Genomic DNA, 96,729 nt, shown 5'->3' with positions numbered 1-96,729 from the left:
CGACCGCACCTCATCGACGGCTGCCTCATAGGCACCGGCCTGACCCTGAACAACTGACACGATCAGACCGACATCACCCAATCAAGTTCAGTAGCAACTTGCATGCAAAGTAAACGCGTTGACGGGAGATGGGCACGATTTACTCACATCGGAGCGCCCGCCATTTTCCCGCCCATACATGCAATGAGGGAACTTTCCAAGCTCGCGGAGACGGCGGACGTGATGCCTGACGGTCACAGTGGACAGGGGCAACTCGTTGACGATCTGCGCCGTTTTCAAGTCGCGCGCCGCACAGGACGCCGCCCCGGATCAGGTCCGGAGTTCCGCGCGGTAGTCGAAGTACCTTTCGCCGCCTACCAGGACAGAGGTGAAGTACATGAGCCGCCCATCGGTATCGCGAGGCATCTCCTGCGAAGCCTGACGGGTGAACCCGATGGACACGCCGGGGATGACCGGATCCTCAGTCAGTGCATCCTCGACCGCCCAGCCGCGTGCGACCGCGTGCCCGAGAATCTGCCGGGCGGGTGTCGTGAAGACGTCCTCCCCGTCCAGGAGTACGCGTGTCGACGACTGCTTACCCTCGCCGGGCCACCACAGCTCGATCGCCGTGACGCGGTCCTCCTCCAGAAGGATCTGGAATCCAACCTCATCCAGATTGGCTTCTAAGCGGTCAAGCGTGGTCATCTGATGGGTGATTCACCGGAAAGGCGCCTTATGCGGCATGCCGACGTCAGTGACGGCAATCCGACCGAATCGCGAACGAACAGATCAGCGTTTCACCGAGGCCTCGTCGAAGCAAAGCAAGTTGCGGGGACAGTTACCTCAACGGAACTTCGGCGCCTTCCCAGGAAGTCGAAGACCCGCTGTTGGCGAATCGTTTGATCACGCGGGTATCGTGGCGCGCGAGGCGGCTATCTGTCAGTACACGGGGTGTGGATCACGTCGTTCGAAGAGGAACGGGGCGAGCTGAAGGCCGCCGCTGCGATGAGGCTTAACCAGGTCAGCGGAACCGGCGATTCCAGGCCGGCGAAGGGGTCGGCCGACTACGCGGTCTCGGACGACGAGCTGGGGGACATCGGCCACGCAGCATTCGACCTGTACAACGGCCTCGAGTCGACCGGTGAGCACGCGAAGGTGGCGAGCAAAGCAGTCCGCCTCGGTACTCGGCCACCTCGACGGCGTACGGGGAGACGTCATCTATGACCTGGGCCAGGCGGAGAAGGACGCCAACGCCTACAAGAGGGTGCTCAACTACCACATCGTCGGCGGGCTGCTGACCCCCATCCCGATCGCCGGCGACGCGATTCAACGCTCGGTGGACGCTGGTCTGAACGGGAACCTGCCACGTGCTGCGCGCCAACCCTGACAACGACTACCCGCGAGGGGTCTACAAACTGGTCATCGAGGACACCCGGAGCGCCCCCGGCCACAAGAAGGACTCTGTCCCTCTCGGTCCCGGGTTCACCGGCTGGGCGCTCCCCGACGAGGCCGAGGTCACGCTGCCTGCCGGCTGCGCCCCCCGCATGGGCTCGACCGCCCCGTACATCACGGCGTCGCTTGAAGTGCCCTCGCAGGAGGAGAAGCGCTTGGCCTCGCAGGAGGAGAGGAAGGGCCTCGTGGACCGGGACACCGCGATCCGCAACAACGCGACCGTGATGCGGGAAGCCGCCACCAATCTCATCAAGCGGTACGACTGCGCCGCCTGACCGTCGCCTGACCGGTCAGTCCGCCCGCCGCCGCGCCTCGCCGCGGACCTCGGTCGGCGGAACCACCCGCCGGAACAGCACCCACATCTCGTCCGGCACCAACCGCTCAACCAGGTCCGCCATGCACGGATCGACGAGCCATCACACCAAAGGAAACGACGTCTTGGCGACCCCGCCGAGAAAGGCCAGCACCCGCATGTCCGTCGACCAGAAGTCCTGGGAAGCCGCGGTACGTCAGCTGTTCGAGGACGCGTACCCGTACGACGCCACGGGCCCGCGCCGCCACAAGGACTGGATCCTCGACGTCCTCGCGCTGATGGCCCGGGTCCCGGACCCCCGCGGCTGGTCCGGTCTCGACGACGCGGCGCAGGACCCGGAGCGTGAGGTGTCCCCCGCGTACCCCTTCGTCGTCCGCCCCCCGGACCGGGCGCGTTTGTGGTGCAGGCTGATCGGTGGATGGTCGAGGATGTGTTGTTCGACCTCGACCAGGAGGCGGACGAAATTCGTGAACTTCCATACCAATGATCACGGGTGGTGCAGCCACTCCGGCGCCCGGTCGGCCGGCTGGGTGCGGCCCGCGTGCCGCGGGGCTGACGGCGGGGCCGGCGGCTCGATCTGTCCGCTCGACCCGCTGCACAGCCGGAAACAGGTCGAGCGGCTCACCCACCCACAAAGCCGCAGGTCAAACACCCTTTCCTGCTGGCTCGAGGATCGCCACGCACTCCACGTGATGCGTCATCGGAAAGATGTCGGCCTGAGCGAGTCTCGAAAAGTACCAGGTCAGAGACTACTCTTTGGCTCGCTGTCCCGCCGGCGGGCGCCCGGAGCGTCAAACGAGCGTCATGACGAACAGTAGCCACCATGTGGGGAACCAAGCCTGTCCGTCCCCCAGTCTGAGGCAGCCGCCGGCGGTCTCGAACCGAAGCGCGCCTACTGCGAGTCCGGCTGGGGGCGCCAGGTGCCGTCGAGCGGAATGCCGGCGGCTGCCGCGATCCGGTCGCGTGACGCGACCAGCCGGGTCCGCAGCGCCGCCAGGTCCACGTCCACCAACGCGCCGTCGCGTTTGACCACACGGCCGGCGACGAGGACGGTGTCCACCAGGCCGGGATGGCCGGCGCTGACGATGGTGGCGACCGGGTCGGTGACCGGGAAGACGGTCAGGTCGTCGGCGCGCAACAGGATGATGTCGGCGTCCTTGCCGGGCGTGATGCTGCCCGTTCGGGCGCCGAGCCCGCACGAGGCGGCGGCGTCCACGGTGGCGAAGGACAGCAGGTCCCGGGAGCGCAGGCCGCCGTCCAGGCCGCGCTGTACGGCGAAGGCCGTACGCATGGTGGAGAACATGTCGCCGCCGACGGAGGGGACGTCGTCGATGGACAGCGTCGGGCGCAGGCCGGCGGCCAGCGCCCGGCCGGTCACCGGCGATCCGAAGCCCATCTTCAGCTCGACGTCCGGGCTGATCGACAGCGAGCTGCCCGCGTCGGCGAGCATCCGCAGCTCCTCGTCGCCGAGCCCGTTGCCGTGCACGAACGTGGTGGTGTCCCGCAGCAGACCGTGCTCGCGCAGATCGGCGATCGCTCCGGTCACGATGTCCACGTGCAGGCTGGTGCGCAGGCCGAGTTCGGCCGCCAGCTTCAGCTCCCGGGCGACGGTGTCCATGCTGGTGGCCTCGGGTCCGCGCAGCCCGAGAGCCATGGTGACCATGCCGCTGTCGGGCAGGTCGGCGCGGACGCGGCGGATGGCGGCGTCGACGAGGTCGGGGGTGCCCCAGCCGGCGCCGAGGCAGAAGATCGACCGCCCCGGCGCGTCCCGCAGCGCGGCGACGGCGGCGTCCTCGTGCTCGGGGGTCTGCGCGACGTGGCACCAGTCGAGCATCGTGGTCACCCCGGAGTGCAGGGCCTCCAGGCGGCCGAGGAGGGTGCCCTCGTAGACGTCCTCGGGCCGGTAGTGGGGTTTGACCGTGCCGTGCATGGCCGCCGCCCACTCGGCGAACGTCCAGTCCGCGCCGACGCCTCGGAACGCGGTCTGCCAGGTGTGGCGGTGGTTGTCGACGAAGCCGGGCATGACGATCCGGTCGGTCGCGTCGATCACCTCGGCGTCCGGCGCGTCGATCCGTGCGGCGACCTCGACGATCATGCCGTCCTCGATGAGCACGTCACCGCGGGCGAGATCGCCGACAGCCGGGTCCATGCCGACCACGGTGCCGCCGGTGAGCAAGGTCTTCATCGGGTGAACTCCTTCACAGACGTTTTCGGATGGTTCGAGATCGTGTTGCGGCGGCAGCCGCAGTCGCACCCATGTGGGTGCGGATCAGGCGCGGGCGGTCAGGGCTTTCTGCCTCAAGTACGGGAAGGTGGACTCTCGGCGGCCGGTCGTGTCGGGGCCGGCGCCGGTCACGCGTGCGCGTGCGCACCGGGCAGTCACCGGGCAATGGCGTCGCCGCAGCACGCGGCCGGCGGCTCTGGTGCTGGTTCAGGCGCTTGCTGCCGTGGTGTGTACGGCGTCGGCGGCGGCGAGCGCGTCGGCGACCAGGTCGGCGGTGTCCTCGGTGCCCGCGGCCAGCCGGACCAGACCCGGCGGCACCGACTCGGCGATCTGGTCCTCGCTGAGCATCCCGCGCCACATGGACGCCGGATGCACAGCCAGCGATTCCACGCCGCCGAGGCTGGCCGACCGCAGGGAGTAGCGCAGTCGGCCGAGGAATGCGTCGGCCATCTCGAAGCCGCCGGTGAACTCGATACCGAGCACGCCGCCGAAGCCGCTCATCTGGTCGGCGGCCAGCTTGTGCTGCGGGTGGGTCGCCAGCCCGGGATAATGCACCCTGGCCACGGCGGGATGCTCGTTCAGTGCCTCGGCGAGCGCCTGGCCGTTGGCGTTGTGCCGTGGCACGCGCAGGGGCAGGGTGCGTATGCCGCGCAGCAGCAGCCAGGCGTCGATGGGGCCGAGGGTGGCGCCGGTGAGCAGGCCGACGTCCCAGATCCGGTCCAGGAGCTCGGCGGGTCCGGCGATCACTCCGGCGGAGACGTCGGAGTGGCCGTTGAGGTACTTGGTCGCGCTGTGCCAGACCAGGTCGATGCCAAGGTCCGCCGGCCGCTGGTTCAGCGGGGTGGCGAAGGTGTTGTCCGCCATGGTCAGCACGTCGTGCGCGCGGGCCAGGTCCACCACCGCGCGCAGGTCGGTGATCTGCAGCAGCGGATTGCTCGGCGTCTCCACCAGGATCAGGCGCGTCTTGGGGGTCAGTGCCTCCACGAACGCCTCAGGTTCGGTCTGGTCGACCTGGGTGGTCGACACGCCGAGGCGCGGCAGCAGGTTCATCAGCACCGAGCCCGTGCCCCCGTAGGTGGACTTCTGCCCGATGACATGGTCACCGGCAGAGACCAGGGCCAGCACGGCGGTGGTGAGCGCGGCCATCCCGGACGCGGTGACCATGGCCGCCTCGCTGCCCTCCAGCTCCGCGACCACGGCCGCGACCTGTGCGTGGTTGGGGTTGCCGAAGCGGGTGTAGAAGTCCTTCCCGCGCCGTTCGACGGCGCCCTGCGCGAACGTCTCGCCGTCTTCGGCCCAGAACGTCGCCGTCTGGTAGATGGGCGGTGCCACGGCACGGCTGGGATGGATCTCGCGATCGGCGTGGACGGTGATGGTGCTCTTGCCCGGCATGGCTGCCCTCCGGTGGACCGTTGGGGTGACGCCATCAAGCGTCGGCGGCCGACGCCCAGAACTGGACTGATCACGGCAACTTTGGCAGCAAATTGCGCTCACTACGGGCGTACGATTGTGGTACTCGACAGCAGGGCGCAATAAAATGCCATCCATGGACGAGGTGGACCGGTCGATTCTGGCCGTACTTGAACAGAGCGGTCGGATCAACAACAACGAGCTCGCCGCCCGGGTCGGGCTGTCGCCATCCCCCTGCCTGCGGCGCGTGCGCCAGTTGGAGGAAGCCGGCGTCATCCGCGGTTACCGGGCGCTGATCGATCCCGCCGCGGTCGGCCGCAGCCTGCGCGTGTTCGCCGGGGTGCGGTTGATGCGGCACACCCGCGCGGACGTGGTCGCGTTCGAGCGCGGGATCACCCAGCTCCCCGAGGTGGTCGCCTGCCACCACATCACCGGCAACTTCGACTACCTGCTCCAGGTCGAGGTCGCCGACCTGCCCGCCTATGAGGACTTCCACGCCAACCAGCTCGCAGCTCTGCCCGGCGTTGCCACGGTGACCAGCTACGTCACCATGAAGACGCTCTCCCCCGACACCACCTGACGGCCTGGTCCCTGCACCGGTGCTCCGGGGCATGGACCGCCGGTCAGAAGGTGATGCTGCCGCGGATGCAGACGGTGGCGGCGCCGCTGACCCAGACGGTGCCGTCAGGATCGGCGGCGATCTCGATGCTGGCGGCCCGCCCCAGACGCGCGCCCTGTTAGACCCTGTAGGAGGAGGGCGCCGCGCCGGTGGCGGTGAGCCACTGCCCGACGCCCGCGTTCAGCTGCCGCACGCGGGGTCCTCGGGCACACCGGCACCGGGGGCGAAGGTGCGCATCTCGAAGTGGTGCTCGGATCCCTCGGGGTGGGCCCCGATCACCCGACCATCGCGGTCGGGATGAAGGACAGGTCGGGTTCGAGGTCGAGGACCTCCTCGGCGGTGGCCAACTGGATCACGGCCCAGCCGGGACCGTTGTCCACCCACTGGTGGGCCAGGACCCGCTCCCGCGTGATGCCGAACGCGGCAACGATCCGCTCCAGGTACGCGTCGTCGAGGGCGCCGTCGCGGACCCGCGGCGGCGCGGCGAAGGACAGCGTGCCCTCGCCGCGGCGCACGGTGACCAGGCCGGCGGCGCACTCCTGCACGATGCGGTCGGCGTGCCGCGGCTTGCCGCCGCCGTCCAGCCAGGCGCGCGCGGAACCGAGGGTGGGGTGCCCGGCGAACGGCAGCTCGCCCTGGGGTGTGAAGATCCGCAGCTGGTAGTCCGCCTCCGGCATCAACGGCGGCAGGACGAACGTGGTCTCCGACAGGTTCGTCCAGCGCGCCAGGCGCTGCATGTCCTCGTCGGTCAGATCCGTCCCGTCCAGGACGACCGCGACCGGGTTGCCGCGATAAGGGGTCGTGGAGAACACGTCGACCTGCACGAACGAGCGGGTACGCGGCATGGTCATCGGGGGCCTTTCGGTAGCGGTGGAAGCGGAATCTTTGTCCGTCCGCCCGTCGGCGGGAGCGGGTCCATCCCAGCGGGGCCCACGCGGCCGGGACAGAGCCAGTTACCAAAGAGTGGACCGACCGGCCGGGACTGGAGCGCGGCGTACACGCTCGCGCCGCCCTGCGCTCAATGGCGTCTTGAGCAGATCGGCAGATCCCAAGACGGTCTCGCCCGTACTGCCAAGGCCCGGAACGTCAGTACGTTCCGGCCCTTGGCAGTACGGGCGACGAGCCGCCCCTCCCGTTCCCGTGCCGCAAGGAAGGGGCGGACACCGCCGTCAGTTACTACGCGTCGGCAGGTGTGACCAGGAGACCGCCGACGAAGGTGTGGGTGGGGATGAGGTCGCGCAGGGTGTCGCTCGGGCAGTGGGCGGGATCCTGGTCCCAGATGGTGAGGTCGGCGAGGCGGCCAGGGGTGAGGGTGCCACGCAGACCCTCCTCACCGCTCAGACGTGCGGCGTTGAGGGTGTGCAGGGTGACCGCCTCGTCGTAACTGATCGCGTGCTCCGGGCCCTTGACGCCGATGACGGTCTGCCTCGTCGTCATGCCCCACACGGAGCGCATCGCACCGAACTGGCCGACGGGGAAGTCGGAGCCCGCGCTGACCTGGGCGCCCAGGTCGATCCAGCCGCGGGCCGGGAAGAGGCGGGCGACGCGCTCCGGGCCCCAGAAGGTCTCCTCCACCTCGGCGGTGTCGTGGAGGAGGGGCTGCTGGATGGTGACGGGGATACCGAGGGCGACGGCGCGGGCGCGCTGTTCGGGGCCGGCAAGGCCGCCGTGCTCCATCACGAGCGTGCCGGCGGGCAGGCCGGGGTTGCGCTCAAGGACGCGTTCGTAGACGTCGAGGAGGGTGCGGACGGCGCGGTCGCCGTAGGCGTGCGTGCCGACCCGCCAGCCGCGCCGGACCACTGCCTCGACCGCCTCGACCAGCGCGTCCGGTTCCCAGATCAGCATGCCGGAGAAGGAGTGGTCGCAGGCGTACGGCTCCTCGGTGGCCCCGGCCTCCAAGCCGCCGTCGAGGCCGAACTTGACCCCCCAGACCGACAGCCACGGGTCGGAGTCGTAGCGCCACTGCTCCATGGTGTCGAGCAGGTCCTCGACCTGAGCCGCGCTGGTCATGCCGAGTGCCGAGATCAGTGCCCGCACCCGAGTACGGAGGGCGCCCTCCTTCCGGGCGGCCAGGTACACGGCGTAGTCCTCGGGGGTGACCGCGCAGTCCCGGACGGTGCCGATGCCGGTGGCGGCGTAGTCGCGGGAGGCCAGGCGGAGCCCCTCGATGCGCTGGTCCCGGTCGGGGGCCGGGACGAGGTGTTCCACCAGGTGCAGGGCGTTGTCGATCAGCCGGCCGTCCAGCTTGCCGTCGGCGTCGCGGCCGATGGTGCCGCCGGGCGGTACCGGGGTGTCCTCGGTGATGCTGGCCAGACGCAGCGCGCAGTGGTTGACGACGTCGTTGTGACCGCCGCGCTTGACCAGGACGGGGTGCTTGTCGGTGGCCGTGTCGAGTTCGGCCGCGGTGGGCATGCGGCGCTCGGCGAGGTTGAGTTCCTGCCAGTTGGTGGTGGTGCGGATCCACTCGCCCTCGGGGGTGACGGCGGCCCGCTGCCGGATCAGGTCCAGGAACTCCGGGATGGTACGGGCCTTGTGGACGGGGACGTCCTGGGCGCCGAGCCCGGCGAAGACGAGGTGGGTGTGGGTGTCGTCGAAGGCGGGCAGCACGGTGGCGCCGGGCAGGTCGTGGACCTCGGTGCCCTCGCCCTCCAGGTGGTCCAGACCGTGCGGGTCGGCGGACACGGCCATGATCCGGTCGCCGCGCACAGCCAGCGCCCGCTGCGGGGCTTGTCCGGGGACCAGGGTGTGCACCGCGCCGGCGCGGATCAGCAGGTCGGCTGTGTGGTCGGTCATCGTCTTCTCCCTCAATTCGCAGCGTCTCGAAGGTCTCGCTGACAGGGGCGTCGCGCGCGCCGCGTCGAGTCGGCTGTGCCCCGGCCCGTGATGGTCGGGCCGGGGCGGGTGGCGCGGTGTCAGCAGGTGGCCCGGGCGGCGTCCTCGATGAGGCGGGTGGTGGTGTCCGGGTGGCTGATCATGGCGACGTGGGACGAGGTCGGCACTTCGACGACCTTGCGGAAGTTCGCACGGCTGTACATCCAGCGTTCGGCCGCGGGCGGGATCGCCTTGTCCTGGCCGGCGACCAGCCCCCACGACGGGATCGTCCGCCACGCGGCGGCCTGAGTCGGGTAGGTGAAGGAGTCCGCGTCGAAGGGCCGCTGAGTGGCCTGCAGGACTCGGAACGCAGCGGTGGGTATGTCAGCGGCGAAGGCGGCCTGGCCGTCCTTGCTCAGGTACAGGTCAGTTCCGGTGGTGCCGTCGGGCTTCGTGTAGGAGACCGGCACGCTCACGGGCAGGACCTCGCTGCCCGGGAACTTGTCGATGAGCTCCCCCTGGGTCTCGCCCACGTCGGGCACGAACGCTGCGATGTAGACCAGTGCCTTGACGTTGCTCTTTCCGGCGGCGGCATTGCTGATGACGGTTCCGCCCATGGAATGTGCGACCAGTACGACCGGCCCGCTGATGGAGTCCAGCAGACTCGCGATGTACGGGGCGTCGGTGGGGATACCCCGCAGCGGGTTCGACCCGGCGATCGTGGTGTACCCCTTCTTCTGCAGCTCCTGGACGACTCCGTTCCAGCACGATGAATCGGCGTAGCCGCCGTGCACCAGCACGATGGTCGGCTTGGCCTTGAAGGTGTGACGGTCGGCTGCGGACGCGGTCCGGGCGAGTGGGCCGGTCAGCGCTGCCGTGCCTGCGACGGCGGCACCAGTGGCGAGCACGCTGCGGCGGGTGAGGTCGGAACTCACGGACACTCCTGTGGTGGTAGGTGTCGTGCACGGGGTGGTAGGCGACAGCCGGGCATTGCCCTGGGGACGTGGGCCCGGTCGTGGGGTGACGCGGTGCGGCGGCGCGACCCGCCGCGCGTGTCACGACTGTCCGTTGAGTCCTTGTGCCGCCTGCGCGATGACGGCGGCCACGACGGCCGGGCGGGACACGTAGACGGCGTGGCTGCCCGGTGTCTCGGAGACGGTCGCCCCAGCTCGCTGGGCCATGGTGCGCTGCGCGGCCGGGGGGATCATGTGGTCGTCGGTGGCGACCAGGTACCAGGACGGCTTGGCTTGCCATGCGGGCTGGGTGACCGTGCCTTCGAGCGCGTCGACGCTCCAGGGGACTTGGGAGTCGGCCATGAACGCCGCGGCCTTCTCGGGCACGTCGGCCGCGAAGGAGGCGGCGAACTTCTCGCGGTCCAGGAACAGGTACCCGTCCCGGGGAGGAAGGATCGGCGGGACCGGCGCGCCCGGCGGCGGGTCGGCGATCAGGGTGTTGACCGACTCGCCCTTGTCCGGGGCGAACGCCGTGATGTAGGCGAGTGCCGCGACGTTCGGGTGGTTGCCGGCCTCCGTGATGACGGCCCCGCCGTAGGAATGACCGACCAGGACGGCCGGGCCGTCGAGCGCGTCGAGGATCTGCTGTGTGGCGGCGACATCGCCGGCCAGCGACAGAGTGGGGTTCTGGACGACGGCCACCTGGTAGCCGTCGGCGCTGAGGTGGTCGTAGACCCCCTGCCAGCCTGATCCGTCCACGAAACCGCCGTGCACGAGCACGACGTTCCTGATTGTCGTCATGGTCTCTCCTGACCGGATGGACAGGCGTCGCACCTGTCCGGTGCGCCCATCAAAGTCATCCGGAGAGCGGGGGAACACGCAGAACAGCATGCAGAACCGGGGTTCAACCACGGCTCGGGCAGCGTCAGAGCGGGCGGAAGTACACTCCCGGCATGCCGGGCATTCTGAGTTTCGAAGGGGTTGTCGCCGGTGACCGGGCCGAGTTCTGGCGCGATGCCTGCACGCGGACTTTCGTAGGCGTCGAGCCCTCGGGAAAGCCGGGCGAGGCGATCGGGGGCAGGGTCCGGGCCTATGAGGTCGACGGGCTGGCGGTGGGGGACATCGCGGCGACGGCGCAGTCAATGACGCGCACGCAGCGGCTCGTGGACAATGCCGATGCCCACTACCTTCTGCTCGGCATGCAGGTGCAAGGGACGGGCGGGATCACGCAGGGCGACCGCCGGATCCGGCTCGATCCGGGTGACTGCGTGATCCTGGAGTCTCGCCACGGATTCGAGTTGGACTTCACCGACTCCTTCAACCTGTGGGTGTTCGCCTTTCCGCAGCACCTGGTGCCGCTCGGCGAGCAGGACCAGCAGCACCTCGCCGCCCGGCGGGTGAACGGCCGCAGCGGGCTGGCCGGGGTCTCCCGCCGTGCGCTGCTGGATCTGGCCAGGAACGCCGACGAACTGAGCCGGTCGCCGAGCTCGGGCGCACTCGCGCTGGCGAACGATCTGCTGGTCACGCTGCTCAGCGAGCCGCTCGCCGAGAGCCGGCAGCTGGCCGGCTCCCTGCAGCGGACCCTGCCATTGCGGATCAAGGACCACATCGACCGGAACCTGGCCGACCCAGGACTCGATCCGGTCCAAGTGGCGGCCGCCTTCGGTATCTCCACCCGGTATCTGCACAAGCTCTTCCGGCATGAGCGGGAGACGGTGGCCCACTACATCCGCGACCGGCGGCTCGAACGGGTCAGGCTGCGGCTGCTGGACGCCCGCTTCGCCGACCGGCCGATTTCGGCGCTCGCCTTCGACGCGGGCTTCGGCGACCTCAGCGGTTTCAACCGGGCGTTCAAGGCCAAATACGGGGTCAGCCCTCGGGAACTGCGACAAAGCAAGTAGCCGCCGGGTGCTCTCCGGTCCCGGCCGGGGTGCGCTGCCGTCCGTGCCTTCGCGGGTGTGGCCTTCCATCATGGGACCCCGTTCTCGCGCAGGTGCCCGGCAGGAGTGACCCATCGCTACACAGAACGGCTTCGCCGCAGTGCTCCGCAGCCATCGACGTGCGGCGCGCCTGACGCTCGAACAACTGGCTGAGGCGTCGGGGGTGAGTGCCCGCACGCTGTCGGACATCGAGCGCGGCCGGAGCAGAGGACCACAACACCGGACCGTCGCCGTGCTGGCCGACGCCCTGGAGCTCGTCGGCGACGCCCGTACCCGGTTCCTGGAACTGGCCCGCGACGGCAGGCTGGAGGACCACTGGAACCGTCCGGCCGCCGGGCTCTACGAGCTGCCCCGCGTGGTGGAGGACTTCACCGGCCGCTCGCAGGAGCTGATCTGGATGAGCGATCTGGTCTACACGGAATGCGCACCGGGCGTCGGCGTCGTCGGGCTGGTCACCGGTTCGGCGGGCCTGGGCAAGACCGCCCTGGCCGTCCGTGCCGCCCATGCCTTACTGCCGAGCTTCCCCGACGGGGCCGTCTTCCTCGATCTGTTCGGCCTCTCGCCACACCCGCTGCCCGTTCCCGACGCCCTGCGAGCGTTGCTGCGAGCCCTCGGTGTGCCCGACCAGCGGATCCCGCCGGACGCCCATGAGCGGGCCTCGCTCTACCGGTCGCTGATGCGGGACCGCCGCATGCTGATCGTCCTCGACAACGCCGGGTCCGAGGAACAGGTGCGCCCGCTGCTGCCGGGCGGAGGCGCGAGCCGGGTCCTGGTCACCACCCGGCGACTGCTGACCGGCCTGGAAGGCGTGCGCAGGCTGGCCCTAGGGCCGCTCCATCTGACTGAGTCGACCCACTTGTTGGCCGGGATCCTGAACGGACGGGCCGTCGACACGGCCCTCACCCACCTCGCCGAAAAGTGCGGGGGCCTGCCCCTCGCACTGCGGATCATCGGAAACCGACTGCTCAGCCGACCCGACTGGGACGCCGCCGAACTCGCCGCACGCCTCGCCGCCGAAGAAGACCGCCTCGACCAGTTCAAGGCGGGGGATCTGCGGATCGCCAGCGCCTTCATGATGTCCTACGACCACCTGGCCCCCTCCGCACAGCAAGTCTTCCGAAGACTGGCGGCGGTACCCGGGCGGGACTTCGACACCGCACTGGCCTCGGTCGCCGGCGGGCTCCCGCTCGGGGACGCCTGGGAGGCGCTGGACGATCTCGTGGACCTCGGCCTCCTCCAGGACGCTGCGGCGGGAAGGTACCGGTTCCACGACCTCGTCCGGCTCTTCGCCCGCGACCGGCTCCGAGCAGAGGAGAGCGACGATGCCACAGCCGTACGGGAACGGGTGACAGCGTGGCTGCTGCGGATGGCAACGGCCGCCGGGCGCTGGTTCGAGCCCGGCTACGGCCGACCCGACCCGGACTTCCCCGATCTCCGCAACGCGGCGGAAGCCGAGGAATGGCTGCAGGCGAACGTGGACAACTGGCTCGGAGCACTGCGATCCGGGACAGCCGCCGGACAGCACTCCCTCGTCCTGGACTGCGCCGAGTCGATGCACTGGTTCTCCGACCGCTGGACACACGCCCCCCACTGGCGTGAAGTCTTCAGCCTCGGCGCGCAGGCCGCCGTCGCCCTCGCCGACCCGGCACAGCAGGCGACGCAGCTCAACTACCTCGCCTGGGTCCACTGGGTGCCGCCCAGCGACCCGGAAGCCATGCTCCGCTGCACCGCACAAGCCCTGGAACTGGCCGAGAGGAGCGGCGCCACGGCCCAGGTCGCCGCAGCACACGACTACACCTCACGTGCCCTGCTCGCGCTCGAACGACCCGACGAGGCCGCGGCCTCCGCGGCCGTGGCAGCGGGGATGTTCCAGGCCGCCGGCGACATCGACGCCTACGTACAGGTCCTCTCGCAGATCGGCCACTGCCGCCGGCAGGAAGGACGCCTCGCCGAAGCCCTTCAGCAGTACCACACGGCACTCGAACTGATCGACGACGAACGATCAGGGATGACGCCCACCATCGCCGCCCAGTGCCGACCGTACGCGCTGATGCGCATCGGACAGTGCCTGGCAGGTCTCGACCGCCGCACCGAGGCGGTCGCCGCGCTCATCGAAGCGGTGGAACTGATGGACGCACTCCAACCGAACTTCCGGCAGGCCGAAGCCCTGGAGACGCTGGGAGCCCTCCTGGACGACGACGGCCGCCCCTACTACGAGCGCGCCGCGCGGACCTATCGGTACATCGGGGACGAGGTGGCGAGCCTGCGCTGCGAAGCCGCCATCTGACCACTTTCCCTCTCAGCCAGGTCCTGGCTGCGAATCGCCGAAGCGAGTCTCAGACAGCCACTGACGATGAGCTGGCTGACTGCTGCCGGCCCACTACAACGCCATAAAGTCTGGCCCCTTTGAATACGTCTGAGCTGCCCTAAAGATCGCCTGGCGCCCCATCAGAACGAGCGTCAAATGAGCGTCAAGATGCCTCGGAGAGCGCGGTTTCAGCGTCAAGATATCGCCCGTGACGCCCACACCACACATAGCGCACACCACTCAAACCAGCAGGCCAGGCGGCTTTTCCGGCCGCTTCAAGGATCGCAACGCACTCCACGTGATGCATCAATCGAAACAGGTCGAACCTCTACCCATTCCCGAGAAACCGCAGGTCAGACGGCCTATCGAACCGGCTCCAGAATGGCGACGCACTCCACATGATGCGTCATAGGAAAGGTGTCGGCTTGGACTCACACAGGAAAGCAGCAGGTCAGAGATGCTTTAGCATCCCGGATGAGAGTCGCCGGGCGCCCAGAGCGTCAAATGAGCGTCACCGCCCTACGTCGGATCGGGACAGGAAGTCTGGCGCGTCATGCTTCCCCGTCGTACGCAGTGCCTCCACCGGAACGGTGGGTAAGGTGGTGATCGCCGCCTCGTTCTCACGTTCGGCGGCGGCCTTCGGCGGCAGGCACCGGCCGCACGTCCGCCGGCCGCTTTGCCGAGCGCCCATCCGAAGCCGGCACCGGTTGGGTCGGTTCTTCGCCGGTCGGTAGCCAGACCGCCGTCGGCCGTTGCAACCGACGGCGAATTTGGCCGGTAGGTCCTCTCCCGGGAGCCCACCGGTCGGCACTGCGGAGGCTTGTCCCTCGAGCCCCTCCTTCGTCCGGGCCAGCGCCCGCACGCCCTCGGCTCGCAGTGGTCGCTGTGCTTGTATAAGAGCAGCGTCGCCGAAGGAGCGGCTCGAAGAGTGGGGGTTGCCACATGCTTGACGCCGCCTCCCGCGCCGCGGCGACGGCGGCCGGTGCCGCGGTCGCCGAAGCGGCCACCACCGAGCAGTGGTCGTTCGTACGCGATGGGGCCGCACGGCTCCTCGGCAGGGGTGATGCCCGGGCTGAACTGGAGCATCTCAAGCGCCTGGACGTGACCGCAGCTGCCGTACGGCAGACCTCAGCCACTGACCCCGAACTGCGCGTCAGGATGGAAGCCGCCCTTCAGACCCGGTTCGAGCTCCTCCTGGAGGAGTCCGAGGGCGTCGAACGCCTACGGTGCACCGATCAGTTGCTTCGACTCGTACAGCTGAGCCGGACAACCTACGCCACCGCCGTGGCGGGCGCCCAGGCCACCGGGGCGGTTTCGCTCGGCTTCGCCGCGGGCAGCGGCGAGACCGCGTCTCTGGTGGGGCGGATCCCGTCAGAAGCCGCGCCGTTCCGGCGGCGGGCCGAGGCGGCTCTGCTCGACGTCCCCTCGTCGATCCACGTACTCACCGGCCCTGCCGGGACGGGCAAGACACAGCTGGCCGCCCACATCGCCCGGTGTGCCCTGCGGGACGCTACAGCGGACATGGTGGTATGGGTGAACGCCACCAGCGCGGACATGCTCGTATGCGGCTACGCCGATGCCGCAGCGGCCACCACCGAGCACGACCGCGCCCAGCCGGAGCGCTCCGCCGAGGCGTTCCGCTCCTGGCTGAGCTGGACCGACCTGCGCTGGCTCGTGGTGCTCGACGGGGTATCAGACACCGCCGACCTGCACGGTTTGTGGCCGACGGCCAGGCCCAATGGCCGGGTCCTGGTCACCGCCCGCCGCGCAACGTCCCTGCCAGGGGGCAGCGGACGCGTCGAGCTCGGGGCTTACCACCCCGAAGAGGCCGCCGACCAGCTGACGCGCGAACTCGTCAGCCGCAGCGGCCTGGACGACGATCCCCGCGAGATCGCGGCCCTGACCGCCGACCTCCGCCACGACCCGTTGGCTCTGTCAACGGCTGCCGCCTTTATGGCGCATGAAGGCCTGACCTGTGCGGCCTACCGCGACCGGCTCACCCGGTTCGCCGGCCCCAGCGGCACCGGGGCTACCCGGGATGCGGTCACTGCCAGCTGGTGGGTGTCGCTGGAGGCGGCCGACCGGCACAGCACGGGACTGGCCCGTCCTGTCCTGGAGTTGGCTTCTCTTTTTGATCCGCACGGGGTGCCGGTCTCAGTGCTCACCAGTCCTCCCGCGCTGCGCTACCTCGCGCTTCGGGCAGCGCGGCGGCAAGGCCCTGGGGCGCCCCCGCCCGCCGAGGCGGGGGACGTACGGGACGCCCTCGAGGTCCTGCGCCGGCTGCGCCTGGTGGAAGTCGACAGCGACTTGGCACATCCGTCCGTGCGGCTGAGCACCCTGGTACAGGCGGCCGTGCTCACGGCGGTGCCCGCCGTGAGCCGGGACGCGTTGGCCCTCAGCGCCGCCGACGCGCTGCAAGCGGTGTGGCGCACGGCGTCCGACCGGCCGCATTCCCCCCTTTGCCGGGCGCTGCGGTCGGGAGCGGACCTGCTTACCGGGCACGCCGGGGAGACATTATGGCGGTCGCACTGCCATCCCCTGCTCTTCCAGGTGGGACGCAACCTGATCGACGCCGGGCTGATCCGGGCGGCCCGTATCCGCTGGGACTGGCTGCACGCCCGGCTCGACCAGCGCTTCGGACCCGACCATGCCGACACCCTCGCCGCGCGCAGCTACCAGGCACGGCTGCGCGGCGCCTCACAGGACGCGGCCGGCGCCGTCGCGGCCTACCGCGACCTCCTCCGCGACCTGGAACGGGTCCTCGGCCCCGACAACCCGGATGTTCTCACCGTCCGGGACAACCTCGCACGCTGGCAGGGCATCGCCGGCGATCCGGTCAAAGCCGCGGCGGCGTACACCCTCCTGCTGGACGACCGACTGCACGTGCTCGGTCCCGCACACCCCGACACGCTCCTCACGCGCCACAACATCGCGCTCTGGCGCGGTCAAGCTGGGGACGCGGCGGGGGCGGCGGAGGCGTACGCGGAACTCCTTGACGACATGATGCGGACCTTCGACGCCAACGACCCGGCCGTCCTGGAGATCCGCGACCAACTGACCGAGTGGCGGACCAGAGCAGCCGACGCGGCCGCGGCAACCCGCGTCCCGGCTACCACGGGACCACACCCCGACCAGCTCGAACCTGCCTCGTGGTCGCCTCCAGCGCCGGACGGCGGCGTCCGGCGGTCGGACGGCACGCCGCTGTCCGCGGAGCACTTGCTATCGGAGCCGCCACTGCTCTCCCGGCTGCGCCGTCTGCTGCTCTGGCGCGGCGGGCCAGCCGCCGAGGAGACTCGAGCCACGGGGCCCGGCTCCCCGGTCTCCGGATGCCACCGCGTCTCGGTGATCAGCCTCAAGGGCGGTACGGGGAAGACCACTACAGCGGTGGCGCTCGGCGCGACGTTGGCGGGCCAGCGCGACGATCCTGTGATCGCCGTCGACGCCTCGCCCGAAGGCGGCACGCTCGGCCGTCGGGTACGCCGCGAGAACGACTCCACCGTGCTGGATCTGCTCGCCGCCCTGCCGGAGCTGGACGGCCATGACGCCATCCGCAACTTCACCACCACAGGCCCGAACGGGCTGGAGATTCTGGCCCACGACGTCACGCCCACGCTCTCCACACCTTTCAGCGCCCAGCAGTACCACCGGGTCGTCGATGCGCTGACCCGCGCCTACCCCCTCATCGTCACCGACTCCGGCACCGGGCTGATGCAGGAGGCCATGCACGGAGTGCTCTCGCTCACCGACCAGTTGGTCGTGGTCGCCACAGCGAGCGTGGATGGCGCCGCCATTGCCGACGTGACCCTCGACTGGCTCTCCCAGCACGGCCACGCCGAACTGGCTCGGCGCGCCCTCGTGGTCCTATCCGCGGTGCACCCAGGCCCCGCCCGAGTGAGAACCGACCGCATCGTCAAACACTTCGCCGACCGCTGCCAGGGCGTCGTCACCGTGCCCTTCGACGAGCACCTTGCCACCGGAGCCGAACTCGACCTGACCGAGCTGCGAGCGGACACCCGACGCGCCTACGCTCGGCTGGCCGCGCTCGTCTCCGAAGGGCTTCCACGTGCATCGGTGGAGCAGGTCGGGGACCAGGCCCCCGGACGATCAGGGAAGCAGGCCGGTCATCGGGACAGACCGGCCGTACCCACAATCCCGGGATCTCCCCTACCCGAGCCTGCCGTGCCTCTCGCCGCGGCCATCCCACCCGCAGAGCCCGCCGCGTCCGCGAGCTCCGCCACCCCCGGCCCGCCTCACGCACCCGTCGTTCTGCCCCCGCCCGCACCGCCGCCACCGCCCGAGCCGACCGTGCCCTCCGCGCCCACGCCAGCCCGGCCCCGGCGGCGGCCGCGGCTGACCGTGGCCGAGGACGTTGTGCACATCGGCACACCGGCCACCGTCGAGTTCACGCTGGCCGCCATCGATCCCCAAGACGCGGAGCTCGGCAGGACGGAGCCCGTGTCCGTACTTGTGATCGCCACGCCGCGCTCCTCCGCGACGCTGAAACCGCCGGCGGCGTCCTGTGCGACGGACGACGAGACACCCGCGCGGTTCACGTTCACGGCCTGGGAACCGGGCGAGCACCGGCTGCGCTTCCGGGTGTGCGACCCCACGTCCGGCAAGGTGCTGCAGGTGGTCGAGGCGACGCTCCCCGTGGCGGTGCCGGAACCGCTCGGGAGGCCGTGAACCGTGGCGCACGAACTGCACTCCGAAGTTTTGCACAACCCCTCGGACGACCTCACCCAGTGGCCCGGCGACCACGGGCAGCGCCCTCTAGACCTGACCGTCGTGCTGTCCGTCGGCAGCGACGACCGGGTCGAAGTGATCGCGCTCCCGCACGGCAAGCGCGCACCGCGCACCCGCGCCCACCGGGCGGGCCTCCAGGTCTCCGGCACCGCGATCCGCAGTCAGGCAGACCGGCTGCGCGCCCAGTGGCAGGCGTTTGTCCGCCACCAGCCCCTGGACGCCGATGGAATGCCGTCCGGGCCACCGTTCCCCTTCGCCGCCGGCGGCGATCTCCGGCCCTGCCAGAGCACGGTCATCCCGATGATCGAGGAGCTGGCCGAGGCCGGGGCCTACACACTCGACCGGATCCTCGCGGGCACCGACAGCGACCTGGTGAGGTTCCGCGAGTTCCTGCTCGACGAGCTGAGCCAGGAGGACCTGCGCATCAGCTTCGACTCGGGCCTGTCCGTGCCATGGCCGATGCTCGCGGTGCGCGCCGGCGGGCCACGGACGCCTGCGTTTCTCGGCCACCGGCACGAGATCGAGCAGACCGGAGCGTCGTACGCCCCTTTTCGCCCCCCGGCCGTCCGGTCCCTCCCGGTCACCAGCCTCAACGCCGACCTGGCACTTGGCAGCGTCGGCCGCTCGGAGGACGTGGCGCAGCTGCTCGCCCACCACTCCGAACTGACGGTGCGCACCCATGCGGACGAGCTGGTCAAGTCGCTCTCCGGCGTCGAGTTCGACGAGGACCTGATGTACTTCTGGTGCCACGGCGCCTTCGAGGAGTACGGCGCCCACCGCACGGTGGGCGTCAGGCTCTCCGACGACAAGGTCATCGACGCCGATCTGGTCCACCAGCACCGCGACGGGTTCCGCAGCTCACGGGAGTCGGTGTTCCGCCCGTTCGTGGTGCTCAACGCCTGCCACGCGGGGGTGCCGACGGCCACGGCCGAACTGGAATACCTCGGCCGGGCCTTCGTCGAGCACGGCGCGACCGGGGTGCTTGGTCCGCAGATCGAGATTCCCCAGATCTTCGCCTCGGAGTACGCTCACGCCTTCCTCGACCGGTATCTGAGCGGAACGCAGACCGCGGGCGAGATCTGCCGCGCCCTGGTCCGCCACTTCCTCGACGAACTGCACAACCCGCTCGCCCTCGCCTATCTGCTGTACTGCGGCATCGACAGCCTCTTGGAGATCCGACCGTGCACCTCATCACCGTCGACCTCGACGAACAGGGACGACTCAGCGCGCCCGGCGGTCGTCGTACCGTCCCAGGTAACCGGATCGCCGAGCACCTCGCCGAGCACGTCCGCACCCCGGACCGGATAACGGACCTGTACGTCTACGTGCACGGCTGGCAGACCGCGCCGACCGTCGCACAGCGGCGTGCGAAGGCCCTGCTCACCAGGACCCGGCAGCTGGCCGCGGCGCATCCGGATCGCTATCCGCAGCTGAGCCGGGGATACCGGCCCGCGGTCGTGGTCGTGCGCTGGCCGTCGTCCAGCCTGCCCTCGCTCGGCGGCTACCGCAGGATCCGCGACCGCGCACATGCGATGAGCGCACCCGGTCAGGGCCACGCGCCCCATGTGCTCGCCCACCTCCTCGGCTATCTCGACGCACAGCGCCCCGCCGCCGGCTCCGCCCCGGTCCTGACCAACCGCAACGGCCAGTACCTGCACCTCGTAGGCCATTCGTTCGGCGGCCGGTTTCTATGCGAAGCCGTGCAGTGGGCGGCGGCACCGGAGGCGCCGCGGGTCCTGGGGTGGAGCACTCCCACGTCGCCGGGGCGCCCCTTCACCGTGGACAGCATGGTCGTCTTCCAGATGGCCGCGCCCCGGGACGCCTTCGACCGTCTCTTCCCGGCTCTGTTCCCATCCGGTGCGGAGTCCCACGCTCCACTGCGCGGACCGCTGGTACTGACCCACTCCCGCTGGGACCGGGCCACCGGCTTCTGGCATCTGCGCGCGGAGGGCTCAGCCGGCATCGGCCACTCGGGAGCCGGTACGGCGCCCGTCCCCCAGTTCCACTCCCGACTGCTGCCCTTGCACGAGCCGTACCGTCTGTCGACATTGGACCACCGGCTGGTCAACGTGGACGCCAGCGAACGCTTCCGCGGCTCCGCCCGCACCCGCCTGGCCCCGGCCGGAGCGCACTCCGACTTCGATCATCCCGAGTCGGCGCACCTCCTGCTGAGCCTGGCGGCGCTGTCCCGAGGCGCGACCGGCAGTAAGCGGCCCGCGATCCACCGCCCGGCACACCCACAACCCACACCGTGTCGGCGTCGGCCACCCCTGGACGGGTGAGTCCGACGTTCTCAGTGGTCGTAGGCGATCAGTCGTCGTTGGGTCTCTGCGCCGGTAGCCAGTAGTGCCAGATGCTCACGGCCAGGGCGAGGAGGCGTCGGCCGGTACAGCGAAGCTCCGGCTGGTGTTCTTGCGCCAAGCTGTTCCTGGTTGAGCTGGTCTTGGAGCATGTCGAACACCGCCACGCCCCTTTGGCAGCCGCAGGCGAGGCGGCCGTGTCGACGCGGCTCGGCGCACCCGGTGGACGCCCAGCTCTTCGGCGAGGAACGCCTGCAACTCCCGCCCCGCAAAGCCATTGTTCGCGAGAACAATCTGCCCGGTGCGGATGAGGTGGTAATCGCGTTGCAGGGAGCGGTCGTCACGTCCCGCTCGCCGAGCTCTGGGGCTGGCACCCGGAGACCGGCATGCCCCCGGCCGTGGTGATCAGGTAGCCCGCAGAGTCATCAGAAGGATGTGGGCCTGGACGGGTATGCACGAACCAGCGGGTCAGGCATTGTTTTTCAACTCGGCCAAGGTGACCTACAGGGCTTGGAGCATCAAATGAGCGTCACGGCCGCGTGTTGGCGAAACGGTGAGGATCGCTGCGACCTCATACATCGCCGTTGTAACGGACGTGGTTGTTGACAGCCCGATTCACCCGCTTCGAAGGACCGCCGCACACGAGGCGTCTGTAGCGGCCCTAAGTCGGGTAGCCGGGTCACGTCTCCGTGACCCGGCTACCCGACTAAGTGTATTGCCCTGTGAGGTTGGGGACGCGGCTGGCGGGTGGTTTGCCTGCGAGTGCGGTGTGTCCGCGGTGGTGATTGTAGGTGTGCAGCCATTGCGGGAAGGCGTCGCGTCGTTCGGCTTCTGAGCGGTAGGGGCGCGCGTAGGCCCATTCGTCGAGCAGGGTGCGGTTGAGGCGTTCGACCTTGCCGTTGGTCTGCGGCCGGTAGGGCCGGGTTCGCTTGTGGGTGATCCCGGCCGCCGTCAGGGTGTCGCGCCAGGCGTGGGACTTGTAGCAGGCCCCGTTGTCGGTCAGGACCCGTTCGACGGTGATGCCGCACGAGGTGAAGAACGCCTGGGCCCGGGTCCAGAAAGCGGTCGCGGTCTCCTTGCGTTCGTCGGAGTGGATCTCGCTGTAGGCGAGGCGGGAGTGGTCGTCGACGGCGGTGTGGATGTAGCTGTAGCCGGCGTTCGCCCGGTTCTTGCGGCCCGCTGGGCGGCCGAGCGCCTTGTGACCGCCGCCGTCGGGGATGTTGCCGAGCTTCTTGATGTCCACGTGCACCAGCTCGCCGGGCCTGTCGCGTTCGTAGCGGCGTATGACGCGGCCGGTTGCCCGGTCGAGGTGCGTCAGGCGGGCCAGAGCATTCATCCAGGTCAACAACCTGCGACGGCCAGGCATCGCAGGTCACGGCGTTGGCTGGTCTCTTCCGGGACTTCTGATCTGCAGGACCCGGCGACTCCGCATTGAGCGTCACCAGCCCTCGGCGTTGCATCGTCACTCGCAGCCTTGACGCCGCCTGACCTGCCCAACATGCACCTGACGCCTCATCAGAACGAGCGTCAAATGAGCGTCACGAGCGTCATTTCAGCGTCAAGATATCGCCCGTAACGCCCACACCGCACATAATGCGCACGAGCAAAACCCCAGGTCAGGCACCCTTTGCGGCAGGCTCAAGGATCGCCACGCACTCCACGTGATGCGTCATAGGGAAGATGTGCACCTGAGGTCGTCCCGGAAAACCTGCAGGTCAGAGACAGTTTCACTCACCGCCTCGATGGCACCGCCGGGCCTCGTGGGTCAAACGAGCGTCACGCTCGAGGGTGTACGTCGGACGCCCGGCCTCACCCCGAAAGAGCTCCGGCCTGGCGCCTTGTCTCATCTCATCTCGTCGGCAATCCCGTGATGTGACGGTTCGGGCAGGGGCAGCGTCATGCGGAAGGTGCAGCCTCTGCCGGGGGCGGTTTCGAGGGTGATGCGGCCGCCGTGGGCGGTGACGAGAGCGTGGGCGATGGCGAGGCCGAGGCCGGAGCCGCCGGTGGTGCGGGTGCGGGAGTCGTCGGTGCGGTAGAAGCGGTCGAAGACGCGTTCGCGTTCAGTGGGGGTGAGGCCGGGGCCCTGGTCGGCGACTTCGAGGACGGCGCGGTCGTCGACGGTGCCGACGCCGATGCGGATGGGGGTGCCGGGCGGGGTGTGGGTGACGGCGTTGCCGATGAGGTTGGTGACGACCTGGCGGAGCCGGGTCTCGTCGGCGACGGTGGGGGCGGTGGCGGGTTTGCCGCCGCCGGGGCCGGTCAGGGTGACGGGGCGGGTCGCATCGAGGGCGCGTACGTCGTGGAGGGCGTCGGCGGCGAGGGTGCGCAGGTCCATGGGGGCGAGGTCGAGGTCGAAGGCCGGTTCCCGGTCGGGACCCGCGTCCCCGGCGTCCTCGTCGAGGCGGGCGAGGAGGAACATCTCCTCGACGAGCCGGGTGAGGCGTTCGGACTCCGCGGCGATCCGGGTCATGGTCTGGTCGACGTCCTCGCGGGTGGGCAGGGCGCCCATGCGGTAGAGGTCGGTGTAGCCCTTGATGCCGACGAGGGGCGTGCGCAGTTCGTGGCTGGCGTCGGCGAAGAAGCGCCGGGTTCTCGCCTCGGCCTCCGCGCGGGCCTGGAAGGCGGTGTCGATCTGGCTGAGCATCTGATTGAGGCACGTGGTCAGGTGTCCCACTTCGGTGTGGGGGGCGGCGAGTTCGGGGACGCGGTGGGAATAGTCGCCGGCGCTGATCGCGGTCGCGGTCTCCTCGATCCGGGTGAGGGGGCGCAGTCCGGAGCGGACGGCGAACCATCCGGCGGCGGTGAGGACGGCAAGCAGCGCGGCGCCCACGGTCAGCGAGAGGTTACGGGTCTTGGTGATGGTGCGGTCGACTTCGTCGAGGGAGGTGGCCACGAGGACGCTGCCGCGCGTGCCGGAGCGCTCGGGCGGGAAGACCTGGGCGGGCTGGGCGAGGGCGATGACCCGCCAGCTGCCGTCGCCGTTGCGCGCGGGCACGGTGAAGGGGCGGCCCTCGCGGGCGAGGACGGCCGCGTGGTCGAGGGCGGGGAGGTCGGGACCGCCGCCCGGCGGCGCGGTGCTCGTGTCGAACGCCCTGCGCGTGGCGCCGTCGTCGTCCAGGTAGGTCACGGTGGTGTCCCCGAGGACGCCGAGGACCTGCACGCCCGGTGGCGTTTCGGGGCCGACGGGCGGGGCGATGCGGGCGGCGATCTCGCCGGTCAGGACGAGACGGTCGTCGACCCGGTCCTGGAGGTAGCCGCGCAGGGCCGTGGTGACGATCAGGCCCGTGCCGAGGAGACCCACGGCGACCAGGGCGATGGAGAGGCACAGGAGGCGGGTGCGCAGGGACAGCCCGCTCGGTCGTCGGCGCCCGGGCAGCCGCGGGGCGGGGCGCTTCATGGCCGGGGCTCGCGGATCACGTAACCGACGCCACGGATGGTGTGGATGAGTTTGGGCTCGTCCGTGTCGACCTTGCGGCGCAGGTAGCTGATGTACGTGTCGACGATGCTGGGGTCGCCGCCGAAGTCGTACTCCCACACGCTCTGCAGGATCTGGTTCTTCGTCATGGTGCGCTCCGCGTTGGCCGCCAGGAAGTGCAGGAGGCGGAACTCGGTCGGGGACAGCCGTACGGTCCGCCCTGCCCGGGTGACGTGGTGGCTGTCGGGTTCGAGTTTCAGATCGCCGACGGTGATCCGGCCCGGCTGCTCGCCCCTGGTGCGGCGCAGTACCGCGTGGATACGGGCGATCAGTTCTTCGAGGTCGAAGGGTTTGGTGACGTAGTCGTCGCCGCCGAGGCGCAGGCCGTGGAGCCGGTCCTGGCGGTCGTCGCGGGCGGTGACGAAGAGGACGGGTACGTCGCCGCCGCGGCCGGGGAGGCCCGAGCGGGGCTGGGCGCGCAGGCGGCGGATCACCTCGAAGCCGTCCATGTCCGGGAGCATGACGTCGAGCAGGACGAGATCGGGTGTGCGCCGCGCGGCCAGGTCGAGGGCTTCCTGGCCGGTGGCGGCGGCGTCGACGTCGAAGCCGGCGTAGCGCAGTGCGGTGCGCAGCAGCTCCCGGACGGTGGGCTCGTCGTCGACGACGAGCAGGTGGTCGGGGCGACCCACGGGGTGCGGGGGAGGTACAGGTGCCGCCATGGTGTGGATCGTCGCCTTCTCGGACAGGGGTGAAGAGGGTCTTCCCAGGAGATCACATGGCGCTCACGACGCCGAGTCGGACGGGACGCGGGCGGTGGCCGGTCGTCGGCTCGTGTTGCCGGGCGGCTGCGTGGCGCGGCCCAGGCGCCGGGCCCGCCGGCTGTGCAGGCGGCTGCCGGCGTACGAGGCGAGGGCGGCCAGGACGAAGCCGGTGAGCGCGGACAGTCCCGGGCCTCCGTCGAGTCCTGCGGTCATGCCGCCCATCTCGTTGCCCATGAGGCTGATGCCGATCCGCAGCGATCCCTGTGTCAGCAGGGGGAGCAGCAGGGCCGCGCTGCCGACCGTGATGCCCATGCGCAGGGCGATCTCCGCGTGGCGGTCGAGCAGGGCCTCGGAGTCCTCGCGCGGGGTGCGGGCCGGGGTGCGGGCGGAGGCCACGTACCCGGCGATCACCAGGAGGAGCAGGATGACAGCCATGGCGATCAGCCACAGCGGCACGCCGGCGCCCGACCAGCCTCCGAGGTCGACGGACTTGTCCGTGCCCGCCGTGTCGCCCTGGGCTCCGCCGCCGAGCATGCCGAGCATCCCGCTGCCGCCCTCGGGCTGCAGGCGGTGCACGCCCGCCTCCCAGGAGGTGCCGAGGCCGGCGGTGAGGAGCACGGCGATCAGGTTGGGCCCGAGGAGCAGCAGCATGCCGGTCGCCTTGGCCGCCTGCTCCCGGCCGGTCAGGGCCGCTGCCCCGGCCAGGAGCGCGACGGCGAGGGCCGAGCAGCACAGCACGGCCGCGATCCCGGTCAGCGTGGAGGTGACGGCGTTCCACTTCAGCCGCAACCGGCTCAGGGCGAGGGGGCGCGGCAGTGTCGTACGGCGGGCCGCGACGCAGCCGACGGCCAGGACGGCGCCGACCCACAGCAGGCCGAGAAAGACGGTCGCCGCGGTATCGATCCCGAACAACACCGAGGACAGTCCCTTGGTGAGGCCTCCGCCCCCGCCACCTCCGAACCGGCTGAGCGCTCCGGACGACGCACCCTTGCCGAACCGTTCCGTCACGCTCTCGGGCAGCCGGGCGGTGCCCCGAGCCATGCCTGCCAGGATCGGGAGGACCACGGCCGTGGTCACCAGTGCGCCGCCGCACCGGGCCCAGAGCAGCGCCGGGGCGGGCCGCTGCCGCCGGCGGAGGGGGCGGAAGAAGCCGATCGCCAGGACGGCCGTGCCGAGGAACGTCAGTGTCAGCGGCGTCAGCGCCGCTTCACCGGTCAGGCCGAGGCTCATACCCCCACCGCCGCCGAGACCGCCGAGCAGCCCGCCGAGGCCTCCGCCCAACCCTCCGCCGTCGGCGGACTCGGCGGAGGGAGCCGACTCCACGGTGACGCCGCCGCCGACGGCCATGCTCACCATCATCGGCACGAGCCGGGAGACCGGCGCGATCGCGCCGGCGCCGAGGACGGTCAGCGCCACCCATGCGGCAGCGGCCATCGCCATGACCGCGGTCCCGACGGAGAGGGCGCCTTCAAGGGCGTGGCGCCAGGGCGAGCCGGGCGGAAAGGAGGGCGGCGGGGCGGAGAACATGGGCAGGCTCCTGTGTACGGGGTTCGGGGTGGAGTACGGGGCGGCGGGTGGGGGCCGCCGCCCCGTGGAGACGGGTGCGGGATCGGGGCGCACGGGCCCCGGTGACGGGCGCGGGCTCAGTGGCCGCTGCCGCCGCCGCTTCCCGCGGTTTCGACGACCAGGTCCCGGCCGCCGTCGGGTGACGCTTCGACGCCTGTACGCGTGGGGTCGCCCAGGTCCCGCTCGAGCCGCTCGCCCTCGACGTCCAGGTCGGGCACCAGTCGGTCCAGCCATCGGGGCAGGTGCCAGGCACGCCGGCCGAGCAGGGCCAGGACGGCCGGTACAAGTGCCATGCGGACGACGAACGCGTCGAAGAGGACGGCGACCGCGAGCCCGAAGCCGATGGTCTTGAGCATCTGCTCGTCACTGCCCATGAACGAGGCGAACACCGAGATCATGATCACAGTGGCGGCGGTCACCACCCGTGCGCTGTGCTCGAAGCCGCTGATTACGGAGTCCTTCGGCGACTGCCCGTGCACGTACGCCTCGCGCATCCGGGTCACCAGGAACACCTCGTAGTCCATGGCGAGGCCGAAGACCACGCCGACCATGAAGATCGGCATCATCGACATCACCGGTCCTGGTTCCGCGACGCCGAAGACGGAGGCCAGCCAGCCCCACTGGAAGACCGCGACCACCGCGCCGAGGCCGGCGAGGACCGACAGCAGGAAGCCCAGGGCCGCCTTGAGCGGCACGAGGAGCGACCGGAAGACGGCGATCAGCAGCAGGAACGCCAGACCGACGACGAGTGCGAGGTACGGAATCAGGGCATCGGACAGTTTCTGCGAGACGTCCACGTTCATCGCCGTCGATCCGGCGACGAGGACGTGGGCGTCGCTCCCGCTCGCGAGCGCCGGGTCGCGCAGCGCGTGCACGAGGTCGGCCGTCTCCGAGCTGGCCGGCGACGCGGCCGGGACGACGGTCACCACTGCGGTGTCGCCGGACTCGCTCAGTCGCGGCTCCCCCACCGCGGCGACATCCTTCCTGCCGTCGATCTGCTTGACGACGCTCCGGGCGGCCGCCTGGGCGCTGCCACCGTCGTCGGCCTCGACGACCGCTGTCAGCGGGCCGTTGAAGCCCGGGCCGAAGCCCTCGGCGACCAGGTCGTAGGCCCGGCGCTGTGTCGTCGAGACGGGCTTGCTGTCGTCACCCGGCAGGCCCATCTTCAGGGAAGCCGCCGGAACCGCGATCACGCCGAGCAGGGCGACACCGCCCAGGAGGACGGCAACCGGCCGCCTGACGACGAACCGGGCCCAGCGCACGCCCATGCTCGGTCGCGGCAGGCCGTCCTTGTCCTTCCCTCGGCGCCTCGGGCGGGCCGGACCGATCCGGCGGCCGCAGATCCCGAGCAGCGCGGGGATCAGGGTGACGGCGATCAGCACCGCGATGACGACCGTGCCGGCTGCGGCGAGGCCCATCTGCGTCAGTATCGGGATACCCACCACGCACAGTCCCGCAAGGGCGATGACCACGGTCAGACCGGCGAACACCACCGCCGATCCAGCGGTGCCCACAGCGTGCCCGGCCGCCTCCTCGCGGCTGCGGCCACGAGCGAGTTCGGCACGGTAACGGGAGACCACGAACAGGGCGTAGTCGATGCCGACGGCCAGCCCGATCATGGTGGCCAGGCCCGTCGTCGTCGAGCCGAGGCCGAGCGGCTCGGCCAGCACCCGGATCGCAAGGCTGCCGATACCTACGCCGAGGACGGCGGTGAGCAGCGGCAGCCCTGCCGCGAGGAGCGAGCCGAAGGTGATGACGAGCGCCACTGCGGCCACGGCCAGGCCCAGCGCCTCGGAGGAATGGCCCCCGGCGGGCACCTCGTTGACGGCGTTGCCGCCGACCTCGACAGTCAGATCCTGCGAGCGTGCCTGCTCGACCGTGTCCTGCAGCGCGGTGCGCGAGCTCTCCTGGAGGTCCGAGGTGGGCACCTTGTAGGAGACCTGCGCGTAGGCGGTGGAGCCGTCCTCGCTGACCGACCGGGTCGCGTACGGGTCGGTGACCCGCGCGACCTGCGGAGCGTTCCCGAGCTCCCGGACCGTCTCCTGGATGGCCTTCTTCGCCTCGGGGTCGGTGATCTTGCCGTCTTCCGCCCGGAACACCACCCGGGCCGTCGCGCCGTCGGCCTTCATCTCCGGGAAACGCTCGTTCAGCAGGTCGTACGCCTGCTGCGCCTCCGTTCCGGGCATCGAGAAGTCGTTCGGCGGAGCGGCGGGGGCCCTGCCGGCCAGCACCCCCGTCCCCACGAGCAGTACCACCCATAGCAACGCGACCGGCCAGCGCCTCCGGAAGGAGAACCGGCCCAGCCTGGAAAGGAATGTGGCCACAGCAAAGGCTCCACGTCAGGTCGAGGCTTATCGGAAGACCGACGAGCGCTCGCCCCGTTGCCCTGCCCGGGAAGAGGCAGTCGAGGAGCGGAGCCGTCACGTCGGCGCGGCACCGACGGTGTCAGCCCACCCTGATCACCCCCGGAGAGATCCTGGGAGTTCTCTGAGAAGTGCGACGGCCGCCACGGGGCCGGAGCGGCGAAAAACGGGCATTCCACCCGTCGTCACGCCGTGATTCACAGAAGGTTCACCGAATGCCGGTCAGTGCGCGGCGGCGAGATGGGCCCCGATCCGCAGGAACGCCGGGACGAGCGGGGCGACCGGCACGTCCGGGGAGATGACCTGGGAGCCGAAGTGGACGGCGACGAGGTCGAGGCCGGGTGAGACGAAGAGCCGCTGGCCGTGGATGCCGCTGGCCAGGTAGGAGCCGTAGGGGTCGTTCGGAATCCACCACAGGTCGTGGTAAGAGAGCGTGGCCGGCGAGTCGGGGGGCGCAGCGGGGAACCGTACGCGACGGGGATAGCCGTCGGGAACGCCACTGGTGATCGTCGTGGCCACCTCCTCGGGCACGACCTGCCGGCCACCGGCCGCGCCGCCGCAGCGCAGCATCTCACCGAGGCGGGCGATGTCGCGAGCGGTGGCGCTGAAGCCGCCGCACGCCGCCTCGACGCCATCGCTGTCGAGGATGTAGTAGGCGTCCTCCTCCGCGCCGATCTTCGACCAGATCATTTCGCTGAGCAACGCCGAGGTGGTGAGACCCGTGACCCGGCGCAGGACTTCGGCCAGCGTCTCGACGTTGCCGTTCTCGTAGCGGAACTCGGTTCCTGGGTTCCCCGTGGCGCGGGCGGTCAGCAGGTGTTCGCGGATGGTGTTGGGGCCGCTGTAGCCGAACGGCCGCAGTTGCGGGGCGATGACGGCGTAGTACCGCTGGGCCTCGATCGCCTTGTCGAAGGGCCGGCCGGCGTAGCTGACCCGGGTGCCCATGTGCAGCAGGTCCTCGACGGTGGCGTCGCCGAAGGCCGTACCGGCGAGTTCGGGGACGTAGGCGGATGCAGGGGCCGACCGGTCCAGGAATCCTTGGTGGGCCAGCGTCGCCGCCATCAGGCCGATGTACGACTTGGCCGCCGAGGCGTTGAAGTGCGGGGTGTGCGCTTCGGTGCCGTGCCGGTACGTCTCGTGGACGACAAAGCCGCGGTGCATCACGAGGAACGCGTCGGTCTGGGCGGCGGTGAACAGGTCCGGCAACGTGATCGTGGTGCCGCCGAGGTCGATGTCGAGCGCGTCGAGGCCGGCGGGCCGGCGGGGCAGAGCCCGGGCGGGCTCCGGGCCGCGCCACACGCGGCGGCTGGGCGTGAGCTCGCGGCCCGCGGACGTGAAGCGGCGGATCCAGGCGGGGTCCGTGTAGCCGCGGGTCCACAAGAGATCACCGAGTCGGGTCAGGTCGGTCATGGGGCACTCCATACCGCAGAAGTCTTGAACAAGTACGCCGTTAACGTACAACCTGTTCAGCAGCAGGCACAGACCTCGGCGTCGATCGCCGTACGCCTGCCATGTGCGTTCCCGCGCGAACCGTCGACCGCCCGCCGGACCGGCGCGTTCGCGCCGACTGCGCACCCTTCCCCTCCGAGCCGCAGGAGTGCCCCATGGTCGAACCGTCTTCGCCCGCACCGCCCCGCGAGACCTCCGGATTGCCACCGCGTCCCGTGTTCGACCGACGGCGGGCCTGGCTGATCGCCGCGATGATCGTGACGTTCATGCTCGTCAACTACGCGGACAAAGCCGTCCTGGGCCTCGCGGCCGTGCCGATCATGGACGAGCTGGGTATCGGCAACAGCGCGTATGGGCTGATCTCCAGTTCGTTCGCGCTGCTGTTCAGCCTGTCCGGACTGATCGTCGGCTTCGTCTCCGCGAGAATCTCCAGCCGGGTTCTGCTGTTCGCGATGGCCGCCCTGTGGGCGGTGGCTCAGCTCCCCGTGCTGTTCGTGGCGTCGGTGCCGACGCTGGTGGCGGGGCGGGTGCTGCTCGGGGCGGCGGAGGGGCCCGCGGCGTCGATGTCGATGCACGCCCTGCACAAGTGTTTCCCGGCAGACCGGCGCGGCCTGCCCTCGGCTCTGCAGATCAGCGGTGCCGCGCTGGGCACGCTCATCGCGGCGCCGGTCCTGACGTGGCTGATCACCGGCTTCGGATGGCGCTCCGCGTTCATGGTGCTCGCGACGGTGAGCCTGGTGTGGAGTCTGGTGTGGTGGAGGGTGGGGCACGACGGCCCGTATGGCCATGAACGCGCGCCGGAGACGGGAGCGCACACCCCCGCCGGCACTCCGAGCGCGACCGTTCGGGCGGACAGGCTGCCCTACCGGCGCCTGCTCCTGAACGGCACGGTGCTCGGGAGCATCGCCGGAGCCTTCGGCGCCTCCTGGGCGATGGCGTTGAGCCACGCCTGGCTGCCCGTCTACCTGCGCACACAGCTCGGCATGACGCCCGGCACGGCGGCCACGCTCATCAGTGCCGTCTCCGCCTTCAGCGTCGTCCTGCTGCTCTCCGTGCCCCCGGCACTCGACCTGCTGCACAGGCGCGGCCTCTCACGCCGGTGGTCGAGCGGCGCCCCGCAGGGCATCGCCGTGACCCTCGCGGCGCTGGCCATGGCCGCCTTCCCGTTCGCCGGTGGCGGGACCCGGCTCGTCCTGCTCGCCCTGGCGTTCGGCGGCCACGCCATCGTCTTCCCCCTGCACTACATGACCGCCTCCGCCGTCGCACCCCCGCGTCAGCGGGGGGCGGTCTTCGGCATCGTCGCCGCGACGGGGACCCTGCCCGGGCTGCTCGCCCCGTATCTGACCGGGCGTCTACTGGACACCGCCGCTTCGCAGAGCGCCGGGTACACGCACGCCTTCGTCCTGTCCGCCGGCGTCATGGTGGTCTGCGGGCTCGTGGCCCTGGCGGCCATCCGGCCGGAGCACGACGCGCGGCGCTTGGGTCTGACCGTCACGGTCGACCCCACGCCATGAGATCGTCGGCCGGCATGGCAGGCCAGGGGTGATCGCCGCCCGTCCGCTCAGACCGGCGGCCCGAAGCCGCTGGCCCAGTACCGACCTTGCAGCGCCAGGTCGAGGAGCATGCGCACGACCTCCTCGGCGGGCAGGGACGGGGTGTCCTGCTCGACCCACCAGCGCAGTACGGCGATCTGCTCGCCCACCCACACCCGGGCGAGCAGATCGGGGTCGATGCGCGGCTGGACCGCGTTGCGTTCCGCGCGGGCGCCGAACTCCTCGGCGGTCGCCTTGGCGCAGGCGTCCGTGAACGTCTGCAGCGGTTTGCCGTCGCCCTCGCCGCGCAGCACGATCCGGTACACGTCGCGCTCCTCGCGCGCGTGCCGCAGCATCTCCAGGACCGGTTTGCCCGTGAAGCCGATCGCGCTGTCCGCGACGGCGGGGGCGAGCCGTTCCGAGAGCTCGTCCAGGAGGTCGGAGGTCACCCGGGCGAACAGGTCCTCCTTGTCCCGGAAGTGGGCGTAGAAGGTGGCACGCGCCACATCCGCCCGCTCGGTGATGTCCTCCACCGTCAGCGCGGTGAAGCCGCGCTCCAGGACCAGTTCGACCAGGGCGGCCCCCAGGGCGCGGCGTGAGCGTCTCGTCCGTCTGTCCTCGGCCACGGGGCCCCTCCTCGATCGTCGCTCCGGATGCGCGCCCAGTCTAGAAGACTCTTGACACCTCACATGTTACTGAACAAACTGTCTACAACTGGTCTAGGAGTACAGTTTCACTATGAGGGTCGGCCACTCTGCGCCCCCTCCTTCTCACCCTTCCGCTCGGAAGCAGGTCTCTTCATGAACCTCGGCACCTACCTGTCACGCAGCGCCCGCTACTGGCCCCAGGCCCCCGCCCTTGTGTGCGGCGACCGGACGTGGACCTTCACCGACCTCGACCGCGCCGCCAATCGCCTGGCCTCCGCCCTGTCCGCCCGGGGACTGCGGCCCGGCGATGCGGTGGCCTCGCTCGCGTGGAACCGCGGCGAGCTGGTGGAAGTCGAATTCGCCCTGTACAAAGCGGGGTTGACGCGTGCACCGATCAACGCACGCCTCGGGCGGGGGGAGATCGAGCACATCCTGCGCTACGCCCCCATCCGGGCCCTGGTCTTCGACGCGGCCCACCGTGAGGACGCCCTGGCGGCGATCGCGGCGGCCGGCACCGACTGCCTGCCCGTACCCCTCGACGACCCGGAGGAACCCGGATCGCCCGGCGTCCCCTACGACGCGCTGCTGGCCGAGGGCGACGACGCTCCGTTTCTCGTCGAGGTGGATGAAACCGAACCCTGCGTGCTGAACTTCACCTCCGGTTCCACCGGGGCGCTGAAGGCCGCGGTGCAGACCGTCGGCAACCGGCTCGCGAACATGCGCAAGCTGCTGATGTCCGACGAGTCCCGGCCGCGGCCCGGCACCCGCTACCTCGCCTGCGGCCCCATCACCCACGCCACCGGAATGGGCCTGCTGGCCGGAGTGTTCGGCGGCTCCACGACGTACATCCTGCCCACCTGGAGCCCGCAGAGCTTCCTGGAGACGGTCGAGAAGGAGCGCATCACCGCAACCTTCCTCGTCCCGGCCATGGTGAACATGGTGCTCGCCCACCCCGGCGTCGCCGATCACGACGTGTCCTCGCTGACGAGCGTGCGGATCGGCGGCGCGCCCATCTCGCCGCAGCGCCTGCGCGACGCCGTGGAGTTCTTCGGACCCGTCGTCGCCCAGGGATACGGACTCGGCGAGACCACCAGCGTGGTGGCCGGCCTGAGCGGTGACGAGATCGCCCACGCCGTAAAGGAGGACCCCGAAATGCTCCAGTCGTGCGGGCGGGCCACCTACGACACCGAGATACACGTCGTCGACGAGGCGGGCCGGGAGCTCGGCCCGCGCGAGGTCGGCGAGATCATCGTGCGCGGCCCCGACTGCGTACGCGAGTACTGGCGGGAACCCGAGCTGTCCGCGGAGACCTTCCGCGGTGGCTGGGTGCACACCGGCGACCTCGCCTGGATGCGGGAGGACGGCTACCTCTTCCTCGTCGACCGCAAGAAGGACATGATCATCTCCGGCGGCTTCAACATCTACTGCACCGAGGTCGAGGCCGCCCTGTACGAGCACCCCACCGTCCAGGAAGCCTGTGTCATCGGCGTGCCCGACGAACAGTGGGGCGAGGCCGTCAAGGCCGTCGTCGTACCGCAGGCCGGCACCGCCATCACCGCCGACGACCTGATCGCCTTCTGTGCCGAGCGGCTCGACCGGTTCAAGAAGCCCCGCTCCGTCGACTTCGTGACCGAACTCCCCCACAACCGCAACGGCAAGCTCGACCGCAAGGCCGTACGCGAGCCGTACTGGGCGAACACCACCCGCCGCGTCAACTGACCTTCTTCCTCTCCCCGTTGCCCCAGGAGTACCCGTGACCTTCTCCCTGCGTCCCACCTACGACGACCCGCTCACGGCCGAACTCGTCGACCGACTGCGCGACTACCTCGACGGCGAGCTCGCCGACTACGAACGCGAGCGCGGCATCACCCCCACCAGCCACCTCACCCGCGCCGACCTCGAACCGGTGTGGCGCCGCAGCCGCGAACTCGGCTTCTACGGCATCCACCTGCCCGAGGAGTACGGCGGACAGAACCTCACCTACACCCAACTCGCCGCGCTCAAGGAGGAGGTGGGCGCGAGCGGGCGCGTCCTGTCGCACTGCGTCCTCGGCGACATGGGCGGCCCGCTGCGCGCCGGCGACATCCTCAAGCACGCCACCGAGCACCAGCTGGACACATACCTGCTGCCGCTGATCCGCGGCGAGCGGGCCTGCTGCTTCTCCCTCACCGAGACCGACGCCGGCTCCGACGTCCGCTCCATGCGCACGGTCGCCGTTCGCGCCGGCGACGGCTACCGGCTCACCGGGCACAAGGTGTTCTCCTCCGCCGGTCCCTTCGCCGACTTCGCGATCGTCGTCGCTCGCATGGCCGGCACCGGCGAGCAGGAGGGCGACAAGCCGCGGTTCTCGGCGTTCCTCGTGGACCTCGACAGCCCCGGCTGCCGCGTCGAGGACGGGGCGACCCCGATGTCCGGCGAACACATCGAGAGCGACATCGTCCTGGAGGACTGCCACGTCCCCGCCGCCAACCTCCTCGGTGAGGAGGGCAAGGGCATGCGCATCGCGCTGGGTCGGGTGACCACCAACCGACTGCTGCACTGCCCCACGGTGCTCGGCGCGACCCGCCGGGCCCTCGACCTGACGCTGAACCGGACACGGACGCGCACGGTCGCCGGCGGACAGCCCCTGCTCATGCTGCAGGCCATCCAGCACAAGGTCGCCGACATGGCCACCGACTTCTACGCCGCGCGCTCCATGACGTACGCCACGCTGGCGGCGCTGGACGAGGGGCGCGAGGTCCACGCCGAGGCGTTCATGTGCAAGCTGTTCGTCGCCGAGTCCGCCTTCCGCATCCTCGACGAGGCCGTCCAGATCCACGGCAAGGAAGGACTCACGCAAGGCAACGAGATCGAGTACCTCTTCCGCAGGATCCGCATGTTCCGCATCCTCACCGGCACCTCCGAGATTCAGCGCAACGGCATCGCCAAACTCCTGGCCTTCAACCACTGACCCGCCCCGCGACCGACGGAAGGCCCCCGTGACCGTGACACCCCCGCGCTGGTCCGCCCTCACCGGCAAACGCGTCCTCGACCTCTCCCGCCTCCTCCCCGGCCCGTACGCCACTTCGATGCTGGCCGACCTCGGCGCGGACGTCGTCAAGGTCGAGGACCCCGCCGACGGCGACCCCCTCCGCGCCGCGCCGCCCTTGTTCGAGGCGCTCAACCGCAACAAGCGCTCCGTCGCTCTGGACCCGCGCACCGATTACGGCCGGGACACCTTCCTGCGGCTCGCCGGCACCGCCGACGCGGTGGTCGAGAGCTTCCGCCCCGGAGTCCTCGACCACCTCGGCGTCGGCTTCGACACCCTGCACGCGGTCAACCCGCGGCTCGTCCTGTGCTCCCTCACCGGCTACGGACAGACCGGCCCCTACGCTACGAGACCCGGCCACGAACTCAACTTCCTCGGCCTCTCCGGCTTCTTCGCCGTCCCCGGCCGCCTCGACGGCACCATCACACGCCCCGGTGTCCGCATCGGCGACATGGCCGGAGCCATGCACGCCGCCCTCGCCCTCACCGCCGCCCTGACCGCGGACGGCGCAGTCGTGGGACAGCACCTCGACGTCTCCCTCACCGAGTCGATCACGGCGTGGTGCTCCCTCTTCGCCCTCCCCCTCCTCGGTATCGAGGGCCCGTTGGCGGCCGGACTCGTCCAGGGCGACAACGACGTCTTCACCACGGCCGACGGACGCCCACTGTCCCTGGCCACCTTCGAGGACAAGTTCTGGCACCGCCTGCGCACCGAACTCACCCCCGACTTCCCCGAGCTGGACACCACCGCCTACGACCTGCGGGCCGACCGCACGGCGGCCAAGGACCAGGTCCACGACCTGCTGGCGCACGCCTTCGCGGCACGCGACTACGACTGGTGGCACAAGCGACTCACGGAGATCGACGCACCCTGGGCACCGGTCTACACCCGCCCCCCCGACCTCCTGACCGACCCCCACACCACGGCCCGCAACCTCTTCGCCACACACGGCAGGGCCACCCCCCAGGCCCGCTTCCCCGTCACCTTCGGCGCCGGCCTCGACACCTCCCGCAGCCCGGCGCCCGTCCTCGGCGAACACACCCAGGACCTCCTCGACCAGCTCTCAGCGTAGGTCGAACTTGAACGGGCGCCGTCACGCAGCGTCACACCCCCTCATTGGCCCTTGCAGGCTGTATGGAGCCGGCTGCGGACTTGGCCCTGGTGCCTGCGCGTGTGCCTGCCGTTGAAGGCGGACGCACCCCTCGTCGAGCTCATTTACACCGCCTCGAGGACGTGACCACGGCAGTTCCTCGATCTGGCCTCAAGGTCAGACGTCGGCGATGAGCGCACCGAACAGGGCGGCGCGGTTGCCGAGGCGGGATGTTCTTAATCTCCTCGACGGCGATCCGTCTCAGGCGCGACGTTCGACTTGGGTCGCAGGCTGTTGTGTCGCCGGTGCAGGACACGTCCAATGGTGGCGAAGGCCACACCCAGCCCGGCTCCGACGATGATTCGGGCGTGCTGTGGGGGGATCCAGCGCTGCAACAGGTACTCGACGGCAAGCGCCGAAGCGACCAGAGCGACCTTGGCGAGGAAGAGAGCATGCAGAGGGAGACTTCCGAGGGCGCCCTGACCTCTGTCGTGTCGGCTGCGCCACCGTTGTACCAGGCGCACCGCACTCATGGCGGCAAGCATGGTGAACAGCACTTGCAGGGCGTGCCGCCATGCCGGACCAGGTTCGCTGGCCCAACGCCAGCCGAAGTAGAGGCCGGCAAGCCAGAAGATCACGCGGATTCTGTGATGTCCTCGGCGCCGTTCTTGCGATCGGGATGTCTCCATGATGCCCATACCCCCGTACTGGAGAGAGCGGAATTCCTGGCGATGCCCGCATTTCGGCGAACTACCCGGCGCGGGGGCACGTGCGTCCTGTGGTCACTCGGGACAGTCGCCGAGAATGGTCACGCGTTCCATGACGCGGGCATGGGGGTAGTAGTCGCCGTTGGCGTAGTGCTGGGTGGCGCGGTTGTCCCAGAACGCAACGGTGCCGGGGCGCCAGCGCAGGCGGCACTGGTACTCGGGGTGACGGGCCTGATCGCAGAGGAAGTCCAGGAGTTCTCGGCTCTCCTCCGGCTCCAGGCCCTCGATGCGGCTGGTGAAGATCCGGTTGACGTAGATGAGCTTGCGGCCGGACTCGGGAAGCGTGCGGACCACGGGGTGCACCACCGGGGGGTACTTCTCCTGCGCGCGTGCGAGATCCTCGCCGCTGAGCTGCTTGCCGAACGACTGGGTGAAGTCGTGAACGGCGCGCAGGCCCTCCAGCCGCGACTTCGTCGCGCCGGGCAGTCCGTCGTAGGCGGCTGCCATGTCCGCCCACAAGGTGTCGCCTCCCACGTCGGGCACGTGCACGGCGCGCAGAATGGACCCCATGGGCGGCGTCGTGTCGAAGGAGACATCGGAGTGCCACACGTTCTCCACGGCCGGGGAGTCGGCACCGCGCGAGAGCCGGACCACCTCGGGCAGGTCGGCCTTGGGCAGAAAGGGGTGAACTTCCGGGACGCCCCACCAGCGGGCGAGGTCAACATGCTGGTGCGCCGTCAGGTGCTGGTCGCGGAAGAAGAGCACCTTCCACTCCAGCAGCGCACGGTGCAGCTCCTGGTGCAGCTCCGGCGTGAGGGGCCGGGCCAGATCGACGCCGAAGATCTCGGCGCCGATGGTCGGACTGCACGGCGTGAGTTCGAACAACTCGTACGGTGCACTCGGGCTGAAGCCTCCGGTGGGGGTCAGTTCGCGGACAGGCACGGCCGATACGCCGTTGTCGAAGACCGGGCGATCAGTTCCGGACATGGGGTTGGTCATGGCGTTCCTCCCTGGGACGGATTTGGGCACGGGGTGCGAGGTTCCGGGGCCGCGGCATCCGGCCGCGCCGGGTTCAGCCGCCACGAACTGCCGCGGCGGCCTCGGTCTTCGCCAGTCGCGAGGTCGATGGGCGGCACGGCGCCGTGAGGACAGCCGTCGCCGAGTCGAGCAGACCGGCGACGAACAGCTCAGCGGAGCCCAGTTGGTGCAGCCCGCCTGCATGCTGGCGGGCTTCGAGGTCGGCGAGCGCGTGGGCAAGGAAGCCCGTGAAGTGCCACCAGCGCTGTGCGACCAGCGGCTCGGGCAGGGTATCGCGCAGCATCCGATAGGCACGCTCACGCAGCACCGCCAGGCCGAGCGCCCCGGGACGCGCTTCCAGGTCGCTCAGCGTCAGCGCGGCCACATCGCGGTGCACGGTGTAAGCAGCCTGCACGCAGAACCGCAGGTACCAGCTGCCCGACGGCGCACCGTCCAGCAGATCAGCCAGGGGCCGGACGAACGCCTCAGCAATCGCGTACGGGTCGCCGTCGCGCCCCTCGCGGTCGAATGTGTCGATCAGGGCCATACGGCGCGCGTCGATCGGCACCTGGCGATGCTCGAAGATCGCGTCTACCAGGCCCTGCTTGGAGCCGAAATGGTATTGGACCGCGTTGTCGTTGCGCTGGCCCGCGTCCGCGGCGATCTTCCGCATGGAGACCGCGTTGATGCCGTGCTCCGCAAAAAGGCGCTCAGCGGTCGCGATCAGGTAGAGCTTGGTCGACACGCTCTGACTATCCATGAAGCGGAAGCTAACGCACATGCGTTAACAATGGAAGTGCGGCGGGTAAGGTCATTCTGAGAAGGCGTCACATCGAGCGAGGGCAAGTGCACATCCCCACTTGTGATTGAAAGTGCATGGAGACTGTGCTCTCCTGCAGGGCACAACTGCCCGCCGCGGCACGGACCAGCCTTCGGCAGTCTGAGCTCCGAACGACTCGAACTGATATGTCGTCATTGCACTGGTGGTGCGGGATCTGCTGCGTCACCTTTGCGCACAGAAAGGATGACTGACTGATGGGCATATCGATGCCTCATAACGTCCCGGCTGTCCTCGCCCCGGCTAGGCTCGGCCCGCTGACTCTGCGCAACCGCATTGTCAAAGCTGCAACCTTCGAGGGCGCCACCCCGGACGCGCTGGTCACCGACCAACTGATCGAGTACCACCGCAGACCCGCAGCCGGCGGGGTGGCCATGACCACCGTCGCCTATCTGGCAGTGGCCCCGGAGGGCCGCACCGAGCGTCGCCAGATCTGGATGCGCCCCGAAGCCGTCCCCGGCCTACGCCGCTTGACAGACGCTGTGCACGCCGAAGGCGCCGCGGTGTCGGCCCAGATCGGCCACGCCGGACCGGTCGCCGACGCTGCTTCCAACCGCAGTCCGGCGCTCGGCCCCACCCGCCGGTTCAGTCCACTCAGCATGAGGGCGACCAGGGCTGCCACCGAGGCCGACATCGCCCGGATCATCCGGGCGCACGGTGAGGCTGCGAAGGCCGCCGTCGCTTCCGGCTTCGACGCGGTGGAGATTCATCTCGGTCACAACTACTTCGCCAGCGCGTTCCTCAGCCCCAAGCTCAACCGGCGCCGGGATCGGTACGGCGGCAGCCTCGCCAACCGCGCCGCGGTCGCGCGCGGGGCCGCCCGCGCGGTGCGCGACGCGGTCGGCGACCGACTGGCCGTCACCGCCAAGCTGAACATGGACGACGGTGTCCCCGGAGGCATCTGGCTGGACGAGAGTCTGCAGCTCGCTCGGTGGCTCCAGGGCGACGGTACGGTCGACGCGCTGGAGCTCACCGCGGGCAGCTCCCTGCTCAACCCGATGTACCTCTTCCGTGGCAAAGCGCCACTACGCCAGTTCGCCGCCGCCTTCCCGCAGCCGCAGCGGCTCGGCGTGCAGGCGTTCGGCAGGCGTTTCCTGATCGAGTACCCCTACCAGGAGGCGTACCTGCTGGATTCGGCCCGCCAGTTCCGCGCCGCACTGGACCTCCCGCTGATCCTGCTCGGCGGCATCGCCGACCTCGCCACCGCACGGCAGGCCATGTCCGAGGGCTTCGACTTCGTGGCCATGGGCCGCGCCCTGCTGCGCGAGCCAGACCTGGTCAACCGCTACACGGCCGGAACCAGCAGCACGTCACTGTGCGTCCACTGCAACCGCTGCATGCCCACCATCTACAGCGGCATCCGCTGCGTGCTCGTGGACCCGGAGCCTGCTCCGCGGCGTTGACCCGACATCCCCGCATCACCCTCCGACAGGACGAGGCACCAGGGCCGCGCCAGCATCAGGTGGCGGCAGTACGTCGGCGCCGGTCTGTGGCGAGACAGGCGAAGCCCCCCAGGAAGGCGCCTTCCTGGGACCTTAACGATGATCAGTTCGCAGCCGCTCTACCGGTCAGCTGGTGGTCTGGGTCCCCTCCTCGCCTTCGGACTTCTTCCGTCGTGCCCCGATACGGGGGATGGTGGCGTTCGGGATGTGGGCGAGGCGGAGCAGCAGGGCCTCAAGCAGGCTGCGCCGCAGGGCGTGGTGGAGGTCGAGGGGACGCCGGCCCAGGGCGCGGTGTTCGTCGAGCAGCTATGCGCGGTGCGTTCGGCCCACAGGGCGTCATCAAGGTCTTGGACCAAGACGGCGGGCCCGTCGTGTGCGGTGACGGCACGGAGTAGGCGGGCCGCCCTCGGCTCCCAGGGCACCTGGCTCGAACAGGATGAAGGGGTCTTTGGCGGTTCCGGCCATGGGCAGTCGAACCCAACATCACCGCCCCCGCCAGGCCAGCACAGCTTGGCGTGCACGATCCCGCCGCACTTGAGCGGCCGCCGCCCGCCCGGTGTGCATCGCTGGAAGCACGCTGCTGCCCGACACGCCGATTGAACCGCGCTGTCTGACCCGGGACGACCGCATAACGCTCCGTCTGAACCAGCGTCGAACGAGCGTCAAGACGTTTCCCTAACCGGCCCGCAGAAGTCGAGTCAACCTACACCCCGTTATACGAAGTCGCAGGTCAGGCAGGCAGCGGGAGCGTGCGCCATGCTTCACGTGGTAGACGGAAGGAAACAGGTCGAGCAATCCACCCGGACCACAAACCCCCAGGTCAGGCGGCCTTGGCGATCGGCTCAAGGATCGCGACGCACTCCACATGATGGGTCATCGGAAACAGATCGAACGCCCGCAGCGTCCGCACCCGGTACCCGCCCTCGCGGAAGTACGCCAGGTCGCGCGCCAGGGCCGCCGGGTCGCATGCCACATACGCGATGCGGCGGGCGCCGAGGCCGGTCAGGTGCTTGACCGTCTGCTTGCCGGCGCCTGCGCGCGGCGGGTCGAGGACGATCAGGTCGCACTCGGTGATGCCGGTGCGCGGCAGGACCTGGTCGACCTTGCCGTGTTCGATGCGGACCCGCTCCAGGTCCTTCAGGTTGTGCCGGGCGTCCTCGACGGCGCGCTTGCCGGACTCGATGCCCAGGACCGCGCCCTTTTCGCCGATGCGCTGGCCGAGGGCGCCCGCGAACAGGCCGACGCCGCAGTAGAGGTCGAGCGCGGTGTCGCCCTTGCGGGGCAGCAGGCCCTGCATGACGGCGCGGACGAGGGTGTTGGCAGCCTGGGGGTGGACCTGCCAGAAGCCGCCCGAGCCGACCCGGTAGGTGCGGTCGTCGGCACGCTCGCGGACGAAGGCGCGGCCGTGCACCCGGTGGACGCCGCCGTCGCGCTCGTCGACGCGCATCACCGAGACGGGCTTGTCGAGCTCGACGAGGGGCAGCCGCCCACCGGGCCTCGGGGTGAGAATCACCTGGCGGTCGTGGGAGCCGGTGGCCGCGATGGCTTCCACCGAGGCCATGCCGGGCCACTCCCGCTTCTCGATGCCGAGCTCGGTGACGCCGGGGGCCGCGATCAGGCAGCGCTCGATGGGCTCCACGTCGTGCGAGCGGTGCTTGCGCAGGCCGACCTTGCCGTCCTCGTCGATGGCGTACTGGACGCGGGTGCGCCAGGCCGGTACCTCGCCTGCCGGAAGCTTGTCGCCCTCGGCCGGCATGACGGTGCCGTCCCAGCCCGCCTCCTCGGGGGTGAGCCCCGCGAGGCGCTGGAGCTGCTCGGCGATCACTTCGCCCTTGAGCCTGCGCTGGGCGCCGGGCTTGGCGTGCTGCCAGTCGCAGCCACCGCACTTGCCGGGGCCCGCGTACGGGCAGGGCGCCTCGACGCGGTCCTTGGACGCCTCGATGATCCGTACCGCGTCGGCGCGCAGGAAGCGGGAGTCGCTTTCGCCTTCCGTGACCTTGGCGATGATCTTCTCGCCGGGGAGCGTGTGCCGTACGAAGAGGACCCGGCCCTCCGAGGTGCGGGCGATGCAGTGGCCGCCGTGTGCGACGGGCCCGACCTCGACCTCGTACTCCTCCCCGACCAGCGACGACGTGGGTTCGTTCTGCATGAGGGGGTGGCTCCAGAGATCAAGGGACTAACGGCCGGACAACAACCTACGATTCTACGTGGGTGTCGTCCGGCCGTTGACCACGAGAGGCCGGGCACGGTGAGCTCTTGTCGGCGAACCGGCGGCCAGCTGCCGACAGCCGACGCGGCCGGCCCCTTGTCAGCGGGTCAGCCCCTGTTGACGGGTTCCTTGGGCTTGCGCTCCACGGGTCCGCGGCGCACCGAGCCCGGTGCGTTCCACTCGGCGCGCTTCCTGGCGCGCTTCTTCGCCGCCTCGGAGGACTCCAGCTGGTACGGCACGGAGGTCACCATGACGCCCGGGGTGAAGAGCAGTCGTCCCTTGAGGCGCAGGGCGCTCTGGTTATGGAGGAGGTGCTCGTACCAGTGGCCGACCACGTACTCCGGGATGTACACGCTCACCACGTCGCGCGGGCTCTCCCGGCGCAGGCTCTTCACGTAGTCGATGACCGGCCGGGTCACCTCGCGGTACGGGGAGTCGAGGATCTTCAGCGGGATGTCGATGCCGCGCCGCTCCCAGTCGTCCTTGAGCGCCTTGGTCTCCGCCGGGTCGACGCTGATGGAGAGCGCCTCCAGCCGGTGGGAGCGAATCAGCTTGGCGTAGGCGAGGGCGCGCAGCGTGGGCCGGTGGAGCTTGGAGACCAGGACGATCGAGTGGACCCTGGAGGGCCGCATCGTCTCGTCGGACGGGGTCTCCTCGGCGGCGATCTCCTCGGCGACCCGGTCGTAGTGCTTCCGGATCGCGGTCATCGTCGCGAAGAAGATGCACATGCCGAGCAGGGCGACCCAGGCACCGTGGGTGAACTTGGTGACCATGACGACCACGAGGACGAGGCCGGTCAGGAAGGCGCCGAAGGCGTTGATCGCGCGGGAGCGGATCATGTGGCGGCGCTTCTCCGCGTCCTTCTCGGTGGCCAGATGGCGGTTCCAGTGGCGGACCATGCCGGTCTGGCTGAGCGTGAAGGACACGAACACGCCGACGATGTAGAGCTGGATCAGCCGGGTCGAGTCGGCGCCGTAGACGACGACGAGCATGGCGGCCGCGCCGGCGAGCAGCACGATGCCGTTGGAGAAGGCGAGGCGGTCGCCGCGGGTGTGCAGTTGGCGCGGCAGGTAGCGGTCCTGGGCGAGGATCGAGCCGAGCACCGGGAAGCCGTTGTACGCCGTGTTCGCCGCGAGGAACAGCACCAGGGCGGTGGCCGCGGCGAGCACGATGAACAGGAAGCTGCCGTTGCCGAAGACGGCCTCGGCGACCTGCGTGATCACCGGGTCCTGCACATAGTCGGGGCCGACCGGCACACCGCCCTTGAGCAGGTTGTGCGCCGGGTTCTCGGCCATCCGGACGTTGGTGGCCAGGGCGAGGGCGATGATGCCGACGAGCATGGTGATGGCGAGCGCGCCCATCATCGTCAGCGTCGTCGCCGCGTTCTTGGACTTGGGCTTACGGAAAGCCGGGACGCCGTTGGAGACCGCCTCGACGCCGGTGAGCGCGGCACAGCCGGAGGAGAAGGCACGCAGCAGCAGGAAGACAAGGGCGAAGCCCGCGAGGCCCTCCTGCTCTGCCTTGATGTGGAAGCCGGCGGTGGGCGCGCTCATGGTGTCGCCGAGCACGAGACCGCGGAAGGCACCCCACGCGATCATGATGAAGACGCCCACGACGAACACGTACGTCGGAATGGCGAAGAGCGACCCGGATTCCTTGACGCCGCGCAGGTTCATCAGCGTCAGCAGCAGGATCACCGCGACGGCGCACAGCACCTTGTGCTCGACCACGAACGGGATCGCCGAGCCCAGGTTCTCGATACCGGAGGTGATGGAGACAGCGACGGTGAGGACGTAGTCCACGAGCAGCGCGCTGGCGACCGTCAGGCCGGCCTTGGGGCCGAGGTTGGTGGTGGCGACCTCGTAGTCGCCGCCGCCGCTGGGGTACGCGTGCACGTTCTGCCGGTACGACGCCACCACGGTGAACATCACCACGACGACCGCCAGCGCGATCCACGGGCTGAAGTGGTACGCCGACACGCCCGCGACAGACAGGACGAGCAGAACCTCGCCCGGCGCGTAGGCAACGGAGGACAAGGCGTCGGAGGCGAAGACGGGGAGGGCGATGCGCTTCGGCAGGAGCGTTTCTCCGAGCCGGTCACTGCGTAGCGCCCGTCCGATCAGGATCCGTTTGGGCAGGTCGGTCAGTTTGGACACGCAGAGGATCGTAAGCGTTCCGTATGAAAGCCGCAGACCCGCCGCCCGCGTGGCCCCGCAATCTCCTGCGCTCGGCCGAGAAAGCCACGAAATCCTTAACGAAATCCTTGCACTCAGGCGTCCGCGAACAGGGCGCTGTAGCCGTTGAGCGCGGGCTGGCCGCCAAGATGGGCGTAAAGAACGGTGGAATCGCGGTCGATCTCGCCGCGCGCCACGAGGTCGACCGTCCCCGCCATCGACTTCCCCTCGTACACGGGGTCGGTGACCATGCCCTCGGTACGGGCGGCGAGCCGCATCGCGTCGAGGGTGGTGTCGTCGGGGATGCCGTACGTGCCCGCGTGGTAGCGCTCGTCCAGCTCGATGTCGTCCACGGTGAGCTCGCGGCGCACCCCGATGAGCCGTGCGGTGCCGGCCGCGATCCGGGCGATCTGCTCACGGGTACGAGCGGGTTCGGCGGACGCGTCGATGCCCAGCACACGCCGCGGACGGGCGCCCGCCTCTTCGAGCGCGGCGAAGCCCGCGACCATGCCTGCCTGGGTGGAGCCGGTCACCGAGCAGACGACCACGGTGTCGAAGAACACACCGAGCGCGCGTTCCTGCTCGGCGACCTCGTAGGCCCAGTTGGCGAAGCCGAGCCCGCCGAGCGGATGGTCGGACGCGCCGGCGGGGATGGCGTACGGCTTGCCGCCACTCTCCTCGACCTCGCGCAGCGCCTGCTCCCAGCTCTCCTTGACACCGATGCCGAAACCGGCGCGCACCAGGCGGACATCGGCCCCGGCCAGGCGGCTGATCAGGATGTTGCCGACCTTGTCGTAGACGGCGTCGGGCCACTCGACCCAGCTCTCCTGGATGAGTACGCACTTGAGGCCGGCGCGGGCGGCGACGGCCGCGACCTGGCGGGTGTGGTTGGACTGGACGCCGCCGATCGATACGAGCGTGTCGCAGCCCTTCGCCAGGGCGTCGGCCACGAGGTATTCGAGCTTCCGGGTCTTGTTGCCGCCGTAGGCGATGCCGGAGTTGCAGTCCTCCCGCTTGGCCCAGACGGCCGCGCCGCCGAGGTGGTCGGTGAGCCGGTCCAGGCGGTGGACGGGAGAGGGGCCGAAGAGGAGGGGGTAGCGGTCGTACGAGGAGATGGAGGAAGGGGAGGAAGAGGGGGAGGGCGGGGCTGTGGGCGTCACGGGAGCTCCCTTGATCGGGGGTTGGTGCGGTGATGGAGGTGACGGTGGTGGTGGTCGGTTCGTCTGCGGGCAGGGCAGTGCGTCCGGTTGGAGCTCGGACCGGTGGCTCTAAAACGTCTCGGCGGACGGATCGTCGGCGAGCTCTTCGAGTGCCCGCCAGATCTCGGCGGTGACCCGGGCCGCCCCGTTGGCATCGCGCCCCGCGCATGCCTCGATCAGCCGGTCGTGCAGCTCCGCCGAGCCGTGCGCCGCGCTCGCCGTGCCGAACTGCCGCCACTCCAGGCGCCGTATCAAAGGGGTGTAGCGCTCGACGGTGGCGGCCACGGCGCGGTTGCCGCAGGCGGTGACGAGGACGTCGTGGAGCCGGTCGTCGGCGCGCAACGCGTCCGCGACGTCGCCTCGGCCGGTCGCGTCCCGGAAGCTGTCGTTCGCCTCCCGCATCGCGGCGATGTCGGGATCCGTCAGGCGGGGCACGGCGGTCCTGGCGGCCAGTTCCTGCATGGCGCGTACGACCGCCGCCGCATCCCGTACGTCGCGCGGCACCAGGCGGGTCACCCGGGTGTAGCTCTGCGGCTTGGACTCGACGAGGCCCTCGCCGGAGAGCCGGGACAGCGCGTCGCGGACCGGGGCCCGGGACAGGCCGAGGCGTTCGGCGAGATCGGCATCGCGGACGGGGGCACCGGGCGGGATGTCGCCGCGGACAATGGCGTCCCGGATCGCCTCGTACGCAGTGTCCCGCAGCAGGGTTCGTCGGACGGGGCGCAAGGTCTCCATGAACTGACATGTTAGATGTCTGTACTGGTCGCATTCAAGGGTGAGTCCAGGGAAGGTCCCACAGGGCCGACTCCACTCAGCGGCCTGACCGTCCGCATCGCGGACGCATCCCGTCCGCATCCCCTCCGCGTCGCGCCCGCGTCCCGTCCGAAGCACCGGCGCGGCGAAAGCACACTCGGATGAGGCCTCGCACTCCCGGCCGCATAAGCTCATCCTGGGCAACGGGACAGACCGTTGCCCCGTTGTTTGCCCGGCAAGCTGAGAAAGAAGTGTGAGCAGGGTGTTTTCGCAGGTCAGCCGGACGACCAGGACTGCGAGGTAGGCGCAAGGTGCACATCGTCATCATGGGCTGCGGGCGAGTAGGAGCCGCTCTCGCGCAGACCCTGGAGCAGCAGGGGCACACGGTCGCCGTCATCGATCAGGACCCGACGGCGTTCCGGCGCCTGGGGTCCGGATTCGGCGGGCGGCGCGTCACCGGTGTCGGCTTCGACCAGGACACCCTTCGCGAGGCGGGGATCGAGGAGGCCGGTGCGTTCGCCGCGGTGAGCAGCGGCGACAACTCGAACATCATCGCCGCCCGGGTCGCCCGCGAGATGTTCGGCATCGAGAATGTCGCGGCGCGGATCTACGACCCCCGGCGCGCCGAGGTCTACCAGCGTCTCGGCATCCCCACGGTCGCCACCGTGCGCTGGACCGCGGACCAGATGCTGCGGCGGCTGCTGCCCTCGGGCGCCGAGCCGCTGTGGCGGGATCCGAGCGGCGGAGTGCAGCTCGCGGAGGTGCACACCACCCCGTCCTGGATCGGCCACAAGATCAGCACGCTGCAGGAGGAGACGGGCGTCCGCGTGGCGTTCCTCACCCGGCTGGGCGAAGCCATACTGCCCAGCTCGCAGACAGTGCTGCAGGAGGGCGACCTGGTCCACGTGATGATGCGGACGGACGAGATCGCGAAGGTCGAGGCGGCCTTCGCCGAAGGTCCTGAGGAGGGCGGTCACTGATGCGTGTCGCGATTGCCGGGGCCGGTGCGGTGGGCCGCTCCATCGCGGGCGAGCTGCTGGAGAACGGGCACGAGGTGCTGCTCGTCGACAAGGCGCCGACGGCCATTTCGGTGGAGCGGGTGCCGATGGCCGAGTGGCTGTTGGCGGACGCCTGCGAGATCACCTCGCTCGACGAGGCGGCGCTGCAACGCTGCAATGTCGTGATCGCCGCGACCGGCGACGACAAGGTGAATCTGGTCGTCTCGCTGCTCGCGAAGACCGAGTACGGCGTGCCGAGGGTCGTCGCCCGGGTCAACAACCCGAAGAACGAGTGGCTGTTCAACGAGGCCTGGGGCGTCGATGTGGCGGTCTCCACGCCGCGCCTGATGTCGGCCCTGGTCGAGGAGGCGGTGAGCGTCGGCGACCTGGTCCGGCTGCTGCGCTTCAGCCACGGCGACGCCAACCTGGTCGAGCTGACGCTGCCCCCGGAGTCGGCGCTGGCCGGCACCCAGGTCGGCGAAGTGGCCTGGCCCGAGGACACCTCGCTGGTCACCATCATCCGCGGGCAGCGCGTTCTGACGCCGGGCACCGACGAGACGCTGGAGGCCGGTGACGAGCTGCTGTTCGTTGCCGCACAGGCACGCGAGGAGCAGCTGGAGGACCTGCTGTCGGTGCGCCGGGGCGACTCGGACGACTGACCGGCACAGGGCGGCGAGCAGCCGGAAGGGGCCCGGAACCGTGCGAAGCGGTTCCGGGCCCCTTCCGTCTGTCCTGCTGTCCTGCTGTCCTGAGGTCCTGGGCGGTTCAGTACTCCTGGTGCGGTGTCGCGGCGGCGGCCGCTTCCACTTCCGCCTTGCGGGCCTTCTCGGCCTGCTCCGCAGCCTCCATCTCGGCGAACACATCGATGGGCGGCGGCGCCTTGGCGAGGAAGACCCAGGTCAGATAGACCGCGAGCAGGAACGGCGGGATCTTCAGGGCGACCAGGACCCAGCTGAACTGGGTGGTGTCGGCCCACCAGTACAGCGGGAAGAGGATCGCGCACTTGGCGAGCAGGATCAGCCCCCAGGCGTAGCTGGCCTTGGCGTACGCCTTCTTGCGGCCGGGGTTCCTGGTGCGCCAGGAGAGGTTCTCCTTGAACACCGGGCCCAGCATCAGACCGATCAGCGGCACCCCGGCGAGGGTGGTGATCAGGTAGGCGAGTGCCAGGCCGAGCGTGTAGAGCATGCCCGGCAGATAGAAGTCCTTGGCATTGCCGGTCATCATCGCGAAGACCACGCCGAAGGCCACGCCGAAGACACCGCTGAAGGCGTGCTTGACGGTGTCCCTGCGGATCAGCCGTACGGCGACGAGGACCAGGGACACCACCAGGGCCGCGATGGCCGAGAGGTGCAGATCCTTGTTGATCGTGAAGATCGTGACGAAGAGCAGTCCGGGAACGACTGTCTCCACCATCCCCCGGGCACCGCCGAACGCCTCGAAGAGCGCTGCCTCGGTGACCGCCTGCGCGTCGGCCTCCTGCTGGTCGGTGCGGGTGGTGCGGTCCGTGTCGGACGTCGGCTTGTCGAGAGACGTCACCGGCTACTCCTTGCCGAGCGGTCGGAGTTCGTATTTGGGATTGAACAGCACCCGGCGTCCATGACTCATGGCGATCCGGCCCGAGGCGATGAGCTTGCGGCCCGGTTCTATGCCCGCGATGGAGCGTCGGCCCAGCCAGACCACGTCCAGCGGCGCGGTGCCGTCGAAGAGCTCCGCCTCCAGGGCGGGCACTCCGGCGCGCGGCCGCAGGGTGACGGTCCGCAACGTACCAGTGACCTTCACGATCTGCCGGTCGGTGCATTCGGAGATCCGCGTGCACCCCGAGGCCTGCGAGTCCTCCTGCAGCTCCTCGGACTCCAGGTCCTCCTGGGAGCTGGACAGCCGGTCGAGCATCCGCCGGAAGCGGCCGGACGGCTTCGCCGCCTTGCCGGGCTTCTCGAATCGAGGTACAGCACTCATAACCGAAGGGTACCGGTCTCCTGTGCCCCGAGTGGATGTCCCGGGTCTCACTCGAACGGGTTGCTCACAGAGGTACTCGGTCGGGTTACTCACAGGGGCTCCCGAACGGGTCACCTACCCGGATTCTCGAACGGGGCACTCACCGGGGTTCCCGGACGGGCCGGTTGCCAGGGTCGCGGGGCGCGGCCCGTACGGTCACCCGACAGGCTCTCAGCCGCGCTCGAAGCGATAGCCCATCCCCGGTTCGGTGACGAAATGCCGCGGGTGCGAGGGGTCGGACTCCAGCTTGCGCCTCAGCTGCGCCATGTAGACCCGGAGATAGTTGGTCTCGGTGCCGTACGAGGGTCCCCATACCTCCTGGAGCAGCTGCTTCTGGCTGACGAGGCGTCCGCCGTTGCGGACCAGGACCTCCAGCAGGTGCCACTCGGTGGGGGTGAGCCGTACGTCGCGGCCCTCCCGATGGACCTTCTTCGCCGCCAGATCGACCGTGAACCCGGCGGTCTCGACGATCACCATGTCGTCGGAGCCGTTCTGGCCGACCGGCTCGGCGCGGCGGACGGAGGCGCGCAGCCTTGCCAGCAGCTCGTCCATGCCGAACGGCTTGGTGACGTAATCGTCGGCGCCGGCGTCCAGCGCCTCGACCTTCTCGTCGGAGGTGTGGCGGGCGGAGAGCACCAGGATCGGCACCCGGGTCCACCCGCGCAGCCCCTTGATCACCTCGACGCCGTCCATGTCGGGCAGTCCGAGGTCGAGGACGACGACATCGGGGTGGCGGGCGGCGGCGAGCTGAAGGGCGGTCGCGCCGTCGGGCGCGGCGTCGACCTCGTACTTGCGTGCCTTCAGGTTGATCACGAGGGCACGTACGATCTGCGGCTCGTCGTCGACCACAAGCACCCGGGTCATGGGGGCCCTGCCTTTCTGCTGTACGGCGATCTCCCGGGACGTTGCGGAGATCATGAGGTGGCCTGCGAGGTCATGAGGTGACCTGCTCGGACAGGTCGGGGCTGACCGGAACGTATCCCGATGCCGCCTTGAGGGTCAGCACCATGGTGAGGCCGCCGCCGGGAGTGTCCTCGGCGTCCAGCGTGCCGCCCATGGACTCCACGAAGCCGCGGGCGACGGCGAGGCCGAGTCCGACGCCCGCGCCGCGCGGGGCGTCGCCGTAGCGCTGGAAGGGCTCGAAGATGTGCTCCTTGGCGTCGTCGGGGACGCCGGGGCCGCGGTCGGCCACCCGTAGCTCGACGCGGGCGCCGAGCGCGCTGGCGGCCACGTTGACGCGTTCGCCGTAGGGGCTGTACTTGACCGCGTTCTCGACGATGTTGGCAACGGCCCTCTCCAGCAGCCCGGGGTCGACGTCGACCATCGGCAGGGTCTCGGGGATGTCCAGGTCCACGCTGCCCTCGGGGACGCCGCCGAGCGCCATCGGGACCACCTCGTCGAGGTCGATCTCGCGGATCAGCGGGGTGACGGTGCCGGTCTGCAGCCTGGACATGTCCAGGAGGTTGCCCACGAGGTGGTCGAGGCGATCGGCACCGTTCTCGATGCCCTCCAGGAGTTCCGCCTCGTCCGCGTCGGACCAGGCGACGTCGTCGGAGCGCAAGGAGCTGACGGCGGCCTTGATGGCGGCGAGCGGGGTACGCAGGTCGTGGCTGACTGCGGCGAGGAGCGCGGTCCTGATCCGGTTCCCCTCGGCGAGCCGCCGGGCCTGCTCCGCCTGGCCGACCAGGCGCTGCCGGTCCAGCACGACGGCGGCCTGGGCGGCGAACGCGCCGAGCACCCGGCGGTCCTCGGCGGGCAGCACCCGGCCGGAGAGCGCGAGCGCCATGTGGTCACCGACGGGCATGTCCACGTCGGCGTCGTCCGGCCGGGCCACCGGGGCCGGCCCGACGCTCCCGGCGCAGGTCCACGGATCGACGTCGCTCTGCCGCTCCAGCAGGGCGACGGACTCCATGCCGAAGGTCTCGCGGACCCGGTCCAGGAGCGCGTCCAGGGTGGTCTCGCCGCGCAGCACGCTGCCGGCCAGGAAGGAGAGGATCTCCGATTCGGCGCGCAGCCGGGCCGCCTGGTGGGTACGGCGGGCCGCCAGATCGACGACCGAGGCGACCGAGACGGCCACCGCGAAGAAGATCACGATGGCGACGAAGTTCTCCGGATCCTGGACGGTCAGCGTATGGGTGGGCGGGGTGAACCAGTAGTTCAGCAGCAGCGAGCCCACGGCGGCCGAGGCGAGGGCCGGCAGCAACCCGCCGATCAGGGCCGCCGCTACGGTCATGAAGAGGAACAGCAGGACGTCGTTGGCGAGCCCGGGGCCGCTGTCCAGGCCGATCAGGAGCAGCGTGAGAAGGGCCGGGCCGCCCACCCCGACCAGCCAGCCCCAGATGATCCGGGCCCGGCCCAGCCGGGCGCCGCGGGCGATGGGCAGCCCGCGGCCCTTGGCGACCTCTTCGTGGGTGACGATGTGGACGTCGAGGTCGGGGCCGGACTCACGGGCGACCGTGGCGCCCACGCCCGGTCCGTAGATGTACTGCCAGGCCTTGCGGCGGCTGGAGCCGAGGACGATCTGCGTGGCGTTCACCCCACGGGCGAATTCGAGGAGCGCCGACGGTATGTCGTCGCCGATGACATGGTGGAACGTGCCGCCGAGGTCCTCCACCAGGGTGCGCTGGACAGCGAGCTCCTTGGGCGAGGCGGAGGTCAGTCCGTCGCTGCGGGCGATGTAGACGGCGAGGATCTCGCTGCCGGAGCCCTTGGCCGCCATCCGGGACGCGCGGCGGATGAGCGTACGGCCTTCGGGGCCGCCGGTGAGCCCGACGACGATTCGTTCGCGGGCCTGCCAGGTGGTGCGGATGTTGTGCTCGCCGCGGTACTGCTGAAGGTATTCGTCGACCCGGTCGGCGACCCAGAGGAGGGCCAGCTCGCGCAGGGCGGTCAGATTGCCGGGGCGGAAGTAGTTGGACAGGGACGCGTCGATCCGGTCCGGCTTGTAGATGTTGCCGTGGGCCATCCGGCGGCGCAGGGCCTGGGGCGACATGTCGACGAGTTCGAGCTGGTCGGCCCTGCGGACGACCTCGTCGGGGACGGTCTCGCGCTGACGTACGCCGGTTATCGCTTCGACGACGTCACCGAGCGACTCCAGGTGCTGGATGTTGACGGTGGAGATCACGTCGATGCCGGCCTGGAGGAGCTCTTCGACGTCCTGCCAGCGCTTGGCGTTGCGGGAGCCCGGCACATTGGTGTGCGCCAGTTCGTCCACCAGGGCGACGGCCGGGGCGCGCTCCAGTACCGCGTCGACGTCCATCTCGGTGAAGACGGCGGAGCGGTACTCGATCTCGCGCCGCCGGATCTGCTCCAGGCCGTGCAGCATCACCTCGGTGCGCGGGCGGTCGTGGTGTGCCACGAAGGCGACGACGCAGTCGGTGCCCCGCTCCACGCGCCGGTGGGCCTCGGAGAGCATCGCGTACGTCTTGCCGACGCCGGGTGCCGCACCCAGGTAGATCCGAAGCTTGCCGCGTGCCATGGCCCCATTGTCTTCTCTGAACCGGCTGCGGCCGATGCGGCAGCCGATTCGAAGCTACCCCGAGGATTCCCGACATATGGGGCGGGGGGTGGGGTGAGGGACCGAATTGACAGGATTCTGACGCCCGGACCGAGGCCCGGCGGCCCGGCCTAGCGGGCGGCGTCGCCTTCTCCCCCGTTACTCGTGCTCGACGATGTGCCCGTCGCTCAGCTCCAGCACCCGGTCCGCCGGCCCCAGCAGTGCGCCGGCCGCGTGGACCGGCGCACTCGAGGAGCGCCGAAGGAGCCTGACGGCACCGTGGTGTCGTCAGGCTCCCCGAGCCTCCTGAAGGTTCTCAGCCCTTGTTCACCAGCTGCTCGAGCGCGATGTTGAGCTGGAGGACGTTGACCCGCGGCTCTCCCACGAAGCCGAGAATCCGGCCGTCCGTGTGCTGCTCGACGAGCTTCTCCACCTGGGCGACACCGAGGTGGTTGCGCTCGGCGACGCGGCGCACCTGGAGCTGTGCGTACGCCGGGGAGATGGCGGGGTCGAGGCCGGAGCCCGAGGAGGTGACGGCATCGGCTGGCACGTCGGTGGGGCTGATGGGGTGGCCGGGGACGGAGTTGTCCTTGACGACGGCGGCCTTGGCGGCGGTGACCCAGTCGATGAGTTCCTTGTTGTCGCCGGAGCGGTTGGTCGCGCCGGAAAGGATCAGCTTGTACTGGGTATTGACGCTGTTGGCGCCGAGGCCGTTGGACGGGCGCGGCTGGAACCACCTGAGGTCCGGGGCCGCGGTCCGCTGCCCCTTCTTCAGCGGCAGGTCGTAGCGCTGGCCGATGAGTTCGGAGCCGACGACCTTGCCGTTCGCGGTGATCTCGGAGCCGTTGGCCTGGTCGGGGAAGATGCCCTGGGCGACACCGGTGACGGCGAGCGGGTAGAGCACGCCGCAGACGACGGTGAGGACGAGCAGGGCACGCAACCCGGCCCAGAGCAACCGGGCGGTGTTTGCTACGGAGTTGTTCATGGCGGATCAGCCGATTCCTAAATTCAGTTCAGCCCGGGGATGAGGGAGATGACCAGGTCCATGATCTTGATGCCGATGAACGGGGCGACCAGTCCGCCGAGTCCGTAGATCCCGAGGTTGCGCCGGAGCATCGAGTCGGCACTGCTGGGCCGGTAGCGCACGCCCTTCAGGGCGAGCGGGACCAGCGCGATGATGATCAGCGCGTTGAAGACGACGGCGGACAGGATCGCGGACTGGGGCGAGGACAACCGCATGATGTTGAGCCTGTCCAGGCCCGGGTAGACCACCGCGAACATCGCCGGGATGATCGCGAAGTACTTCGCGACGTCGTTGGCGATCGAGAACGTCGTCAGCGCGCCACGGGTGATGAGCAGCTGTTTTCCGATCTCGACGATCTCGATCAGCTTGGTCGGGTTGGAGTCCAGGTCCACCATGTTCCCGGCCTCCTTGGCGGCCGAGGTTCCGGTGTTCATGGCCACACCGACGTCCGCCTGGGCCAGCGCGGGCGCGTCGTTGGTGCCGTCGCCCGTCATCGCGACGAGCTTGCCGCCCGCCTGCTCCCGCTTGATGAGGGCCATCTTGTCCTCGGGCGTGGCCTCGGCGAGGAAGTCGTCGACCCCCGCCTCCTCGGCAATGGCCTTCGCTGTCAGCGGGTTGTCGCCGGTGATCATGACCGTCCTGATGCCCATGCGGCGCAGCTCGTCGAACCGCTCCCGCATGCCCTCCTTGACGACATCCTTGAGGTGGATGACGCCCAGGACGCGGGCGCCGTGCTCGTCCTCCAGTGCCACCAGCAACGGCGTGCCGCCTGCCTCGGCGATCCGGTCGGTGAGCGCCTGCGTGTCCGGCGAGACACTGCCGCCCCGCCCCTTTACCCAGGCGACGACCGAACCGGTCGCGCCCTTGCGGACCCTGTGTCCGTCGACGTCCACACCCGACATCCGTGTCTGGGCGGTGAAGGCGACCCACTCGGCCTGCCGCAGCTCGCCCTGATGGCGTTCGCGCAGCCCGTACTTCTCCTTGGCGAGTACGACGATCGAGCGGCCCTCGGGCGTCTCGTCGGCCAGTGAGGACAACTGGGCCGCGTCCGCCAGCTCGGCCTCGGTCGTGCCCTTGACGGGAACGAACTCGGCGGCCTGCCGGTTGCCGAGCGTGATGGTGCCGGTCTTGTCGAGCAGCAGGGTCGAGACGTCTCCGGCGGCCTCCACGGCACGCCCCGACATCGCGAGCACATTGCGCTGCACCAGCCGGTCCATGCCGGCGATGCCGATCGCGGAAAGCAGGGCGCCGATGGTCGTCGGGATCAGGCAGACCAGCAGGGCGGTCAGCACGATCACCGACTGCTGCTGGCCGGCGTGGATCGCGAAGGGCTGGAGGGTGACGACGGCGAACAGGAAGACGATGGTGAGGGACGCGAGCAGGATGTTCAGCGCGATCTCGTTGGGCGTCTTCTGCCGGGCGGCGCCCTCGACGAGGGCGATCATCCGGTCGATGAAGGTCTCGCCGGGCTTGGTGGTGATCTTGATGACGATCCGGTCGGAGAGCACCTTCGTACCGCCGGTGACGGCACTGCGGTCGCCGCCGGACTCCCGGATGACCGGCGCCGACTCCCCCGTGATCGCGGACTCGTCCACGCTCGCGACACCCTCGACGACGTCTCCGTCGCCGGGAATGATGTCGCCGGCCTCGCAGACCACCAGATCACCGACGCACAGCTCGGTGCCCGGCACCCGCTCCTCGTCCCTGCCGGTCATCCGCCGGGCCACGGTGTCGGTCTTGGCCTTGCGCAGGGTGTCGGCCTGCGCCTTGCCGCGGCCCTCGGCGACCGCCTCCGCCAGGTTGGCGAAGATCGTGGTCAGCCACAGCCAGCCGGCGATCGCCCAGCCGAACCAGTCGCCCGGGTCCAGGCAGGCCAGCACGGTGGTGAACACCGAACCGATCAGCACCACGAACATCACCGGGGACTTGACCATCACCCGGGGGTCGAGCTTGCGTACCGCGTCGGGAAAGGACTTCAGCAGCTGCTTGGGGTCGAACAGGCCCCCGCCGACGCGTCCTTCGCTCTGGTGACCCGTGGGCGTGTCCTGGTGCGGTGCCCGGGTGGTTGTGGCAGTGGGCATCGAGTCCTCTTGCTTCGTACGGGTGGTCATGACGCCAGCCCTTCGGCCAGCGGCCCCAGTGCCAGGGCCGGGAAGTAGGTCAGCCCGGTGATGATCAGGACGGTGCCGACCAGCAGCCCGCTGAAGAGCGGCTTGTGCGTGCCCAGGGTTCCCACGGTCGCCGGTACGGGCTTCTGCCCGGCGAGCGAGCCGGCCAGCGCCAGTACGAACACCATCGGCAGGAACCGGCCCAGCAACATCGCGAGACCGGTCGTCGTGTTGAACCACTGCGTGTCCGCGTTCAGCCCGGCGAACGCCGAACCGTTGTTGTTCGCGGCCGAGGTGTACGCGTACAGCACCTCGGAGAATCCGTGCGGGCCGGAATTCAGCATCGAGTGGGGCGGGGTGGGCAGGGCCATCGCCGCGGCGGTGAAGCAGAGCACCAGCGCCGGGGTGATCAGGATGTAGCAGGCCGCGAGCTTGATCTCGCGGGTGCCGATCTTCTTGCCGAGGTACTCGGGCGTACGGCCGACCATCAGACCCGCGATGAACACCGCGATGATCGCCATGATCAGCATGCCGTAGAGGCCGGAGCCGACACCGCCGGGCGCGATCTCGCCGAGCTGCATGCCCAGCATCGTGATCCCGCCTCCGAATCCCGTGTACGAGGAGTGGAACGAGTTCACCGCACCGGTCGAAGTGAGCGTGGTGGCCACGGCGAAGATCGACGAACCGGCGATCCCGAACCGGGTCTCCTTGCCCTCCATCGCCCCGCCCGCGATATCGAAGGCGGGTCCGTGGTGGGCAAATTCGGTCCACATCATCAGGGACGTGAAACCCAGCCAGATGACGCCCATCGCCGCCAGGATCGCGTAACCCTGCCTGAGCGAGCCGACCATCCGGCCGAACGTCCGCGTCAGCGCGAACGGAATGACCAGGATCAGGAAGATCTCGAACAGGTTGGACAGCCCGTTGGGGTTCTCGAACGGGTGGGCCGAGTTGGCGTTGAAGTAGCCGCCGCCGTTCGTACCCAGCTCCTTGATGACCTCCTGGGAGGCCACGGCGCCACCGTTCCACTGCTGCGAGCCGCCCATGAACTGGCCGACCTCATGGATGCCGGCGAAGTTCTGAATGGCACCGCAGGCGACCAGCACCAACGCGCCGACCACGGAGATCGGCAGCAGGACGCGCACGGTGCCGCGCACCAGGTCGGCCCAGAAATTGCCGAGTTCACCGGTACGCGAGCCGGCGAAGCCCCGTACGAGCGCGACGGCGACGGCGATGCCGACGGCGGCCGAAACGAAGTTCTGCACCGCGAGGCCGCCGGTCTGGACGACGTGACCCATGGCCTGCTCGCCCGCGTACGACTGCCAGTTGGTGTTCGCGACGAACGACGCCGCCGTGTTGAACGCCTGGTCCGGGTCGATCGAGGAGAAGCCCAGCGAACCGGGCAGACTGCCCTGGAGTCGCTGGAGCAGGTAGAGGAAGAGAACACTCACCGCGGAGAAGGCGAGCACCCCACGGAGATACGCGGGCCAGCGCATCTCCGTGTTCGGATCGGCGCCGATGGCCTTGTACATCCACTTCTCGACGCGAAGGTGCTTCTTCGAGGAGTAGACGCCGGCCATGTGGTCACCGAGCGGTCGGTACGCCAGTCCCAGCGCCGCAACGAGCGCGAGGACCTGGAGCACGCCGGCGAGGACGGGGCTCATATCGGGCTCAGAACCTCTCCGGGTACAGGAGGGCGAGGACGAGATAGCCCAGCAGGGCAACGGCCACGACGAGGCCGACGACGTTTTCGGCGGTCACAGCTTGGCCACCCCCTTGGCGATGAGAGCCACCAACGCGAACACCGCGATCGTGGTGAGGACGAAGGCCACGTCGGCCATCGTGTGCTCCTAGCTGAGGTACGGATTCTCGGACCTCTTGAGCAAACCTCGCGCCAAATCCATCGCGGCCTGCGTTGATGGCTTCCTTACGGGGAACGCCGAGCCCTTGACGGCCCGCATACGTGCCCCATACGCGCCCCATACGCACCCCGTTTGTGCGCTCTTCGGAGCCGACCCGGGACGCAGAAAGGCCGGTGGGCCGTACCCCTCGAGAAGGGGTACGGCCCACCGGCCGAAGCTGTACCGGGTGGCTGTCCGGCTCGGCTCAGCGCACCTCGGTGATCTCGGGTCCGCGCTGGAGCTGGCCCATGCCTCCGGAGAACTTCGAGCCCTCCTGGCTCTCCTGCTGGACGCCCTCGGGCACCATCTGGGCGTCGTCGGGGAGCTTGAGGACGATCGGGTCGCGCGGCGCCATCGGGCCCTCGCCACGGACGACCACGGTGTCCCGGAAGACCGTCTCCAGCAGCCCCGCCGCCTCCGGCTGCACGGCGCCCTGGCCGGAGATCACTCCGCGGAGGAACCAGCGCGGCCCGTCGACGCCGACGAAGCGCACCAGCTGCACGCCGTTCGTCCCGTCCGGGAGCTGTACGGGGACCTGGGCTCGGAGCTCCCAGCCCAGCGGACCCTCGACCTCGTCGATGATCCCGCCCTGCTGGGTGATGCCCGAGGCGATCTCCTCGCGGACCTCGCCCCAGATGCCCTCCTTCTTGGGGGCGGCGAAGGCCTGCAGCTGGATGGCGCTGTCGCGCAGCACCACGGTCGCCGCGACGATCGCGTCACCGGCCACCTCGACGCGCAGCTCCATGCCCTCGACACCGGGCACGAAGATGCCGCCCAGGTCGACCCGGCCCTCGCCGGGCTTGGAGACCTCGGTGATGTCCCACGGTCCGTCCGGCCGCGGCGCCGGCGGAAGATTCACCCGACGCGAGCCGCTGTCGGCCCCATCGGCGTCATCGAGCTCGTCGACGACCTGCTCGGCCTCGCGCGCTTCGTCCGCCACGTCCTCGGCGGAACCACTCTTCTTGCGACGTCCGAACACGTCACTGTCCTTCCCGGTCGGGTACGACCGAAGCGTAGCTGTTCCCGCCCTGGGTATTCCCGCCCCTGACGCCATCAACATCACCGGAAGCGTGGCCTCCGGTGGAACCGAAGCCTCCCTCGCCGCGAGCCGAGCCGGGAAGCTCCGCCACCTCGTGGAAGCGCACCTTCTCGACCTGCTGAACGACCAGTTGGGCAATCCGGTCGAACCGCTCGAACCGCACGGGCTCGCGCGGGTCGAGGTTGATGACGATCACCTTGATCTCTCCACGGTACCCGGCATCAACCGTCCCCGGGGCATTCACGAGTGCGACACCGCAGCGTGCGGCGAGGCCGGACCGCGGGTGCACGAACGCGGCGTATCCGTCGGGCAGCGCGATCGACACCCCGGTGGGCAGCACGGCCCGCTCACCCGGGCCGAGCTCGACAGCCTCGTTGGTCACCAGATCGACCCCGGCGTCGCCCGGGTGCCCATAGGCCGGAATCGGCACATCCGGGTCGACACGGCGGATCAGGACATCAACGGGACGGCGCATCAGGGGTTCACCTCGAACGCGCGAGCGCGCTTGACCTGGTCCGGGTCGGCCATCGCTGCCTGGATCTCGGCCGGGCGGCCGTTCTCGATGAAGTGGTCGACCTTGACCTCGATGAAGAGGGCCTCGGCGCGGACCGCCACGGGTCCGTCCGGCCCGCCGATCCGGCCGGTCGCCCGGGAGTAGATCTTCCGGCCGTGCACCGCGGTGACCTCGGCGTCGAGGTGCAGCACGGTGTCCACCGGGACCGGAAGCACGAAGTCGGTCTCCAGCCGCCCGGTCACCGCGATCACCCGCAGCAGCCAGTTCAGCGAGCCGAGCGTCTCGTCCAGCGCAGTGGTCAGAATGCCCCCGTGTGCCAGGCCCGGGGCACCCTGGTGGGCTGCCTGCACGGTGAACTCGGCGGTGACACCGACCCCCTCACCGGCCCGCGCCTGGAGGTGCAGCCCGTGCTGCTGTCCTTCGCCGCAGCCGAAACAGTGTTCGTAGTGCGCGCCGAGGAGTTCGCCGGGGGCCGGGGCTTCGGGGTGTCGGACCGGTTTCACCGCGCCGACCGGGGGCTTCAGAGCCGCAGATGTTCCACTCACAGGCGCAGACCTTACCCGCGCGGCCACCCGGGGGTCGCGCCGTGCCAAGCTTGGGTCCATGCAGCCTTCCACCCCGCCCTTCGACGAACGACTGACCGCGCCCCGTTCGTGGTGGCTCATCGCCTTCCTGGTCGGCATCGCCTGTGCCCTGATGCTGCTGCCGCTCGGCACGCTGCCGCTGCTGGCCGGCCTGGTGGGCGGGACGGCCCTGTCGGCGGTCGCGGTGAGCTCCTACGGCTCGGCCAGGATCCGCGTGGTCGCGGGCGCCCTGGTGGCCGGTGACGCGCGGATTCCGCTGACGGCGCTCGGCGACGCCGAGGTGCTGGACGCGGAGGAGGCCCGCGCGTGGCGCTCGTACAAGGCGGACACCCGCGCGTTCATGCTGCTGCGCAGCTACATCCCGACGGCGGTCCGGGTGGAGATCACAGACCCGCAGGACCCGACGCCGTACGTCTATCTCTCGACCCGCGAGCCGCAGGCCCTGGTCGCGGCGCTCAGCGCGGTACGAGCTTAGAGAGGCCCTGGCTCTTCAGCTCGCCCGGTAGTTCCTTGCGGTTCCTCGCGGTGGAGGCCCGGCCGCTCCAGCGGAGGCTGCGGCGGAAGCCGGTCCCAGGGGATCTGGCGCTTGCGCAGGTCCTTTCTGACCCGTTCGGCGAGCTTTCTGGTGTCGCGCCGGTTCATCATCGCGCCGACGGCGGCGCCGACCAGGAACGGGACGAGATTCGGCAGATCGCGCACCATGCGCTTTGCGATCTGCTGGCGCAGCTCACGCTTCATCCGGCCGCCCAGCGCCGCGTCGACCGTCGCCGGGTGGGTGACGTCGATGCCGCGCTCCTCCGTCCAGGACGTGAGGTAGGCGCCGGAACGCTGGGTGAGGCCGCCCGGTGGGCGCAGCCCGTAGACCTCGTACAGCTCGGCGATGAGCTTCATCTCGATCGCGGCCACGCCGCTGATCTCCGCCGCCAGCTCGGCGAGCATGGCGGGCGGTACGGGCATCATGGCCGCCGCGCCGATACCGGCACCGACGGTTGCGGTGGCTTTGCTCGCCCCTGCGATGAGCTTGTCGGCGAGCTCCTCGGGCCCGAGGCCCGGGAACTGCTTGCGCAGGGTGGCGAGATCACGCACAGGGATGCGGGGAGCGTTCTGGATGATCAGGTCGGCGATATGACCGATCGCGGCCCTGGCGCTCTCCCCGCCCTTGCGTGCTCCCCGTTTCACTGAACTCAGACGGCCTGCCCCGGTCACGGGCTCCGTCCTGTCGACCTGTCCGGCCCCATCGGCCGTGTCGACTTCTTCTCTTCCTTCGGCTGCCGTGACTGCTTCGAGCGAGGCCCACCGGCCCCGCTCGTCGTCCCGCTCACCCCGGGAGGGTGGCAGGGCGGACCGCTCAGCAGGCGCTGCTACGCCTTCTGCCAGGCCTGTGCCGCCCTGATTCGCCTCCGACGACCATGTGCGCCGCAAGCGTCGCTTCCGGAACGGTGTGTCGCCTGCCACGGTCGGCCCGACCTAGTCGCAGTCGCGGCAGATCGGCTGGCCGTTCTTCTCGCGTGCAAGCTGGCTCCTGTGGTGCACGAGGAAGCAGCTCATGCACGTGAACTCGTCGGCTTGCTTGGGCAGGACCCTTACGGCCAGTTCTTCGTTGGACAGGTCTGCGCCGGGCAGCTCCAGTCCTTCGGCCGCGTCGAACTCGTCGACGTCGACGGCGGACGCCGTCTTGTCGCTCCGGCGCGCCTTGAGCTCTTCAAGGCTGTCCTGGTCGACGTCGTCATCGGTCTTGCGTGGGGTGTCGTAATCCGTTGCCATGTCGCTCTCCCCCTCTGGGTGTCTGCGGTGTCTCAGCGCACGTAACGCGTGAGAGGCCGGACTTGTGCCCGACCCGAGGCGGAGATTTTGCCTCACATCAAGGTCTGTTACTCAATCGACACCCAAAAGGACCGCTCGTGAGCGGTCGGCTTGGGTGGCGATGGGGACCGTACACGGTCCCGGTATCGCGCTTCACGGGCGCCACCCCGTGTACTTCCCGTGATATCGACCCCCGAAAACCCCGACTTTTGCGGGTTTTCCGGTGAAGGCCCTGATCACGGAGCGTTGACGTGCCTGAATTCGCTCCTGTGATCGATCACACACGTCCACTTTGGCGCGGGTCCCGAAAATTCCGCTCAAAGCGAACACGTAATTCGTGTGCGGATCGCTCCGCCCGGCCCGTCAGACCGGCAGTGAGACACGCATCACAAGACCACCCCCCTCGCGGGGTTCCGCGAGGATGCGGCCGCCGTGAGCGCGCGCCACGGACCTCGCGATCGACAGGCCGAGCCCCACCCCCTTGTCGCTGCCCGTTCGCTCCGTACGGAGCCGCCTGAAGGGCTCGAAGAGGTTGTCGATCTCGTAGGCGGGCACCACGGGTCCCGTGTTCGAGACCACCAGCAGGGCCTGGCCGGACTGCAGCTCGGTGGTGACCTCCACCCAGCCCTGCTCCGGGACGTTGTAGCGCACGGCGTTCTGTACGAGGTTCAGCGCGATCCGTTCCAGCAGGACGCCGTTGCCCTGGACGACGGCGGGGGCCCGCTCGCCGCGGATCTCCACGCCGCGCTCCTCGGCCTCGCCGCGCGTCTGGTCGATCGCACGCGAGGCCACCTCGGCGAGGTCGACGGGTTTGCGCTCGACGATCTGGTTGTCACTGCGGGCGAGCAGCAGCAGGCCCTCGACCAGCTGCTCGCTGCGCTCGTTGGTGGCCAGCAGGGTCTTGCCCAGCTGTTTCAGCTCCGGCGGGGCCTGGGGATCGGAGAGATGGACCTCCAGCAGCGTGCGGTTGATGGCGAGCGGGGTGCGCAGTTCGTGCGACGCGTTCCCGACGAATCTCTGCTGGGCGGTGAAGGCCCGCTCAAGGCGGTCGAGCATCTCGTCGAAGGTGTCGGCGAGCTCCTTCAGCTCATCGTCCGGGCCGTCCAGCTCGATCCGGCGCGACAGATCGGTTCCGGCCACCCGGCGGGCGGTGCGGGTGATCCGGCCCAGCGGGGAGAGCACCCGGCCCGCCATGGCGTAGCCGAAGGCGAAGGCGATGACGCTGAGGCCGACCAGGGCCAGCAGCGACCGGTTCAGGAGGGTGTCCAGCGCACGCTGGCGCTGGTGGTTGACACAGGTGTTCATGGCCGCGTTGAAGGCGTCGGGCGTGGACTTCGCGTTGAAGTTGCAGACGTCGCTGGTGACCTGGCCGCTCACGATCTTGAACGGCAGCTCGCTGCCCACATGGAGGGCCTGGGCGGCCAGCATGTAGATGATCGAGAGCAGCAGGATGCCCGCGATCAGGAACATGCCGCCGTAGAGCAGCGTGAGCCGTATACGGATGGTCGGACGCAGCCAGTAGGGCGGCTCCTGCTGTTTGGGCTCCCAGGTGGGCTTCGGGGGCGCCGTCGGGGGCGCCGGGACGCTGGGCATCGGCGCTCAGATCCGGTAGCCGGAGCCGGGCACGGTGACGATCACCGGCGGCTCGCCGAGCTTGCGACGCAGCGTCATGACGGTGACGCGGACGACATTGGTGAACGGGTCGGTGTTCTCGTCCCAGGCCTTCTCCAGCAGCTGCTCGGCCGAGACGACCGCGCCCTCGCTGCGCATCAGGACCTCCAGCACGGCGAATTCCTTCGGCGCGAGCTGGATCTCGGTCTCGCCCCGGAAGACCTCGCGGCGGTTGGGGTCGAGCTTGATCCCGGCGCGCTCCAGGACGGGCGGCAGCGCCACCGTCGTCCGCCGGCCCAGCGCCCGCACCCGCGCGGTGAGCTCGCTGAAGGCGAACGGCTTGGGCAGATAGTCGTCGGCGCCCAGCTCCAGCCCCTCCACCCGGTCGCTGACGTCCCCGGACGCGGTGAGCATGAGCACTCGGGTGGGCATGCCCAGCTCGACGATCCGCCGACAGACGTCGTCGCCGTGCACCAGGGGGAGGTCCCGGTCCAGCACCACGACGTCGTAGTCGTTGACCTCGACGCGTTCCACGGCCGCGGCACCGTCGTATACGACATCGACGGCCATGGCCTCACGGCGCAATCCGGTGGCCACCGCATCGGCGAGCAGCTGCTCGTCCTCCACGACGAGTACGCGCACGGCGCTGTCCTTCCTTAGAAACTTCACTAGATAGGTAACTTCAGAACGTCTCGATGCGCCCACGGTCCGTGATGCGGCCGCTCATCAGCATCGGTCTGTGCTGCTCCATCCTGCCCGCAACGCGCATAAACCGGAGGTAAGGCGGCGCTCGCCCGCCCCGGCCCCGGGGAATCCACAGGATTTCCGGGCCAGTTGAGGTTTCTCTGAGCTTGGTGCCGGGGAGGACGCATGCACACCCGCGATCACGCCTCGAATGTGGCGTGCCACAGGCCACTCCGTCCCCGGAGAGCGCGTGATCACCCGCCCTACCGCCTCCGTGCGGAGGGAAACCCGGGCACACCCCCGTGCCACCGACCCACGATGAGGGGGCGCATTATGGACGCTTTCACCGCCGGTCTGCTGCAACGCATCAAGACCACCGAGTCCGACCTCACGAAAGCTCGGGAGACGGGCGACGACTTCCTCGCGGATGTCGAGCAGGGCGAGCTGGACGACCTGCACCGCCTCGCCGCCGAGCACGGCGTCGAAATCGGCGCCACCAGCGCCTGAGCCGCGCGAGGAGGGCCTCTGACGCCGTATCCGGCGTCAGAGGCCCTCCTCGCGCGCCGGGAAGAGTTCTAGTCGTGCCAGGCGCCGAGCTCCTCCAGCAGGGCCTGCAGCGGCTCGAAGACACCCGGCGTCGCGGCGACCGTCAGGTCTCCGTCGGCGGGCCGCCCGGGACGGCCGCCGGTGTACGCCCCCGCCTCGCGGGCGATGAGGTCACCGGCCGCCAGGTCCCACGGATGGAGCCCGCGCTCGTAGTAGCCGTCGAGGCGCCCCGCGGCCACATCGCAGAGGTCCACCGCGGCGGAACCGCTGCGCCGGATGTCGCGCAGCCGCGGGATCAGCTGCTGGGCCACGTCCGCCTGGTGCGCACGGACGTGGCCGACGTAGTTGAAGCCGGTCGAGACGAGCGCCTGGTCGAGCGGCGGCGCGGGCCGGCAGCGCAGTGCGGCGCCCTCGCCGTACACGCCGCCCTTCGCGTGGGCGCCTGCGCCGAGCACCGCCTGGTACGTCTCACGGCGCATCGGGGCCTCCACGACACCCACGACCCGCTCGCCGTCCCGTTCGGCGGCGATGGAGACGGCCCACGTGGGCAGTCCGTACAGGTAGTTCACGGTGCCGTCGAGCGGGTCGATGACCCAGCGGATACCGCTGCTGCCCTCGGCACTTGCCCCCTCCTCGCCGAGAAAGCCGTCCCGGGGGCGGCGCTCGGTCAGGAAGCCGGTGATCAGCTTCTCGGCGGCGATGTCCATCTCGGTGACGACGTCGATCGGGCTGGACTTGGTCGCGGCCACGCCCAGGTCGGCGGGGCGGCCGTCGCGCAGCAGCGCACCGGCGCGGCGGGCGGCCTCCAGGGCGAGGTCGAGCAGGTCGGACAGGTTCGGGTCGGTCACGATGCTCCAGGGTCTCCAGGCAAACGGCAGGGGCTACGCGTACGGGCTGTCGGCGCCTGCGGCGGCGGGCTTGACGGCCCGGGCCGGACAGCAGCCGACCGGGCAGAGGTCATGGCTCGGGCCGAGCGCTCCCAGCGCGCACCGCTGCGCGCCACGCCCCTGTTCGGTGGCGGCGCGCTCCAGCACCAGGTCGCGCACGGCCGCGGCGAACCGCGGATCCGCCCCCACGGTCGCGGACCTGCGCACCGGAAGCCCGAGCTCGGCGGCCTTCGCGGTGGCCTCCGTGTCGAGGTCGTACAGCACTTCCATGTGGTCCGAGACGAAACCGATGGGGGCCATCACCACGGCGGGGACGCCGTCTCCGTGCAGCGTCTCCAGGTGGTCGCAGATGTCGGGCTCCAGCCACGGGATGTGCGGGGCGCCACTGCGCGACTGGTAGACGAGCTGCCAGGGGTGCTCGACGCCGGTCTCCTCGCGCACCGCGTCGACGATCAGGCGGGCGACGTCCAGGTGCTCGGCGACATAGGCTCCGCCGTCGCCGTGCTCCTCCACCGGGCCGGAGGTGTCGGCGGCGGAGGTGGGGATGGAGTGCGTGGTGAACGCGAGGTGTGCCCCGGCCCGTACGTCCTCGGGGAGATCGGCCAGGGAGGCGAGGACACCGTCCACCATGGGCCGTACGAATCCGGGATGGTTGAAGTAGTGCCGGAGCTTGTCGACCCGCGGCACGGGCAGGCCCTCGGCCCCCAGGGCGGCCAGTGACTCGGCAAGGTTCTCGCGGTACTGCCGGCAGCCCGAGTACGAGGCGTAGGCGCTGGTGGCGAGGACGGCGACGCGGCGGTGCCCGTCCTTGACCATCTCGCGCAGGGTGTCGGTGAGGTACGGCGCCCAGTTGCGGTTGCCCCAGTACACCGGCAGGTCGAGTCCGTGCTCCGCGAAGTCCCCGCGCAGGGCGTCCAGCAGGGCTCTGTTCTGGGCGTTGATCGGGCTGACGCCGCCGAACAGGAAGTAGTGCTTGCCGACCTCCTTCAGCCGCTCCTCGGGGATGCCACGGCCACGGGTCACGTTCGCCAGGAACGGGACCACGTCGTCCGGGCCTTCGGGGCCGCCGAAGGAGAGCAGCAGCAGGGCGTCGTAGGGAGCGGGATCGCGCAGATCGGACATGACAGCGATCCTGCCACTCGCCTCGGACAGCGCTCCAACCGACGTTCGGTTCCCCGGCCGACCCCTGTGTCGGACCGGCCGACCCGACCGTAAGCTGTACCGGCCACATTCACGCATTACAGGCGCGTGCGATCACGCTGTTCCGGAGCCTTCCTTGCCCAGTCCCTACCGCGCGATTTTCGCCGCCCCCGGCACCAAGGGGTTCTCGGCGGCCGGATTCCTCGGCCGTATGCCGCTGTCCATGATGGGCATCGGTGTGGTGACCATGGTTTCGCAGCTCACCGGCCGTTATGGGCTCGCCGGTGCGCTCTCCGCGACGCTGGCGATGTCGGCGGCGGTGGTCGGACCGCAGATCTCCCGGCTCGTCGACCGGCACGGGCAGCGCCGCGTTCTGCGTCCCGCCACCTTCGTCGCGCTGGCGGCGGTGGCCGGTCTGCTGATCTGCGCGCAGCAGCGGCTGCCGGACTGGTCGCTCTTCGTCTTCGCGGCGGGCGCGGGCTGCGTCCCCAGCGTGGGTTCGATGATCCGGGCGCGCTGGGCGGAGATCTACCGCGGTTCGCCGCAGCAGCTGCACACCGCGTACTCGTGGGAGTCGATCGTCGACGAGGTGTGCTTCATCTTCGGGCCGATCATCTCGATCGGCCTGTCCACCGCCTGGTTCCCGGAGGCTGGGCCGCTCATCGCGGCCGGGTTCCTGCTGGTCGGCGTCTTCTGGTTGACCGCGCAGCGCGCCACCGAGCCGGTGCCGCATCCTCGCGAGCAGCACACCGGCGGCACCGCGCTGCGCGCCCGGGGCCTCCAGGTGCTCGTGGTGACGTTCGTGGCGACCGGTGCGATCTTCGGGGCGGTCGACGTGGTGACGGTGGCGTTCGCCGAGGAACAGGGCCACAAGGCCGCGGCGAGCCTCGTGCTGGCCGTGTACGCGCTGGGCTCCTGCCTGGCCGGCGCCGTTTTCGGCCTGCTGCGCCTCAAGGGGAAGGCGTCCAACCGTTGGCTGGTGGGCGTGTGCGCGATGGCCGTGAGTATGATCCCCCTCCAACTGGCCGGGAGCCTCCCGTTTCTGGCCGTGGCGCTCTTTGTCGCGGGCCTCGCCATCGCACCGACGATGGTCACCACCATGGCCCTCGTCGAGCAGCACGTACCGCGCACGAAACTGACCGAGGGCATGACCTGGACCAGCACCGGGCTCGCCGTCGGTGTGGCGCTCGGCTCCTCGGCCGCCGGCTGGGTGGTCGACGCGTCCGGGGCCGAGGCGGGGTACGCGGTGCCTGCCGTGGCGGGAGCACTCGCGGCCGCGGTGGCGTTCCTGGGATATCGCCGGCTCAGCGGGCCGGTTCCTACGGAAGGGCGCGCGGAAGATGACCGAAACCGACGCACGGACGACGAGCGCGTGGCGTAACTGGGCGGGGAATGTCAGCTCGCGTCCGGTACGAGCCGTGTCCCCCGCCTCCGTGGCGGAGCTCGCCGAAGTGCTGCGCCGGGCGTCCGAGGACGGCCTGAGGGTGAAGCCGGTCGGCACCGGACACTCCTTCACCGCGACGGCGGCCACCGACGGCGTGCTGATCCGTCCCGATCTCCTCACCGGCATCCGGGAGATCGACCGTGCGGCGATGACCGTGACCGTCGAGGCCGGCACTCCGCTGAAGCGGCTGAACACCGCCCTGGCACGGGAGGGCCTGTCGCTCACCAACATGGGCGACATCATGGAGCAGACGGTCGCCGGGGCCACCTCGACCGGCACCCACGGCACCGGCCGGGACTCGGCGTCCATATCCGCGCAGATCCGTGCCCTCGAACTGGTCACGGCCGACGGCACGGTGTTGACCTGTTCGGAGAAGGAGAATGCCGACATCTTCGCCGTCGCCCGGATCGGGCTCGGCGCCCTGGGGGTCGTCACGGCGATCACCTTCGCCGTGGAACCGGTCTTCCTGCTGACGGCCCGTGAGGAACCGATGAGCTTCGACCGGGTCACGGCCGGCTTCGACGAGCTGGTCGCCGAGAACGAGCACTTCGAGTTCTACTGGTTCCCGCACACCGGCAACTGCAATACCAAGCGCAACAACCGCAGTACGGGCCCCGCCGCCCCGCCCGGAAGGGTCAGCGGCTGGATCGAGGACGAGTTCCTCTCCAACGGCATCTTCCAGGTGGCGTGTTCGCTCGGCCGAGCGGTGCCCGCCACCATTCCGTCGATCGCCAAGCTCTCCAGTCGTGCCCTGTCCGCCCGCACGTACACCGACATCCCGTACAAGGTCTTCACGAGTCCGCGCCGGGTCCGTTTCGTGGAGATGGAGTACGCGCTGCCGCGCGAGGCCGCCGTGGAGGCGCTGCGCGAGGTCAAGGCGATGGTGGAGCGTTCGCCGCTGCGGATCAGCTTCCCGGTGGAGGTCCGTACCGCCCCCGCGGACGACATCGCGCTCTCCACGGCCTCGGGCCGGGAGAGCGCGTACATCGCCGTCCACCTCTACAAGGGCACGCCCTACCAGGCGTACTTCACGGTCGTCGAGCGGATCATGACCGCCCATGCCGGCCGCCCGCACTGGGGCAAGGTCAACACCCGCGACGCCGAGTACCTCGCCGGGGTGTACCCGCGGTTCGGCGAGTTCACCGCCGTACGCGACCGGCTGGACCCGGACCGGCTCTTCGGCAACGACTATCTGCGCCGGGTGCTGGGCGACTGAGCGGCGCGGCCGTTCACTGTCCTGTGCCCGTGCCGGTAGTGGTGGCTCCGTCGCCCTGCGCCGGGGCGACGCCCGCACCCGAGGGGTTCGGGTCGGCGCTGCCACCGGGGACGGGGACCGCCGGAGACGGCGTGGCCGCCGGGGACGGGTTCGTCTGTCCGGTGTTGCCGGACTGCGTGGGGCTGGGCGTCGGATCGGCCGGGGGACGGTCGCCCTGACCGGAGTCCGGGTTCCGGCTCTGCCCGCCCTGCGAGTCCGTACCGGGTGTCGCGCCGCTCTCCCGGCCCGGGCTCCGCTCCTGGCCGGGGTCGGTGCCGGTGGCCGGTGCCGGGTCGTTCGACCCGGCACCCCGCCCCCCGCGTACGACGGAGCCGACGGTGGTTCCCTGACCGCCGCTCAGGTCGTTGCCGGAGACCAGCTCGAAGGTGGTGATCCCGGCCATCGTCACGGCGAAGACCACGGCCGCCGCGAGCGCCGACCGCTTCCAGCCACGGATACGGGTGCCGTGGGTAGTGGCTTCGGAGAACTCCTCGTCCGGCTCCGGATGGACCGTGGTGAGCAACCGCGTCCCGTCGAGCGGCCTCAGCAGCCGCGTACGGTCCGGATCGTCGGCCACGTTGCGCAGTACGGTCGTGGCGTCCGTCTCGCCGCGCACGGTCGTGGCGTCCACGCCGCGCATCATCGTGGTCGCGTCCATGGCTCCGTCAGGCGTTCCGGCCGGTGGCCGACGCGCCCCCTGCGCCGCACGCGGGTCGCTCGTCCCACGTGTCTGTACGGTCGCCTCACGGCCGGGATGCTTCGCCTGGACCGTCACCTCGCGGATCTGTTCCCCGGTGCGGCGGAAGAAGTGCTGGAAGATCGAACCGCCGCAGGTGGCGACGACGCTCATCACTCCGGCGCCGAGGATCGTTCCGTACACGCCCAGCTTGGAGGCCGCCACCGCTGCCGCGACCGCCGCCAGGGCGCTGCCCGCCACCTGGGGCAGGCTCAGATCTATACGCCTTTCCTTGGGCTCTATGTCACTTTCCGGCTTCTGCACCATTTCCAGCCCTTGATTGACATCTCTCCCACCATGCAACAGGAAGGGACATTTGAACGAAGTGAATAGTTCCACTTCGGGAGATTCTGTGAAGCAGGACACGCGTGACGGGCGCCCCGCACCCCGTCGGGCGACCCGACTCCCGCACCTCACGAGAAGTTCGGCGGCGCGGCGGTCCACCCACATGGCCCGAATGGAGTACTGTGGCGAGCCCTGGGGCCGGACTCCCATGTGGGCGTCCGGGATCTTCGGGAGGGGGCCGAAGGAGGCACTCGATCCGGCGGCGCCACGGCATCGCACGGGGACTGGCTACATGAAGTGACCACCGATCACTTTGTGTTGCACAATAGGTCACCGTGTCATACCGGCGATCAAGGGCTCACGCCCGACACGCCGGGCAACACGGCAATGTTGTGGCAGGCTGCACCCGGGCAGGCCACACTCGACTAGCGGAAGCAGCGACGCACGTGACGTCGGCAGGCACCACCCGGGAGGTCCCCATGCCCGAACTGCGTGTCGTGGCCGTCTCCAACGACGGCACACGACTGGTGCTCAAGGCTGCGGACAGCACGGAGTACACGCTTCCGATCGACGAGCGGCTGCGAGCCGCCGTGCGCAACGACCGCGCGCGGCTCGGCCAGATCGAGATCGAGGTGGAGAGCCACCTCCGCCCCCGCGACATCCAGGCCCGGATACGAGCAGGTGCCTCCGCGGAGGAGGTCGCCCAGTTCGCCGGGATTCCGGTCGACCGTGTCCGCCGTTTCGAGGGCCCCGTGCTCGCGGAGCGCGCCTTCATGGCCGAGCGGGCCCGGAAGACTCCCGTACGCCGTCCCGGCGAGAACACCGGCCCCCAGCTCGGCGAGGCGGTGCAGGAGCGGTTGCTGCTGCGCGGCGCCGACAAGGAGACCGTCCAGTGGGACTCGTGGCGCCGTGACGACGGCACCTGGGAGGTCCTGCTGGTCTATCGGGTCGCGGGCGAGCCGCACTCGGCGAGCTGGACGTACGACGCGCCGCGCCGACTGGTCCAGGCCGTGGACGACGAGGCCCGGTCGCTGATCGGCGAGACCGACGACGTCGCCGCGCCCGAGCCGAGCTTCCCGTTCGTGCCCCGGATCGCCCGGCTGCCCCGGGACCGGCCGCTGGACCGCGCCCTGGACCGCCAGATGGAGCGCCCCACGGCCCCGATGCCCGAGCCGGAGGAGCACATCGGTGGCATCTCGGCCGGTGAGCGCGATTCGCTGACCAGCCTGTTGGAGGCGGTGCCGAGCTTCCGTGGCGACATGGTGGTGCCGGAGCGTCCCGCGCCGCCCGAGCCGCCTGCCATCGAGCCCGCCGCGCAGGAGCCGGAGGCCGACGAGCCGCCGGCTGCGGCGGCCTCCGCCGGTGCCGGTTCCGCCTATGCGGATGTGCTGATGCCGCGGGCGGTGGCCGGTCATCGCGACCGGCTGACCGGAACGACGGACCGCCAGGCCGAGGCGGACGGCGTCCGGCCGGGTCGCCGGGCCGCCGTACCGAGCTGGGACGAGATCGTCTTCGGTACGCGCCGGAAGAAGCAGGACTGAGGCGGGGTGACCGCAGAATGACGAGGGCCCGTACGCCGTTGCGTTCGGGCCCTCGTGCCGTATGCGTCCGGCGCGCCGGGTGCGCCGCTCCTCGCACCGCGTGCGCCCCGTGCGACCGGATCCTGTTACGGCGGTTCCGGTCGCGGTGGCCGACGCGGGCTCCGTTACTGCGGGTCGGGGCCCTTGGCCACCGGGCGGGACTCGTCCGCGGACCACTCGGACCAGGAGCCCGCATACAGCGCCGCGGGGATCCCCGCGACGGCCAGGGCCAGCACCTCATGGGCGCCGGAGACACCGGAGCCGCAGTAGACGCCGACCTCCGGCGCCCGGTCCACACCGAGATCCTTGAAGCGGGCCGCCAGCGATGGAGCGGGCAGGAATCGGCCGTCGCCCCCGGTGTTCTCGGAGGTCGGCGCCGACACGGCGCCCGGGATATGGCCGCCCACCCGGTCGATCGGCTCCGCATCGCCCCGGTAACGCTCCGCGGCCCGCGCGTCGAGCAGCAGCCCCGAGCGGGCCAGCACCGCCGCCCCGTCCGCGTCCAGCAACGGCAGCGCACCGGGGACCGGCCGGAAGTCCCCCTCGGCCGGCGTCGGGATCTCCGTCTCGAGATCCCCCCGCCAGGCCGCGAGACCGCCGTCCAGGACTCGGACGTCCTCGTGCCCCGTCCAGCGCAGCAGCCACCATGCGCGGGCCGCCGCCCAGCCCTGGCCACCGTCGTACACGACCACCGGAGTGCCCCGGGAGACACCGGCGCGGCGCATCACGGCACCGAATTCCTCCGGGTCGGGCAGCGGATGACGGCCGCCGCTGCCTGCGGGACCGGCGAGTTCCGCGTCCAGATCGACAAAGACCGCACCGGGGATGTGCCCGGCCTCGTAGTCGGGGCGGCCGTGCGGGCCCCCCAACTGCCAACGTACGTCCAGGAGCACCGGCGGACGTGGCCCCGCCGACTCGCTCGCGCATTCGGATGCGGTGATGATGGGCTTCATGGGTGCCATCCTCGCGCAGGAGCCTCTCCCCCCGTAACAGCACCCACACGGACGTTTCACACCAAATCGCCCCCCCCCGCCGTCGAGATCCCGGAAAGTACGGCGCGGCCGGGGCACATCGTGCGCCGGGTGGTGCAAACATCTCCACGGGGCGTACACATCCTGTACCGCATGACGGAACACCGGCCCCGTTCCCCCCGTACGGCCACCACGATGGTCCGAGGAGAGAGTGACGATGACGGAGGCTGCCGCCCGGCGGGCGCCCGGAACACCTTGCTGGGTGAGTCTGCTCGTGCACGGGCTGAGCACGACCCAGGACTTCTACGCCCGGCTGTTCGGCTGGGAGTTCATGCCCGGCCCGGACCAGCTGGGTCCGTACGTCCGCGCACTGATCGACGGGAAAGTGGTCGCGGGCATCGGGCAGTTGCCGCCCGACCGCCATCTGCCGGTCGCCTGGACGACCTATCTGGCCACCGACGACGCCGACGGCACGGCGGAACTGATCCGTTCCTGCGGTGGCACGGTCGCCGTCGGGCCTCTCGACTCGGGAGATGCGGGTGAGGCGGGCCGGCTCGCCATCGCTTCCGACCCCAGCGGCGCGGTCTTCGGAATCTGGCAGGCCGCCGCGCATCTCGGTACGGCGCTCGCGGGCACCCACGGCACACCGGTCTGGAACGAGCTGGTGACCCGTGAGACGTCGACGGTCTGCAAGTTCTACCAGACGGTTTTCGGCTACGAGGCGGAGGCGGTCGTCTCGGCCGACTTCGACTACCAGACTCTCCATCTGCACGGCCTTCCGGTGGCCTCGCTGCACGGTGTCGGCCACGGCCTGCCGCGCGACCGCGGCCCGCACTGGATGACGTACTTCGAGGTCGACGACACCGACGAGGCGGCGCATCGTGTGGTGGAGTTCGGCGGATACGTTCTGCAGCCGCCCCGGGAGGGGTCGAACGGCCGGGTGGCGACCGTGGCGGACCCGGAGGGCGCGATGTTCACGATCGTACGGTCGGCCGCTCGCTGAGCCACCGGCCCGCGGGGCGGGTCAGCCGGTCCGGGACCGTTCCACGTGCCGGTGGGCAGGGCCGGCCAGCCGGGTGTGCAGCTCGTCGAAGAGTTCGGACGCCTCGCTTCCGCTCCACTCCGCCGGCAGCAGTTCACGCGGGACACCGGGGTCGAGATAGACGAGCCGGCGCCAGTCGGTGAGGACCCTGATGTACGTCGTGAACGCCTCGCGGTCCGTCACCGGGCTGCCGACCGCGATCCGCTCGGCCACCGGACGGTGTGCCGCGAGGAATGCGACGTACAGCCGCTGCAGCCGGACGGTGTCCCACCAGGAACGTACCTTCGCGGGCAGGTCCCCGTTCCCGACCCCGGCCACGGAGAGATAGTCGGCCCGGAAGAGGTCGGCGTACGAGCGCAGCCCGTGCCGGGCCAGCATGTCCTCCGCCTCGCCGTGCACGTGTCCCGGTGCGATCCACACCCCGGCGGACACGGAACCGAAACCGAGCCGGGTCAGCTGGGTGCGCAGGGTGTGCCGCTTGGCGCGTTCGGACTCGGGTACGGAGAAGACGACCAGCACCCAGCCCTCGTCCACGGTGGCCCTTCGGGCCGCGAAGATGCGCGGATCGCCGTCGCGCAGAATCCGCTCGGTCTCGGGCGAGATCCGGTACCCGGCCGCTCCGGACACGGATTCGGCTTCGAGCAGTCCGGCGCGCTTCAGCCGCGAGACCGAGGACCGTACGGTCGGTGCCTCGACGCCGAGGTCGGCGAGCAGCTGGATCAGCGAGGCCACGGACATCCAGCCGCCGGTGTCGCGCGCGTACAGCCCATAGACCGTCACGATCAGTTGCCGCGGCTGCACCTTGCCCAGTGGGCCCGGTTCGGACTCGGCCGCTGTTCCGCTCACCGTGTTCACAGCGTCATCCTAAGCATCCGTGCCAGGACGCCCGGAGGGACGGGTTCAGCCGGAGGTGACGGGCAGCACGTCCGGCGAGAGGGAACCCGCGCGGGCGCTCGCGCTGGTCGTCCTGCGCTGGTGGTGGCGTCGACAGAGCGCCTCGTAACCGACCTCGCCCCACCCACCGACCAACAAGACACCGCTGGACGTGCGGTGCCGGGCCCGATCGACGACGGTGAGGCTCGATTGGCCTACGTTGCCGTCACGCACCCGGCACCACCTCGACTTGGGCGGCCTGTCCTGGATTATGGAACATCCTGATGGAGTCCTTGATGGCAGCGGCATTTGCCTGCCCCACCATCTCGACGGCCCACGTACTCCTAGAAGTTATTGATCCAGCGGCCTCAGAAGTAGATCCGATAGGCCGATTCACCACTGGAGACGTTTGCGCCCGCCCCGCCCGGAAGACTGGGCGATCAGGCCGTGCCTCTGCGGGCGCTGACGCGGTCTCGCATCACGGACTGCGTTCTTACGACCAACGCAGCGGGATGGCGACGTTCTGGGTTCCGGCAGCGGTGCTGCCACGGGCCATGGCGGCGTGCAGTGTCACCGGGCGGCCGTTGTGGTCGAAGAGGAGCTGGGGTCGCTCCAACGAACCGAGAGTGATCAGCGAGCCGTCGGTGAGCCTCAACTGCCTCAGCGAGACCACCGAGTGCTCGGCCGGCTCCCACGCGAGGCCGTCCTTGGAGGTGACCAGGCCGAGCGCTCCGAACTGGGGAGTGAGCGCCTTGGACCGGTCGGCTCCGTTGTAGAAGTCCTTGACGATCGCGTAAAAGCGGCGGTCGGCATGGTCGTACCAGAGATACGGATCCTCCGCCTGGGTCTCGGTCGTTCCCAGAGCGGTGGCGGTGTAGGGGAAGGGGCCCTCGGGACGGTCGGACTCGCCGACGACGGTGATGTAGACGCCCTTGGCGTTCCACGTCTTGTACGTCATGAGGAAGCGGGGGCGACCGCCCACGGCGGGGGCCTCGGTGACGGACGGGTTGACCACCATCTGGAAGGTGTTCACATAGTCGGGACCCGCGATGGGGACATCGCTGCGGGTACCGCGGCCGGCGATCAGGTCATCCAGGGTGCGCGCGGTGATCACACCGATGCGCTGGCCGGCGTGGTACTTCAGCCAGAGAGAGGGCTGCTGTGAGTACCACGGCTCGGGTGTGTTCGCCGGGTTGTTGGCGATGAAGTACAGGTAGTAGCGGCCGCGGAAGCAGCGGATGTGCGGGTTGTGCGCGTTGTAGCGGTCCCAGCGCCCGGGGTCTCCCGTCCCCTGCACGACGGTTCGCAAGTGCCGGTACGGACCCTGGGGGCCCGGGGAGACCGCGACGGCGATCTCGCTGTACTTCAGCCAACCGCTGAAGCCGTAGAAGATCTTCTCCGAGGGGTCGGGGTCGCGGCCGGCCGAACCGTGTTGCCAGCGTGAATAGAAGAGGTAGTACGCGCCGTCGCGGCCGCGGATGGGGGTGCCGCCCCAGGTGTACCAGCCGTCGGTGCCGAAGATCTGCACCGATGGGTCGACCGGCTGGATCGCTGCCTGGAAATCGGGGGAGGACGGTCCGGCGGAATCATCGGTGGCCGCTGGTCCATCGATGGAGGTGGCGGCCAGGGCCGCCGGTCCACTGAGGGAGGTGGCGGCCAGGGCCGCCGATATCGTCGTGAGCGCTCTGCGTCGCGTCATGCCATTGCTGCCGGTCAAGACCAGCTCCTTTCGGTCCCTGGGGCTTGGCGTCGTGCATCGGCCCCTTTTGAGATTCCTCAACTCGCCCTGCGCCATTACCTGCTGGCGGAGTTGCGCAATGGGCGGAGGCCCATAGCGCGCGCCGCGTGGCCGCCGCGGAAAACGCTGCTCCGAGTGGCGGGTGTGCCGGACGCGAGATTGCGCAGCTCGCTGCCAGGTGGCGGAGCCGCTCTTGCGGCTGTCGGAGGTACGGCGATCGCCAGAGCGTCGATCAACCGTGCCCTCGAAAGCATGGGAAGGTCTCCCTGCTGCAGGGCGGCCGAGGCGTTACCTATATGATCTTCCGCCCATCGAGAGAACGTCAAGACGTGGGGCGGGGGATATCCCTGCGGGGTCAGCTGAACCCCACCGCCCTCTGGGCCTCGACGCGCGGATCGCACCCAGGCGTCCTCCCCGACCGGCTGCGATAGCGGGCGGAGCCTGTCTGACGGGGTTTTGGCGGATTTTACGTTGCCGGGCGAAGCCTGTCGCCGGGGAGCCCCTGGGTGCCGCCGAGGGGAGTCCGGACCGGTCTCGTGAATGCCGAAAGCGCCTTTATCGACGCACCGACCCTTCCAGGGGAATTAATCCTATACGATTTGATAGCAGATCTTCTGAGGGCCTGGGTGGGGTGTTCGTACTGACGTGCGAAGCGGGCGCAAGGACACATCCGCTTCCACAGCTGCCTGACTAGACTGCCAGTTGCCGTACCGCCCCAGAACACAGAGGAGAGAACCCGGATGCCGGCTCACGACCCGTCCGTCTCCGACGGCATGGCCGGGGCGAGCAGGCGGTCCGCGTCGCCTGTCCGCCAGGTGTTGTCCGACAGTGTCTACGAGGACACCAAGGCCATGGTCATGGACCATGGGATCGCCCCCGGCGCTCGGGTCGGTATCGAAGCCCTGGCACGCACACTCAACGTCTCCCCGACTCCCGTACGCGAGGCACTGGCCCGGCTGGAGGCCGACGGGCTCGTCGTCAAGCGCTCCTTGTCCGGTTACCGGGCCACCGAACTACTGACCCGGCAGGGGGTGGAGGAATTGTTCGAGATGCGGCTGCTCCTCGAGCCGCGGGCCGCCGCACTGGCCGCCCTCCACGCCGACGAGTCGCAACTCGACACCATCGAGGCGCTCCTGGAAGACATGCAGTCCCAGCCCGGTCCCGCGGGACCGTACGCGTCCTACCGCGACTTCGCCGCCCTGGACCAGCGTTTCCACAACGCCGTCGCGGAGTCCGCCCACCGGCCCCTGCTCGCGGACGCGGTGGAGCGGCTCCACTCGCATCTGCACATCTTCCGCCTGAGCAGCCCACAGGGCGAGGGCGATCCGACCGCGGCGGAGCACGAGCGTGTGGTGCGCGCGATACTGCGCCACAGGGCCGACCGTGCCGCCGAGGCGATGGCGGATCATCTCAACCGCAGCCTGGAGCGCCAGCTCGGCCGGTTCGAACAGGAGTGACCGGCCGGCCGGCGCCCCGCCGCCGGCTCAGCCGACGTCGGCCATCCGGTAGACGCGCCGGGCGGTACCGGCCCACACCTGGTCCTGCTCGGCCGCGGTGAGGGCGGCAGTGAGCTCCCGAGTAGCGGCCACGACCTCGCCGTAGCCGGCGGCGAGGGTGCACACCGGCCAGTCGGAGCCGAACATCAGCCGCCGGGGGCCGAAGGCGTCGATCACGGTGTCGGCGTACGGCCGGAGGCAGTCGACCGTCCACGACGGCCAGTCGGCCTCGGTCACCATGCCGGAGAGCTTGCACACCGTGTTCGGCAGGGCGGCCAGCTCACGCACGTGCCCTGACCACGGTTCCCGTTGTCCGGACGCGATCGGCGGCTTCCCCAAGTGGTCGAGGACGAAGGTGAGGCCGGGGACGGCCGCGGCCGCCCTCGCCGCCGCCGGCAGTTGGTGCGGCAGGACGACGAGGTCGTAGACGAGCCCGGCCTCCGCGACCGCGCGCAGACCGCGCAGCACCTCGGGCCGCGTCAGCCAGTCGGGGTCCGGCTCCCCCTGGACCTGGTGGCGGATGCCGCGCAGGAACCCGCCGCCGGGCAACGAGCGCAGCCGGGCCAGCTCACCGGCGACGCCGGGCGACGTCAGATCGGTCCATCCCACGACCGCTCCGATCACGTCGCTGTCCGCGGCCAGGGACAGGAACTCGGGAGTCTCCTCGGGCACGGTGACCGTCTGCACGAGCACCGTGGCCGCCACCCCCGCTTCCCGGACCTCCGACTCGAGGTCCGCCGGCATGAAGGAACGCCGCAGCGGGGCGAGTTCGGGGCCGCTGATCCACTCCTGGTCGCGTACGCCGAGGTCCCACAGATGGTGGTGGGCGTCGATGATGGTCATGACACTTTCCTCCCGGGCACAGGTACACCGTCGGACAGCAGGTCCTGCGCCCGCAGAGACTCCCACATGGCGCCGGGAACCGGCTTACGGTACTGCTCGGCCGCGTCTTTGACCTGAGCCGCCGAGCGGGCGCCGACGAGAACCGCCGCGACCGCCGGATGCCCGAAGGGGAAGTGAAGCGCGGCGGCACGCAGCGGGATCCCGTGCGCCTCGGTGACTTCGCGCATCCGCATGGCCCGGCGCAGGAGGTCCTCGGGCGCCGCCGTGTAGTCGTACGTTGCCCCGGGCGTCGGATCGGCCAGCAGCCCGGAGTTGAATACGCCGCCGACGATCACGCTCTTGCCGGCGGCCTCGGCGGTGGGCAGCAGCGCCTCCAGCGCGCCCTGCTCCAGCAGCGTGTAGCGCCCGGCGCAGAGCACCGCGTCGACATCGGTGTCGGCGAGGAAGCGGGCCAGCATCCGGCTCTGGTTCATCCCGGCGCCGATCGCCCGAACGACGCCCTGCGAGCGCAGTTCCTCCAGCGCCGGGTACGCCTCCTTGAACGCCTGTTCCTCGTGGCCGTCGGCGTCGTGGATCAGGACCAGGTCCACGCGGTCGAGCCCGAGCCGGGTGAGGCTGTCCTCCAGCGAGCGGCGTACGCCGTCGGCGCTGAAGTCCCACCGGCGCCGGTGGGTGGCAGGCACGGCGAATCCGTCGGCCAGGTCGTCGCCGCCGCCGTCGTATGGTTCGAGCAGCCGGCCCACCTTGGTGGACAGGGTGAAGGCGTCCCGGGGCTTGGTCCCCAGGACCGCGCCCAGTCTGCGTTCCGACAGGCCAAGACCGTAGTGCGGGGCGGTGTCGAAATAGCGGATGCCGGCGGCCCACGCGGCCTCCACGGCAGCTGCCGCCTCGTCCTCCCCCACATCCTCATAGAGCCCGGCGACCGCGGCGGCACCGAAGCCGAGGGCGGTAACAGGGACGCCGCTACGGCCGAGGGTGCGCACCGGCAGAGCGGCGGGCCCCGAACCGTTCCCGTCCGTTGCCATCACTGTCCCTTCGGCCGCAGTCGCAGCCCCTGCATTCCGCCGTCCACCGCGAGGGCGGTCCCGGTGACGCTGGCGGCGGCCGGGCCCGCCAGGTACACGATGGCGGCGGCCACCTCGTCGGCGGTGACGAGACGGCCCATGGGCTGGCGGGCGTTGAGCGCCGCCCGTTCGGCCTCCGGGTCGGTCGCCCGGTTGAGGAGGCGGCCCACCCACGGGGTGTCCGCGGTACCCGGGTTCACACAGTTCACGCGGACGCCCTCGCGGACGTGGTCCGCGGCCATGGCGAGCGTAAGGGCCTGAACCGCGCCCTTGCTCGCGCTGTACAAGGCGCGCTGCGGGAGTCCGGCTGTGGCCGCGATCGAGCAGGTGTTGACGACGGCGGCGTGCGCGGAGGCACGCAGCAGGGGCAGCGCGGCACGGGTGGTGCGGACGATGCCCAGGACGTTCACGTCCATGACGCGGTGCCACTCGGCGTCGTCGTTGTCCTCGACGGTGCCCGCGGCGCCGATGCCGGCGTTGTTGACCAGGATGTCGAGGCCGCCGAGGTCGTCGGTCGCGGCGGCGACGGCGGACCGTACGCAGGCGTCGTCCGACACGTCGGCGACGTATCCGCGCAGCGGCTTGTCGACGGACGAGGGGTCGAGGTCCAGGACGGCGACGTCGGCGCCGCGCGCGGCCAGCAACTGTGCGGTGGCCCGGCCGATGCCGGAGGCGCCACCGGTGACTATGGCCTTGAGTCCGGTCAGTTCGCTCATGAGTGGATGCCCTTCGCGTATTCGGCTGCGGCCCGGTCGGCGACCCGGAAGGCGCCGTTGGGGTAGCGGTAGGTGTTGATCGAGGCGGCGTCGATGACGTCGGCGGCCGTGATGTGAGCGGCAGTGCCGTGGTCGCTCATCGGATCACGCATCCTCGAAGGTCTGACGCTGGCGGCCGAGTCCGTCGATCTCCAGCTCCACCGTGTCGCCGGCGCGTAGGTAGGGGGTGTCCGGCAGGCCGAGGGCGACGCCGGCGGGGGTGCCGGTGTTGATGACGTCGCCGGGCTCCAGCACCATGTACTGGCTCAGATACCAGACGATGTGCGCCACGGAGAAGATCATGTCCTTGGACGTGCCGTTCTGCCGCTGCACGCCGTTGACGCTCAGCCGCAGGCCGAGCGCCTGCGGGTCCGGCACCTCGTCGGTGGTGACCAGCCACGGCCCGAGCGGGTTGAACGTCTCGCACGACTTGCCCAGGTCCCACTGCGGGGACAGCTCCAGCTGGAAGGCCCGCTCGGAGACGTCGTTGCTGACGGCGTAGCCCGCGATGACTCCCGCCGCGTCGTCGGGTCCCTCCAGATACCGGGCCCGGCGGCCGATCACCACCGCGAGCTCGACCTCCCAGTCGGTCTTCCGGGAGCCCCGCGGCACGAGCACCGTGTCGTAGGGACCGACGACGGTACCGGGGTCCTTCATGAACACCACCGGCCGCTCGGGCACGGCCGCACCGGTCTCGGCGGCGTGGTCCCGATAGTTGAGGCCGACGCAGACCACCTTGCCGGGACGGGCGACTGGCGCGCCGACGCGAACTCCCTCCGTGTTCAGGGCGGCCAGTGTGCCGGCCCGCAGGGCGGTGCGGACCTGCTCCACGCCATCCACGGCGAGGAAGGACCCGTCGATGTCGCGGGTCAGTCCAGTGAGGTCGTAGGTGATTCCGTCGTCGGCGAGGACGGCCGGTCGTTCGGAGCCGGGAGCGCCGAGGCGCAGCAGTTTCACGTGTTCTCCTTGCGGGCGCGGCACGATTCGTACCGCGTGGTGGTTCTGGGGTGGGGCGGACGGAACGTGGGCCTACTCCATGAGGAAGACCTGCTCCATGTCGGCCCACCACTCGCCGGGCGCGGCCTCGTCGACGGGCCGCTGGCAGGGCGCGGTGAGCTTCCACCACTCCTGGGTGGCCGGGTCCTCGGCCATCGCGGCGAGGTCCGCCGCGAGGTCGTCGCCGTGGTACTCGAAGTAGGCGAACAGCCGGTCGCCGAGGAGATGGATCGAGTAGTTGGTGATGTGGGAGCGCCGCAGCCGGTCGAGGACCGGTCCGGGTACGTCGCGGTGCAGCTCCCGGTACTCGTCCACCTTGTCCGGGACGATGTGGATGACCTGGGCGACCCGCTTCACGAGGCGGCTCCCTTCGCGGTCACGGCCGAGACGGCACGATCGTGGATGATCCGGATGATCTGCCCGCTCATGCTGTCGTAGTCGTGGTCGTTGTCCACCTCGCCGCGGATGCGGTGGTCGGCCATGACCACCACCCGGTCGGCGAGGGTGATCATCTCGGTGAGGTCGCTGCTGATGAGCAGGATGGGCAGGCCGCCGCGGGCCAGCTCCCAGATGAGTTCGTGGAAGGCGTGCTTGGTACGCACGTCCACCCCGACGGTCGGTTCGTCGACGACCAGCAGCCGGGTGTCGGCCGCGAGCCACTTCGCCAGGCTCACCTTCTGCTGGTTGCCGCCGGACAGTTCACCGGCATTCTGCTCGAGACCGGAGACACGGATGCCGAGACGGTCGACGAGGTCCTGCGACACCTCCCGTTCCTGACGGGAGGAGATGTCACCGAGGAAGCGGCCCAGTTTCTTCCACACCGTCACGGTGATGTTCCGGACGATGGGCTGCTCCAGGAAGACCCCTTCTTCCTTGCGGTTCTCGGTCAGATAGCCGATGCCGTAGGTGTGCAGGGCCTCCCGGGGGGAGCCGATCCGGGCCGGCTCGCCGTACACCCGGATCTCGCCGGCCGTGACCCGTTCGAGGCCGAGGACGGCCTTGACCAGTTCGCTGCGGCCGGCGCCGACCAGTCCGTACAGGCCGACGATCTCGCCGGGCCGGACGTCGAGCGAGACGTCCTGGTGTCCGGCCGCCGTGCACAGCCCCGACAGGGACAGCGCCGGTTGGGCGGAGGTGTCCACCGTGCGCGGGGTCATGTCCGTCACCGAGTGGGTGCGGCCGACCATGAGGGTGACCACGTCGTCCTGGGCGTACTCGGCGAGGGGGGCCGACTCGAGCACCGACTTGCCGTCGCGCAGGACGGTGACGGTGTCGCAGATCGCGAAGACCTCGTCCAGCTTGTGGCTGACGAACACGACGCAGGTGCCGCGTTCCTTGAGGCGGCGTACGACGTCGAAGAGGCGCTCCGCCTCCTGCGGGGAGAGGGAGGCGGTGGGCTCGTCGAGCAGCAGCACCCGGCTCTCGGTGTACAGGGCCTTGGCGATCTCGACCAACTGCTGCTGGGCCACGGACAGTTCCCGCACCGGTTGGTGCGGGTCGATGTCCAGGCCGAGCTCGGCCAGGCAGCGGAGGGCCGGGGCGATCATCGCCTCCCGGTCGACCAACCCGCGGCGTGACGGAGGGCTCTGCAGCGTGATGTTCTCCGCGACGGAGAAGCCGGGGATCAGGTTGCGCTCCTGGTGAACCACGCCGATACCTGCCCGGGTGGCCTCCAGCGGGGAGCGCAGGTGGATCTCCTCACCGCTCCGGAGCAGTCTGCCGCCGTCCGGCAGGTGCACGCCGGTGATCACCTTGATCAGCGTGGACTTGCCCGCTCCGTTCTCGCCCAGCAGGGCGTGCACGGAACCGGCGGTCAGGGTCAGGCCGACGCCGTCGAGGGCGCGTACGCCGGGGAAGACCTTGACGATGTTCTCGCATTCCAGCAGTACGTCGCTCATCGGGCGCCTCCCGGGCTCGGCAGGGCCGCGGCCGGCGGGGTGTCGCTTCCCGGCGGTGAGGGTGGCGTGCGGCCGGGCGCCGTGCCCTTCTTCTCGAGTCGGGTCTGGTGGATGCGGCCGCCGACGACCGTGCCGAGGACGACCAGGCCGATGAGGAAGTTCACCCAGCTCGGGTCGAGGGAGAACTGGGCGCGCGCGGTGTCGATGAGCCGCATGACGAAGGCGGCGAGCACGGTGCCGACGACCGCCACGGAGCCGCCGGTCAGCGCGACGCCGCCGATGATGGGGGCCGCGAAACTGGGCAGCATCCAGTCTCCGCCGACACTGCGGTTGACGCCGGGCAACGAGGCGGTCGCGATCAGCGCGGCGATGCCGATGAGTAGGCCGGACAGGGTGTGGGCGACCACGATCTGCCGGTCGCTGGAGATGCCCGACAGGCGGGCCGCGAGCGGGTTGCCGCCGGCGGCCAGCAGTCGCCGGCCCGCGATGGTGCGGTACATGAACGCTGCGAGCAGGGCAGCAGCGGCGAGCGCGGTGACGAAGACGAGCGGGATGTTCAGCGGAGCGGCGCGGCCGAAGTCGCGCAGCGTGGCGGAGTATCCGTCGATGGTGCGGGTGCCGGAGAGCCGGTACTGCGCTCCGAGCAGGATGGTCATGGTGCCGAGGGTGACGATGAAGCCGTTGATGCGGGTGGCGACGATGAAGACGCCGGTCAGCAGGCCGACGAGGGTGGCGGTGAGGACGCCGACGAGCACGGCGAGCCCGGCGGGCACCCCGTGGTCGGCCATCAGCACGCCCATCAGGCAGGCGGTGAACCCGCCCAGCGCGCCGACGGCGAGATTGAGCTGACCGACGCACAGGGCCACCATCTGGGCCAGACCGATGAGGATGGGCGTGGCGAGGTACTGCAGGAACGTGCGGAGGGAGGGCCCTTCGAAGAAGGAGCCGGACGAGGCGATGCCGAGGCCCACGTAACCGACGACGACCACGCACAGCAGGGTCATCGTGGTGGACCGGGAGAAGCGCCGCAGTGCCGGGACGGCCATGCCTTGCTTGCCGCGGAGCGTCGTCATGTGGAGCGCACCACCTTGCGATAGGACACGACGGTGCGCACCCGGTCTGCGGACAGAGCCAGCAGAAGTACGCAGCCGAGGTAGATGTTGAGACTTTCCAGGCCGACACCGAGCAGGTCGAGGCCCTTGCGGATGACGCCGACCAGGGAGGTGCCGAGCAGGGCGCCGATGACGGAGACGACGCCGCCGGTGAGCAGGGTCCCGCCGAGGACCGCACCGAGGAAGGAGGGGAGCATGAAGTCGTCACCGATGGAGGCGCGGAAGGTGCCGGTGCCGACGGCGGCCATGAAGCCGGCGAGGGCCGCGAGCAGTCCGGACAGGGCGTGGGCCAGGATGACCCGCCGCCCGGTGGGGATGCCTGACAGTTCCGCGGCGGCGGGGTTGGCGCCGGTCAGCAGCAGTTCCCGGCCCATGCGGGTGCGGGCGTAGAGGAAGCCGAGGCCGGCCAGGGCGAGCACGGTGAACTGGGCCAGCTGCGGGATCGCGGGCGAGCCGCAGACGGGGCCGACGCAGATGTCGGCGAGCGAGTAGGAGCGCAGTTCCGCGAGCCCGTCGGGCCGTGTGGTGAACGCGGCGTTCTGTGTGAGAGCCGAGTAGAGCAGGGAGACCAGGCCCAGCAGGGCGAAGTCCATGGCCAGTGTCACGACGAACGAGTTCACGCCGGTGCGGGCGATGATCCAGCCGGTCAGTGCCCCGATGGCGCATCCGGCGACGAGGCACAGCACCAGGCCCAGCGGCAGCGGCAGTTCGAGCCGGTCGTAGCCGAACCCGGCGAAGAAGGCGCCGAAGGCCGCCATGCGTCCGACGGCGAGGTTCATGTGTCCGATGGACAGCACGACCATCTGCGCGAGGGCCACCACCGTGAGCGTCGAGATTTCCCTCATGAGCGGGAAGAGCACCAGCCGCTCGTCGAAGAAGGCGGGGCGCGCCACGCCGAACAGGACGGCGAGCGCGACGGTGATCACAAGCAGACCGAGGCGCTGGTTGACCCAGAAAGGCAGCCGGTGAGCCGGGCGGGCTCCGTCCGTGGGGCGGTCGGTCTCGCCGCCGGTGGGTGTGACGGCCGCCGTCTTCATGAGACCCTCCGGTCGTCGATGGCGTCCATGTCCCAGTCGATGCCGATGCCCGGCTCGTCCGGCGCCACGGCCCGCCCGTCGCGCAGGACCATCTCGGTGCGGGTCACGGCGCGCAGCTGCGGGATGTACTCGACGAACGCGCCGTTGGGTACTGCGGCGACCAGGCTGACGTGCAGTTCCATCAGGAAGTGCGGGCACACCTTGACGTTGAAGGTCTCCGCGAGATGGGCGACCTTCAGCCACGGGGTGATACCGCCGATGCGGGCGACGTCCACCTGCACGATGGAGGCGGCGCCGGTCTCCAGGTAGCTGCGGAACTGCATGGGCGAGTACATCGACTCGCCGACGGCTATCGGGATGCGGGTCGACCGGGCCAGCCGGGCGTGGCCGCTGATGTCGTCGGCGGGCATGGGCTCCTCGAGCCAGTACGGGCTGTACGGTTCGAGGGCGGCGGCCAGCTGCACGGCGGAGGACAGCGACTGCGACTGGTTGGCGTCCGTCATGATGTGCAGGGACGGTCCGACGGCCTCGCGTACGGCGCGCAGGCGCTCCGCGTCCTCGGCGACGTGCGGCTTGCCCACCTTGATCTTGACGCCGGAGAACTGGGCGTCCTTGGCCGCGAGCGCGGACTTGACCAGGTCCTCGGTGCCGAGGTGGAGCCAGCCTCCCTCGGTGTCGTAGACGGGGATCTCCTGGCGGTGGCCGCCGGCCAGCCGCCACAGTGGTTCACCGGCGCGCTTGCAGCGCAGGTCCCACAGGGCCGTGTCCACGGCGGCGAGCGCCAGTGAGGTGATGGCACCGGTGGTGGTCGCGCGGGTCAGGCCGAACAGCTCCTGCCAGAGCCCTTCGACGTTGCGTGCGTCCTGGCCGGTGAGCCGGGGCAGGAGGTGCTCTTGGAGCAGCGCCAGTACCGAGCTGCCGCCGGTGCCGATCGTGTACGCGTAGCCGGTCCCCACCAGGCCGTCGGCCGTGGTGAGGGTGACGAGGACAGTCTCCTGCTTGACGAACGACTGCACGGCGTCCGTGCGGTCGGTCTCCACGGCGATGTCGGCCAGCAGGGCGGTTGCGTTGGTGATGAGGGTCATGCGCGTGCTGACTTTCTGTATGAGAGGCGGGGGTGGTTAGCCGCAGGAGAGGAGCTCTTCGGCGAACTGCTTCTTCAGCTCCGCCGTCTTGGCCTTGCGCGCGTCGTCATAGCTGGAGACGTTCTCCTTCGTGACCACGAAGGAGCCGGAGTCGACAGTCTTGCCGGGCTCCTTCATCGTGCACTGCTTGGTCTGCAGCAGGGCCAGCGCCCAGGCGCCGACCTCCACCTGACCGACGGGGTTCTGCACGACTGTGGCACTGACGGAGCCGTTCTTGATCGAGGAGAGGATCTTGGAGTCGTCATCGACGGCCACGACCTTGGCCTTCGAACCGGACTCGCGCACGGCTTCGGCCGCGGCGACTGCCGGGTTGTAGGCGGTCGAGACGATGCCCTGGATCTGGCCGCCCTTGGCCGCGAGCAGGTCGGAGACCGCCTTCTGCGCGGTCTGGAGGTCCTTGTCGATGTCGGTGATGGTCTGCAACAGGGTGATCTTGCCACCGCTCTCCTTCACCGCCTTCTCCACGCCCCGCTTGCGCAACTGGGTGTTGGCGTCGACGTTGTTGCCGGTCAGGTGGACGAGGGTGCCCTTGCCGCCCATGGCCTCGATGGCGGCCTTCGCGGCCTTGTACGCGGCGAGCTCGACGTCTGTGGAGAGGCAGAAGTCCGCCTCGTCCTTGTCGCCGGCCGGGCAGGAACCCAGCGAGGCGACGGCGAAGCCCTGGGACCTGAGGTCGGCGAAGGTGGTATTGATGTCGGTCGGGGAGACGCCGAAGACGCCGAAGGCGTTGTAGCCGCGGGCCGCGAGCGTCGAAACCAGGTTGTTCTGCTTCTGCTGGTCCCACTCGGCGGTCTCGTCGAAGGTGACGTCGCCCAGTCCGAGTGTCTTCTTGGCATCCGCGCCGGCCTGCTTCCAGGGATGGAAGTAGGGGTGAGCGCCGCCGGGCACGAGCGCGACCTTGGTTCCGGAGCCGTCGGCGAGTTCTGCCGTCCCGCCGCCGGCCTTTCCTGAGACGGCGGCCGCCCCACCCGGCTCGCCCGAGTTCTTGATGGTGCAGGCCGACGAGGCAGCGGCGAGGAGTGCGAGGGTGACAGTGGCTGTCATCGCGGTTCTACGACGGCTCATGGTGGTGCCCCACTCAAATCAAATAGGATTTTGTTGCCGTGATATTCCGCGAGAGCGGGGGGTCGCGTCAAGACCCGCGGGGGATCAGGGCGGCGATTTTCCATTACGAACCGGTCTCAGGGCACACGAAGGCGCCACGACTCCAGGCGCTCTGCGCGGTCACTTGCTTCGCAACCGACCATGTCCTGCGCGGCCAGACTCAAAAGGATCATATAGAAAACGACGGGCCTGACGGATCGTCACAGGCGGACGTCGGTGCCGGAGGGGAGGCTGGGAGATGCCGTTGGAGGGCCGGCGAGCAGGATGCGGTGGCGGAGGAGGCCCAAGCTCGCGCGGCCGTGCAAGGCCGCACGGACGGCGGCGATCCACTCGGTGGGACGAGCGTCGTTGCCCTTCGCCGGAGTCAGTAGCTGGGCGAACTCGCCGACGAGTCGGGAGAGTTCGGCTGCTGCCGCGTGTCCCTGTTCTCGCAGTGGTTGGGCGTGGTCTGCGCACGCTGCTGCCGGCCGTCGAGCGGGCGATCCTCACCGTGGCCGACGCGTGTTGTGGGCCGGGATGGCCGTGCACATGCTGGAACTCGGCTTCAAGATCGCCCGGTCAGCCGCGCAGAGCTGATCAACGAGACGGCTCCCCGGACACGAACGGTGAACGACCTGCGGGAGGAAGTACGCCGGGCCGCGCTGCGGTCATTCGCCGGGCTGGCGGACGAGCGGGTTGGCACCGATGGAGTTGTGGATGCGGAAGGTGACCGTTCCCGGCCGGTAGCGGTCGTCGGACCACTCCACGGGGCGGCCGGCGTGGGCGGTGGTCACCCGGCGGACCCGCAGCAGCGGGGTGCCGCGGCGTACGCCGAGCAGTTCCGCGTCGCGGGTGCCCGCCGCAAGTGCGTCGATGACGTGCTCGCCGTGCGCGAAGACCACGCCCACCTCGTCGAGCAGCCGTTGGGTGACCGACTCGCAGTCGGGCTCGATGCGCTCGACCGCGTCCGCGATCCAGCCGGCGTAGACGGTGCGCTCCAGCAGGGCCGGCTGTCCGTCCAGGCCACGCACCCGCAGGACGTACAACACCTCTGCGCCCACCGGGAGTTGGAGGCGCAGCGCGTCCTCGGCGGAGGCCGGGCGCCGGGCGGTCTCGATGACGCTGCCCGTGGCCTTGTGTCCGGCTGCCCGCGCCCACTGGGCGAAGCTGCGCAGTTCGGTGAAGCTCTGGCTGCGGCGGGCGCCGAGCACCACCCGTCGGGTGCCCTGTCGTGAGCCGACCAGTCCCTCGGCCACCAGAGCCGTGAGCGCTTGGCGGACGGTGCCGCGGGATACCTGGTACCGCTCGGCGAGTTCGCCCTCGGTCGGGAGCCGGCCCCCCACCGGGTAGTCGCCGCGGTCGATCGCAACCCTCAGCTCGCCGGCGATCTCCTCGTGCCGTGCCGCCACACCCAGCCCTCTCATCCGCGATACCGGCTGCACTCTGCGCGCACACCGGCTTGTGCACACAGGGTAGGCGATCCCGCCGCACCGGGCACGCTCGTCCTGCACACAGCGGAGACCGCACCCCCACGCGGCTCGCGTCGTCCCGAGGAGCCTTCAAACCGAGAGCGAGCATCTGTTCTCCGTTCACCGAAAGGTCATCGCGCTCCGACGTACTGGGGACATCTTGTTTGGACAAGTTGTCTGCGTTCGGGCGGTACCCGATCCCTTTTGTCCGGGCAGCTCATGCACTCTCAGGAGATCTTGTGAACCTGTTCTCTGCGCGAACGGCCGGCTTTGCCGGCGTGCTGACCGCGGCCACGCTAGCGCTCAGCGCCTGCGGCTCGGCACCCGACTCCGCCGCGACCGGCCGCACGGGCGGGCCGCACGCCGCCACCGCCACCTCGGCGCAGGACCTCGGTGGTATGGACGCACTGGTCGCGGCGGCCAAGAAGGAGGGCGTGCTCAACGCGATCGCCCTGCCCCGCGACTGGGCCAACTACGGCGCCGTGATCGACGGATTCACCAAAAAGTACGGCATCAAGGTCAACGACGAGAACCCGGACGGCGCCAGCCAGGACGAGATCAACGCCATCACCTCGCGCAAGGGCCAGGGCCGCGCCCCGGACGTGGTGGACCTGGGCCAGTCGTTCGCGCTCAGCGCAGCTCAGCAGGGGCTGCTCGCCCCGTACAGGGTCGCGGCCTTCGACGACATCCCGGCCACGCAGCGCGACACCCAGGCCCGCTGGTACAACGACTACGGCGGCTATGTCTCGATCGGCTGCGACGCCAAACGCGTCAAGGAGTGCCCCCGGTCCTTGGGCGACCTGCTGAAGCCGCAGTACAAGGGCCAGGTCGCCATGAACGGCAATCCCACCAAGTCCGGCTCCGCCTTCGGCGGCGTCTTCGCCGCAGCCCTGGCGAACAAGAGCTCCTTCGACGACATCCAGCCCGGCCTGGACTTCTTCGCGAAGCTCAAGAAGGCCGGCAACTACAACCCGGTGGAGTCCACCCCGGCCACGGTCGAGAAGGGCGAGACCCCGATCAGCATCGACTGGGACTACCTCAACGCCGGTTACGCCGACGAGTTCCGCAGCAAGGGCGTGGACTGGAAGGTGGTCATCCCCACCGACGGCCAGTACGCCCAGTACTACTCGCAGGCCATCAACAAGGACGCCCCGCACCCGGCGGCCGCCCGGCTGTGGGAGGAGTACCTCTACAGCGCCGAGGGCCAGAACCTCTTCCTGAAGGGCTACGCCCGCCCGGCGCTCATGCCCTCGATGACTCGGAGTGGCACGGTCGACAGCGCGGCCGCCGCCAGTCTGCCCCAGGTCGACGGCACCCCCTCGTTCCCGACCGAGGCCCAGCTGGACAAGGCCAAGCAGGTCGTGGCCCAGGGCTGGGGCAAGGCCGTGGCCGGGTGACCCGGCCCATTGCCGACTCCTCCGTCGCCGTTTCCCCTGCCGTCGTGCCCGTCGGCGGGGGGCCGAACGCCGCGGTACGGGGCCCGGAACCGGCTCCGCCCGGGCCCCGGCCCGAGACCCGGCTGTCCCGCCCGGCCCGGCAACCGCGCCGTCGCTCGGTGGCCGCACTCGCGGTCGTACCTCTGCTTGCCTTCACCGCGCTGTGCTTCGGCATCCCCGCGCTGGCCATGCTGAACGGTGCGTTCACCGCGCAGGACCCGACGACAGGCGCCTCGCACTACACCACCGCCAACCTCAGCGCCTCGCTGCACGGCGCGTACCTGACCGCGCTGGCCGGCAGCGTCAAACTTGCCGCCGTCTCCGCAGGTGCGGGCGCGGTGCTCGGGCTGCTGCTCGCGCAGGCCGTGGTCACAGCCCGGTTCCGGGCGCTGCGCGAGGCGGTGCTCGCCGCCTCCGGGGTGCTGGCCAACTTCGGCGGGGTGCCGCTCGCCTTCGCCTTCGTCGCCACCCTGGGCAACGCCGGCGTGATCACACAGCACCTGCACCTGACCGAACACGGTTGGAGCCTGTACAGCTTCTGGGGCCTGGTGATCACATACCTGTACTTCCTGATCCCGCTGATGGTGCTCACCGTCGTGCCCGCGCTCGACGGCCTGCGCGTCCAGTGGCGGGAGGCGGCGCAGAACAACGGCGCCACCGCCTGGCAGTACTGGCGGTACGTCGCACTGCCCGTGCTGGCCCCGTCGCTGCTCGGCGGCCTGGTGCTGCTCTTCGGCACCGCCTTCGCCGCATACGCGACCGCCGCGGCCATGGTCGGCAGCTCGGTGCCTCTGGTCACCCTGCAGATCGCCGACGCCCTCTCCGGCAACGTGCTGGTCGGCCAGGCCAATACGGCGCTCGCACTCAGCCTGGACATGGTCCTGGTGGCCGGCCTGGTCATGGCGGTGTACCGACCCCTGCAGCGACGGAGCGCCCGATGGCTCGACTGACCCGCCTGCGCGTCTGGCGGGGCCTGGTCCTCGCCGGCGCGGCGCTGTACTTCCTGGGGCCGCCGGCCGCCTCCGCGGTCTTCACCGTGGACGTCCCCGGCCAGGGCCTCACCCTGGGCGCGTACACCCGCATCCTCGGCGCCGACGGCTTCGCCGACGGCCTGCTGCTCTCCTTCGAACTGGCCGCCGCCACCATCGTCCTGGTGCTGCTCCTGGTGGTGCCCGCACTGCTCGCGGTACGGCTGGGAGTGCCGCGGCTGCGCCCGGTGGTCGAGGTGGTGTGCTCACTGCCGCTGGTGGTGCCCGCGGTGGCGCTGACAGCCGGGATCAGCACCGTCCTCAAGTGGGCGCCCGACCACCTGGCACACACTCCGTTCTTCGCGACCTTCGTCGCCATCCAGAACCCGGCCTTCCCCGTGGTGCTGGTGCTCGCGTACACGGTGATGGCGCTGCCGTTCGTGCACCGGGCGCTCGATGCCGGTCTGAGCACGATCGACGTACGCACCCTGGTGGAGGCCGCCCGGAACTGCGGCGCCGGATGGCCGCAGGCGGTGCTGCGGGTGGTGCTGCCCAACCTGCGGGCGCCGCTGCTGGCCGCGTCCTTCCTCACCTTCGCCCTGGTGCTCGGCGAGTTCACCGTCGCGCAGCTGCTCGGCTTCCGGCCCTTCGCGGTGTGGATCGCCGGGATCGCAGGCGCCGACGCCCAGCTGTCGGTGGCCGTATCGGTACTCAGCCTGCTGCTCACCTGGCTGCTCCTGCTGCTGCTCGTGCCGGCCGGAGGGCGCCGCCGCACCGCTCGTACTCCCCGGAAGGGGGTCGTCTCCGCATGACCGATCTGCATACGACCGACCTCGGCTCGACCGACCGGACCCAGACAGAGGCCCGGAAGACCGGCGCCGCCCTCGAGTTCGTCGAGCTGCGCCGGTCCTTCGGCACCACCGTGGCTCTCGACGGGCTGAGCCTCTCGGTAAGGCCTGGTGAACTGCTCGCCCTGCTGGGCCCGTCCGGCTGCGGCAAAACCACCGCGCTGCGGATGCTCGCGGGCTTCGAGCAGCCCGAATCCGGCCAGGTGCTGGTGGACGGCCGTGACGTCACCCGGGTGCCGGCGCACCGCCGCGACGCAGGCATGGTCTTCCAGTCGTACAGTCTCTTCCCGCACCTCGATGCCCGCGACAACGTCGCCTTCGGGCTGCGGATCCGCAAGGCGGGTGCGGCCGAGCGGCGGGCCCGCGCTGCGGAGTTGCTGGAGCTGGTCGGGCTGCCCGACCACGGCGACCGCTACCCGCACCAGCTGTCGGGCGGCCAGCAGCAGCGCGTCGCGCTGGCTCGCGCACTGGCGCTGAGCCCACGGGTACTGCTCCTGGACGAGCCGCTGTCGGCACTGGACGCCAAGGTACGGCTGACGCTGCGCGAGGAGATCCGTCGACTCCAGCAGGACCTCGGCATCACCACCCTCTTCGTCACCCATGACCAGGAGGAGGCGTTGTCGATGGCCGATCGGGTGGCGGTGATGCGTGGCGGGCGGCTGGAGCAGTGCGCCCCGCCCGTGGAGCTGTACGCGCACCCGGCGACCGCGTTCGTCGCCGAGTTCGTCGGAACCATGAACCGGCTGCCCGGCCGCGCGGCCGGCGAGGGCGAGGTCGAGGTGCTGGACCGTAGGCATCCGGTGGCGGGCGGATCGGCGGCGGGCGCCGAGCTGGACGTGCTGGTGCGGCCCGAGGCCGTTGCCGTGCGGTCCGATGCCGACGGCGGGGCGAGGGTGGTGGCCGCGACCTTCCTGGGTGCGATGACCCGGCTGACCATACGGCTCGCCGACGGCACCGAGATCAAGGCCGACCTGTCCACACCCGACGCAGCCGCGCTCGGCGCGGGTGCGTCGGTCTCCGTGGCCCTCCCCGACCGACCGGTGCTGGTGGACTCCCGTCGCACCTCACAGAACATTCGCTGACGCCACATCACTTTTGATCGGAAGAGCAGACCTTGCCCCCACACACCGCCGAATCAGTCCGGCTGCAGGCCGTCCTCTTCGACATGGACGGCACCCTGGTGGACACCGAGTGGGTCTGGTGGGACGCCGTGGAGTCGGTCGCCCGCGGCCTCGGACACGCCCTCGGGGAGGCCGACACACCTCACGTACTCGGCCGATCCGTGGAGCACACCGCGGGCCACCTGCACCGCACCACCAGCGGGCGGGCACCCGCGGCGCACCTCGCCGACGAGCTCCTGACGGAGTTCGCGGACCGGGTCGCGGCGCAGGTGGTGCCGCGACCCGGCGCCCTGGTGCTGCTGGACGCGCTCCGCGAGGCGGGCATCCCCACCGCGCTGGTGTCCGCGTCCCCGCGCGCCGTGATGGACACCGTGCTGACGGCCATCGGGCGACACCGGTTCGACGTCACGGTCGCCGTCGAGGACACCCCGCGTACCAAGCCCGCCCCCGACCCCTACCTCGCCGCCGCCGCGGCGCTGGGGGTGCCGCCGCGCGCCTGTGTCGCCGTCGAGGACACCGCGGTCGGCGCCGCCTCCGCGGAGGCGGCCGGTTGCCCGGTCCTCGTGGTGCCGTCGCTGGTCCCCGTACCGGCGGGGCCCGGGCGGCGCATCATCGCCGGCCTCGACCACGCCGACCTGGCGCTGCTCCAGGACCTGGCGGCCCGGGGACGGACCGCCACCCCGGACCGCCTGACACATCACCGTTCCTAACCAGTGTGCATGAGTGAGTCCTGGACCCACTGTTGCGTACTGGGCGCATCCCGAACGGTGTTGGATGCGCTGGGTTCCCGCTTTCGCTTCCCGATCGGTGACAGCTCTCCGGGGGGCCGGTCCGTTGCGGGTGGGCGGGTTCCCTCACGTCCCCGGTCACCCGGTCTGGCCTGGACGGTCCGATGCCCCGCACGATCGCTCCGGTCGTGTGGGGGCGGTGCCGTCCGTCGCCGGATCGGGTGTCCGAGGGCGCGTCGTCCGATCGCGATGCCCGCGGCATCGTGACGGGACACCTTTCGGTGCGGGGTGACCAGCGGTTTCTGCCAGTGCTGGGCACCCCACATGCTGGTGTAGGCGGGGTCGACCGCGACAATGCTCAGGCCGTGTTCGGCGGCCATCGACACCAGCCGGGCCTTGAGTTTCCCGGTCGGGATACCGGAAATGAGCTGCCGGAACCCCTTGCGGCGGCCGTGCTTCTCCCGGGTCTTCTCGGTGGCGAAGTCGAGGTCTTCGATGCCGATCGCGGCGACACCGACACGCCTCGCCCAGTTGATCAGGCGGGTCAGCGCGTGGCGGATCTGTGCGTCGCGGTGACCGGCGGTCCCGGACAGGTCGTAGCAGAACCGCCGGGGCCCGCCCACGGGGTTGCCGTGCCGGTCGAGCCGGTAGGCGGCGAAGTGATCGGCATTGGTATCGACGCCGATCATGCCCCGGGCACGGGCGGCCTCCAACGGGATGGTCTTCACGACGGGCCGTTGCCAGGAGGCGGTGACGTACCAGCGGCCACGCTCCACGTCGAGGTGGATTCGGTAGGCGACGGCCCGGTTCGCGGCGATGCGGTCGGCCCACTCCGCACCCCGGTGCGCAAACGCGATCCGGGAGGCGAGGATGTACCGGCCGTGCCCGGCGTTGGCCAGGTGCGCGAGCGCAGCAGGCAGTCTGATACTGACCGCGCCGTCCGGGGTGACACGGATCGTCTCGTTACCGAACCGCTTCCCCGACTCACCATCAGCGGCAAGAAACCAGCGCTCCGCCTCCCAGTGTTCCCGCCACTGGCCTTCGGTGAGCCGGGCCTGGGTGAGGTGGTGGCGGGTGTTACTCCCGCTCAGCAAACCGACAGCAGCTCACAACCCCATGACTGACCCGGGTCCTGGGGGGCTTTTGCTGTCAGGAAACCACCCCCCCTTTCTCCCCCCCCCCCCCCCAGAAACGGGTTTGTGGAACCACCCTCCCGGGGGCGGTTGGGTCGCCC

At 70.1% G+C, this 96,729-nt stretch carries 81 protein-coding genes and 6 pseudogenes; 28 read left to right on the top strand and 59 right to left on the bottom strand.

Annotated elements, in window-relative coordinates:
• Window positions 1–309 precede the first annotated feature (309 nt).
• Window positions 310–684, bottom strand: a complete 375-nt coding sequence (locus tag ACZ7L9_RS24210) for a hypothetical protein (protein ID WP_471417993.1) — start codon at window positions 682–684, stop codon at window positions 310–312.
• Window positions 685–1,120: 436 nt separating this feature from the next.
• Here ACZ7L9_RS24210 and ACZ7L9_RS24205 point away from each other — a divergent pair, with 436 nt between their 5' ends.
• Window positions 1,121–1,366: a hypothetical protein gene (locus ACZ7L9_RS24205; protein ID WP_471417991.1), complete on the top strand. Its 246-nt coding sequence runs from the start codon at window positions 1,121–1,123 to the stop codon at window positions 1,364–1,366.
• The gene (locus tag ACZ7L9_RS24200; protein WP_471417989.1) at window positions 1,347–1,706 is read left to right on the top strand and encodes a hypothetical protein; all 360 of its coding nucleotides are present in this window, start codon (window positions 1,347–1,349) and stop codon (window positions 1,704–1,706) included. Before ACZ7L9_RS24205 ends, ACZ7L9_RS24200 begins: the two co-directional genes overlap by 20 nt.
• Before the next feature lie 423 nt (window positions 1,707–2,129).
• Here ACZ7L9_RS24200 and ACZ7L9_RS24195 read toward each other — a convergent pair.
• From ACZ7L9_RS24195 to ACZ7L9_RS24185, 3 genes and pseudogenes are all read right to left on the bottom strand, one after another.
• Window positions 2,130–2,312, bottom strand: a pseudogene (locus ACZ7L9_RS24195) (ISAzo13 family transposase); the annotation flags it as partial.
• A gap of 324 nt (window positions 2,313–2,636) precedes the next feature.
• Window positions 2,637–3,929 carry an amidohydrolase family protein gene (locus ACZ7L9_RS24190; RefSeq protein ID WP_471417987.1) on the bottom strand — a complete coding sequence of 431 codons (1,293 nt, stop codon included), beginning with the start codon at window positions 3,927–3,929 and terminating at the stop codon, window positions 2,637–2,639.
• A 246-nt stretch (window positions 3,930–4,175) separates the two neighbouring features.
• Window positions 4,176–5,360: a trans-sulfuration enzyme family protein gene (locus tag ACZ7L9_RS24185; RefSeq protein WP_471417985.1), complete on the bottom strand. Its 1,185-nt coding sequence runs from the start codon at window positions 5,358–5,360 to the stop codon at window positions 4,176–4,178.
• A gap of 154 nt (window positions 5,361–5,514) precedes the next feature.
• Here ACZ7L9_RS24185 and ACZ7L9_RS24180 point away from each other — a divergent pair, with 154 nt between their 5' ends.
• Window positions 5,515–5,958 (top strand): Lrp/AsnC family transcriptional regulator, encoded by a 444-nt coding sequence (locus ACZ7L9_RS24180; protein ID WP_471417983.1) that lies wholly within the window; start codon window positions 5,515–5,517, stop codon window positions 5,956–5,958.
• Window positions 5,959–6,177: 219 nt separating this feature from the next.
• Here ACZ7L9_RS24180 and ACZ7L9_RS24175 read toward each other — a convergent pair whose 3' ends face one another.
• From ACZ7L9_RS24175 to ACZ7L9_RS24155, 5 genes are all read right to left on the bottom strand, one after another.
• Window positions 6,178–6,234: a hypothetical protein gene (locus ACZ7L9_RS24175; protein ID WP_471418015.1), complete on the bottom strand. Its 57-nt coding sequence runs from the start codon at window positions 6,232–6,234 to the stop codon at window positions 6,178–6,180.
• 38 nt (window positions 6,235–6,272) lie between these two features.
• Window positions 6,273–6,848, bottom strand: coding sequence for a PhzF family phenazine biosynthesis protein (locus ACZ7L9_RS24170; RefSeq protein WP_471417981.1), 576 nt, complete (start codon window positions 6,846–6,848; stop codon window positions 6,273–6,275).
• Window positions 6,849–7,173: 325 nt separating this feature from the next.
• Window positions 7,174–8,790 (bottom strand): amidohydrolase, encoded by a 1,617-nt coding sequence (locus ACZ7L9_RS24165; RefSeq protein WP_471417979.1) that lies wholly within the window; start codon window positions 8,788–8,790, stop codon window positions 7,174–7,176.
• 119 nt (window positions 8,791–8,909) lie between these two features.
• A complete protein-coding gene (locus ACZ7L9_RS24160; RefSeq protein WP_471417977.1) occupies window positions 8,910–9,743 on the bottom strand; it encodes an alpha/beta fold hydrolase in 834 nt (277 codons plus the stop codon).
• Between the two features lie 120 nt (window positions 9,744–9,863).
• Window positions 9,864–10,562, bottom strand: coding sequence for an alpha/beta fold hydrolase (locus tag ACZ7L9_RS24155; protein ID WP_471417975.1), 699 nt, complete (start codon window positions 10,560–10,562; stop codon window positions 9,864–9,866).
• Window positions 10,563–10,714: 152 nt separating this feature from the next.
• On the opposite strand from ACZ7L9_RS24155, the gene ACZ7L9_RS24150 reads away from it, so the two are divergent.
• The 5 genes from ACZ7L9_RS24150 (at window position 10,715) to ACZ7L9_RS24130 (ending at window position 21,034) form a co-directional block, all read left to right on the top strand.
• Window positions 10,715–11,662, top strand: coding sequence for a helix-turn-helix domain-containing protein (locus ACZ7L9_RS24150; protein WP_471417973.1), 948 nt, complete (start codon window positions 10,715–10,717; stop codon window positions 11,660–11,662).
• A gap of 139 nt (window positions 11,663–11,801) precedes the next feature.
• The gene (locus ACZ7L9_RS24145) at window positions 11,802–13,988 is read left to right on the top strand and encodes a helix-turn-helix domain-containing protein (protein ID WP_471417971.1); all 2,187 of its coding nucleotides are present in this window, start codon (window positions 11,802–11,804) and stop codon (window positions 13,986–13,988) included.
• A gap of 963 nt (window positions 13,989–14,951) precedes the next feature.
• The gene (locus ACZ7L9_RS24140; RefSeq protein ID WP_471417969.1) at window positions 14,952–18,692 is read left to right on the top strand and encodes a nucleotide-binding protein; all 3,741 of its coding nucleotides are present in this window, start codon (window positions 14,952–14,954) and stop codon (window positions 18,690–18,692) included.
• 3 nt (window positions 18,693–18,695) lie between these two features.
• Complete coding sequence (locus tag ACZ7L9_RS24135) at window positions 18,696–20,060, top strand: CHAT domain-containing protein (RefSeq protein ID WP_471417967.1); 1,365 nt, start codon at window positions 18,696–18,698, stop codon at window positions 20,058–20,060.
• A complete protein-coding gene (locus ACZ7L9_RS24130; RefSeq protein WP_471418013.1) occupies window positions 19,943–21,034 on the top strand; it encodes a hypothetical protein in 1,092 nt (363 codons plus the stop codon). Before ACZ7L9_RS24135 ends, ACZ7L9_RS24130 begins: the two co-directional genes overlap by 118 nt.
• A 724-nt stretch (window positions 21,035–21,758) precedes the next feature.
• Here ACZ7L9_RS24130 and ACZ7L9_RS24125 read toward each other — a convergent pair.
• From ACZ7L9_RS24125 to ACZ7L9_RS24100, 6 genes and pseudogenes are all read right to left on the bottom strand, one after another.
• Window positions 21,759–22,379 (bottom strand): annotated as a pseudogene (locus ACZ7L9_RS24125) (IS481 family transposase); the annotation flags it as partial.
• A gap of 516 nt (window positions 22,380–22,895) precedes the next feature.
• Window positions 22,896–24,449 (bottom strand): sensor histidine kinase, encoded by a 1,554-nt coding sequence (locus ACZ7L9_RS24120; protein WP_471417964.1) that lies wholly within the window; start codon window positions 24,447–24,449, stop codon window positions 22,896–22,898.
• Window positions 24,446–25,186 (bottom strand): response regulator transcription factor, encoded by a 741-nt coding sequence (locus tag ACZ7L9_RS24115; protein ID WP_471417962.1) that lies wholly within the window; start codon window positions 25,184–25,186, stop codon window positions 24,446–24,448. The genes ACZ7L9_RS24120 and ACZ7L9_RS24115 overlap by 4 nt, the downstream gene beginning before the upstream one ends.
• 63 nt (window positions 25,187–25,249) lie before the next feature.
• Entirely contained in the window at window positions 25,250–26,755 is a 1,506-nt protein-coding gene (locus ACZ7L9_RS24110; protein WP_471417960.1) for a streptophobe family protein, read from the bottom strand.
• A 116-nt stretch (window positions 26,756–26,871) separates the two neighbouring features.
• Window positions 26,872–29,118, bottom strand: coding sequence for an MMPL family transporter (locus tag ACZ7L9_RS24105; RefSeq protein WP_471417958.1), 2,247 nt, complete (start codon window positions 29,116–29,118; stop codon window positions 26,872–26,874).
• A 261-nt stretch (window positions 29,119–29,379) separates the two neighbouring features.
• The gene (locus ACZ7L9_RS24100; protein WP_471417956.1) at window positions 29,380–30,567 is read right to left on the bottom strand and encodes a serine hydrolase domain-containing protein; all 1,188 of its coding nucleotides are present in this window, start codon (window positions 30,565–30,567) and stop codon (window positions 29,380–29,382) included.
• A 194-nt stretch (window positions 30,568–30,761) separates the two neighbouring features.
• On the opposite strand from ACZ7L9_RS24100, the gene ACZ7L9_RS24095 reads away from it, so the two are divergent.
• A complete protein-coding gene (locus ACZ7L9_RS24095) occupies window positions 30,762–32,120 on the top strand; it encodes an MFS transporter (protein ID WP_471417954.1) in 1,359 nt (452 codons plus the stop codon).
• Window positions 32,121–32,167: 47 nt separating this feature from the next.
• Here the strand turns inward: ACZ7L9_RS24095 and ACZ7L9_RS24090 are convergent, their stop codons facing one another.
• Window positions 32,168–32,764, bottom strand: coding sequence for a TetR/AcrR family transcriptional regulator (locus ACZ7L9_RS24090; RefSeq protein ID WP_471417951.1), 597 nt, complete (start codon window positions 32,762–32,764; stop codon window positions 32,168–32,170).
• A gap of 174 nt (window positions 32,765–32,938) precedes the next feature.
• Here ACZ7L9_RS24090 and ACZ7L9_RS24085 point away from each other — a divergent pair, with 174 nt between their 5' ends.
• Genes ACZ7L9_RS24085 through ACZ7L9_RS24075 form a run of 3 tightly spaced genes read left to right on the top strand, consistent with a single transcriptional unit; the run spans window position 32,939 to window position 36,885 of the window.
• Window positions 32,939–34,504: a class I adenylate-forming enzyme family protein gene (locus ACZ7L9_RS24085; protein WP_471417949.1), complete on the top strand. Its 1,566-nt coding sequence runs from the start codon at window positions 32,939–32,941 to the stop codon at window positions 34,502–34,504.
• Window positions 34,505–34,538: 34 nt separating this feature from the next.
• Window positions 34,539–35,735 carry an acyl-CoA dehydrogenase family protein gene (locus ACZ7L9_RS24080; RefSeq protein ID WP_471417947.1) on the top strand — a complete coding sequence of 399 codons (1,197 nt, stop codon included), beginning with the start codon at window positions 34,539–34,541 and terminating at the stop codon, window positions 35,733–35,735.
• Window positions 35,736–35,763: 28 nt separating this feature from the next.
• Window positions 35,764–36,885, top strand: coding sequence for a CaiB/BaiF CoA transferase family protein (locus tag ACZ7L9_RS24075; protein WP_471417946.1), 1,122 nt, complete (start codon window positions 35,764–35,766; stop codon window positions 36,883–36,885).
• A gap of 254 nt (window positions 36,886–37,139) precedes the next feature.
• On the opposite strand, the gene ACZ7L9_RS24070 is transcribed toward ACZ7L9_RS24075, so the two are convergent.
• From ACZ7L9_RS24070 to ACZ7L9_RS24060, 3 genes are all read right to left on the bottom strand, one after another.
• Window positions 37,140–37,601, bottom strand: a complete 462-nt coding sequence (locus ACZ7L9_RS24070; RefSeq protein WP_471417944.1) for a hypothetical protein — start codon at window positions 37,599–37,601, stop codon at window positions 37,140–37,142.
• Between the two features lie 84 nt (window positions 37,602–37,685).
• Entirely contained in the window at window positions 37,686–38,609 is a 924-nt protein-coding gene (locus tag ACZ7L9_RS24065; protein ID WP_471417943.1) for a TauD/TfdA dioxygenase family protein, read from the bottom strand.
• 73 nt (window positions 38,610–38,682) lie between these two features.
• Window positions 38,683–39,372 carry a TetR/AcrR family transcriptional regulator gene (locus tag ACZ7L9_RS24060; protein ID WP_471417941.1) on the bottom strand — a complete coding sequence of 230 codons (690 nt, stop codon included), beginning with the start codon at window positions 39,370–39,372 and terminating at the stop codon, window positions 38,683–38,685.
• 290 nt (window positions 39,373–39,662) lie between these two features.
• Between ACZ7L9_RS24060 and ACZ7L9_RS24055 the strand changes: the two genes are divergently transcribed.
• A complete protein-coding gene (locus ACZ7L9_RS24055) occupies window positions 39,663–40,868 on the top strand; it encodes an NADH:flavin oxidoreductase (protein WP_471417939.1) in 1,206 nt (401 codons plus the stop codon).
• A gap of 859 nt (window positions 40,869–41,727) precedes the next feature.
• Here ACZ7L9_RS24055 and ACZ7L9_RS24050 read toward each other — a convergent pair.
• The 4 genes from ACZ7L9_RS24050 to ACZ7L9_RS24035 form a co-directional block, all read right to left on the bottom strand.
• Window positions 41,728–43,056 carry a class I SAM-dependent RNA methyltransferase gene (locus ACZ7L9_RS24050; protein WP_471417937.1) on the bottom strand — a complete coding sequence of 443 codons (1,329 nt, stop codon included), beginning with the start codon at window positions 43,054–43,056 and terminating at the stop codon, window positions 41,728–41,730.
• Window positions 43,057–43,223: 167 nt separating this feature from the next.
• Window positions 43,224–45,272, bottom strand: a complete 2,049-nt coding sequence (locus ACZ7L9_RS24045; RefSeq protein WP_471417935.1) for an APC family permease — start codon at window positions 45,270–45,272, stop codon at window positions 43,224–43,226.
• Between the two features lie 113 nt (window positions 45,273–45,385).
• Window positions 45,386–46,450 (bottom strand): 1-aminocyclopropane-1-carboxylate deaminase, encoded by a 1,065-nt coding sequence (locus tag ACZ7L9_RS24040; RefSeq protein WP_471417933.1) that lies wholly within the window; start codon window positions 46,448–46,450, stop codon window positions 45,386–45,388.
• Between the two features lie 108 nt (window positions 46,451–46,558).
• Window positions 46,559–47,224: a GntR family transcriptional regulator gene (locus ACZ7L9_RS24035; RefSeq protein ID WP_471417931.1), complete on the bottom strand. Its 666-nt coding sequence runs from the start codon at window positions 47,222–47,224 to the stop codon at window positions 46,559–46,561.
• Window positions 47,225–47,553: 329 nt separating this feature from the next.
• On the opposite strand from ACZ7L9_RS24035, the gene ACZ7L9_RS24030 reads away from it, so the two are divergent.
• Window positions 47,554–48,222 carry a potassium channel family protein gene (locus ACZ7L9_RS24030; RefSeq protein ID WP_026242838.1) on the top strand — a complete coding sequence of 223 codons (669 nt, stop codon included), beginning with the start codon at window positions 47,554–47,556 and terminating at the stop codon, window positions 48,220–48,222.
• The gene (locus ACZ7L9_RS24025; protein ID WP_384447783.1) at window positions 48,222–48,899 is read left to right on the top strand and encodes a potassium channel family protein; all 678 of its coding nucleotides are present in this window, start codon (window positions 48,222–48,224) and stop codon (window positions 48,897–48,899) included. The genes ACZ7L9_RS24030 and ACZ7L9_RS24025 overlap by 1 nt, the downstream gene beginning before the upstream one ends.
• Before the next feature lie 106 nt (window positions 48,900–49,005).
• On the opposite strand, the gene ACZ7L9_RS24020 is transcribed toward ACZ7L9_RS24025, so the two are convergent.
• The 11 genes from ACZ7L9_RS24020 to ACZ7L9_RS23970 all read right to left on the bottom strand — a co-directional run bounded on the left by ACZ7L9_RS24020 (window position 49,006) and on the right by ACZ7L9_RS23970 (window position 60,862).
• Window positions 49,006–49,776, bottom strand: coding sequence for a DUF3159 domain-containing protein (locus tag ACZ7L9_RS24020; RefSeq protein ID WP_471417928.1), 771 nt, complete (start codon window positions 49,774–49,776; stop codon window positions 49,006–49,008).
• A gap of 3 nt (window positions 49,777–49,779) precedes the next feature.
• Window positions 49,780–50,196 (bottom strand): OB-fold nucleic acid binding domain-containing protein, encoded by a 417-nt coding sequence (locus ACZ7L9_RS24015; protein ID WP_266749209.1) that lies wholly within the window; start codon window positions 50,194–50,196, stop codon window positions 49,780–49,782.
• Window positions 50,197–50,406: 210 nt separating this feature from the next.
• A complete protein-coding gene (locus ACZ7L9_RS24010) occupies window positions 50,407–51,099 on the bottom strand; it encodes a response regulator (protein ID WP_471417926.1) in 693 nt (230 codons plus the stop codon).
• Between the two features lie 70 nt (window positions 51,100–51,169).
• A complete protein-coding gene (locus tag ACZ7L9_RS24005; RefSeq protein WP_471417924.1) occupies window positions 51,170–53,713 on the bottom strand; it encodes a DUF4118 domain-containing protein in 2,544 nt (847 codons plus the stop codon).
• A 334-nt stretch (window positions 53,714–54,047) separates the two neighbouring features.
• Window positions 54,048–54,716 (bottom strand): potassium-transporting ATPase subunit C, encoded by a 669-nt coding sequence (locus ACZ7L9_RS24000; RefSeq protein WP_471417922.1) that lies wholly within the window; start codon window positions 54,714–54,716, stop codon window positions 54,048–54,050.
• A gap of 23 nt (window positions 54,717–54,739) precedes the next feature.
• Window positions 54,740–56,836 carry a potassium-transporting ATPase subunit KdpB gene (gene kdpB / locus ACZ7L9_RS23995; protein WP_471417919.1) on the bottom strand — a complete coding sequence of 699 codons (2,097 nt, stop codon included), beginning with the start codon at window positions 56,834–56,836 and terminating at the stop codon, window positions 54,740–54,742.
• 26 nt (window positions 56,837–56,862) lie between these two features.
• The gene (gene kdpA, locus ACZ7L9_RS23990; protein ID WP_471417917.1) at window positions 56,863–58,527 is read right to left on the bottom strand and encodes a potassium-transporting ATPase subunit KdpA; all 1,665 of its coding nucleotides are present in this window, start codon (window positions 58,525–58,527) and stop codon (window positions 56,863–56,865) included.
• 7 nt (window positions 58,528–58,534) lie between these two features.
• Entirely contained in the window at window positions 58,535–58,624 is a 90-nt protein-coding gene (gene kdpF, locus ACZ7L9_RS23985) for a K(+)-transporting ATPase subunit F (RefSeq protein ID WP_037777601.1), read from the bottom strand.
• 345 nt (window positions 58,625–58,969) lie between these two features.
• Entirely contained in the window at window positions 58,970–59,743 is a 774-nt protein-coding gene (locus ACZ7L9_RS23980) for a DUF3710 domain-containing protein (protein WP_471417914.1), read from the bottom strand.
• Window position 59,744: 1 nt separating this feature from the next.
• Window positions 59,745–60,278, bottom strand: coding sequence for a dUTP diphosphatase (gene dut / locus ACZ7L9_RS23975; RefSeq protein WP_471417912.1), 534 nt, complete (start codon window positions 60,276–60,278; stop codon window positions 59,745–59,747).
• On the bottom strand, window positions 60,278–60,862 hold the full coding sequence (locus ACZ7L9_RS23970; RefSeq protein ID WP_471417910.1) for a PaaI family thioesterase: 585 nt from the start codon (window positions 60,860–60,862) through the stop codon (window positions 60,278–60,280). Before ACZ7L9_RS23970 ends, dut begins: the two co-directional genes overlap by 1 nt.
• A gap of 58 nt (window positions 60,863–60,920) precedes the next feature.
• Between ACZ7L9_RS23970 and ACZ7L9_RS23965 the strand changes: the two genes are divergently transcribed.
• A complete protein-coding gene (locus tag ACZ7L9_RS23965; RefSeq protein WP_471417909.1) occupies window positions 60,921–61,376 on the top strand; it encodes a DUF3093 domain-containing protein in 456 nt (151 codons plus the stop codon).
• On the opposite strand, the gene ACZ7L9_RS23960 is transcribed toward ACZ7L9_RS23965, so the two are convergent.
• The 4 genes from ACZ7L9_RS23960 to ACZ7L9_RS23945 form a co-directional block, all read right to left on the bottom strand.
• On the bottom strand, window positions 61,373–62,356 hold the full coding sequence (locus tag ACZ7L9_RS23960; RefSeq protein ID WP_471417907.1) for a hypothetical protein: 984 nt from the start codon (window positions 62,354–62,356) through the stop codon (window positions 61,373–61,375). The two genes, ACZ7L9_RS23965 and ACZ7L9_RS23960, sit on opposite strands and share 4 nt — an antisense overlap.
• 12 nt (window positions 62,357–62,368) lie before the next feature.
• Window positions 62,369–62,665 carry a DUF4193 domain-containing protein gene (locus tag ACZ7L9_RS23955; protein WP_003965732.1) on the bottom strand — a complete coding sequence of 99 codons (297 nt, stop codon included), beginning with the start codon at window positions 62,663–62,665 and terminating at the stop codon, window positions 62,369–62,371.
• A gap of 402 nt (window positions 62,666–63,067) precedes the next feature.
• Complete coding sequence (locus ACZ7L9_RS23950) at window positions 63,068–64,297, bottom strand: sensor histidine kinase (RefSeq protein ID WP_471417905.1); 1,230 nt, start codon at window positions 64,295–64,297, stop codon at window positions 63,068–63,070.
• Window positions 64,298–64,303: 6 nt separating this feature from the next.
• Window positions 64,304–64,957 (bottom strand): response regulator transcription factor, encoded by a 654-nt coding sequence (locus ACZ7L9_RS23945; protein ID WP_471417903.1) that lies wholly within the window; start codon window positions 64,955–64,957, stop codon window positions 64,304–64,306.
• A gap of 375 nt (window positions 64,958–65,332) precedes the next feature.
• On the opposite strand from ACZ7L9_RS23945, the gene ACZ7L9_RS23940 reads away from it, so the two are divergent.
• Complete coding sequence (locus ACZ7L9_RS23940; protein ID WP_266749192.1) at window positions 65,333–65,506, top strand: hypothetical protein; 174 nt, start codon at window positions 65,333–65,335, stop codon at window positions 65,504–65,506.
• 68 nt (window positions 65,507–65,574) lie between these two features.
• On the opposite strand, the gene ACZ7L9_RS23935 is transcribed toward ACZ7L9_RS23940, so the two are convergent.
• The gene (locus ACZ7L9_RS23935; RefSeq protein ID WP_471417900.1) at window positions 65,575–66,393 is read right to left on the bottom strand and encodes an inositol monophosphatase family protein; all 819 of its coding nucleotides are present in this window, start codon (window positions 66,391–66,393) and stop codon (window positions 65,575–65,577) included.
• A 33-nt stretch (window positions 66,394–66,426) separates the two neighbouring features.
• The gene (locus ACZ7L9_RS23930; protein WP_471417898.1) at window positions 66,427–67,554 is read right to left on the bottom strand and encodes a ferrochelatase; all 1,128 of its coding nucleotides are present in this window, start codon (window positions 67,552–67,554) and stop codon (window positions 66,427–66,429) included.
• Window positions 67,555–67,708: 154 nt separating this feature from the next.
• Here ACZ7L9_RS23930 and ACZ7L9_RS23925 point away from each other — a divergent pair, with 154 nt between their 5' ends.
• Both ACZ7L9_RS23925 and ACZ7L9_RS23920 read left to right on the top strand, forming a co-directional pair.
• Window positions 67,709–68,953, top strand: coding sequence for an MFS transporter (locus ACZ7L9_RS23925; protein WP_471417896.1), 1,245 nt, complete (start codon window positions 67,709–67,711; stop codon window positions 68,951–68,953).
• A complete protein-coding gene (locus tag ACZ7L9_RS23920; RefSeq protein WP_471417894.1) occupies window positions 68,913–70,232 on the top strand; it encodes a D-arabinono-1,4-lactone oxidase in 1,320 nt (439 codons plus the stop codon). Before ACZ7L9_RS23925 ends, ACZ7L9_RS23920 begins: the two co-directional genes overlap by 41 nt.
• A gap of 13 nt (window positions 70,233–70,245) precedes the next feature.
• On the opposite strand, the gene ACZ7L9_RS23915 is transcribed toward ACZ7L9_RS23920, so the two are convergent.
• The gene (locus ACZ7L9_RS23915) at window positions 70,246–71,274 is read right to left on the bottom strand and encodes a hypothetical protein (RefSeq protein ID WP_471417892.1); all 1,029 of its coding nucleotides are present in this window, start codon (window positions 71,272–71,274) and stop codon (window positions 70,246–70,248) included.
• A 497-nt stretch (window positions 71,275–71,771) separates the two neighbouring features.
• Between ACZ7L9_RS23915 and sepH the strand changes: the two genes are divergently transcribed.
• Complete coding sequence (gene sepH / locus ACZ7L9_RS23910; protein ID WP_471417890.1) at window positions 71,772–72,833, top strand: septation protein SepH; 1,062 nt, start codon at window positions 71,772–71,774, stop codon at window positions 72,831–72,833.
• Between the two features lie 164 nt (window positions 72,834–72,997).
• On the opposite strand, the gene ACZ7L9_RS23905 is transcribed toward sepH, so the two are convergent.
• Window positions 72,998–73,825 (bottom strand): sulfurtransferase, encoded by an 828-nt coding sequence (locus tag ACZ7L9_RS23905; RefSeq protein ID WP_471417888.1) that lies wholly within the window; start codon window positions 73,823–73,825, stop codon window positions 72,998–73,000.
• A 235-nt stretch (window positions 73,826–74,060) separates the two neighbouring features.
• Between ACZ7L9_RS23905 and ACZ7L9_RS23900 the strand changes: the two genes are divergently transcribed.
• Window positions 74,061–74,846 carry a VOC family protein gene (locus ACZ7L9_RS23900; protein ID WP_471417886.1) on the top strand — a complete coding sequence of 262 codons (786 nt, stop codon included), beginning with the start codon at window positions 74,061–74,063 and terminating at the stop codon, window positions 74,844–74,846.
• 21 nt (window positions 74,847–74,867) lie between these two features.
• Here the strand turns inward: ACZ7L9_RS23900 and ACZ7L9_RS23895 are convergent, their stop codons facing one another.
• Window positions 74,868–75,740: a PaaX family transcriptional regulator gene (locus tag ACZ7L9_RS23895; RefSeq protein ID WP_471417884.1), complete on the bottom strand. Its 873-nt coding sequence runs from the start codon at window positions 75,738–75,740 to the stop codon at window positions 74,868–74,870.
• A gap of 45 nt (window positions 75,741–75,785) precedes the next feature.
• Window positions 75,786–75,947, bottom strand: a pseudogene (locus tag ACZ7L9_RS23890) (thymidine kinase); the annotation flags it as partial.
• Between ACZ7L9_RS23890 and ACZ7L9_RS23885 the strand changes: the two are divergent.
• Window positions 75,891–76,116 (top strand): annotated as a pseudogene (locus ACZ7L9_RS23885) (hypothetical protein); the annotation flags it as partial. The pseudogenes ACZ7L9_RS23890 and ACZ7L9_RS23885 overlap by 57 nt on opposite strands.
• A gap of 135 nt (window positions 76,117–76,251) precedes the next feature.
• Here the strand turns inward: ACZ7L9_RS23885 and ACZ7L9_RS23880 are convergent.
• Window positions 76,252–77,475 (bottom strand): glycoside hydrolase family protein, encoded by a 1,224-nt coding sequence (locus ACZ7L9_RS23880; RefSeq protein ID WP_471417881.1) that lies wholly within the window; start codon window positions 77,473–77,475, stop codon window positions 76,252–76,254.
• A gap of 761 nt (window positions 77,476–78,236) precedes the next feature.
• Here ACZ7L9_RS23880 and ACZ7L9_RS23875 point away from each other — a divergent pair.
• Window positions 78,237–78,953 (top strand): GntR family transcriptional regulator, encoded by a 717-nt coding sequence (locus ACZ7L9_RS23875; RefSeq protein WP_471417880.1) that lies wholly within the window; start codon window positions 78,237–78,239, stop codon window positions 78,951–78,953.
• 27 nt (window positions 78,954–78,980) lie between these two features.
• On the opposite strand, the gene ACZ7L9_RS23870 is transcribed toward ACZ7L9_RS23875, so the two are convergent.
• The 13 genes and pseudogenes from ACZ7L9_RS23870 to ACZ7L9_RS23810 all read right to left on the bottom strand — a co-directional run bounded on the left by ACZ7L9_RS23870 (window position 78,981) and on the right by ACZ7L9_RS23810 (window position 90,334).
• Window positions 78,981–79,835, bottom strand: a complete 855-nt coding sequence (locus tag ACZ7L9_RS23870) for an amidohydrolase family protein (protein ID WP_471417878.1) — start codon at window positions 79,833–79,835, stop codon at window positions 78,981–78,983.
• Window positions 79,832–80,860, bottom strand: coding sequence for an aldo/keto reductase (locus tag ACZ7L9_RS23865; protein ID WP_471417875.1), 1,029 nt, complete (start codon window positions 80,858–80,860; stop codon window positions 79,832–79,834). Before ACZ7L9_RS23865 ends, ACZ7L9_RS23870 begins: the two co-directional genes overlap by 4 nt.
• Entirely contained in the window at window positions 80,860–81,615 is a 756-nt protein-coding gene (locus ACZ7L9_RS23860; RefSeq protein WP_471417873.1) for an SDR family NAD(P)-dependent oxidoreductase, read from the bottom strand. Before ACZ7L9_RS23860 ends, ACZ7L9_RS23865 begins: the two co-directional genes overlap by 1 nt.
• On the bottom strand, window positions 81,612–81,755 hold the full coding sequence (locus tag ACZ7L9_RS23855; protein ID WP_471417871.1) for a hypothetical protein: 144 nt from the start codon (window positions 81,753–81,755) through the stop codon (window positions 81,612–81,614). The genes ACZ7L9_RS23860 and ACZ7L9_RS23855 overlap by 4 nt, the downstream gene beginning before the upstream one ends.
• A gap of 4 nt (window positions 81,756–81,759) precedes the next feature.
• Window positions 81,760–82,611 carry a fumarylacetoacetate hydrolase family protein gene (locus ACZ7L9_RS23850; protein WP_471417869.1) on the bottom strand — a complete coding sequence of 284 codons (852 nt, stop codon included), beginning with the start codon at window positions 82,609–82,611 and terminating at the stop codon, window positions 81,760–81,762.
• Between the two features lie 72 nt (window positions 82,612–82,683).
• Window positions 82,684–83,007 carry an L-rhamnose mutarotase gene (locus ACZ7L9_RS23845; protein ID WP_471417867.1) on the bottom strand — a complete coding sequence of 108 codons (324 nt, stop codon included), beginning with the start codon at window positions 83,005–83,007 and terminating at the stop codon, window positions 82,684–82,686.
• Window positions 83,004–84,548 (bottom strand): sugar ABC transporter ATP-binding protein, encoded by a 1,545-nt coding sequence (locus tag ACZ7L9_RS23840; protein WP_471417865.1) that lies wholly within the window; start codon window positions 84,546–84,548, stop codon window positions 83,004–83,006. The genes ACZ7L9_RS23845 and ACZ7L9_RS23840 overlap by 4 nt, the downstream gene beginning before the upstream one ends.
• Entirely contained in the window at window positions 84,545–85,621 is a 1,077-nt protein-coding gene (locus tag ACZ7L9_RS23835; RefSeq protein WP_471417863.1) for an ABC transporter permease, read from the bottom strand. The genes ACZ7L9_RS23840 and ACZ7L9_RS23835 overlap by 4 nt, the downstream gene beginning before the upstream one ends.
• Window positions 85,618–86,697: an ABC transporter permease gene (locus tag ACZ7L9_RS23830; protein ID WP_471417860.1), complete on the bottom strand. Its 1,080-nt coding sequence runs from the start codon at window positions 86,695–86,697 to the stop codon at window positions 85,618–85,620. Before ACZ7L9_RS23830 ends, ACZ7L9_RS23835 begins: the two co-directional genes overlap by 4 nt.
• On the bottom strand, window positions 86,694–87,782 hold the full coding sequence (locus ACZ7L9_RS23825) for a mandelate racemase/muconate lactonizing enzyme family protein (protein ID WP_471417858.1): 1,089 nt from the start codon (window positions 87,780–87,782) through the stop codon (window positions 86,694–86,696). Before ACZ7L9_RS23825 ends, ACZ7L9_RS23830 begins: the two co-directional genes overlap by 4 nt.
• Before the next feature lie 36 nt (window positions 87,783–87,818).
• On the bottom strand, window positions 87,819–88,907 hold the full coding sequence (locus ACZ7L9_RS23820; protein WP_471417856.1) for a sugar ABC transporter substrate-binding protein: 1,089 nt from the start codon (window positions 88,905–88,907) through the stop codon (window positions 87,819–87,821).
• Window positions 88,908–89,146: 239 nt separating this feature from the next.
• A pseudogene (locus ACZ7L9_RS23815) lies at window positions 89,147–89,353 on the bottom strand (hypothetical protein); the annotation flags it as partial.
• Between the two features lie 240 nt (window positions 89,354–89,593).
• A complete protein-coding gene (locus ACZ7L9_RS23810) occupies window positions 89,594–90,334 on the bottom strand; it encodes a GntR family transcriptional regulator (protein ID WP_471418011.1) in 741 nt (246 codons plus the stop codon).
• Window positions 90,335–90,633: 299 nt separating this feature from the next.
• Between ACZ7L9_RS23810 and ACZ7L9_RS23805 the strand changes: the two genes are divergently transcribed.
• From ACZ7L9_RS23805 to ACZ7L9_RS23785, 5 genes are all read left to right on the top strand, one after another.
• Window positions 90,634–91,791, top strand: a complete 1,158-nt coding sequence (locus tag ACZ7L9_RS23805) for an ABC transporter substrate-binding protein (protein WP_471417854.1) — start codon at window positions 90,634–90,636, stop codon at window positions 91,789–91,791.
• Window positions 91,792–91,913: 122 nt separating this feature from the next.
• Window positions 91,914–92,780 carry an ABC transporter permease gene (locus tag ACZ7L9_RS23800; RefSeq protein ID WP_471418009.1) on the top strand — a complete coding sequence of 289 codons (867 nt, stop codon included), beginning with the start codon at window positions 91,914–91,916 and terminating at the stop codon, window positions 92,778–92,780.
• Entirely contained in the window at window positions 92,777–93,610 is an 834-nt protein-coding gene (locus ACZ7L9_RS23795; protein WP_471418007.1) for an ABC transporter permease, read from the top strand. The genes ACZ7L9_RS23800 and ACZ7L9_RS23795 overlap by 4 nt, the downstream gene beginning before the upstream one ends.
• Entirely contained in the window at window positions 93,607–94,728 is a 1,122-nt protein-coding gene (locus ACZ7L9_RS23790) for an ABC transporter ATP-binding protein (protein ID WP_471417852.1), read from the top strand. The genes ACZ7L9_RS23795 and ACZ7L9_RS23790 overlap by 4 nt, the downstream gene beginning before the upstream one ends.
• A gap of 32 nt (window positions 94,729–94,760) precedes the next feature.
• A complete protein-coding gene (locus tag ACZ7L9_RS23785) occupies window positions 94,761–95,477 on the top strand; it encodes an HAD family hydrolase (protein WP_471417850.1) in 717 nt (238 codons plus the stop codon).
• Here the strand turns inward: ACZ7L9_RS23785 and ACZ7L9_RS23780 are convergent.
• Window positions 95,474–96,574: pseudogene (locus ACZ7L9_RS23780) on the bottom strand (IS200/IS605 family accessory protein TnpB-related protein); the annotation flags it as partial. The gene ACZ7L9_RS23785 and the pseudogene ACZ7L9_RS23780 sit on opposite strands and share 4 nt — an antisense overlap.
• Window positions 96,575–96,729 lie beyond the last annotated feature (155 nt).

Source organism: Streptomyces sp. NPDC111516 (assembly GCF_055635345.1).
This window is presented reverse-complemented; position numbering and strand designations above follow the sequence as displayed.

Coding starts and splice junctions, on each gene's coding strand:
- ACZ7L9_RS23840 (WP_471417865.1), bottom strand. CDS start 84,548: ATGAGCGACGTACTGCTGGAATGCGAGAACATCGTCAAGGTCTTCCCC.
- kdpB (WP_471417919.1), bottom strand. CDS start 56,836: ATGCCCACTGCCACAACCACCCGGGCACCGCACCAGGACACGCCCACG.
- ACZ7L9_RS23940 (WP_266749192.1), top strand. CDS start 65,333: ATGGACGCTTTCACCGCCGGTCTGCTGCAACGCATCAAGACCACCGAG.
- ACZ7L9_RS23855 (WP_471417871.1), bottom strand. CDS start 81,755: ATGAGCGACCACGGCACTGCCGCTCACATCACGGCCGCCGACGTCATC.
- ACZ7L9_RS23870 (WP_471417878.1), bottom strand. CDS start 79,835: ATGACCATCATCGACGCCCACCACCATCTGTGGGACCTCGGCGTACGC.
- ACZ7L9_RS24185 (WP_471417985.1), bottom strand. CDS start 5,360: ATGCCGGGCAAGAGCACCATCACCGTCCACGCCGATCGCGAGATCCAT.
- ACZ7L9_RS23900 (WP_471417886.1), top strand. CDS start 74,061: ATGACGGAGGCTGCCGCCCGGCGGGCGCCCGGAACACCTTGCTGGGTG.
- ACZ7L9_RS24015 (WP_266749209.1), bottom strand. CDS start 50,196: ATGAGTGCTGTACCTCGATTCGAGAAGCCCGGCAAGGCGGCGAAGCCG.
- ACZ7L9_RS24165 (WP_471417979.1), bottom strand. CDS start 8,790: ATGACCGACCACACAGCCGACCTGCTGATCCGCGCCGGCGCGGTGCAC.
- ACZ7L9_RS24000 (WP_471417922.1), bottom strand. CDS start 54,716: ATGAACAACTCCGTAGCAAACACCGCCCGGTTGCTCTGGGCCGGGTTG.
- ACZ7L9_RS24095 (WP_471417954.1), top strand. CDS start 30,762: ATGGTCGAACCGTCTTCGCCCGCACCGCCCCGCGAGACCTCCGGATTG.
- ACZ7L9_RS24025 (WP_384447783.1), top strand. CDS start 48,222: ATGCGTGTCGCGATTGCCGGGGCCGGTGCGGTGGGCCGCTCCATCGCG.
- ACZ7L9_RS24210 (WP_471417993.1), bottom strand. CDS start 684: ATGACCACGCTTGACCGCTTAGAAGCCAATCTGGATGAGGTTGGATTC.
- ACZ7L9_RS24005 (WP_471417924.1), bottom strand. CDS start 53,713: ATGGCACGCGGCAAGCTTCGGATCTACCTGGGTGCGGCACCCGGCGTC.
- ACZ7L9_RS23830 (WP_471417860.1), bottom strand. CDS start 86,697: ATGAAGACGGCGGCCGTCACACCCACCGGCGGCGAGACCGACCGCCCC.
- ACZ7L9_RS23915 (WP_471417892.1), bottom strand. CDS start 71,274: ATGGTGCAGAAGCCGGAAAGTGACATAGAGCCCAAGGAAAGGCGTATA.
- ACZ7L9_RS24150 (WP_471417973.1), top strand. CDS start 10,715: ATGCCGGGCATTCTGAGTTTCGAAGGGGTTGTCGCCGGTGACCGGGCC.
- ACZ7L9_RS24155 (WP_471417975.1), bottom strand. CDS start 10,562: ATGACGACAATCAGGAACGTCGTGCTCGTGCACGGCGGTTTCGTGGAC.
- ACZ7L9_RS23905 (WP_471417888.1), bottom strand. CDS start 73,825: ATGAAGCCCATCATCACCGCATCCGAATGCGCGAGCGAGTCGGCGGGG.
- ACZ7L9_RS24115 (WP_471417962.1), bottom strand. CDS start 25,186: ATGGCGGCACCTGTACCTCCCCCGCACCCCGTGGGTCGCCCCGACCAC.
- ACZ7L9_RS24170 (WP_471417981.1), bottom strand. CDS start 6,848: ATGACCATGCCGCGTACCCGCTCGTTCGTGCAGGTCGACGTGTTCTCC.
- ACZ7L9_RS23835 (WP_471417863.1), bottom strand. CDS start 85,621: ATGACGACGCTCCGCGGCAAGCAAGGCATGGCCGTCCCGGCACTGCGG.
- ACZ7L9_RS23875 (WP_471417880.1), top strand. CDS start 78,237: ATGCCGGCTCACGACCCGTCCGTCTCCGACGGCATGGCCGGGGCGAGC.
- ACZ7L9_RS24065 (WP_471417943.1), bottom strand. CDS start 38,609: ATGACCAACCCCATGTCCGGAACTGATCGCCCGGTCTTCGACAACGGC.
- ACZ7L9_RS23860 (WP_471417873.1), bottom strand. CDS start 81,615: ATGAGCGAACTGACCGGACTCAAGGCCATAGTCACCGGTGGCGCCTCC.
- ACZ7L9_RS24010 (WP_471417926.1), bottom strand. CDS start 51,099: ATGACCCGGGTGCTTGTGGTCGACGACGAGCCGCAGATCGTACGTGCC.
- ACZ7L9_RS24100 (WP_471417956.1), bottom strand. CDS start 30,567: ATGACCGACCTGACCCGACTCGGTGATCTCTTGTGGACCCGCGGCTAC.
- ACZ7L9_RS23820 (WP_471417856.1), bottom strand. CDS start 88,907: ATGAGCCGTCGTAGAACCGCGATGACAGCCACTGTCACCCTCGCACTC.
- ACZ7L9_RS24085 (WP_471417949.1), top strand. CDS start 32,939: ATGAACCTCGGCACCTACCTGTCACGCAGCGCCCGCTACTGGCCCCAG.
- ACZ7L9_RS24035 (WP_471417931.1), bottom strand. CDS start 47,224: ATGGAGACCTTGCGCCCCGTCCGACGAACCCTGCTGCGGGACACTGCG.
- ACZ7L9_RS24120 (WP_471417964.1), bottom strand. CDS start 24,449: ATGAAGCGCCCCGCCCCGCGGCTGCCCGGGCGCCGACGACCGAGCGGG.
- ACZ7L9_RS24190 (WP_471417987.1), bottom strand. CDS start 3,929: ATGAAGACCTTGCTCACCGGCGGCACCGTGGTCGGCATGGACCCGGCT.
- ACZ7L9_RS24180 (WP_471417983.1), top strand. CDS start 5,515: ATGGACGAGGTGGACCGGTCGATTCTGGCCGTACTTGAACAGAGCGGT.
- ACZ7L9_RS23865 (WP_471417875.1), bottom strand. CDS start 80,860: ATGGCAACGGACGGGAACGGTTCGGGGCCCGCCGCTCTGCCGGTGCGC.
- dut (WP_471417912.1), bottom strand. CDS start 60,278: ATGCGCCGTCCCGTTGATGTCCTGATCCGCCGTGTCGACCCGGATGTG.
- ACZ7L9_RS23965 (WP_471417909.1), top strand. CDS start 60,921: ATGCAGCCTTCCACCCCGCCCTTCGACGAACGACTGACCGCGCCCCGT.
- ACZ7L9_RS24110 (WP_471417960.1), bottom strand. CDS start 26,755: ATGTTCTCCGCCCCGCCGCCCTCCTTTCCGCCCGGCTCGCCCTGGCGC.
- ACZ7L9_RS23950 (WP_471417905.1), bottom strand. CDS start 64,297: ATGCCCAGCGTCCCGGCGCCCCCGACGGCGCCCCCGAAGCCCACCTGG.
- ACZ7L9_RS23920 (WP_471417894.1), top strand. CDS start 68,913: ATGACCGAAACCGACGCACGGACGACGAGCGCGTGGCGTAACTGGGCG.
- ACZ7L9_RS23955 (WP_003965732.1), bottom strand. CDS start 62,665: ATGGCAACGGATTACGACACCCCACGCAAGACCGATGACGACGTCGAC.
- ACZ7L9_RS23825 (WP_471417858.1), bottom strand. CDS start 87,782: ATGACCCTCATCACCAACGCAACCGCCCTGCTGGCCGACATCGCCGTG.
- sepH (WP_471417890.1), top strand. CDS start 71,772: ATGCCCGAACTGCGTGTCGTGGCCGTCTCCAACGACGGCACACGACTG.
- ACZ7L9_RS24140 (WP_471417969.1), top strand. CDS start 14,952: ATGCTTGACGCCGCCTCCCGCGCCGCGGCGACGGCGGCCGGTGCCGCG.
- ACZ7L9_RS24055 (WP_471417939.1), top strand. CDS start 39,663: ATGGGCATATCGATGCCTCATAACGTCCCGGCTGTCCTCGCCCCGGCT.
- ACZ7L9_RS24050 (WP_471417937.1), bottom strand. CDS start 43,056: ATGCAGAACGAACCCACGTCGTCGCTGGTCGGGGAGGAGTACGAGGTC.
- ACZ7L9_RS24070 (WP_471417944.1), bottom strand. CDS start 37,601: ATGGGCATCATGGAGACATCCCGATCGCAAGAACGGCGCCGAGGACAT.
- ACZ7L9_RS23930 (WP_471417898.1), bottom strand. CDS start 67,554: ATGTCCGATCTGCGCGATCCCGCTCCCTACGACGCCCTGCTGCTGCTC.
- kdpA (WP_471417917.1), bottom strand. CDS start 58,527: ATGAGCCCCGTCCTCGCCGGCGTGCTCCAGGTCCTCGCGCTCGTTGCG.
- ACZ7L9_RS23790 (WP_471417852.1), top strand. CDS start 93,607: ATGACCGATCTGCATACGACCGACCTCGGCTCGACCGACCGGACCCAG.